Origin of the sequence: Enterobacter cloacae complex sp., assembly GCF_900322725.1 — a bacterium.
GTDB classification, from domain to species: Bacteria; Pseudomonadota; Gammaproteobacteria; order Enterobacterales; family Enterobacteriaceae; genus Enterobacter; species Enterobacter quasihormaechei.
Window position 1 is genome coordinate 3,995,714 of sequence record NZ_LT991957.1, and the last position, 112,640, is coordinate 4,108,353.

Below are 112,640 nucleotides of genomic sequence, written 5' to 3' on the forward strand. Positions count from 1 at the left end.
CAGTTCCGTTTTTAAAGCCCACCGGGCAGGAGAGCGCCGACGCCATTTCACGGTGGATCTGGCTTTCGGTGGTGCGCGCACCAATCGCGCCCCAGCTGATGAGGTCGGCAATAAACTGTCCGGTCACCATATCCAGGAATTCGGTGGCGGTCGGCACGCCCAGCTCGTTAACCTGTAGCAGCAGCTTGCGCGCCAGGGCAATACCGTGATTCACCCGGTAGCTGCCGTTCAGATCGGGATCGGAAATCAGCCCTTTCCAGCCCACCACGGTGCGCGGCTTTTCAAAGTAGGTACGCATCACGATCTCCAGCCGATCCTGATACGTTTCGCGCAGCGTCTGAAGGCGTTTCGCATAATCCATCGCCGCGTCCAGGTCGTGAATGGAGCAGGGGCCAATCACCACCAGAAGACGTTTGTCTTCACCATTGAGAATTTTTTCGATGCGACGACGGGAGGCCGTCACATGGTCCGCCACCTCGGGGGAAACGGGGTGCAGCTGTGCCAGTTCAGCCGGTGTGACCAGGCTATCAATGCGCGCAGTGCGAAGTTCGTCGGTTTTGTTCATGGAATGTCTCAGAAATTTTTTGCTTCATCGGCAGACTACCGGGAAGTGATGGGCATCACCTTAAACCAATCCCTGCTGATTTCAAGTTCGGGGCGCGTCGCCCCGAGGATGAGCGTAATCATAACTGAAACTGGATTAATGTACTAGCATATTAGTACATGCGGCGATTCAGCCCCATGATGTCGAGGATTTTGGTGGCAATTTCTTCTACCGAATAGTTGGTGCTGTTCAGCCAGGGGATCTGGTTTTTTCGGTACAGCGCTTCGACTTCGGCGACTTCCATTCGACACTGGCGCATCGAGGCGTAGCGGCTGTTCTCGCGACGTTCTTCGCGGATCGCCGCCAGACGTTCCGGGTTGATGGTCAGCCCAAACAGCTTATGCTGGAGCGGCTTGAGCGCGGCGGGTAGCACCAGGTTATCCATATCATCGGCAATAAAGGGGTAGTTGGCGGCGCGAATGCCAAACTGCATCGCCAGGTAAAGGCTGGTGGGGGTTTTACCGCAGCGCGACACGCCGAGCAAAATGACCTGCGCCTGATCCAGATTGCGCAGCGAGATCCCGTCGTCGTGCGCCAGGGTATAGTCAATGGCGGCAATACGCGCATCGTATTTGGTCAGGTTGCCGGGGTTTAGCCCGTGGGTACGGTGGGCGATGGGCGTCGGGTCGAGCTTCAGCTCGCTTTGCAGCGGTGCAACCAGCGCCTGCACGATGTCCTGACAGAACCCTTCGCTTTGCAGAATGATGTTGCGGATCTCGGGGATCACGATGGAATAGAACACCAGCGGACGAACGCCGGTCTGCTGATAAATGGCGTCGATCTGGTCCTTGACCGCTTTGGCCCGGCTCTCGTTTTCTACGAACGGCAGCGTGATGCTGTTTATCGACACGGGAAACTGCGACATCACCGCGTGGCCCAGCACCTCGGCGGTGATCGCCGTCCCATCAGAAATATAAAAAACGTGGCGATCGACAGCATTATCCATTTTATTCACCCTGAATAGCGTACGTAATTGCCTGAAAGCATAAATTAAAAAAGTTAATTTCACAGCTAAGAACTTATCTGAATTTAAAATGAAATGGTGTTTTTGATTTTCCTGAAAACCGGATTTCATTTTCCGAATAGCGGCTTTATTTTTATGGTTTCTGGCGGAATCTATAGGAATCATCGGGTTAGCAAGCGTATGGAAAGTGTCCGAAAAGTTGAAAATTAAAATTGCTTACACGATTCACCGTTTTTTTAGCGGAAATAAATATGCCAGTATAAATACGTAGTCAGGTGTTTCTTACTCCGATCAAATATCACAAAAGGATTGTTTCGATGTCCAACAATGGCTCGTCACCGCTGGTGCTTTGGTATAACCAACTCGGCATGAATGATGTAGACAGAGTTGGGGGCAAAAATGCCTCCCTGGGTGAAATGATTACAAATCTGTCCGGTATGGGTGTCTCCGTACCAAACGGGTTTGCCACAACCGCCGATGCGTTTAACCTGTTTTTAGACCAGAGCGGTGTAAACCAGCGCATTTACGACCTGCTGGATAAAACGGATATTGATGACGTGACCGAGCTTGCCAAAGCCGGCGCACAAATCCGCCAGTGGATTATCGACACACCTTTCCAGCCGGAACTGGAAAAAGCCATTCACGACGCGTACAACCAGCTCTCCGCTGACGACGCGCAGGCCTCCTTTGCCGTGCGCTCCTCCGCCACCGCAGAAGACATGCCGGACGCCTCTTTCGCCGGTCAGCAGGAAACGTTCCTGAACGTTCAGGGCTATGACGCGGTGCTGGTGGCGGTGAAGCACGTCTTCGCTTCCCTGTTCAACGACCGCGCCATTTCCTATCGTGTGCACCAGGGCTACGACCATCGCGGCGTCGCGCTTTCTGCTGGCGTGCAGCGCATGGTGCGCTCCGACGTGGGATCGTCCGGCGTGATGTTCTCGATTGATACCGAATCCGGCTTCGACCAGGTGGTGTTTATCACCTCCGCGTGGGGCCTGGGTGAGATGGTGGTGCAGGGGGCAGTGAACCCTGACGAATTTTACGTTCACAAGCCAACGCTTGCGGCAAACCGCCCGGCGGTGGTGCGCCGTACCATGGGCTCGAAAAAAATCCGCATGATCTATGCCCCGACGCAAGAGCACGGCAAGCAGGTCACGATTGAAGATGTGCCGCAGGAGCAGCGCGACCGCTTCTCCCTGACCGATGCCGAGGTAGAAGAGCTGGCGAAGCAGGCGGTACAGATTGAAAAACACTATGGCCGCCCGATGGACATCGAGTGGGCGAAAGACGGCCACACCGGCAAGCTGTTTATCGTGCAGGCGCGTCCGGAAACCGTCCGTTCTCGCGGTCAGGTCATGGAGCGCTACACCCTGCACGCACAGGGTAAAATTGTTGCGGAAGGCCGCGCGATTGGTCACCGCATCGGTGCCGGTCCGGTGAAGGTGATCCACGACATCAGCGAAATGAACCGCATTCAGCCCGGCGACGTGCTGGTGACCGACATGACCGACCCGGACTGGGAACCGATCATGAAGAAAGCGGCCGCCATCGTCACCAACCGCGGTGGACGCACCTGTCACGCGGCAATCATCGCCCGTGAGCTGGGGATCCCGGCGGTCGTCGGCTGCGGTGACGCGACCGAACGCATGAAGGACGACCAGAAGGTGACGGTCTCCTGCGCTGAAGGCGATACTGGGTACGTGTATGCCGATATCCTTGACTTCAGCGTGAAAAGCTCCAGCGTGGATACCATGCCGGACCTGCCGCTGAAGATCATGATGAACGTCGGTAACCCGGACCGCGCGTTTGACTTCGCCTGCCTGCCGAACGAAGGCGTAGGCCTGGCGCGTCTGGAATTCATCATCAACCGCATGATCGGCGTTCACCCGCGCGCGCTGCTGGAGTTCGACGACCAGGACGCGAAGCTGCAAAACGAAATCCGCGAGATGATGAAGGGTTACGACTCGCCGAGAGAGTTCTATGTTGGCCGCCTGACGGAAGGGATCGCCACGCTCGGCGCGGCCTTCTACCCGAAACGCGTGATCGTGCGCCTGTCGGACTTTAAGTCCAACGAATACGCCAACCTGGTGGGCGGCGAGCGCTACGAGCCGGAAGAAGAGAACCCGATGCTGGGCTTCCGCGGCGCAGGCCGCTACGTGTCAGAAAGCTTCCGCGACTGCTTCGCGCTGGAGTGCGAGGCGGTGAAACGCGTGCGCAACGACATGGGGCTGACCAACGTGGAGATCATGATCCCGTTCGTCCGTACCGTGGATCAGGCGAAAGCGGTGGTGGACGAGCTGGCGCGTCAGGGGCTGAAGCGCGGCGAGAACGGGCTGAAGATCATCATGATGTGTGAAATTCCGTCCAACGCCCTGCTGGCAGAGCAGTTCCTGGAGCACTTCGACGGCTTCTCCATCGGCTCGAACGACATGACACAGCTGGCGCTGGGTCTCGACCGCGACTCCGGCGTCGTCTCTGAGCTGTTCGACGAGCGTAACGAGGCGGTGAAAGCGCTGCTCTCCATGGCCATTCGCGCGGCGAAGAAACAGGGTAAATACGTTGGCATTTGCGGTCAGGGTCCGTCTGACCACGAAGACTTTGCGGCCTGGCTGATGGACGAGGGGATTGATAGCCTCTCCCTGAACCCGGACACCGTGGTGCAAACCTGGCTGAGCCTGGCAGAGCTGAACAAGTAAAACCGGCATAACCTGAAAAAGGCGAGGATATCTGTCCTCGCCTTTTTTATTTTCCTGCGAATATGCTCACCATCACAAATAAAGCAAAAAACCAAATATCATAATTTACCTGTTAATTTAGACAATTGTTAGCGGACAAGGCGTTGCTAATACTTGAGCCTTACCGCGTGCATCCTTCGGGATGATGCGCGACTGGTTGAAATACGTTTTAACCTGATAAAAAGGCAAATAACAATGACAATCTCCTCTGTATTACGCACCAAAGATAAAATAGGTTATGGCCTGGGTGATATGGCCAGAGCGCTGGTCTGGCAAACGGCAACGTTATTTCTCGCTTATTTCTATACGGACGTATTCGGTTTGCCAGCGGCCATTATGGGCACCATGTTTTTAGTGGTGCGCGTGGTCGATGCGTTTGTCGACCCGTGCATTGGCGCGCTGGTGGATCGCACTCAGACGCGCCACGGTCGTTTTCGCCCCTGGCTGCTCTGGTTTGCCATTCCGTTTGGCGTGAGCTGCCTCATTACCTTCTACGTGCCGGATGCCGGGGCGACGGCGAAAATTGTCTATGCCTGCGTGACGTATGCCATCCTGAGCCTGATCTACTCCGCTATTAACGTGCCTTACTGCGCCATGCCCGGCGCGCTGACGCTCGACCCGCGCGAGCGCCACTCGCTGCAATCCTGGCGCTTTGGCCTGTCGTTTATCGGCGGGTTGATTGTGACGGTTATTGCGCTGCCGCTGGTCTCATTATTAGGCCAGGGTAATGTGCAGAAAGGCTATTTCTATGCCATGAGCCTGATGGGGCTGCTGGGGATTGTTTTATTCTTCTGCTGCTTCTTTATGACCCGGGAGCGCTACTCTCCGCGCAATGACACCTCCGGCTCGATGCTGACGGATTTAAAACTGCTGGCCGGCAACAGCCAGTGGCGAATTGTTTTTCTGTTTAATATTTTACTGTTAACCGCTGTCGTGACGCGCGGCTCGGCGACCATGTATTACGTTAACTATGTTCTGTTACGTCCCGATCTGGTCTTTGCCTTTATTGTTTCCGGCATGGTGGCATCCCTGAGCGGCGCATTATTATCAGAACGCCTGCTGGGGAAATTCGACCGCGTGCGTGCCTATCAGTGGACCATTATTTCCTTCGTTATTTTTGGCGCACTGATTTTCTTCATTCCCCCTTCGCAGGTGTGGCTGATATTCGGTCTGAATATTGTGTTTAGTTTTATTCAGAACCTGACCACGCCGCTGCAATGGACCATGTTCTCAGACGTGGTGGACTACGAAGAGCACCGCAGCGGCCGCCGCCTGGACGGGCTGGTCTTCTCTACCGCCCTGTTTGCCATCAAGTTTGGGCTGGCGCTGGGTGGGGCAGTGGTCGGTTGGGTGCTTGGCATGGTGGATTACGCTCCCGGACAGGCAAACCAGGCCCCTCACGTACTCGCAACGATCAACGCGCTGTTCACCCTGATCCCCTGCGCGCTGTTCCTGTGCATGGTGGCACTCCTTGCCATCTACAAACTCAACAGCCGGCTGGTGGACGCCATCGCCCGGGAGCTGGCCAGCAAACGCGATATTCGAAACGATGCGGGGCAGCTTAGCCCGGCAGCGCAATCCGCACTACAGGAGTAAACCATGACTGCGATCTACAGGGACGCGGGACGTCCCGTACACGAGCGTGTCGCCGATCTACTGGCGCGTATGACCCCGGAAGAGAAATTTGCCCAGATGCACGCATACTGGCTGATCCTCGATGAAAACGGCAACCATCGCGAGCGCAGCGATCTGAGCGATGAGTTTGCCGGTGTAAGCGAACAGGCGTCCCTCAGCGAAAGGCTGAAGCTGGGCGTCGGGCAGATCACCCGTCCGCTCGGCACACACATTGTCGATGCGAAGACCGGCGTGCGTGCCGCCAACCGCCTGCAACGCCTGATGATGGAGGAGACCCGGCTCGGCATTCCGGCGCTGTTCCATGAGGAGTGTCTGGTCGGCTTGCTGTGTAAAGACGCCACGCTCTTCCCGTCGTCGCTGAACTATGGTTCCACCTGGGACCCGGCGCTGGTGCAGCGCGCGGCGGAGCAGATTGGCAAAGAGGCCCGCTCAGTCGGGTGCCAGCAGGGGCTGGCCCCGGTGCTGGACGTCTCGCGAGACGTACGCTGGGGGCGTACGGAAGAGACCTTTGGCGAAGATCCGTGGCTGGTGGGGGTGATGGCCACGGCGTACGTGAAGGGGTTGCAGGGTGACAAGCGCGATCTGCTGGCGACCCTGAAGCATTACGTGGGCCACTCATTCAGCGAAGGGGCGCGCAACCATGCCCCGGTCCATCTCGGCTTCAGCGAGCTAAACGATACGTTCCTGCTGCCGTTTGAGATGGCGGTCAAGCTGGCCAACGCCGGTTCCGTGATGCCAGCCTATCACGACATCGATAATCAGCCGGGCCACAGCGACCATTTCCTGCTCACCACCGTTTTGCGCGAGCAGTGGGGCTTCGACGGCATTATCGTGGCGGACTACGGCGGCGTCAGCCTGCTGCACCAGCACCACGGAATTTCTCACGATCCAGCGGAATCGGCTGCGCTGGCGTTTAACGCCGGGCTGGACGTGGAGTTGCCGAAGGATGACTGCGCGCGGCACCTGGCGGAAGCGGTAGAGCGTGGGCTCATCTCCATGGCGAAGGTGGATGAGATTGTGGCGCGCGTGCTGGGTGAAAAATTCCGCCTCGGGCTGTTTGAAAACCCGTACGTCGATGAAGACGGTATCGATTTGCAAAGCGAGGCGACCCGACAGGCGGCGCGCGAGGTGGCAACCACATCGATAACGCTGCTGGAAAATAACGGCATTTTGCCTCTGGGCGGCAAACCGCGTGTAGCGGTAGTCGGGCCGACGGCAGACGATCCGCTGGCGCTACTGAGCGGCTACAGCTTCCCGGTTCACCTGATCATCAGCGATATGGTTGAAGAGACCTCGCAGGTGACCACCCCGCGCGCGGCGCTGGAGCAGTACCTTGGCGCATCGCAGATACGTTACGCGAAAGGGTGTCACATTATTGAAAAACGGATGGCGGGCGCGCCGGTTTTCCCGGGCGACAGCGGCGGTAAGCCGATGCAGCAGTCCCCAGTGTCGCAACGCACGGATCTGATCCCCGATGCCGTGAGCGCTGCACAAGCGAGTGACGTAGTGGTGGCCTGCGTTGGCGACCTTGCCGGGCTATTCCAGAGCGGCACCGTGGGGGAAGGCTCGGACACCGATTCGCTGGATCTGCCGGGCGTGCAGCAACAGCTGCTGGACGCGCTGGTGGCAACCGGCAAGCCGGTGATTGTCGTCATGACGGGCGGGCGTCCTTATAACCTTCAGGGGCTGGAAGAGAAGGTGGCCGCGCTGATAATGGCCTGGGCGCCCGGACAGGAAGGCGGTTGGGCAATTGCCGATGTGTTAACCGGCCGCGCCGAACCGCAGGGCAGGCTGGTGGTGAGCGTGCCGAAAAGCGCCGGGGCGATGCCGTACTACTACAATCACAAGCTGAAAAGCGGGGGCACGCCGTTTGCCTTCCATTTCGGCGCGCGTTACCCGTTTGGTTACGGGCTCGGCTGGACGCAATTTAGCTGGGGAGCGGCACGGCTGGCTGAAAGCCGCGTCCCGATCGCTGGAGAGGTGACATTACGTATCGATATCACCAACGCCGGCGAGCGCAGCGGCAGTGAAGTGGTGCAGGTCTACGTGCGCGATAAGGTCGCCACGCAGGTTCGTCCGCTTCAGGAGCTGAAAGCGTTCCAGCGCGTTACGCTTGCACCGGGAGAAACCGCCACGCTGACCTTTACCCTGCCGGTGGCGATGTTCAATTTCACCCGCCGGGACGGGAAGCGAATTGTCGAGCCAGGGGAGTTTGAGCTACAGGTTGGCGCTTCCTCGGTTGATATTCGCGAGGTTGTGACGGTGCAGGTGACCGGGGAGACGCGGGTGCTGGCGGGTGACTGGCAGATGCTCAGCCGCTGTGACATTACGCGAACGTAAAAAGGATAAAAAAAAGCCCATCGTGGGAGATGGGCAAAGACTACACACAGCAATTCGTTGTTTCACTCAGGGGATTTCCATGCTTATAAATCAAGGTGTTGATTTATAACCGTGTCTTAATAGTAGGCATGCCAGGATTTTGAGTCGATCGGATTCGTCTCAATAGTTAAAGGTAGGTAAAGATTTCTTGAAGAGAATAACGGTTTTAGGCTGGAAAAGGCGGGTCTGACCAGTGTGCAGAGAATAAATAGTTTAGCAACGTTTAAGTATTGCTGCGAAGAGTGTAGGCCGGGTAAGCGCTGGGGCTACCCGGCATAAAACCTTACTGCGCGTTCTTGTCTTCCAGCTCTTCTAGTTCCCTTAACATGACGTCCGGATCGGTTCCCGGCGGCGGCACTTCATGCACCCAGGCGGAGAAGAGACGCCAGGTTACCGCAAGCAGCACCGGACCGATGAACAGACCAATCATGCCGAAGGCAATCAACCCCCCGATCACCCCGGACAGGATCAGGATCAGCGGCAGGTCAGCGCCCATGCGAATAAGCAGCGGGCGAATCACGTTATCCATGGTGCCCACCACGCAGCTCCAGACCAGCAGCACTGTGCCCCAGGTCGTATCACCCGTCCAGTAAAGCCAGATAATGCAGGGGACCAGTACCAGCAACGGACCAAGCTGCGCCAGACAGGTCATCAGCATGACGACGGTGAAAATAGTGGCATAAGGGACGCCGGAGATCGCCAGCCCGATACCGCCAAGCACGGCCTGCACCAGCGCCGTCACCACCACGCCAAGCGCCACCGCGCGAACGGCCTGGGCTGCCAGCAGTACGGCCGCGTCGCCGCGTTTTCCTGCCAGCCGGGTGGCGAAATGACGTACGCCCAGCGCAACCTGCTCGCCGCGCCAGTAGAGCAGGGCGCTGAAGAGCAGCATCAGCGCACAGTGCATCATAAAGCGGCCAACGTGGGCGGCCTGACCCACAAACCAGGTGGTGGTCGTGCCGATGTACGGACGCACTTTCGCCATCAGCGCGCTGCCGCCCATCTCCAGCAGGCTGTGCCAGCCGCTGTACAGTTTAGCGCCCACGACCGGAATGCTGTTCAGCCACGCGAGATCCGGCAGCGTCATGTCACCGCTGGTGACCGCGCGAATAACCGGGCCGCTGCTGTCCACAAGGCTATTCACCAGCAGTGCAATGGGAATAATAAACAGCAGGAACAGCAGCAGCGTCATCACCATTACGGCGAGGCCGCGACGACCAAACAGCAGTTTCTGCAAGCGTAAGAGTAAAGGCCAGGTGGCGACAACAACGGTAGCGGCCCAGGCAAAGCCGAGCACGAAAGGCCGAACAATCCACAGACACGCAATAATCATGAGGGCCAGGAACAGCACCGACAGTAAAATTTGCGCAACATCCCTGGGCTGGCGAAGGTTGACCATAAATAAAACTTTCCTTAAAAGAACGCCAGTCTGACTGGCGAGAACGTAAACCGCATCTCTTTAATCATTAATGATCTCAGCGATTTTTGACAGGCGAATTCTGCCTGTAATTCTGCTGAGCGTATAAGAAAAAAATGTGATAAAAAGTTGTGATACAACGCAAACGATTCCCACCACTCTCATTAGGGACGATAGTCATGATCCCACAGATTTCTCAGGCACCTGGCGTCGTTCAGCTGGTGCTTAATTTTTTGCAGGCACTGGAGCAACAGGGTTTTACAGGTGATACCGCCACCAATTATGCCGACAGGCTGACGATGGCGACCGATAACAGTATTTACCAGCTTCTTCCCGATGCCGTCGTTTTCCCGCGCTCTACCGCGGACGTGGCGCTTATCGCCCGTCTGGCATCGCAGGAGCGTTTCACCTCTCTGGTCTTTACCCCGCGCGGCGGCGGTACGGGCACCAATGGGCAGGCGCTGAATCAGGGCATCATCATTGATATGTCCCGCTATATGAACCGCATCATTGAGATCAACCCTGAAGAGGGGTGGGTGCGCGTGGAAGCGGGGGTGATCAAGGACCAGCTCAATCAGTTTTTAAAACCGTACGGCTATTTTTTTGCGCCGGAACTGTCCACCAGCAACCGCGCGACCCTTGGCGGGATGATCAACACCGATGCCTCCGGGCAGGGCTCGCTGGTCTACGGTAAAACCTCCGATCACGTGATGGGGGTGCGGGCGGTGCTGCTGGGGGGTGATATTCTCGACACCCAGCCGATGCCGGTCGAACTGGCCGAAACGCTGGCAAAGGAGAGCACCACCAGCGGACGGATTTATCGCACCGTGCTGGAGCGCTGTCGCGAAAAACGCGAACTGATCCTCGACAAATTCCCGAAGCTAAACCGCTTCCTGACGGGCTACGACCTGCGGCATGTCTTCAACGACGACATGAGCCAGTTCGATCTTACCCGCGTACTGACCGGATCAGAAGGTACGCTGGCCTTTATCACCGAAGCGCGTCTGGATATCACCCCGCTGCCGAAGGTGCGCCGTCTGGTGAACGTCAAATACAACTCCTTTGACTCCGCGCTGCGTAATGCCCCGTTTATGGTGGAAGCGCGGGCGCTGTCGGTGGAAACCGTCGACTCTAAGGTGCTGAATCTGGCCCGGGAAGATATCGTCTGGCACTCGGTGAGCGAGCTGATTACCGACGTGCCGGATAAAGAGATGCTCGGCCTGAACATCGTTGAGTTTGCCGGGGACGACGCAGAGCTCATTGAAAGCCAGGTGAGCACGCTCTGCCAGCGGCTGGACGAGCTGATTGCCCAGGGCGAGGGCGGCGTTATTGGCTGGCAGCTGTGTAACGATCTCGCCGGCATCGAGCGCATCTACGCGATGCGTAAAAAGGCGGTGGGGCTGCTCGGCAACGCGAAAGGGGCGGCGAAGCCGATTCCCTTTGCGGAAGATACCTGCGTGCCGCCGGAGCATCTGGCTGACTACATCGTTGAGTTTCGCGCGCTGCTCGACGGTCATGGCCTGAGCTATGGCATGTTCGGGCACGTTGACGCGGGCGTGCTGCACGTGCGCCCGGCGCTGGACATGTGCGATCCGCAGCAGGAGATCCTGATGAAGGAGATCTCCGACGAGGTTGTGGCCCTGACGGCCAAATACGGCGGTTTGCTGTGGGGCGAGCACGGCAAGGGGTTCCGCGCCGAGTACAGCCCGGCCTTTTTTGGCGAACAGCTCTACGCCGAGCTGCGTAAGGTGAAGGCCGCGTTCGATCCTGATAACCGCCTCAACCCGGGTAAAATCTGCCCGCCGGAAGGCGTTGATGCGCCGATGTTGCGGGTGGATGCCGTTAAGCGCGGCACCTATGATCGCCAAATTCCGATTGCGGTGCGCGCTTCCTGGCGCGGCGCGATGGAGTGTAACGGCAACGGGCTGTGCTTCAACTTCGATGTGAAAAGCCCGATGTGTCCGTCGATGAAAATTACCAGCAACCGCATCCACTCTCCGAAGGGACGCGCGACGCTGGTGCGAGAATGGCTGCGCCTGCTGGCCGATCGCGGCGTTGACCCGCTCAAGCTGGAGCAGGAGCTGCCGGAAAAACGCGCCAGCCTGCGCGGGCTTATCGAACGCACCCGCAACAGCTGGCATGCGAATAAAGGCGAATACGATTTCTCCCACGAGGTGAAGGAGGCGATGTCCGGCTGCCTGGCGTGCAAGGCGTGTTCAACCCAGTGCCCGATTAAAATCGACGTGCCGGAGTTCCGTTCACGCTTCCTCCAGCTGTACCACACGCGTTATCTGCGCCCAATGCGCGATCATCTGGTGGCGACGGTCGAGAGCTACGCGCCGCTGATGGCCCGTGCGCCAAAAACCTTTAACTTCTTTATCAACCAGCCGCTGGTGCGCAAGCTTTCCGAAAAACATATCGGGATGGTCGATCTGCCGCTGCTCTCTGTTCCCTCGTTGCAGCGTCGGCTGGTGGGGCACCGCTCGGCGAATATGACCCTGGAACAGCTGGAGGCACTCTCGCCGGAGCAGAAAGCGAAGACGGTGCTGGTGGTGCAGGATCCGTTTACCAGCTACTACGATGCGCAGGTGGTGGCGGATTTTGTCCGTCTGGCGGAGAAAATGGGCTATCAGCCGGTGGTGCTGCCGTTCTCGCCGAACGGTAAAGCGCAGCATATCAAAGGCTTCCTGACCCGCTTTGCGAAAACCGCGCAGAAAACTTCAGACTTCCTGAACCGCGTGGCGCAGCTCGGCATGCCGATGGTTGGCGTCGATCCGGCGCTGGTGCTCTGCTATCGCGACGAATACAAGCAGACGCTCGGCGATAAGCGCGGTGATTTTCAGGTCTTACTGGTCCACGAGTGGCTGCCTGCGGTGCTGAAGCAAACGGACGCTCAGGAGGCCAGCGGAGAATCCTGGTATCTGTTTGGGCACTGCACTGAAGTGACCGCGCTGCCGACGGCGCCTGCCCAGTGGGCATCTATCTTCGCCCGCTTTGGTGCGAAGCTGGAAAGCGTCAACGTGGGCTGCTGCGGTATGGCTGGCACCTACGGTCATGAAGTCAAAAACCACGCCAATTCCCTCGGCATTTATGAGCTGTCGTGGCATCAGGCAATGCAGCGCCTGCCGCGCAACCGCTGTCTGGCAACGGGGTACTCCTGTCGCAGCCAGGTGAAGCGGGTGGAAGGTAACGGTGTGCGCCATCCATTGCAGGCTTTACTGGAGATTATGGGATGATCTCGAAACGTGCGGTCACGCTGGAGGCATTAAATGCCATGGGTGCAGGAAACATGGTCGGCTTACTGGATATCCAGTTCACGCGCATTGGCGACAACGAACTGGAGGCGACGATGCCGGTAGACAGCCGTACGCATCAGCCGTTTGGCCTGTTGCACGGCGGCGCGTCCGTCGTGCTGGCTGAAACGCTCGGCTCAGTCGCAGGCTATCTGTGCACGGAAGGGGAGCAGAAGGTGGTCGGGCTGGAGGTCAATGCCAACCACATCCGCGCCGTTCGCAGCGGGCGCGTGCGCGGCGTTTGCCGTGCGCTGCACGCCGGAGGCCGTCATCAGGTGTGGCAGATCGATATTCTGGACGAGCAGGATCGCCTGTGCTGTTCGTCCAGGCTGACGACGGCCGTTGTGTAAAGTTTCCAGATGTCTTGTTTTTGGTCAAAAAATAGCCGTCCGGTTGTGATATACTGGTCACGTTTTGAACATAAGCGAGGACATCATGGATACTGAAATAACCCCAACACGACTGGCAATTGAATATTTACGTCGCGATAAAAGCAACCTGTCTCCAGCGCAGTACCTGAAGAAGCTGAAACAGCTTGAGCTGGAATTTACGGATTTGCTGGCGCTCTCTTCAAACGAGCTGAAAGAAGAGATCTACTTTGCCTGGCGGTTGGGCGTTCACGTCCATTAAGCAGTGAAGAAAAGGCCGCAAGCGCGGCCTTTTTTGTACCCGAAACTCAGTATTTAGCCGGTAGTTTATTAATTTTAATGAGCCGGCCTTCTTCCATTTCGATAAACCCGCCCGTTTTCAGGTCAGCAAGTATCCGCATTACGCCGCTTCGGGAAAGCTGGGTTTTATCCCTGATATACTTTTCCGCCGTCACGCTGCACCGGTAGTTGTCATCTTCCTGCATCAGCAGCATGAGCTGCTGACGAATCATCTCGTAGGCCGTTGGTGCGCCTTTCGGCATGACGTTGTGATAGAGGCGGTTATAGACAAACATAAGATGTTTAGAAAGCAGCCCCCACAGCGCCTTCTCTTTAATAATGTCAGCCACGCGGTCGGTCGTGAGCACACCGATCAGGCAAGGCGTCACCGTTCTGAGATAATCGTTAAAATAAATGTCCGTCAGATTAGCGAGGCCAAACAGGGCGGGACTGCGCGCCGTTGAAAGCATCATGTCGTCGCTTCTTCTGTAGATGGCGATCGTGCCCTCAAGAATTAAATAACACATGCTTTGCCCGTTAACCTGAAGATCGAGCTGTTCACCGCGATCGGTTTTATGCGTGGCGCAGTGCGGCTGTAAATGAGAAATCAGTTCCTGGGCATAGGGAGAGCCGCGATGCGATGGTTTGTCAGAAAACATAGCGTTAACCTGGAAAGAGACTGTACTTTCTATAGTGTCGCTCTTCTTTTCCACCTTCTCCAGAGATAAATACGGCCTCAGTACTTACGGGGTAAATGGTGGATCTCGATTAGCACGCCGCGCTCCATGGTGATGTATTTCCCCGTCCGCAACTCCGCCAGGATCCGCATAATACCGCTGCGTGAAAGATAGGTGCGGCTTTTGATGTAGGCCGCGGCGGTTATGTTTTGTCTTATGGCTTCCGGCTCCTGCATCAGTTCTACCAGCTGAAAGCGAATGATGTCATAAGCCGACATTTGCGATATCTGGGCACAATGCTCGTAGACGCGCGATGCGGTATAGATCAGCAGGTTCGAGAAATGCTCCCATAAATTCTGTTGGGCAATAACATGATTAAAATGTGCCAGCGAAACGCGAGCTACCTCTGCGGTTTCCAGCGCTCTGACGTACAGGTGTTCAGACGAAAACTGGCTGCTTACGCCGAGTATAAACGGCGCGGATTCAGAATTTAAAACAATGCCGTCACCGCGGCGGTGCAAGGCCACGCTGCCGTGTAATAGTAAAAAACATAGACGGGTATCACCGGAGTAATAATGGATAACGTCCCCTTTAGCCATAATGCATCTCTCCGCATGCGGCAAAACATTATCGATTATTTTTTCAATGTGCTTAAAAGGCTTAGCGCCCAGCGCTGTTGACTTATCAACTTCTGGCTCGGGGGCGAATCGGGTATTCATTTGAGACCTCACTCATGCGATCATTTTTTGATCGGCATGAAGAATTATCTTAAAAAACAGTGGGTCAGGGAATATTTTCGGCAAGTCTAATTATAGACTTATCTTTTTTCAGGAGTTAATTAATTGAATTTAAAATATTTTTAACTCAGGTCTAAAAGTAGACTGTGACCATTATTCTTAAGGCGTTTCCTGGCGAATATGTTTTGTTTTTGTTAAAGCAGGGTCTACAGCTAGACCCTGAAAATCATTGTGCGCGGAATAAGAGTTGTATAAATTTTGACTTGTCGGCAGGGCTTTTATTTCTGCAACTGAATGTCAGTAATAAATAAGGTAATACAGGATAAAGATTTATGAATAAGAAATTGATGATAGCAATGTTAGCGGCAGGTTCTGCACTCACCGTGACGAATGTATTTGCGGCGGCCGGTACCGTTAATTTTAACGGGAATATTCTGGATTCTGCCTGCGACGTTGATGTGGCATCTCAGAATCAGGTGGTGGTATTAGGCGATTATTATAAAACGGAATTTCCGACGACGGGTGCCAGAACGGCCGCGACACAGTTCAATATTATTTTGAAAAACTGTCCGGTGACGGTCACTAATGCAAAAGTCCGTTTTGACGGCACGCCGGATTTAACCAATGCCAGCCTGCTGGCGGTGGATACGTCCGTGGCAGGGGCAGCCACAGGGGTGGCGATTAACCTGATGACGGCAGATAAAGCCGATCTGCCGCTGCACGGGAGCAATGGGTATACCTACGCGCTGAGCAGCACGGCCGATAATACGCTGAACTTCTACGCTCAGTATGTTTCTACCGCGTCGTCCGTCACCGCGGGTCCGGCTAACTCAGTCGCAAACTTCTCCGTGGTTTACAACTAGGTCATTGGCAGTCATCAGCGGGGGGCCGCCCGGCCCCTTGCTTTATGAGGTATTAAAATGCGTTTTATCACCACAACTGGCCTGGCTATGGCGCTGTTAACGCTTACGTTGACATCCGCCCGCGCCGGGGTCGTTATTGGCGGCACCCGTATTATTTTCGATGGGGCTAAAAAAGAGGCGTCAATAAGTATTACTAATCCTGATAACGTTCCTTATTTAATCCAGTCGTGGATCGATGTTCAGGATGGTCAGTCCGATAAAGCGCCTTTTATTATTACCCCTCCGCTGTATCGGCTGGACGGTGGGCAAAAAAACCTTGAGCGTATTGTCATGACGGGCTCGCTGCCCCAGGGACAGGAAAGTTTATTCTGGTTAAATATTAAAGCTATTCCATCGGCCTCAAAGCAGATGAACGCGCTGCAAATCGCCGTTAAAACGCGCATCAAATTGATTTATCGGCCAGAGCCTCTTCGCGCGTCTACGCCCGAAGACCAGGCCAACAAATTAACCTGGCATCGTGCGGGGAATACCCTCCAGGTGAATAACCCTACGCCGTACGTTATCAACTTCAATGAAATTACGGTAGGGGATAAAAAACTCGACGATGTCACGTACGTAATGCCTTCAGGTTCAGCCCGGTTTCAGTTACCGAAGGGGGCCCAGGGCAATGCGCTGACGTTTAAAGTCATTAACGATTATGGCAGTCCTGGCGAATTACACCGGGCCAGTTTGTGATCCCTTAGCATTAATCAGGTGTTCGTCATGACAACGGCATTTAATACAGTGCAGCCTGCACGTCTGGCAATATTTATTGCCCTCGCGCTCGCGGGTATCTCTCCCGCGCTGTATGCCAGCGATACGTTTAATACGGAACTGATAGAGCTGGATAATCCCGGAATGGGAAAAGCGGATTTATCTGCCTTTGAATCCGGCTCGCAGGCACCCGGGACGTACCACGTTGATATTATTCTTGACGACCAGCTGCTGGAAACGCGGGATATCCGCTTCATTGCGGTGAAGGATGCCAACGGCAGCGAAACGTTGCAGCCATGCCTGAGCGTCGGGCAGTTAAAAGCGTGGGGCGTGAAAACGGCGCTTTTCCCGCAGCTCGCCGCTCAGCGTGAGTGCGCAGATCTCAAGGCGATCCCACAGGCCAGCGCAGACTTCCAGTTCGGCGCCCAGCGTCTGGCGATCAGCATTCCGCAGGCGGCTATCGATCTCCCGGCCAGAGGTTATGTTCCCCCAGATAGGTGGGATGAGGGCATTACCGCCGCCATGCTCAACTACAGCCTGAGCGGTGCGAATAGTCGGGCGAGAAGCGGGGCGGATACCCGCAGCGACAGCCAGTATGCCAACCTGCGGCCGGGTATCAATGTCGGCCCCTGGCGGTTACGCAACTACACCACCTGGTCCCGTGATGCGTCCGGCCAGGACAGGTGGGACAACGTCTACACCTGGATGCAGCGCGCCATCATTCCCCTGAAAGCCCAGCTCACGCTTGGCGACAGTTCCGCGCCTGCCGATGTGTTTGACAGCATGCCGTTTCGCGGCATCCAGCTGGCGTCCGACGACGATATGCTGCCGGATTCCCTAAAGGGCTACGCGCCGGTAGTGCGCGGTATTGCGCGAACCAATGCGCAGGTCGTGGTGCGTCAGAATGGCTATCAAATCTACCAAAGCTACGTGGCGCCGGGCGCGTTTGAGATCGCGGACATGTACCCCACGGGCGGCGCGGGGGATTTGGATGTGACGATCGTCGAAGCCGACGGCAGTGAGCAACATTTTACCCTGCCGTACGCTTCGCTGCCGGTCCTGCAACGGGAGGGCCGCCTCAAATATGCCCTTACCGCCGGGCAGTATCGTTCGTACAACCGCAGCGTGGAGAAAACGCCTTTCGGGCAACTGACCGGGATTTACGGCCTCCGCCACGGCATCACGCTCTATGGCGGCGTTCAGGGGGCAGATAAGTACCAGTCGGCGGCTGTTGGCGTGGGCAAGAACATGGGCGATCTCGGGGCTATATCCGCTGACGTCACTCAGGGCTGGTCGACGCCGGAGCATACCGCGAAAACAAGCGGTCAGTCGTGGCGAGCCCGGTACAGCAAGAATTTTATCAATACCGGGACAAACTTTTCGATTGCCGGGTATCGCTACTCCACCCGCGGCTATTACGGGATGCAGGACGTACTCGATTCGTACGGCGACGGCAGTGCGCTTCAGGACAGGCGGCGTAACCGTGCAGAGCTGACGATGAGCCAGACGCTGGGGGATAACCTTGGAGCGATCACGCTCACTGCGGCGCGAGAAGATTACTGGAATGACGGTAAGTCGATGGCGTCGTGGAGCGTCGGCTATAGCAACTACTGGCACAACATCAGCTATGGCCTGACATGGACCTACAGCAGAAATGTCCGTTCAGCGTCGGAGAGCCGCGACGGTCAAAAACAGGCTGACCACGACCAGCTGCTGGCGTTCAACGTTAGCATTCCTCTGGATAAATTTCTGCCGCAGACGTGGGCTAACTACGGCATGAACGCCAGCAGGAATAACGGGACGACGCACAGCATCGGACTGAACGGGGTTGCGCTCGAAAACCGAGCCCTGAACTGGAACGTTCAGCAGGGATATGGCACAGAGGGCGTGGGCTATACCGGCAACGTGAACGCGGACTACCGGGGCACCTATGGCGAAGTGACGGCGGGTTATGGCTATGACAAAAACAGTGAACGCCTGAATTATGGGCTGCAAGGCGGCATTCTCGCCCACGCCGATGGCATCACGCTTTCTCAGCCGCTGGGGGAGACTAACGCCTTAATCAAAGCCCCTGGCGCGCACGGCGTGGATATCCGCAATCAGCCCGGTGTACGGACAGATTTCCGCGGTTATACGGTAGTGAGCAACCTTTCGGTCTACCGGAAAAACGATCTCACCCTCGATCCGGAAAATATGCCGGACGATATTGAGCTGGAGATTAACACCCGCACGGTAACGCCGACGCGGGGAGCGGTGGTGAAAGCCGATTACCTTGCGAAATCGGGTCGTCGGGTGCTGATGACCTTAACCGACAACGATCGCGCCGTGCCGTTTGGCGCGGTGGTTACCCTCGTCGGTGATGACAGCGGCAGCTTTATTGTGGGCGATCGCGGCCAGGTTTATTTAACCGGTATGCGCGACCAGGGAACGCTAGTCGCGACGTGGGGGAGTCAGTCCAGCCAGCAATGCCGCGCTGATTTCAGCCTGCCGAAACACCCAACGTACGGCGGGCTCGCTGATATGCGCGCCACCTGCCGTCAGGAACGCTAACATGAAATGCTTTAACGCGATTTTGCTTCTTGGTTTGCTCGCGGCGGGAAATCTCGCCCGTGCCGGTACCTGCACCACCATCACGCCGCAGCTTTCAACCCTGTCCGTGGGAACCATCAACGTGCAGCGCGATGCGCCCGTCGGCACGGTGGTCTTTTCCGGCGCGGCCTCGAACACCGGTTCCTATCTTACCGGCTGTACCAATCCACTGATGCTGGGATTCAGCATGCGCTACAACAGCGCCACGCCGAGCAGCTACGGCAACCATGTTTACAACACTAACGTCAGCGGGATAGGGATACGCTTTTCTTCAAACGCCTATTTTGAAAACCCGAGCAATACGTTTTCCTACAACGCGCAGACCTCCTACGTGGACTGGTACGGCGGGAAGATCGAGCTGGTGGTGACGGGCCCGGTGTCGTCGGGGGCGTTAACGCCAGGGGTTGTCGGCGTTGTAACGCTTCAGGGGAGCGACGGTATCTACCGTGACGGTCTGACCGTGAAACTCACCTCCGGAACCATTAATGCCCTGGCGTGCACGGTCAATATGTCACAGCTGACGTTCCCGATAGGGGATATTCCCGCTTCGGCGTTCGGCTCGGTGGTTGGCACCACGCCGACGGGGGCACAGAACACGCAAAACCTGGGACTGACCTGCGCCGCCGGAACCAATATTAATGTCTCGCTCAGTGGCATACAGAATCCGGACAGCGCGAACACCAGCGTGATGGCCTTAACCGGGCAGGGAAATGCCGGCACCGCAAAAGGGGTTGGAGTACAGCTTATCTATAACGGGACACCGCTGGTGATGAACAGCCGACTTTTCCTGCGCCAGTCTGCCGGCGGACAGGAGACATTAACGTTAACAGCGCGATATTACCAAACGCTGACCCGCGTCGAGTCAGGCTCAGCGAATGCCTCCGCCACCCTTAATTTGACCTATCAGTAGCAGGTAACAAGATGAAAATAAGGTACAGAACTTTGCTGTTGCTGGTTTTACTCAGCGGGAAAGTTTTCTCCGCTGATAGCGTCAACGTCGGCGTGACGGGGAGTATCGTTGCGTCGCCGTGCGTATTCAATGGCGGGAATAACAGCCTTGATGTCAACCTGGGCAATATTCAGGCAACCAACATGGCGACGCCGGGCTCGACTTCAGATCCGGTGTCCTTCAGCCTGCTGTTTACCCAGTGCCCAACGGGAACGCAGCGTGTGACCGTCTCTTTGACCGGCAGTCCCGATCCCGTGGCGGGGGCGGACTATTTTCTCAACAGCGGGTCGGCCTCCCACGTGGCGATAGCCATGCGTGATGCCCAAACCGGTACGCTCAAAGGAACAGGTTCCAGCATGACCCAAACCATTGCCGCCGACAGAACCGCGACGATGGCTATGCAGGCTTCGGTCAAATCCGTAACGGGTGGCGCCACGCCGGGCAGCATCAGTGCAGTTGTGGTGATGACGACGCAGTACAACTGAATGACGGTGATAAGCATTTATTAACGAGGTGGAAATGAACGATGTTGAATATTCTGATTCAGGATACGGATCTGTTTTTTCAGGCTGGGCTACAGTACTTTTTTGAGGATTTTTTTAAGCATAACTTTCATCGCGCCATCACGTTTAACCCTGGCCTGACCCATGAAAACGTCAGTCAGGCCGATATCATTGTCCTTTCATTATGTCAGGGCGAAACGCTGACCTGTTTTCCTGAGTTACTGGCCCGGCAAAAAGGGATTGTGATAGGCCTCGTCGACGATGAGCTGCGCTTTGCGGCGTTGCCCTCCTGCTTTGAGGACATCATATTTCTCCCTCGCCGTGCATCGCTCGATCGTATTAGCGGCGTACTGTTTATCGCGTGGTTCAGGACGCAATCTCCGGGTTACACGTGGAATAAAAAGCGCTGTTTCGACTGCCAGCATAAGGGGTTATCCCGACAGCAGGTGCGTATTATGGTCAATTTTTACCGGGGGATGTCGGTTGGGCAGACCGCTCATGCGCTGGAGATGAGCGAAAAAACGGTTTTTACCCATAAGTATATGATGATGCAGAAATTTAATCTGCGTAGCGATTACGAGTTGATCGTCTTGCTGAGAAAATTAATTGAGAAAAAGAGCCGACCCAACCTGCTTCGGGACTACCTGGAAAACAGTTATGCACAACCAGTAACCTGAAAGGGCAGCGGATAGCGCGCCTGGCACGCTATCCGTTTATGGGGGAAGGGGGAGGCCTTAAAGATCGTCCATGGTATAACCGACAACAATCTCCAGCGTCTTGCGGATCACATCCGCCTTGACGACGTCGTCGGTGGTTTCCAGCGTCTGGATCAGCCAGAGAATGATCGCTTTGTTGGTCAGATGACCTTCGGAAGCGAGAACACAACGAACCGCAGTCGAAAAAATGGCAGACTCTTCAGCAAAGCGATCGCCCGCATGACGGAAATACTCCGACAGCGCGCTATCTAAAAAGGCAGAGTGGTATTCGGGTTGAAGCTGAATATTTTGTCTCATTTGTTCTCACCGTAGCTGTGAAGTTGTAGTCAATGTATCTTCTTGGGACTGGAAGGTTTTCCATGACCAAATAACGGCACTACATTGTCTCGATTATTCTTAAGAGATCCCTCTCTCTGTGTTCGTCCTTGTGCGGTTCTGCGACCTTTAAAAGCGACCGTGCCAGAGCTGATTTCAGCTATCACCGTCGCAAGTGTCTCCCGCCGCTGGGGATCCGTTTCACGTGCTTGCATGTTACGCAGATGCTGAACCAACCCCTCGGTCGTCACGGGAGCGCGCGCCTTCAAGAGTGAAAGCGCGGCTTCTCCAATAAGCTGGTCGATCAGGCTATCTGCATCACTGCCTTTCATAACATTAACGTTCGAAGAGCAGACCAAGAAGCAGGTGATAATGGCGTTCCTCTTCAGGGCCTTTAGCCTTTTCGAGGCGACTTAACAGTTTTGTGCAGAGCGATTTGCGATTCAGATTTCGCCCATCGCTAAGAATTTCAACAACAACCTGGCCCAGGGTTTCTTGCTGGGTTGGAAGCGCGGCTTTTTCGAAGTACTGCGCAATGGCGGTTGCTGAGTCTGCGACGTAACCTTTCTGCTGCATGTTTCGCTCCTGTAAAATTCTGTAATCAGTAACGTTACATTTAAGGTATACATAATTTTCAAATCTGTACATTTAAAATGTACAATTTTTTAAGAATTTTATAATATATTTTATAAAAATCTTATTTATCATATTGTTACGCATGTTAAATTTTATGCGGAATTTACAGAATATATTGTACAATCCGAAGCGGCGTCGCAGAGTTGTACAAGCCAGCAAATAGCATAAAGACGCCGCGTAAATCGTTGAGATGTAAATTATTTGTTGGGCAATAAATGTGCTATAACAGAGTTCTCCCCACGCGTTTTCGTGGTCACCCCTTCAATCTCCAGGATTAGCATGCTCACAACCATTATTTACCGCAGTCATATCTGCGAGGACGTTCCAGTTAAAGCGCTGGAAGACATGGTCGATGCTGCAAATTGTAGAAATCGCCAGTTAGATGTAACGGGGATTTTGCTGTTTAACGGCACACACTTTTTTCAATTACTCGAAGGGCCCGCTGAGAACGTAAATGAGATCTATCAGCTCATCTGCCGCGACTCACGGCATCACAACGTGGTTGAATTATTGAGCGATCATGGTCCTTCCCGGCGCTTTGGCAACGCCGGGATGGAGCTATTTGACCTTCGTCAGTACGACACGGACGAAGTGCTGCAACAGGTTCTCGATAAAGGCACCACCCGCTATCAGCTGACGTATAACGATCGCGCCCTGCAATTTTTCCGCACGTTCGTTGAAGCCACTGAAAAAGCGAACTATTTTGAGCTGCCTTCGGCGGATTCCTGGGAATTTGTCACCGAAAACACGCCGTTATCTTCGCAGCCGACGGTTGTGGCAAAGGGGGCTGACTGTAGTTTTGCATTTCAACCTATCGTCGATCCGTTTATGCAGCAGGTGGTCTCATGGGAAGCCCTGCTTCGCACGCCGTCCGGGGAGTCGCCGGAAGAGTATTTTGCTAACCAGCCGCGTGAGGCGCTGTACGAATCGGATTTAAAGAGCAAGCAGGTGGCTCTGTCGATGGCCAGCGCGCTGGGCCTGGGGAATCAAACATTGTCTATCAATCTGCTGCCAATGACGCTGGTCAATGTACCCGGTGCCGTCGATTTTTTACTTATGGTAATAGAGGCGAACGGTTTTGTGCCGGAACAAATTGTGGTCGAGTTTACCGAGAGTGAGGCGATCTCGCGCTTTGAAGAGTTCACCAGCGCGGTCAGACAGCTTAAAAGCGCCGGTATTAGCGTGACCATCGATCACTTTGGTGCGGGGTTCGCCGGCCTGCAACTGCTGGCCCAGTTCCAGCCGGACAGAATTAAGATTAATCGTGATTTGATTGCCAACGTGCACAAGAGCGGCCCGCGTCAGGCTATCGTTCAGGCGATCATTAAATGCTGCGCGTCCCTGGAAATTATGTTCTGCGCAGTCGGCGTAGAGCTGGCTGAAGAGTGGATGTGGCTGGAATCTGCCGGCATTTCTCAGTTCCAGGGACATCTGTTCGCCAGCCCGCAACTGGGGGGCATTCCGGCAATTGCCTGGCCAGAGAAAAAATACGATTTTTAGAAATCCTGTACGTAACTCTTAAGAGTTACCTGTACGTTTGGCTAAATTTATACAACAATACATTAACGAGTGGGTGGTTCTTTGGGCCATTCACTTGCCTCCGAAGCCGGAGTTAGTTATACAAATATATTGTACAATCTGATAAGGTTGGTTTGGTTAGGTATGGAAGTGTTGTGCGTGAGGGAGTTAATGGCCTATTACAGTATCGGCGAAGTGGCCGAACGATGCGGTATCAACCCCGTTACGCTGCGTGCCTGGCAGCGCCGTTATGGATTGTTGAAGCCGCAGCGCAGCGAAGGGGGTCATCGTCAGTTTGACGATGAAGATATCCTGCGTATCGAAGAGATCAAACGCCTGATGAAAACGGGTGTTTCGGTCGGCAAAGTAAAAGCGCTTCTTGAAAATACAGAAGTGATGACTCAGGGGAACTGGGCATCGTTTCAGGAAGAGATGTTAACCGTTCTGCGCTACGCCAATCCGGCAAAGCTGCGCGCCAAAATCGGTGAGTTCCGTCGCGATCATGCGATGGATGTTCTGATTGATAACATCATCACCCCTGTACGACAGCGAATGAACCAGGACCAGAATACGGTGCGCCATATGGCGAGCCTGCTTGATGGCGTCCTGATTGAGTTTGCCGTTACAAGCCTGGTGGAATCGCGCAAAAAAGCCGGTAAAGACGCGCTGCTGATAGGGTGGGAGTGCGACGACCGTACGCATTTGTGGCTGGAAGCGGCCCGTCTGGCCTACAAGGGCTGGCATATTGACGTGCTGGCCGAGCCGATTGATTCTCCGCGTCCGGAACTCTTCCCGGGGCAAAAAATTTTCGTCTGGACCGGTAAAGATCCAACGCCTCGCCAGCAGCAACAGCTCGACCACTGGCGTGAACAGGGCTTTGCCGTCGCGTTCCATCACTGAAGTTAAGGGGTCCGTCAGGGCCTTTTTGTTTGCTCCAGTACACTTTCTTATCGAACGATAGCTATCTCAAAAATAGGTATTACCAATACAATTTTTCTTTTTGCCCTTCACCTTACCGCCTTTTCTCTGAAATGCATTATTTATCAATGCATTGAACAACTATCACCATCCCATCCGCATCCCGTCACAGGGTCTATGCTTAAAGAAAGTAGCCAAAAAGGGCGGTTTAGCCCAAAGCCCCTGCTGTCAGGGGGTTGAAGTGATAATCGTTATCACTAACATGGTGTTATGCCCTGGTGGCTTATCAGATGAGGTGGACCTATGGAATTGCATTCAGAAACCTTCAATCCGGCCGATTTTGCCTGGCGTGGCTTAACGCTTAGGCCTGCGGCGGCGGCGCACATTCATGAGCTGGTGGCTAAAAACCCCGACATCCTCGGCGTACGTTTAGGCGTTAAGCAGACGGGCTGCGCGGGGTTTGGCTACGTGCTGGACACCGTCACCGAACCTGCAAAGGATGACCTGGTCTTTGAAACTGACGGCGCTAAGCTCTACGTCGCGCTACAGGCTATGCCGTTTATCGATGGAACTGAAGTCGACTACGTTCGTGAAGGTTTAAACCAGTTATTCAAATTTCATAACCCGAAAGCCCAGAACGAATGTGGCTGCGGCGAAAGCTTTGGGGTATAGGCGGTACTATGTCTCGTAATACTGAAGCAACGAGTGATGTAAACACCTGGAGCGGCGGAAACCTCAACTACAAAGAGGGGTTCTTCACGCAGCTGCAAACCGATGAGCTGGCGAAAGGCATCAGTGAAGATGTCGTGCGCGCTATTTCAGCCAAACGTAACGAGCCTGAATGGATGCTGGCGTTTCGCCTGAGCGCGTTTCGTGCGTGGCAGGAGATGGAAGAGCCCCACTGGCTGAAAGCGCACTACGATAAGCTGAACTATCAGGATTACAGCTACTACTCCGCGCCGTCCTGCGGCAGCTGTGATGACACCTGTGCCTCGCAGCCCGGCGCGGTACAGCAAACCGGTGCAGAGAACAGCTTCCTGAGCAAAGAGGTGGAAGAGGCGTTCAATCAGCTCGGCGTGCCCGTGCGCGAGGGTAAAGAGGTGGCGGTAGACGCCATTTTTGACTCCGTCTCGGTGGCGACCACCTACCGTGAAAAGCTGGCGGAGCAGGGGATTATTTTCTGCTCCTTTGGTGAAGCCATTCACGATCACCCTGAGCTGGTGAAAAAATACATCGGCACCGTGGTGCCCAGTAACGATAACTTCTTTGCCGCACTGAATGCGGCGGTGGCGTCAGACGGCACCTTTATCTACGTGCCGAAAGGCGTACGCTGCCCGATGGAGCTCTCGACCTATTTCCGCATCAACGCAGAAAAAACCGGGCAGTTTGAACGCACCATTCTGGTGGCGGACGAGGGCAGCTACGTCAGCTATATCGAAGGCTGTTCCGCGCCGGTGCGCGACAGCTACCAGCTGCACGCGGCGGTGGTTGAGGTGATCATCCATAAAGACGCGGAAGTGAAATACTCTACGGTGCAGAACTGGTTCCCGGGCGACGGCAATACTGGCGGTATTCTGAACTTCGTCACCAAGCGCGCGCTGTGCGAAGGCGAAAACAGCAAAATGTCCTGGACGCAGTCAGAAACCGGCTCCGCCATTACCTGGAAATACCCGAGTTGCATCCTGCGCGGGGATAACTCCATCGGGGAATTTTACTCCGTGGCGCTGACCAGCGGTCATCAGCAGGCCGATACCGGCACCAAGATGATCCACATCGGTAAAAACACCAAATCGACCATCATCTCGAAAGGGATCTCCGCCGGACACAGCCAGAACAGCTATCGCGGGCTGGTGAAAATCATGCCGACGGCCACCAACGCGCGTAACTTCACCCAGTGCGATTCCATGCTGATTGGCGCCGACTGCGGGGCACATACCTTCCCGTACGTCGAGTGCCGCAATAACAGCGCCCAGCTGGAGCACGAGGCGACCACGTCACGCATCGGTGAAGATCAGCTTTTCTACTGCCTGCAACGCGGGATCAGTGAAGAAGATGCGATTTCAATGATTGTTAACGGCTTCTGTAAGGACGTGTTCTCCGAACTGCCGCTGGAATTTGCCGTTGAAGCCCAGAAACTCCTCGCCATTAGTCTTGAACACAGCGTCGGTTAAGGAAAGTACATGTTAAGCATTAAAGATTTACAGGTCAGCGTGGAAGAGAAAGCGATCCTGCGTGGCCTCAATTTTGACGTCAAGCCGGGTGAAGTTCACGCCATCATGGGGCCAAACGGCTCCGGGAAAAGTACGCTTTCAGCGACGCTGGCAGGACGCGAGGACTATGAAGTCATAAGCGGCTCCGTTGAGTTTAACGGCAAAGATCTGCTGGAGATGTCGCCGGAAGAGCGTGCCGGTGAAGGCATCTTTATGGCCTTCCAGTATCCGGTGGAAATTCCGGGCGTCAGCAACCAGTTCTTCCTGCAAACCGCGCTGAACGCGGTGCGCAAGTATCGCGGACTTGAGGCGCTGGATCGCTTTGACTTCCAGGATCTGATGGAAGAGAAAATTAAGCTGCTGAAAATGCCGGAAGATCTGCTCACTCGCTCGGTAAACGTGGGTTTCTCCGGCGGTGAGAAAAAACGTAACGATATTCTGCAAATGGCGGTGCTTGAGCCGGAGCTGTGCATTCTCGACGAGACCGACTCCGGTCTGGATATCGACGCCCTGAAGATCGTCGCTGACGGGGTGAACTCTCTGCGTGACGGGAACCGCTCATTTATTATCGTAACGCACTACCAGCGCATTCTGGACTACATCAAACCGGACTATGTCCACGTGCTTTACCAGGGACGCATTGTGAAATCCGGTGATTTTACCCTGGTTAAACAACTGGAGGAGCAGGGTTATGGCTGGCTTACCGAACAGCAGTAATGCACTTCAGCAGTGGCACCGGCTGTTTGAAGCGCAGGGTGATTCGCGTTCAGAACAGGCTCAGCACCATCTCCAGCAGCTGCTGCGTCTCGGTTTACCGACGCGTAAGCATGAGAACTGGAAGTATACCCCGCTGGACGGTCTGCTGAACGGCGAGTTTGTCACGCGCCTGGCCCAGGTTAGCCCTGGCCAGCGCGATGCGCTGGCGCTGAGCGTGGATGCCGTGCGTCTGGTGTTTGTTGACGGGCAGTTCCGGGAGGAACTCAGCGACAGCGTGGAGGAGAGCGGGTTCGATATCGCCATTAACGACCAGCGCCAGTCGTTGAGCGCTCCGGTCCAGCCTGAAGTCTTTCTGCACCTCACGGAGAGCCTGTCGCAGTCTGTCACCCATATTCGCGTTAAGCGTAACCAGCGCCCGGCGAAACCGCTGCTGCTGATGCATATCACGCAGGGCGTTGAGGGCGACGAGATCAACACTGCCCACTATCGCCACCATCTCGAGCTGGCAGAAGGGGCGGAAGCGACGGTGATTGAGCATTACGTTAGTCTGAACGACACCCGTCATTTTACCGGCTCGCGTCTGACGATGAACGTGGCGGCCAACGCCCAGCTGCACCATATCAAGCTGGCGTTTGAGAATCCGCTCAGTCACCACTTCGCCCACAACGATATTCTGCTGGGCCAGGATGCCGCGGCGTACAGCCACAGCTTCCTGCTTGGCGGCGCGGTGTTACGCCACAACACCAGTACCCAACTGAACGGTGAGAACACCACGCTGCGCATGAACAGCCTGGCGATGCCGGTGAAGGCAGAAGTGTGCGACACGCGCACCTGGCTTGAGCACAACAAAGGCTACTGCAACAGCCGTCAGCTGCATAAAACTATCGTCAGCGACAAAGGTCGTGCGGTGTTTAACGGCCTGATCAACGTGGCGCAGCACGCCATCAAAACTGACGGGCAGATGACCAACAACAACCTTCTGCTGGGACGTCTGGCTGAGGTGGACACCAAGCCGCAGCTGGAAATCTACGCGGACGACGTGAAGTGCAGCCACGGCGCGACGGTCGGGCGTATTGACGACGAGCAGATGTTCTACCTGCGCTCGCGCGGGATAGACCAGCAGGCCGCGCAGAAGATGATTATTTACGCCTTTGCGGCCGAGCTGACGGAAGCGCTGCCCGACGGCGGACTTAAACAGCAGGTGCTGGCCCGTATCGGTCAGCGGCTGCCTGGAGGCGAAGCATGACATTTCCCGTAGAGAAAGTCCGCGCCGATTTTCCGGTACTGACCCGTGAAGTGAACGGTCTGCCGCTGGCCTATCTCGACAGCGCGGCCAGCGCGCAAAAACCGAATCAGGTGGTGGATGCGGAAGCTGAATTTTACCGCCACGGCTACGCGGCGGTACATCGCGGGATCCACACCCTGAGCGCCGAGGCGACCCAGCGCATGGAAAACGTGCGTACCCAGGTCGCGGGCTTCCTCAACGCGCGTTTGCCGGAAGAGCTGGTGTTCGTGCGTGGAACCACCGAAGGGATCAACCTGGTGGCCAACAGCTGGGGCAATGCGCAGGTGCACGCGGGGGATAACATCATCATCACCCAGATGGAGCACCATGCCAACATCGTGCCCTGGCAGATGCTCTGTGAGCGCGCAGGGGCCCAGCTGCGGGTGGTTCCCCTGAATGAAGACGGTACGCTCCAGCTTGAACAGCTGGACGCCCTGCTGGACGACAGGACGCGGCTGGTGGCCGTTACTCACGTTTCAAACGTGCTGGGGACGGAAAATCCGGTGGCGCTGATTATCGACAAAGCCCATCAGGCCGGTGCAAAAGTGCTGATTGATGGTGCCCAGGCGGTCATGCACCATGCGGTTGACGTTCAGGCCCTGGACTGCGACTTCTACGTTTTCTCCGGGCACAAGCTTTATGGCCCGACGGGCATCGGTGTGCTGTATGTGAAGGAGGATATTCTTCAGGCCATGCCGCCGTGGGAAGGGGGCGGCTCGATGATCGCCACCGTCAGCCTGACGGAAGGAACCACTTACGCCCGCGCCCCGTGGCGCTTCGAGGCGGGTACGCCAAACACCGGCGGGATTATTGGGCTGGGCGCCGCCATGAGCTACGTCTCTGAAACGGGGCTGGCGGCAATTCAGCAGTACGAACAGCTGCTGATGCAGTACGCCTTGCAGGAGCTTGCCAGCGTCCCGGAACTGACCTTATACGGCCCTGCTGACCGTCTGGGTGTGATAGCCTTTAACCTCGGCAAGCATCACGCCTATGATGTGGGCAGTTTCCTGGATAATTACGGCGTCGCCGTACGTACCGGGCATCACTGCGCGATGCCGCTGATGGCGTATTATCAGGTACCGGCCATGTGCCGCGCATCGCTGGTGATGTACAACACAACGGAAGAGGTCGACAGACTGGTGGCGGGACTAAAACGTATTCACCAGCTGCTTGGCTAACGGAGAGGCGAGAGATGGCAGATTTGCCGGACAGAGATAAACTGCTGCGCAACTTTGGACGTTGCGCAAACTGGGAAGAGAAATACCTTTATATTATCGAGCTGGGGCAGCGCCTGCCGCCGCTCAGCGAAGAGGCGCATAACCCGAACAACATCATTCAGGGCTGCCAGAGCCAGGTCTGGATCCTGATGCAGCAGACGGATGATGGCGTAATCGAATTACAGGGCGACAGCGATGCCGCCATTGTGAAGGGGCTTATTGCCGTCGTATTTATTCTCTATCACCGGATGTCGGCGCAGGATATTGTCGCCTTTGACGTCCGTCCGTGGTTTGAAAAAATGGCCTTAACCCAACACCTCACCCCGTCCCGATCCCAGGGGCTGGAAGCGATGATCCGCGCCATTCGCGCTAAAGCCGCAATCCTTAGCTAAACTAACTGAACAGCATTCATTCTGTTTCGCGGGGTGGTTTCCACCTCGCTGGTTTTTCAGCTTTCTGACGTTCAGTCAGTGAATAAGGAATCTCAGCATGAAGCGCGCGTCTCTAATAACTCTATTACTCCTTGGTTCGCTCAGTGCTGTTAATTCAGCCAGGGCGGTTGATTATCCGTTACCGCCCGCAGGCAGCCGCCTGATTGGGCAAAACCAGACATACACCATTCAGGAAGGCGACAATAAGCTCCAGGCTATCGCTCGTCGGTTTAATACCGCAGCACAGCTTATTCTTGAAACCAATAATACCATTGCACCGGTGAACCCTGCGCCAGGAACGGTCATTACCATTCCTTCCCAGATGCTGCTGCCGGACACCGATCGTGAAGGCATTGTGGTGAATCTGGCGGAGCTGCGTCTTTACTTCTATCCGCCGGGTGAAAATATCGTCCAGGTCTATCCGCTGGGTATCGGTCAGCTTGGGCTGGAAACGCCGGTCAGCACCACCCGTGTGAGCCAGAAGATCCCTAATCCCACCTGGACCCCGCCAGCGGGCATCAGAGCGCGCTCACTGGCCCAGGGCATAAAACTGCCGGCTGTGGTACCCGCCGGGCCTAATAACCCGCTGGGGCGCTATGCGCTGCGTCTGGGCATCGGCAATGGGGAATATCTTATCCACGGAACCAGCGCACCGGACAGCGTGGGGCTGCGGGTCAGCTCGGGCTGTATGCGGATGAACGCGCCGGATATCAAAGCGTTGTTTGAACAAGCGCGCGTCGGCACGCGGGTTCAGATTATCAATGAGCCGGTGAAGTTCTCTGTGGAGCCGGACGGCAAACGCTATATCGAGGTACACAGGCCGCTGGCGCAGGCTGAGGGCGAAAACCCACAGACGGTGCCATTTGCGCACTCTGCGGCGTTTACCGCTTTTGCAGCGGAATCAGGCAGCGATAAAACGCTCATCGATAAAGCGCTGGCGCGCAGGGCGGGGATCCCGGTTGCCGTTTCAGCGGGTAACGGTTCGGCAGCCAGCAGTTCTGTCCTGTCTGTTCAAAACAGTCGTGTCTCAGCGGCGGTGGCGGAAGGCGAGGGAGAGAAGGTGATTCAGTAGGAGTTTGACGCAGGCAAAAAAAATGGCGCACAATGTGCGCCATTTTATTAACAGGTACTATTACTTACGGTATTTAGTAGCCTGGTTGTCCAGACGCTGGTTAGCGCGAGCTGCGTCGTCTTTAGCAGCCTGAACGTCGGAACGCATTGCGTTCACGTCGTTGCTCAGCTGGTCAACTTTAGCGTTCAGAGTCTGAACGTCAGAAGACAGCTGATCGATTTTAGCGTTGCTGGAGCAACCTGCCAGCAGAGTAGAACCCAGGATTACCGCGCCCAGTACCAGTTTAGTACGATTCATTATTAATACCCTCTAGATTGAGTTAATCTCCATGTAGCGTTACAAGTATTACACAAAGTTTTTTGGGTTGAGAATATTTTTTTGATGGGATTACGCCTATTTTTGATCGTTCGCTCAAAGAAGCAACGAAATCGGCAATTTTGACGAAAAAGCTATGTTAAAAAAGGCATTTTTCATCGGATTCATCTTAGATAAATCGCGATTAAATAGAAAAACCCGATTTGCTTTTTGAATAGTTCTGGTTAAAGGCGGGAATAAAAAAAGCGCCCCGAAGGACGCTTTTTAACAAAAATATAATTTGTTCGGGAATTATTACAGCACGTGAACAGATGCGGTGTTGGTTGTGCCGCTTGGTACCAGCGCGCCAGAAACCATAACCACAACGTCGCCTTTCTGTGCCAGACCACAATCAACCAGTTCCAGCGCCACTTCTTTACCCAGACGATAGAAATCATCGGTAGACGCAATCTCTTTCACCAGGTGTGGGATCACGCCTTTGCTCAGCACCAGCTGACGCGCGGTGGTTTCGTTCGTGGTCAGCGCCAGGATGGTTGCATCCGGGAAGTATTTACGCACGGCACGCGCAGATTTACCGCCCTGGGTTGCCACAACAATCAGCGGGGCTTCCAGTTTTTCAGCGGTTTCTACCGCGCCACGGCACACGGCTTCGGTGATGCGCAGTTTACGGCTGTCGTTGTTGTAATCCAGACGGCTTTTCATCACGCGGTCGGTACGTTCGCAGATGGTCGCCATGATGCTGACCGCTTCCAGAGGGTATTTCCCTTTCGCAGATTCGCCAGACAGCATAACGGCATCGGTACCGTCGAGGATGGCGTTCGCCACGTCGCCCGCTTCCGCGCGGGTAGGGCGTGGGTTTTTGATCATGGAGTCCAGCATCTGCGTTGCGGTGATAACCACTTTACGCGCGCGAACGCATTTCTCGATCATCATCTTCTGCGCGAAGATCACTTCTTCAACCGGGATTTCAACGCCCAGGTCACCACGCGCAACCATGATGCCGTCAGACGCTTCGAGGATTTCGTCGAAGTTGTTCAGACCTTCCTGGTTTTCGATTTTGGAGATGATCTGAATGTTCTCGCCGCCGTGCGCTTTCAGGTGCTCACGGATTTCAACCACGTCAGAACGTTTACGGATAAAGGACGCAGCAACGAAGTCAACGCCTTGTTCGCAACCGAAGATCAGGTCTTGTTTGTCTTTTTCAGCCAGCGCTGGCAGAGCAATGGACACACCCGGCAGGTTAACGCCTTTGTTTTCGCCCAGGTCGCCGTTGTTCAGAACTTTACAGATAACTTTGTTACCTTCGATCGCGGTTACTTCCATGCCGATCAGGCCGTCATCCACCAGCACGGTGTTGCCAACGGACAGATCGCTGGTGAAACCTTCGTAGGTCACGGCAACGATTTCGTTGTTACCCACAACGGATTTGTCGGTGGTGAAGGTGAAGGTCTGGCCCGCTTTCAGAGAAACGTCGTTACCGCCTTCCAGTTTGATGGTACGGATTTCAGGACCTTTGGTGTCGAGCAGGATCGCGGCTTTTTTACCGGTTTTGCTCATCACGTTGCGCAAGTTCTGGATACGCTGACCGTGTTCAGCATAGTCACCGTGGGAGAAGTTCAGACGCATCACGTTCATGCCGGCATCCAGCATTTTGCTCAGCATCTCTTCGGATTCGGTTTTCGGGCCGATAGTACAAACAATTTTCGTCTTTTTCATGACAGTCTTAGTCTTTAAGTTGGGAAGGATATGGAAATCTCGCTCCGGGGGCGCACCGCCGCGGAGTCAAACCTGTGTTGCGAAAGAGTATATGACACGCACTAAGAATAGGTGACATCAAATGAGCGTGCAGAAGAAAGTGTGCCTGAGTGCCAGCCCAACGGAGGAGAGGAGAAGTTGTACGTTGTTTTTTGTATTCCAAGCGCTGAAACCATTCACCAGGGATTTGGCGCGCATTATACGCTGATTTGCAGCAAAAAGGAAAATGGAAACGGTGTTTCAAAAACAATCTGTGCAGATTCACATAAGTTTGTTATCAATGCGTTAAGGCCTAATGTCATCTTATGACGGCAGGCGCAACGCCCGCCGTTTTTTGCTCATTTTTCCAGCGCCTGCTGAAGGTCGGCAATTAGATCGCGCGTATCTTCAATGCCCACCGACAGGCGGATCAGCTGCGGCACAATGCCGTTGGCAAGGCGCTGCGTCAGCGGGATCGAGGCGTGGGTCATGCTGTAGGGCTGGCTCACCAGACTCTCCACGCCGCCCAGGCTTTCGGCCAGGGTAAAAAGCGTAAGGTGGCGGATAACGTCAGTCGCGCGTTGCGCATCGCCTTTTAAGACGACGGAGATCATGCCGCCCGGCAGCGCCATCTGGCGACGGGCAAGCGCATGCTGCGGATGCGACGCCAGCCCGGGATAGTACACGCTTTCAACCTGCGGCTGCGCCTCCAGCCATTGCGCAATCGCCAGCGCGTTGGCGCTGTGCTTCTCTACGCGCAGTGAGAGGGTGCGAATACCCCGCAGCGTCAGAAAGCTGCTGAACGGATCCAGAACGCCTCCGACTGCGTTTTGCAGGTAGCCCAGGCGATCCGCCAGGTCCTTGTTTGCCCCGACAACAGCCAGCCCGGCAACCACGTCTGAATGACCGTTGAGATATTTGGTGGCGGAGTGCACCACGATGTCAAACCCTGCCTCCAGCGGCCGGTGAATGACCGGAGAGGCGAAGGTATTGTCCGCCACGCTGATCGCATTATGACGCCGGGCAATTTCCGCGATGGCCGCCAGATCGGCCAGTTTCAGCAGCGGATTTGTCGGCGTCTCCACCCAGATCATGCGGGTGTCCGGGCGAATGGCGGCCTCAAGACCGGCTACATCGTCCGGCTTAACCCAGCTCACCTGTAGCCCGGTGCTGCGCTTGCGCACGTTTTCGATCAGGCGATACGTACCGCCGTACACGTCGTCAATGGCGACGATATGGCTGTCTTTATCCAGCAGTTCGAGCACGGTGGAAATGGCCGCCAGCCCTGATGCGAAGGCGTACCCGCGCATGCCGCCCTCCAGCTCGGCTATCGCGGTCTCCAGCGCGTGGCGGGTGGGGTTGCCGCTTCGGGAATATTCATAGCCGGTATGCTCACCCGGAGACGGTTGCGCAAACGTCGAGGTGGCGTAAATCGGCGGCATGACGGCGCCGTGCGGGTCGTTAAACTCGCCGCTGTGAACGCTGAGGGTTGCCAGGTTTTTCATCTTTTGCTCCTTTTATTTCTCCAGGCGGTTACGCCAGGCGGTGAGAACGTCGCTGCGGGTGATCAGACCCAGAAAACGGTCGTTGTCATAGATAATGGCTACCAGGCCACGGTCGAAGATGGCGTGCAGGGCGCTCTCCGGGGCCTGCCTGTCCAGATATTCCACCTGACGCGTCATGGCCGCCGTCACGGGGAGAGAGAAGCGATCGGCTTCCCCCCCGATGTGTCGCAGCAGGTCCCATTCGTCGATGATGCCGACGACCTTATCGTTATCGAGCACCGGCAACTGGGAGATGTCGTACAACCGCATGCGGGCCAGCACGGTGGAAAGGGTGTCGTCCGGGGCGGCAGTCACCGTAGCGCCTTCATCGTGGCGCAGGGCAATGTAGTCGGAGAGATCCCCTGCCTGCGGGCGCGCGATCAGCCCCTGCTGGCGCATCCAGTCGTCGTTGAACATCTTCGAGAGGTATTTATTGCCGCTGTCGCAGGCGAAGGTGACCACGCGTTTTGGCGTGGTCTGCGCCTGACAATATTTCAGCGCCGCCGCCAGCAGCGTGCCGCTGGAGGAGCCCGCCAGGATCCCTTCCTTTTTGAGCAGCTCGCGGGCGGTGGTGAAGGCTTCGCGATCGGTAATGCGCCAGGCGCGTTTAACCCCTTCGATGTGCGCCAGCGGAGGAATAAAGTCTTCGCCAATCCCCTCAACCAGCCACGATCCGGCATCGTGATAGCGTCCGGTCTCAACCTGATCTGCCAGTACCGACCCGGCCGGATCGGCAAGCACAAATTCCGTCTGCGGTGAGTGTTCGGCGAACCACGCCTGTAAGCCGCCCAGCGTACCGCCGGACCCAACGCCGACGACGATGGCATCGATCTGGCCGTCAAGCTGCTCAAACAGTTCCGGCGCGGTGGTCGTGCGGTGCGCCAGCGGGTTGGCCTCATTGTTGAACTGGTCGATGTAAAACGCGCCGGGCAGTTCGTTCGCCAGCCGCCGGGCGTAATCCTGGTAATAGGCCGGATGCCCCTTATTGACATCGGAACGGGTCAACACCACCTGCGCACCCAGCGCCCGCAGGTGGAAAATCTTTTCGCGGCTCATTTTGTCCGGCACCACCAGAATCAGCGAATAGCCTTTCTGCGCGGCGATCAGCGCCAGCCCCAGCCCGGTGTTCCCCGCCGTGGCTTCGATAATGGTCCCGCCGGGCCGCAGTTGCCCCGAGCGTTCGGCTTCGTTAATCATCGACAGTGCGACGCGGTCTTTGATCGAACCGCCGGGATTTTGGTTTTCCAGCTTCAGAAACAGCGAGCAGGGACCGGTATCCAGTTTGTGCAGCTGGATCAGCGGCGTGCGGCCAATCAGTTCGGTGACGGAGTGGTAAAGCATCATGGTCATGTCCTGGAAAAGGGGGATGACCGGATAATAGGATCCTGAAATTTTCTCAATAAAGAACGTTTCACTGGGTATTAGAACGGAAAGGAATATTCGTCGTGTTTTTAGATGGAAAGACAGCGAGATGTAAAGTTGTCCGGATGTGAGGATGTCTATATGCGCGCAAAATGCTGAAAAAATAACCCATTCAGGCGGATGAGAAGGCGGTGATATGCAGCTGTCGGATATGTATTGCTGATATTCATCTAAGCGATTTTCAGCCGCCAGGTCGTGACTTATTTCATTGCGTTATAAGACATTCCTTTTTGGTCATTTAAAAGCTGATAACGGCTGTTTACTATCTTTTGGACATCCATACTGCTAAACCGCTATACGCGGCACGGATAACGAATAAGAATGATTGTACTCAGCAATATTTCGAAAGTTTTTGACAACGGAAAGGTGGCGCTGACAGCCGTTGATAACGTTAATTTGACGATCGAGCAGGGACAGATTTACGGGATTATCGGCTACAGCGGAGCCGGGAAAAGTACCTTGATCCGTCTGCTGAACGGTCTGGAAAAGCCCAGCGCCGGACGCGTCACCATTAACGGACAGGATATCTCCGCCGCAAAAGGAGAAGCGCTGCGTCAGGCACGCCTGAAAATCAGCATGGTGTTCCAGCACTTCAATCTGCTCTGGTCGCGCACGGTGAAGGAAAACATCGCCTTTTCAATGCAAATTGCCGGTGTACCGAAAGCGAAAATTGAGGCACGCGTCGCCGAGCTGGTGGATCTGGTCGGCCTGAGGGGGCGCGAGAATGCCTTTCCGTCGCAGCTGAGCGGCGGGCAAAAACAGCGTGTGGGCATCGCCCGCGCGCTGGCCAATCATCCCGACGTGCTGCTGTGTGACGAAGCCACCTCCGCGCTGGATCCGCAAACGACCGATCAGATCCTCGATCTGCTCCTGGACATTAACCGTCGCTTTAACCTGACCATCGTGCTGATCACGCACGAAATGCACGTGGTGCGCAAAATCTGCGACCGCGTGGCGGTAATGGAGAACGGGAAAGTGGTGGAGGAGGGGGACGTGCTGAGCGTCTTTACGCATCCGCAGCAGCCGATCACCCAGCAGTTTGTCCGACAGGTGAGCCAGTACGCCGAAGATGAAACCTTCAATACGGAACTGGCAACCGGGCTGGAGGGCACGGTCATCAAACTCACCTTTACCGGGCACAGCACGCACAGGCCGATCGTCGGGGAACTGACCCTGCGCTACGGCCTGCCGTTTAATATCCTGCACGGCAAAATGACGCAAACCGCCCACGGTGTTTTCGGGCAGCTCTGGGTACACGTGGTGGCATCGGATGAACAACTAAACAATATCCTCGCCGATCTGAAGCAAAGCGATATTGAAGGCGAGGTTATTAAGCATGGTTGAAGAACTTTTTCCGCACCTGAAGTGGGATCAGCTGTGGGCTGCAACTCAGGAGACGCTCTACATGACCGCGCTTTCGGGCGTGGCGACGTTTGTTCTGGGGATCGGGCTCGGTCTGGCGCTGTTTTTAACCGCCCGCGGCGGGTTATTTCAAAACCGCACGGTCTACAGCGTGATGTCGATTGTGGTGAACGTGTTCCGCTCCATTCCGTTCATCATTCTCATCGTGCTGCTGATCCCGTTCACCAAGACCGTCGTCGGAACCATTCTTGGCGCTAACGCCGCGTTGCCCGCCCTGATTGTAGGCGCCGCACCGTTTTACGCCCGTCTGGTCGAGATCGCCCTGCGTGAAGTGGACAAAGGGGTTATCGAAGCCACGCGTTCGATGGGCGCACGGCTGAGCACGTTAGTGTTTCGGGTTTTACTGCCGGAATCCTCACCCGCACTGGTTTCAGGCATGACGGTGACGCTGATTGCGCTGGTGAGCTACAGCGCAATGGCGGGGGTGATAGGCGCCGGCGGTTTGGGAAATCTGGCTTATCTGGAAGGATTCCAGCGCAACCATGGTGACGTCACGCTGGTGGCAACGGTGACCATTCTGATCATCGTGTTCATTATCCAGTTCTGCGGCGATGTCATTACTTCACTGTTAGATAAACGCTAATAAATACACACAGGAACCACATCATGAAAAAGACACTGACACTGATCGCCGCAGCCACCCTGAGCGCCCTGAGCTTTGCCGCCTGGGCAGATACGCTGACCGTGGGGGCGTCCAACACGCCGCACGCGGAAATTCTGGAGCAGGCTAAGCCGATTCTGGCAAAGCAGGGTATCGATCTGGAGATTAAACCGTTCCAGGACTACATTCTGCCCAACACCGCGCTGGCAGGGCGTGACATCGACGCCAACTACTTCCAGCACATCCCTTATCTGAACAGCGTGCTGAAAGATCACGCGGGCGATAAGGATTATGATTTTGTCAGTGCGGGCGCTATCCACATTGAGCCGATCGGTATCTATTCGAAAAAATACAAATCACTGAAGGATCTGCCGGAAGGCGGCAAAATCATCATGCGTGATGCGGTTTCCGAGGAAGGACGTATACTCTCCATCTTCGAAAAGGAGGGGGTGATCAAGCTGAAGCCTGGCATCGATAAAGTGACCGCGCGCATCAGCGATATCGTGGAAAACCCGAAAAAGCTGGAATTTACCCCGAATGTGGAAGCGTCCCTGCTGCCGCAGATGTACAATAACGACGAAGGGGCCGCGGTGGTGATCAACGCTAACTACGCCATCGACGCGGGCCTGGATCCGGTGCACGATCCGATTGCGGTTGAAAGCGGTGAGAATAACCCGTACGCCAACATCATTACCGTCCATCGCGGTGACGAGAAGAAGAAAGATATCGTCGCGCTGGTGAACGTGCTGCATTCTAAAGAGATCCAGGACTGGATCCGTACCAAATACAAAGGTGCGGTCATCCCGGTAAACAACTAATCGCCTGATTTTCCAGACGAAGCCCGGCGAGCAATACGCCGGGCTTCTTTTTTGTATCCAGCCGACGAATGCTTTAAGCTGACGGTTTAAGGCATCGGAGTGATGGCAATGGGCAATGTGACCAAAGACGAAGCGCTGTACCAGGAGATGTGTCGGGTGGTAGGCAAGGTCGTTCTCGAAATGCGTGATTTAGGGCAAGAGCCGAAACATATTGTCATTGCGGGCGTACTGCGTACCGCGCTGGCGAACCAGCGCGTTAAGCGCAGCGAGTTGACCACCAAAGCGATGGAAACGGTCGTTAAAGCGCTGGCCGGCTAGCGTGCCGGCGCCTTGGGCGTTTCTCAAATCCTGCATATCAACAGTCAGTATTGTTATTTCCTCTTCATGATGAAGGCGTGTTTAACTGAGTTCAGGTTAAGCGAGAGGGGTAATGACGATGAAAAAATGGATCGGCACGTTACGGCGGTTTTTTGCCACCCAACCAGCGAATGCGGAGAACAGCGCGCAACGTGTTCTTGAGTCAATACTGCCTGTCGCCAGCCTGTACGGCGTGGACGTAGCCAACATTGATCCGGAGTGGTTCTATGTTAAAACGACACGCTGAACTGCGCCGGACGCGCGAAATGTACTGGAATGAGCTGTGCCTGCCTGCTGTAAAGCGGGGATGAGCGGAAAAGTACGCAGGTAAATCCTCGGTAATTGATAGCCGTTTTGTTACCACTATCTCCTTTCTCAGATGGAGATAATAATGAAACGGACAGTACTTACCCCCACACTCTCTGCCATCGCGCTACTGCTTGCCATGCAGGCGGCGCACGCTGCGCCACAGGCGCACGTGGTTTGCGGTTATTCCCACACCCTTGGCGATGATGCCATTATGATGTACGGCATGCCCAACGAGGCCATGCTGCACGATTTTTTTGGTAACGTGCAAACGGACGCTTACTCCAGCCGCGCATCGCTGCGTACGCAAGAAAAGACGACCTGCGATAATAAAGCAGACAGCTCGGCCTACTGGGCGCCGTCGCTGAGGTTGCCGGACGGAACGGTGGTGAAACCCGCCTACCAAAAAACCTATTATCAGGCATCGAACGTTGACGCCTGGCCGCTTCACCCGTTCCCGGCGGGGCTGTCGCTGCTGGCTGGCGATCATCACGGCACCGCGCCCAATCCCCATATCACCTTTTTATGCGCCAACGGCAAGGGCTACACCAGCAAAACGGGTGAAGTCTGCGGCTTACGTAAGGCGAAGGATGCCGTGCAGTTTAATATCGGCATCCAGTTCCCCAACTGCTGGGATGGGGTACACCTGAAGCCTGCCCACGGTCTGGTTAACGCCACCTACGACATGAAAGGGCAGTGTCCGTCCGCCTTCCCGATTAAGATCCCGACGGTGAACATGAATATCGCGTACGTGCTCCCGACGATTAGCGCTCTGGACACCAGCAAAGCGCAGCTTTCACTTGACCCCATCATGCACGGTAATGAGCGCGAGGAGCGGTGGGGAAGCCTCTATACGGCGCATGCTGACTTCATGAACGGCTGGACGGAAGATGCCGCGCGCTTTATGACCGACCTGTGTATGAACCGCGGGCTGGATTGCGGCACCACCGTCCCGTACGGATATTCAGAAGCGAAGGCCAACGTCTGGCTAAGCAGCCTGGAACCCACACTGTCGCAGCCCGATCCTCAGGCCTTACTGGTGCAGGATAACTGGCAGAACGGCGGAAGGACGAAAAACAGCGAAACCTTGTCGCTGGTGAAGTTCAGCATTCCTCCGCTGCCTGCCGGACAGGATCCTGCCCAGTTTAAGTACCGCGTGCGTATCTATGGCGGGAAAGTGGAAACCAACGGCGCGGATCAAATCTTCTTCTATCCGGCGAGCAACGACTGGGATCCGGCCAGCGTGAACTGGCACGCGCGACCGTCCTGCAACTACCGGTCGGATGCGGTGCTGTACCTGAACCACGCCCGCGAATACCGGATGGTGGATGTCGATAAAGCGGTACGCAAGGCGCTGGCAGAAGGGAAAACCGAAATATCGTGGTATATCGGCGGCGATCGTCAGGGAAACCACTATCAGTTTGAGACGGCATCATCTCCGCAAAGTCTGATCCTGATGCTCACCGGGTTTAGCAAAACGCCGGAGAACTGATAGCGGGTGAAAACCTCATGCTTAAAAAAAGCACCGGGGCTTCCGGTGCTTTCTCGTCAGATCTTGCAGGCATCGCCGCAGTCGTCATCGGCGACAATCGCCTGGGCTTTTTTATCCGCGTCGTCGAGACGTTCCGCGTTGCGCTCTTCTGCTTCATCCAGCCCGTTAAAGACTAAGTTATCGAGATCAATTTCCATGTGCTACCTGCGTTATTCAGTTTTTGATACTGGCACAGTATAAGTCAAAAAAAGCGGGCGATGCACCCCGCAGCACATATGGATAATCCCTGCCATACTCAGTGCTTTATTGCTGAGGAACGCTGATGATTACGCTGTGTAAAACCTGCGGTACCGCTTACGATGAACACCCCAAACGCTGCCCGATTTGCGACGATGAACGCCAGTATGTTCCGGTGACGGGCCAGGCGTGGACGGATTTCGATAGTCTTACGGCCACGCATACCAACAAATGGCAACAGCTGGAGCCGCAGCTGTTCAGCATCAAAACCGTCCCCTCTTTTGCCATTAACCAGCGCGCCATCCTGCTGCGCACGCCGCAGGGCAATATCCTGTGGGACTGTATCGCGAACCTTGACCCGGCCACCAGAGCGTTAATTGAAGCGCTCGGCGGGATCGGCGCGATTGCGATTTCGCACCCTCATTACTACACCACCATGCAGGAGTGGGCCGCGGCGTTTAACGCGCCGATCTACCTGCACGCCAGCGATCGGCAGTGGGTAATGCGTGACAGTCCGGCGATACGCTTCTGGGAGGAAGACACTCTGGAAATTATGCCGTCGGTAACGCTGCTGCGACTGGGCGGGCATTTCGCAGGCGGCACGGTGCTGCACTGGCAGTCAGGCGACGGCGTACTGCTGGCCGGTGATATTTTGCAGGTCACCCCGGGTAAAGACGCCGTGTCGTTTATGTGGAGTTATCCGAATATGCTCCCGCTGCCTGCCCGCACCGTCGAGTCGGTAACCGGCCGACTGGCGGGGAAAAAGTACCAGCGCCTGTACGGGGCCTTTGAAGGACAAAACATCCTGACGAACGCGGATGAGATCGTGCAGCGGTCGGGGCAGAAATATATTGCTTGTCTCCGGTAGGGCACGGTGGTTAAATTTTACGAGTGTGATCGCGATCATACCTAAACTAAAACAGATAAAGAGAAATGGCTATGCAACATATCATTGAAGGTTTTCTCAGCTTTCAAAAAGAGATTTTCCCGCAACGTAAAGAGCTTTTTCGTAGTTTAGCGTCCAGTCAGAATCCCAAAGCGCTGTTCATCTCCTGCTCCGACAGCCGTCTGGTTCCGGAACTGGTTACGCAACAGGAGCCAGGACAGCTCTTTGTCATTCGAAACGCTGGCAACATTGTGCCACCGTTCGGGCCGGAGCCTGGCGGCGTCTCAGCGACCATCGAATACGCGGTGGTGGCCCTCGGCGTGACCGATATTGTTATCTGCGGTCACTCAAACTGCGGCGCGATGAAGGCGATTGCCGACAACGCGGATCTGGAGCCCATGCCGGCCGTTTCCCACTGGCTGCGCTATTCTGATGCGGCGAAAGCGGTGGTGGAGAAGAAAACCTGGGATACGCCAATCGATAAAGTGAATGCGATGGTGCAGGAGAACGTTTTTGCGCAGCTGAGCAACATCAAGACCCATCCGTCGGTGGCAGTAGGCCTGCGCAACAACGCCATCCGCCTGCACGGCTGGGTGTATGATATTGAAAGCGGCAAAATCCTTGCCCTGGATAAGAACACTAAAAGCTTTGTATCGCTGTCGGAAAACCCGGAAGTCTTCTTCGAGTAATCCGACACCGTAGGGCAGGGAAGCCCGGTTAAAACTCCATGAAAGGTAATTTCCGCCGCACGCCCGACGCAGGATTTCCCGCCGCTTTCGCCATCGCCTTACCAATTTCAGCACACTCTGACAAACCCTGAACAAACGGATGGTCGTGCATCAGCCAGGGGATCGCCCCAAACGCGATACGTCCGCGCAGAGACGCAGGTGACAGCAACGTGTAGTCTTCCCCCACGTCCGGTATCTCATCGCCCGTTTCCTCAAGCTGTTTGCGCAGCGTCGGGAAGGGGATATCCCTATTTTTGAGCGGTTTTTGCCCGCGCGCATCAATAAAGACATCGAAGCGATAACTCTTTTCTTGCGTGGTGATGACGGTTTGATCGCTGCCGATATCCAGGTCGTAATCATCACCGAGGGCGACCACGCTGATGATCCCTGCCTCTCGTAGCGCCAGTAACCGGCGGATAGACTGTGGTGGAATGGCGGCATAGTTATCAATAAATACGCGCTCCAGCCCCGACTTAAACCGCTCTCTGTCCTGTTCGTTAAGTGAAGGAACAATCGCCTGAACCACCTCATGCAGACGAAGCACGGTATAGCGCCAGGCAACGGTGCGTTTGTCGCGCTTGTTGCGCTCCACTTCTTTCAGATTCGCTTCGGCCCAGGTGAAAGGACCATGATTTTTACGATCCTCAAACCAGACCTCACGAAGGGTGTCGGCATTCAGCGTGCTGAGCGATATCGCCTGGCACCACTGCGGATCGGCCAGCTCAAGCTCTTTCACCATCAGCGCAAAAATGCGGTCAAGCAGCCCGTCCGGGCCTTTAGCGATCTCGCTTTCTGCCACAGATGCCGTTAACACCGACAGCGGTTCATAAGGAATAGGGCAGTAAAAGTCGGCTTCCGGCAGAACGCCCGTGCGGGACATCAGCGTGATTTTTAACCCCTCGCTGCCTTTATTGACAACGAACTGCTCGCCGGTAAACCGACCGTGCTGCATCACAACCGCCATCGCGGCGTCCAGCCCGCTAAGGGAAGTCCCCATGATCCCCACCTCACAGGCTCGGATCTCTGCGTCCATCAGCCCCGACCATGGGCTCGGGTACCAGGCGCGGGTGGCTTCATCTTCATCAGGCCAGACGTGACCGGTGGCGACCACGGCAAGGTCAAATCTTCTGGAGAAAGGCGCATCGTTCACTGACAGGGCCACGCCGTCTGCATCTGCTTTGATATCCGTTACTTCTGCGTTGGGATGAACCTCGACCTGAAATCCTGCCTTTTTCGCCTCGGCAACGACGGCGAGAAAACGGTCGTGGAAATATTCACCCAGCAGAATACGGGGCAAAAACTGCCGGTCGTGCAGTTTGTCTTTGTCGACGCTATAGCGGGCAAGATGGGCTGCATTTTGCTGCTTAAGCCAGTCGAGATAGGTGATAAAAATGGGCGGGATTTCAATACTGGCGATGTTCGCCAGCATCAGTCGGGAGTTATCTTCATCGCTGTAAGGCATACCGACGCCGGGCTGATCTGCTTTCTCAAACACGGTGATCGAAAGGGGCGCTGCGTTGGTAAGAAGTGAGTAGAAGGTGTAAATCCCTGTTGGGCCTGAGCCGATAATGGCAATTTTTTTCATCGAAAGCGTTCCTGCGTTTCTGAACCATAAGAAAAGCGTAGCAGGAGAAAGATTAAGCCGTTTAATGCAGGGAGAAATTAAGATGTTAAGAAGAGGATTTTTGCACCATTTCAGGACTGAAATGGTGCGTCCGAGTGGACTCGAACCACCGACCCCCACCATGTCAAGGTGGTGCTCTAACCAACTGAGCTACGGACGCAGAATGGTGCGTTCAATTGGACTCGAACCAACGACCCCCACCATGTCAAGGTGGTGCTCTAACCAACTGAGCTATGAACGCATTGTGTTGTCGGTGACAACGGGGACGAATATTAGCGGCACAGCACCAAGGTGGCAAGAGGGAAAATGCATTTTTCTCTCTGATTTCACGCGATTGCTTCATTACCGCGCAAAGTGAAGAGAAAGTAGCCGCCAGCCGGCGGCTACAGGGTCATTAACGTGCAGCGCGCTGCAAAATAACCGTAGAGGGCTGACGTTGCAGGAAGCGCATGCGCAGCATCATCATAATGGCCGCAGACGTTAAGCCGATGATAAAGCCCATCCAGAACCCGGCTGGCCCCATGCGATCCACCACCAGATCCGTGAGCGCCAGAATGTAGCCACTCGGCAGGCCCAGCACCCAGTAGGCAATGAAGGTGATAAAGAAGATGGAACGCGTATCTTTATACCCACGCAGCACGCCGCTGCCAATCACCTGGATGGAGTCAGAGATCTGATAAATGGCCGCCAGCAGCATCAGGTGCGAGGCCAGGGTCACTACCTCCGGGTTGTCGTTATAGAGCAGGGCAATTTGCTCACGCAACAGCACGGTAAAGAGGGCGGTACAGACCGCCATGCAGACGCCGACGCCCAGCCCGGTGCGGGCAGCCGTTTGCGCATCCAGCGTAGAACCTTGTCCCAGACGGAAGCCCACGCGAATCGTCACCGCAGCCGCCAGCGACATCGGCAGAACAAACATCAAAGAGCTGAAGTTCAGGGCGATCTGGTGGCCTGCCACATCAATAATCCCTAACGGCGAAACCAGCAGGGCGACAACGGCAAACAGCGTCACTTCAAAGAACAGCGCCAGCGCAATGGGCAGACCCAGCTGGGTCAGGCGGGTCAACATCGACCAGTCAGGCGTGCTAAAGGCAGTGTCGTTGCGAATGTCGCGCATGGATCGCGCATGCTTAATGTAGGTGAGCATGCTTCCGAACATCACCCAGTACACCGCTGCCGTCGCAACGCCGCAGCCCACGCCACCGAGCTCCGGCATGCCAAAATGACCGTAAATGAAGATATAGTTCACGGGAATATTCACCAGCAAGCCGATAAAGCCCATCACCATGCCCGGCTTGGTTTTTGCCAGCCCTTCACACTGGTTACGTGCTACCTGGAAGAACAGATAGCCGGGGGCGCCCCAGAGCAGGGCGCGCAAATAACCGACCGCCTTATCTGCCAGCGCCGGATCGATATTATGCATGGCGCGGATAATATACCCGGCGTTCCACAGGACGATCATAATCAGGACGGAGACGCCCCCGGCCAGCCAGAAGCCCTGGCGAACCTGATGGGCCACGCGGTCACGTCGACCGGAGCCGTTAAGCTGTGCGATAACGGGCGTCAGCGCCAGCAGCAGGCCGTGACCAAACAGAATGGCCGGGAGCCAGATTGAGGTTCCGATCGCCACGGCGGCCATATCGGTGGCGCTGTAACCACCGGCCATTACCGTATCCACAAATCCCATTGCGGTTTGGGCTACCTGCGCGACGATCACCGGTATTGCCAGTGCCAATAACTGACGCGCTTCGATCATATACTTCTGCACGTGAACACCTTTGTATTGTAGTTATTTGAGAGACTAAAAAGGCCGCCGTATCTGGCAGCAAGAAGAAAAAACAGAGGGATGCCAGCTATTGTAGCGGGGTTTAACTAATTATCTAGTGAAAAAATCGCCAGAAATTGCGCATCACTGGCAACCTGTTTTTTCAACTGTTATTGTGGTGGGATTATACGGTGTCATCGCCGTTCGGAATGAACAGGAGCTGTAAGCATGTTTACTGGTATTGTGCAGGGCACTGCCAAAGTGGTGTCCATTGATGAAAAACCGAATTTCCGCACTCACGTGGTCGAGCTGCCTGAATATATGCTCGACGGCATTGAAACCGGGGCGTCGATAGCGCATAACGGCTGCTGCCTGACGGTGACCGAAATTAACGGTAACCAGATCGCTTTTGATTTAATGAAAGAGACGCTGCGCATCACTAACCTGGGCGAGCTGGAAGTGGGGGATACCGTCAACGTTGAGCGGGCGGCGAAATTCAGCGATGAGATTGGCGGGCACCTGATGTCGGGCCATATTATGACCACCGCCGAAGTGGCGAAAATCGTGACCTCGGAAAATAACCGTCAAATCTGGTTTAAGGTGCAGGATCCCACCTTAATGAAATACATCCTTTATAAAGGATTTATTGGCATTGATGGGATTAGCCTGACCGTAGGTGAAGTGACGCCAACCCGTTTTTGCGTGCATTTAATTCCAGAAACGTTGCAACGTACCACGCTTGGTTCAAAAAAACTGGGGCAGCGGGTGAATATCGAAATTGATCCGCAAACCCAGGCGGTCGTGGATACCGTTGAGCGCGTGCTGGCGGCGAAAGAGGCGGCGATAATAAAGGCCGTGGAAGAAGAATAAAAAATAACCCCGGGCAACCGGGGTTATTTTTTTAGCGGGCCACGCGCAGGCCGTGCTCAATCCCGCGACTAAACACCACCTGCCATAGCTGTATATCCCGCGCGCGAAAAGCCCCGGCACAGGCATTGAGATAATAGCTGAACATCCGTTTGAATCGTTCCGAATAGTTGTCGGCGATTTCAGGCCATGCGGCCTGGAAACGTTCGTGCCACGCCATCAGCGTGGTGTCGTAATCTGCGCCAAAATTATGCCAGTCTTCCACAATGAAATGCGGTTCGCTGGCGTTGGCAATCTGGCGAACAGAGGGTAAACAGCCATTCGGGAAGATATATTTGTTGATCCAGGGATCCACGTTGTTGTCGGTGCGCTTAGAGCCGATGGTGTGTAGCAGGAAAATACCCTCAGGCTTCAGGTTCCGGTCAGCGACCTCGAAATAGGTCCTGTAGTTCTTGGGCCCGACGTGCTCGAACATGCCAACGGAAACAATGCGGTCGAACTGCTCGTTCAGGTCGCGGTAATCCTGAAGCCGAATATCGACATCCAGCCCCAGGCAACGCGCCTGCGCCATTTTCTGCTGTTCAGCCGAAATCGTGACCCCGACGACGCTCACGCCGTAATGCTTCGCCATAAACCAGGCAAGGCCGCCCCAGCCACAGCCGATGTCCAGCACGCGCATGCCGGGCTGCAACTGCAATTTATCGCAGATTAGCTGTAGCTTATCCTGCTGCGCCTCTTCCAGGGTCGTCGCTTTTTTCCAGTATCCGCAGGAGTACTGCATTAACGGGTCGAGCATGCGGCTGAAAAGGTCGTTGCCCAGATCGTAATGCTCTTTGCCGACGATCCACGCGCGCTTTTTACTTTGCAGATTGAACAGGCGGGCGGAGGCGATACGTAGCGTATCTTTGAAGTGACGGGGGAGCTGATTTTCCAGACCGGCGCGTAATACGCTGGAGAAGAACATATCCAGCCGCTCGCACTCCCACCAGCCGTCCATATAGCTTTCACCCAGCCCTAACGATCCCTCCTGCAAAACGCGTTTGAAAAAATCGGGATGTTTAATCTGGGGATCGGAGGGCGATGAGCCATTAATTGTAATGCCCGCACGTCCCAACAGTTCACTGACGATCCGGGACCAGTTATCGTCCGGAACGCTGACTTCTTCTATACACGATGAACTCATAGCTTCTCCATCACCTTGCTGTGATCAGAACCTTAAAACAGCGTAGACGCTTTTTTGGTTTGTGAGAAATCTCACGGTAAATGCCCGCGAGGCTAATATCCGACGTCGAACAGAGGAAGGGAGATAACCCTTGCCGAAATGCCTTCCATGGTAAAACGGGAGCGCTCCGGCTCCCGTTAACGCTTAATATTTATCGTATTTATCGAACCAAATTCAGTATAGGCCTCAAAAATGGGTGATTCAACAGAAAATTGTTAGCAACCTAATCACTGGTTTTTAACATAATTTCCCGCGCAATCAGGCATGAGACGTTTCGGTTTGCGCGTTGTCATTCTGCTCGCGACGCGCGGAGGACTGCATGCGATACCCCAGACCCGCCAGCGCAACGGTGACCAGCATTACGCTGGTGGTGGTGAGCAGTGGGGTGACAATCAGCGCAGAGACCACGAGGCTTGCCAGGAAGCACAGGCCAAGTTGCAGGGTATTTTGCAGCGCGGCAGCGCGGCCCGTCGCCTGCGGGAACGGACGTAACGCCTGCGCCACAACGATAGGGTAAATGGCCCCGTTAGCGATCGCCATAACGCAGAACGGAATCAAAATTTCTGCAAGCCCGGCGCCGGGAATAAAGCCGACGGCCCAGGTCGCAATCACGCTTAACGCATACAACACCAGCAGCCAGGGCAGCATCTGTTGGCCTTCCCATTTTTGCAGTGCGGCGCGACAGCCATAGCCACCCACCAGGAAGGCGATGGTCTGTGGAACGTAGCTCAGGCCGATAGCCGCCGGGCTGTAGCCCATGTCATGCAGAATGAACGGCGAACCGGTCAGCCAGGCAAAGAAGCTGGCAGAGCAGGCGGCATAAATCAGCACGTTACCGCGATAGGCTTTTGCCCGCAGTAAGGAGGTAAAGGTCACTGGCTGCGCGTCCGGATGCGTCTCTTTTTTACGCGCAGGCTTGAGCCCGAACGCGGGCAGCATCAGCACCAGCGTGATGGCAAACAGCGTGGCGAAAATGGCCTGCCAGTCGAAATGCGCCAGGATCCAGCTGCCCAGCAGCGGGGCGAGCGCCGGCGACAGGCCGACCAGCGGCATAATGGTGGCGAAAATGCGGTTAGTGCGCGAAGCCGGATAATAATCGGTTACCAGCGCCTGCCAGGTGACCGCTGCGGCACAGACGCCGACGGCCTGGATGAAGCGCAGCACGAGGAGCCAGGCGGCATCGCGGACCCACAGCATGCCCAGACAGCCTACGGCAAAAATTGCCAGTCCCAGCAACAGGACGGGTTTACGGCCAAAACGATCCGAGAGCGGCCCCCAGAGCAGTTGCGCCAAGGCAAAGCCTGCGAGGAACAAACTCAGGCTGGCGCTGATGGCGGCGGCAGGGGTTTGCAAATCTTCCTGCATCGCGGCGAACGCGGGCAGATACATATCGGTCGCCAAAAAGCCCAGCACGCTTAAGCCGCCGAGCCAGACTAAAAATCCTTTCCTGGGTTGCACTGTTTATTCTCCTGAGGAGGCAGGTGTACGTTGGCGCAGAGTGTAGGAGGTGCAAAGCAGCTTGTGAAACGCTAATATTTGGCGGGTGAATTCAAAAATTTTGCAGGCAAAAGATGTGGTCAGATTATTCTCTTGAAGTGGTCGATGCCGTGGCGCGTAACGGCAGCTTTACCGGTGCCGCCCAGGAGCTGCATCGCGTTCCCTCGGCCATCAGCTATACGGTGCGTCAGCTGGAAGCGTGGCTGGCGGTCCCGCTGTTTGAGCGGCGCCATCGCGACGTGGAGCTCACGCCGGCCGGCGCGTGGTTTTTGAAAGAGGGGCGGTCTGTTATCAAAAAAATGCAGATCACCCGCGAGCAGTGCCAGCAGATCGCCAACGGCTGGCGCGGTCATCTTTCCATCGCGGTGGATAACATCGTTAAGCCGGAACGCACCCGGCAGATGATCGTCGATTTCTATCGTCATTTCTCCGACGTCGAACTGCGCGTTTCACAGGAGGTGTTTAACGGCGTCTGGGATGCGCTGGCGGACGGCAGGGCAGAGATGGCGATTGGCGCCACCCAGGCGATCCCGGTTGGGGGGCGCTACGCGTTTCGCGACATGGGCATGCTGAGCTGGACCTGCGTGGTCGCGCGCGATCATCCGCTGGCGGCGCTGGAAGGGCCGCTGAGCGATGACACCTTACGCAACTGGCCCTCGCTGGTGCTGGAAGATACGTCCCGTTCGCTGCCGAAGCGCATTACCTGGCTGCTGGATAATCAGCGCCGCGTGGTCGCGCCGGACTGGGAGTCGTCAGCCACCTGCCTGAGCGCGGGGCTGTGCGTTGGCATGGTGCCGGTGCATTTTGCGCGTCCGCGCATTGACGCGGGGGAGTGGGTGGCTCTGACGCTGGAAAATCCCTTCCCGGACGCCGCGTGCTGTCTGACGTGGCAGCAAAACGACGTATCGCCCGCCATGGCCTGGCTGCTGGATTATTTGGGAGACAGCGAAACGCTGAACCGGGAGTGGTTACGGGGACCAGCGTAGCTGGCCCCGTAAAAGGATTAACGACGGTAGTCGCGGAACGGACCGTCCGCAACGGAACGGCGTTCAATCAGGCGCGGGTGCACTTCAATGGACTGGGACTGTTCACGCTTGTTGACGATCCTGTCCATCAGCATATTGAAGGCGGTTTCACCCAGCGAATCTTTCGGCTGGTGAATGGTGGTCAGCGCCGGCGTAAAGAAGCGGGCGTTGCGCACGTTATCATAGCCGATCACCGAGATATCCTGCGGGACGCGCAGGCCGAGTTCATCTGCCGCACAGAGGGCGCCCATGGCCATGATATCGCCGCCGCAGAACACAGCGGTAGGGCGATGCGGCTGGGAGACGATCTGCTGCATGGCGCGATAGCCCGACTCCGGCTCGAAATCGCCCTGAACAATCCAGTTTTCCGGCACGGTAATCAGCGCCTCTTCCATCGCCTTCATGAAACCGGCCAGGCGGCCAGCACCGGTGTTACGCTCCAGCGGGCCCGGGATCACGCCAATTTCACGGTGACCGCGTTCCACCAGGTAACGCCCCGCCATGTAGCCGCCTTCAAAAGCGTTATCGATAACGGAGTCGGTGAAGTCGGCGCGCGCTTCGCCCCAGTCCATCACCACCATCGGAATGTGGCGATACTCTTCCAGCATGGAAAGGACCGACTCTGGGTATTCAGAACACATCACCAGCAGGCCGTCGACGCGCTTTTGCGCCATCATCGACAGATAAGCGCGCTGTTTCTCAATGTTGTTCCACGCGTTGCCCAGAATCAGGGTATAGCCCTTCTGGAAGCAGTTTTTTTCAACGGCTTCGATAATTTCAGCAAAGTAGGCCGCTTCACTGCTGGTGGCCAGCAGGCCAATCGATTTGGTGTGATTAACCTTCAGGCTACGCGCGACCGCACTAGGCGAGTAGTGAAGTTCTTTGATCGCTGCCCAGACGGCATTGCGCGTCTCTTCAGCGACAAAACGCGTTTTGTTAATAACATGTGATACGGTTGTGGTGGAAACGTTTGCGCGTTTTGCTACGTCTTTAATTGTTGCCATTAAATGTCACTCCAGACCATATCCTAAGCTCCTGAAACCATTGAAGGTAAACGTTTGCCTTCTCTCACCCTTATTACGCAATCTTGAGTTGCGACACGCCGGGAAAACGACACAGGACGTCAGGAGGGGGTCAGTGGCCGGTACGCTAATAAATTTAGCGTGGAATTTTGTCCTATCTTGATGAAAAGGGGAAGAGGTAAAGTGGATATCCGCTTAAATCCTGGAAGATTTTTGACCTGAACTGTGTAAAAATGAGCAGGCTCACTTTTCGTAGGGTGAATAAAAGGAGAAAAATTGATGAGTACCGATCTGAAGTTTTCGCTGTTTACCACCATTGTTGTTCTTGCCCTGATTGTTGCGGGTGGTTTAACCGCTGCGCTGCACTGATTTAGATGGAGGGAGAATTTTCTCCCTCGCTTGCCGCTATTGTTATCTTTCCGGCAAAAATCTTTTGCCAAAATGTTAACTTCTCATTTTTTGTGATTGATGTCATGCTTTTGACTTCTTAATTCTGTGCCGGGTAACGGCACGGTATCCGGAGTTTATTCATGAAAATCAATTTTCCCCTGCTGGCCCTGGCGATTGGCGCCTTTGGGATTGGCACCACTGAATTCTCCCCGATGGGGTTATTGCCTGTTATCGCCCGGGGCGTGGATGTCTCTATCCCTGCGGCCGGTATGTTGATTAGCGCCTACGCGATCGGCGTGATGGTGGGCGCGCCGCTGATGACGCTGCTGCTTTCGCACCGCGCGCGCCGCAATGCGCTGATTTTCCTGATGGCGATTTTCACCCTGGGCAACGTGCTTTCCGCGATTTCGCCGGATTACACCACCCTGATGCTTTCCCGTATTCTGACCAGCCTGAACCATGGCGCCTTCTTCGGGCTGGGCTCGGTTGTTGCCGCCAGCGTGGTGCCAAAACATAAGCAGGCCAGCGCGGTAGCCACCATGTTTATGGGGCTGACCATCGCCAATATCGGCGGTGTTCCCGCCGCCACCTGGCTGGGAGAAGCTATCGGCTGGCGTATGTCTTTCCTCGCAACCGCCGGACTGGGCGTGGTCGCGATGGTCGCGCTGTTCTTCTCACTGCCGAAAGGAAGTGCGGGAGAACGTCCGGAAGTACGTAAAGAGCTGGCGGTGCTGATGCGTCCCCAGGTGCTTTCCGCGCTGCTCACCACGGTACTGGGGGCGGGGGCGATGTTTACGCTCTACACCTATATCTCCCCGGTGCTGCACGACATTACCCATGCAACGCCACTCTTTGTTACCGCGATGCTGGTGCTGATTGGTGTCGGGTTCTCGATTGGCAACTATCTCGGCGGCAAATTTGCCGACCGCTCCGTGAGTGGGACGCTGAAAGGCTTCTTAACGCTGCTGATCGTCATCATGGTGGCGATCCCGTGGCTGGCGCGTAACGAAGTGGGCGCCGCGGTTGCCATGTTGGTGTGGGGCGCCGCAACCTTTGCCGTGGTGCCGCCGTTGCAGATGCGCGTGATGCGTGTTGCGCATGAGGCGCCGGGGCTCTCATCGTCCGTGAATATCGGTGCGTTTAACCTGGGCAATGCGCTGGGAGCCGCTGCGGGCGGGGCGGTGATTTCCGGTGGTTTAGGTTACAGCTTTGTGCCGGTGATGGGGGCGATCATTGCCGCACTCGGCCTGCTGCTGGTGCTGATGTCCGGGCGTAAACAGCCAGAAGCGGTGTGTACGGCGGAATAAACAAAAACGCAGAAGGGTTGCCCCTTCTGCGTGTCCCTTACGCGGCGAAGTTCTTCGCAACAAATTCCCAGTTAACCAGTGCCCAGAAGTGCTCCAGGTAGTTCGGGCGCGCATTACGATAATCAATGTAATAGGCGTGTTCCCATACGTCCACGGTCATCAGCGGCGTTGCGCTGGTGGTCAGCGGCGTACCCGCATTAGAGGTGGAAACGATAGCCAGTTTGCCATCGGCCTCTTTCACCAGCCAGGTCCAGCCGGAGCCAAAGTTTTTAACGGCGGCGTCAGTAAACTTCGCTTTGAAATCCGCGAAGCTGCCGAACGCGGTGTTAATCGCTGCGGCCAGGTCACCGGTAGGTTCCCCGCCTGCATTCGGTGCCAGGCAGTGCCAGTAGAAGGTGTGGTTCCACACCTGAGCAGCATTGTTGAAAACGCCGCCGTCTGAATTGCGCACGATCTCTTCCAGCGTTTTGCCTTCAAAATCGGTGCCTTTAATCAGGTTGTTCAGGTTGGTGACATAGGTCTGGTGATGTTTGCCGTAATGGTACTCCAGGGTTTCCGCGGAAATGTGCGGGGCCAGGGCGTCTTTTGCATACGGTAGTGCAGGTAATTCGAACGACATTGCTTCTCTCCTTATTGTTTTATACGTTGCCAATAACCCTACAGACAACAAGGACAGAATAGCAAATTGAAAGGGTATGCAAAAGAGGAACTTACCCTGCCGCAGGAGCGACAGGGCAGAGTTTAGCGGACGGTTTTTGGCGTCATCACGCGGCGCGCACCCACATAGTGGCGCACCCAGTAATCTTCGCTGAGGGAGGTGATCTGAATGTCCCGTCCGCTGCGCGGTGACTGGATAAACTTACCGTTACCCACGTACACCCCAACGTGATCGGCCGTGCCGCGTCCCTGAGTGCGGAAGAACACCAGGTCGCCATTTTGCAGCTCGCCACGGTTTACAGGCGCGGCGTCGCGCAGGTGGTACATTTCATTGGCGGTGCGAGGAATGCGGAACTTCACCAGATCTTTATAGGCATAATAGACCAGCCCGCTACAGTCAAAACCGGTGCGGGGAGAGGTGCCCCCCCAGCGATACGGTTTACCAATTTGCCCCATCAGCTTATTCATCGCCGTTTTTTGCGCTTTCTGCATACGCGCTTTATGCACGTCAGCCAGCTTCGTCACTTTAGCGCATTTTGTTTTATGCCCTTTGCGCACGGTGCATTTTTCACTCACAAGGCTGGCGGTTTTACGGGTGGTTTTGTGCGTGCCGGAACGGAGGGTTTTGGTTTTGCTGGAGGCGGTCTTTTTGGTCTGAGCGGTGGTTTTCTTTTTAACGGTTTTGCTGGTGGTTTTTTTCTTATGTTCTGTGGCTTTTGCCAGATGCGTTTTTTGTACAGCAGAATGCCGCGCCTGTTCGGAGGCGTTCGCCGCTGGCGTCAATGAGAGTGTGGTAAACAGTAAAGCACAGAGCGTCATCGAGATTTTAGTTATCCGCGCCACTGGGCAGTCCCCTGATAAGTGCAGGCCAATAAAGCATACCCGCGTGAGATTTACAAAACCTGTCGATTCTAATCCATAAAATCAGAATAAGTTAATAGCATTTTTCATTCAAAAATTGTGTTTCGTTAGCAAGTGCAAAAAAATTCACCATTCTGTTGCACGCGTGTTCGCTCCTTAAGCAAAACCGCACGGTGCGTGGCGTTAAGCGTCATTTGCAATGCAACTTTATGCGATAAGCGATAAAATAATGAGACGTGACAAAAATGTTATTTTCCGATGTCGGCCTGAACCGCTACAATGTCAGACTGATGCCGTAACAGAAGTTAAAGGAAGCAAGACATGAGCACCACTATTGAAAAAATTCAGCGCCAGATCGCTGAAAACCCGATTCTCCTGTACATGAAAGGTTCCCCGAAGCTGCCAAGCTGCGGCTTCTCCGCGCAAGCTGTTCAGGCGCTGTCTGCCTGTGGTGAGCGTTTTGCTTACGTTGATATCCTGCAAAACCCGGACATTCGCGCCGAGCTGCCAAAATACGCAAACTGGCCGACATTCCCACAGCTGTGGGTTGACGGTGAACTGGTTGGCGGATGCGACATACTGATTGAAATGTATCAGCGTGGCGAATTGCAGCAGCTGATCAAAGAGACTGCGGCGAAGTATAAAACCGAAGAGCCGGACGCAGAGTAAGTTTTCTGCGGATATAAAAAAGCGACCACATTATGCTGGTCGCTTTTTTTTTCGCGTGGCGCTGTCGCTTACCCGACTTATGACTGAATATCGGCCTCGTCGCCCATCGGCAGGGGCCAGCCGCCCAGTCGTTTCCAGCGGTTGACGATCTCGCAGAACAGCTCCGCCGTGCGCTCTGTATCGTACAGCGCGGAATGGGCCTGGGTGCCGTCAAACGCGATACCCGCTGTGATGCAGGCTTTGGACAGCACGGTTTGCCCCAGCGCCAGGCCGCTCAGCGCAGCGGTGTCGAAGGTCACAAACGGATGGAATGGATTGCGTTTCAGCGAGGCGCGCTCGGCGGCAGCCATAGTGAAGCTATGATCGAACGTCGCGTTGTGGGCCACCATGATGGCGCGGCTACAGTCATTTTCTTTCATGCCTTTACGCACCATTTTGAAAATGGCGTGCAGCGCCTCGTATTCGCTTACCGCCCCGCGCAGCGGGTTTGTCGGGTCGATTCCGTTAAAGGCCAGCGCCTCTGGCTGTAAGTTTGCCCCTTCAAAGGGTTCAACGTGGAAATGCAGCGTGGTGTCCGGTACAAGCCAGCCCTGTTCATCCATCTTCAGCGTGATGGCGGCAATCTCAAGCAGCGCATCGGTTTTAGCGTTAAATCCGGCTGTTTCTACATCAATGACAACGGGATAAAAACCACGAAAACGGTCGCACAGACCGGTAAATTGAGCGTTATCGGACATCAGGGTCTCTTACAAGGGGGAAAAAGCAGTGCGCATTATGGCAAATTTTGAGAGGGGATGCAGCAAAACAACGGGCGCATAGTGCGCCCTGTGGGATCAGTTGCCCAGACCGCGACCAGCGTCTTTGGCTTCGATCAGCTCGATTTTATAACCGTCCGGATCTTCAACAAACGCAATCACGGTGGTGCCGCCTTTAACCGGACCGGCTTCACGGGTGACGTTACCGCCGTTGCTGCGGATACGTTCGCAGGCTTCCGCCGCGTTATCCACTTCCAGCGCGATATGGCCGTAAGCCGTGCCCAGCTCATAGCTGTCCACGCCCCAGTTATAGGTCAGCTCGATGACCGCTTCATCTGACTCCGGGCCGTAACCCACAAAAGCCAGAGAGTATTTGTATTCCGGGTTTTCGCTGGTGCGCAGCAGCTTCATGCCCAGAACGTTAGTGTAGAAATCGACAGAACGTTGCAGGTCGCCAACGCGCAGCATGGTGTGAAGTAGGCGCATAATTTCCTCATTAACCAATGAAATGGATTATCTTTTTGAACAGAAACGATGTTTTAGTATAGCGGCGAAATGTCGCCGCTATCAACGTACAAAGCGGGATTAGAGTGAAGGGTAGTCGGTATAACCTTCCGCGCCGCCACCGTAGAAGCTTTCAGGGCGCTGCGGGTTCAGTTCGGCTTTCTTCTGCAAACGGGTCACCAGATCCGGGTTTGCAATGTAATCGCGGCCAAAGGCCACGGCGTCGATCAGGCCTTTCCCGATCAGGTCTTCGGCTTTTTCTGCCGTATAGGCACCCGCCCCGATAATCACGCCGTGGAAGCGCTCGCGCACTTTCTGGCGGAAGGCTTCGGTGTAAGGCTTACCGCCAGCCCAGTCCGGCTCGGACATGTGCAGATACGCGATACCGCGTTTCGCCAGCTCTTCAATCAGATACAGCGCGTCCGCTTCTTCGTTCGGACCGTTGTCGACGTTCTGGAAGGTACCGATCGGGGAGACACGAATACCAATACGGTCAGCGCTCCACTCGTTACAAACGGCGTCTACCACTTCAAGCACCAGACGCGCACGGTTTTCGACGCTGCCGCCGTACTGGTCTGTACGCTGGTTGGAGGATGGTGACAGGAACTGATGCAGCAGGTAACCGTGCGCAGAGTGCAGCTCGACCAGGTCAAAGCCTGCTTCACGGGCGTTGGCAACGGCCTGGCGGAAATCGTTCACGATACCCGGGATTTCGTCCAGCTCCAGCGCGCGCGGCGTGGTAGTGTCGACGCGGATCGCGTTACCGTTTTCGTCGCGCAGGGAAGTACGGGTATTCGCGTTCAGGGCAGAGGCAGAAACCGGCGCCTGACCGCCAGGCTGGATGCTGCTGTGCGAGATACGACCGGTGTGCCACAGCTGAACCGCGATACGGCCATCATCAGCGTGCACGCCTGCGGTGATTTTTTTCCATGCGGCGATCTGTTCCGGGCTGTGCAGACCCGGCGCACCGGCGTAGCCTTTGGCCTGGGCAGAAATCTGCGTGGCTTCGGAGATGATCAGGCCAGAGCTGGCGCGCTGACGGTAATATTCACCCATCAATGGCGTTGGGATGTCGCCCGGCTCGATGCTGCGCAGACGGGTGAGTGGGGCCATAAACACGCGGTTTGGGGCGGTAACGGCACCGACTTTCAGTGGGGTAAATAGCTTTTCAGCGGACATAACGGCTCCTGAGTAGACCAGTCGACTAGTAAAAGGGTAAATAAAAACGCCGGCTACGCGCCGGGCGCCGTAATACAACGTTTCACATGCGCCAGCGCGCTTTCGAGCGGCACGGCACTGCGAGAAATTTTTGCTTGCAGGTTGGCGCCTAGCCAGAGGGAATAGAGCACCTGTGCCTGCGTGAGCGGATCGCCGGAAAAGCCGAGCGTTTGTTCATCGCGGCCTTTATCCAGCGCCTGAGCCAGCAGAGCGATAACGCCGCTGGCCCCTTTATCCATGGCGGTGCGCATGTCTTCGGAAAGATCGCACACTTCGGCAGACAGTTTTACCGTCAGGCAACCGCTGATGATGCCCTGCTGACAGAACTGCGTCAGCGTTTCCTGATAGTAGTTCAGAATACGATCCCGGTAATTCCCTTCACCGCAGGCGAAGTGGGTTGCCAGGCGCTGATGATAGCTGGCGTAGTGCCGCTCCAGCATGGCCACGCCAAACGCCTCTTTGGATCGAAAATAGTGATAAAACGATCCCTTAGGCACTTCAGCGGTTTTTAACAACTCGCTCAGCCCCATACCGGTAAACCCGCGATGCATGCAAAGGCGCTCGCCGGTAGCCAGTAAATGTTCGCGCGTATCGTGTTCTGTGTGTCTGCTCATGCCTTCACTCTAATAGACCGTTCGGTCTAATGCAAGTCAGCCTGGCGTCGACATTGCGACATAATATCCAGCTGTGGTTGGTAAACCGTTGATTTCACGTCCATCATGCCCAGCACGGTGGCGAACAAATTATCCTGCGAAACCGCATCTTTTGCAGCATGGGCGCGCAGGCAGTCCGGGCTTACGCCAAAGTTTTTCACGTAATCCGGGGAGAGCCAGAACATGAACGGAATATGCGTTTGCTGTTCCGGGGCCAGCATATACGGCGTGCCGTGCAGATAAATACCGCTTTCGCCGAGGGACTCACCGTGATCGGAGAGGTAAATCAGCGCCGTATTCATACTGGCCTGCCGGGCTTTCAGCGCGTCGATGGTTCGGCTGAGGACGCTGTCGGTATACAGAATCGAATTGTCATAGGTATTGATCAGCGACTGATGATCGCAATCCTGGATTTCATTGGTATCGCACGTCGGCGTGAATTTCCGGAAGCTGTCCGGGTAACGGTTGTAATAGGCCGGGCCGTGGCTCCCCATCAGGTGAATAACAAGAACCGTGTCCTGCTTCAGACCATCCAGCACGTTATCCAGACGGTACAGGTTGACATCGTCCAGACAGGATTTGTCCTTACAGAACCGATCCAGTTTCCACTGCGTCATGTCCGTATGCGGCACGCGGTTACAGGCGCCTTTGCACCCGCCGTCATTGTCGCGCCACAGCAGGTTGAATCCGGCGTGGTTAAGCACGTCAAGCAGACCTTCCTGATGGTGGGCGAGGTCAGCGTCATATTTTTTCCGCGTCATGCCGGAGAACATGCAGGGGACGGAAACGGCGGTTTCCGTGCCGCAGGAGGTTGCCTGTGGGAAGTTGATGACATCCTGCTTTTTCAGCTCGGGGTTGGTTTCACGCGGGTAACCATTTAACGAGTAGTTTGCGGCGCGGGAGGCTTCGCCCACCACCAGAACCAGCACGGTTTTCTTGTGCTGGCCGGAAATCAGCGCGCCTTTATGGGCATCCTCGCCGATGCGGACCAGCGTCTGGTCGCCGGCAAACCAGCGCATTTCGCTGTACTTCACTATGGCGCTGACGTAATTCGCCGGCGTGACCATTTTCACGATGCTTTTATTATTGCGGAACAGCGAAGCGTAGTCTTTATAGAATACCGCCGCGACCAGGATAATCACCAGCAGCGCGCCGAGCATGGCGGCGAAACGCGTCAGCAGGGCATACCACCATTTTCCGCTTCGAATGCGCGTCAGGGCTAACACGATGGAAGGAACCAGACCCGTCACGACCAGCCACAGGAGCATCTGCGGCGTCACCAGGGCTGTCGCTTCCTGAGAGTTAGTCTCGAATACGTTCACCATCATGTTCTGATCGATAACCGCGCCATAGGTATACATAAAATACGTCGCGGCGGCGCATCCTATGGTCAGGACAATCATGAGCGGCTTGCGAATGTAGGGAATATTCAGCAGGCTAAAAACAATGACCCAGCCGCAGAACAGCACCAGCGGCACGCTGGCGGCAAAAAGCACGTCGTGCAGACGGGCAGGTGCGATAATCGACCAGCTACGCTGAATAAACAGCGCATTTAACACGGTGAAAAAAAGCGCACAGGCCAGGGTAAATTTTATATCGTTACAGCGTAACTTTTTAGCAAGCCACATGATGATTCAACCATTCGTTATATCAATGCGACGAGTATAAGAAGCGAAGATTAGCGAAACCTTAATGCCCGTTTGTGGGGAACACCCTTGCATGCAGGCCAATTAGGGTCTTCACTGTAGGGAATGATGGCGTTGTGGAGGTGGGTGTGGCAGAGCAACTGGAATTTTTCCCTGTCCAGAGCCCGTGCCGGGGTATTTGTCAGGTTGATGAAAAAGGGTACTGCCGCGGGTGCATGCGCACGCGCGATGAACGTTTTAACTGGCAAAACTTCAGCGACGCGCAAAAGCAGGAGGTCTTACGGCTCTGTCGACAGCGTCTGCTGCGTAAAATTCGCGCAAACAAAGCGGTAGAAACCGAAGAACCTCAGCAACCCTCACTGTTTTAGCAAGGTAATTGCGTATACTGGTGACATGACTTCCTTGAGGAAAATGTTATGGTTCAGCGTATTACCCTTGCCCCGCAGGGCCCGGAATTCTCCCGATTTGTAATGGGCTACTGGCGCCTGATGGACTGGAATATGTCTCCCGTCCAGCTGGCGAACTTTATTGAAGAGCATCTCGATCTCGGGATCACTACCGTCGATCACGCTGATATTTATGGCGGCTATCAGTGCGAGGCTGCCTTTGGCGAAGCGCTGAAGCGGGTGCCGGCGCTGCGTGAACGTATGGAGATTGTGACCAAATGCGGTATTGCCACCACGGCAAAACCGGAGCATGCCCTCGGACATTACATCACCGACAGCGCGCATATCGTTAAAAGCGCCGAGCAGTCGCTGGTCAACCTCGCCACCGATCGTATCGACCTGCTGCTGATCCACCGTCCCGATCCGTTGATGGATGCGGATGAGGTTGCGGAAGCGTTCCTGACGCTGCACCAGAGCGGTAAAGTGCGTCATTTCGGCGTGTCTAACTTCACACCGGCACAGTTTACGCTGTTGCAGTCTCGTCTGCCGTTTACGCTGGCGACGAACCAGGTGGAGATCTCGCCTGTTCACCAGCCGCTGCTGCTGGACGGAACGCTCGATCAGCTGCAACAGTTACGCATTCGTCCGATGGCCTGGTCTTGTCTCGGCGGCGGTCGCCTGTTTAACGATGAGGCCTTCCAGCCGCTGCGTAACGAGCTTGAAACCGTGGCCCGCGAACTGAATGCGGAAAGCATCGAGCAGGTGGTTTACGCCTGGATCCTGCGCCTGCCGTCTAAACCGCTGCCCATTATCGGCTCCGGCAAAATTGAGCGCGTACGCGCGGCGCTGGTGGCTGAAGAGCTGGATATGTCGCGTCAGCAGTGGTTCCGCATCCGCAAGGCGGCTCTGGGCTACGACGTACCCTGAGCACGCGGAGTCTGACTTTCCGGTGAAATCTGCGCCTCTGGTATAGACTTAAGGTGCAAAAAATAACCCGTGGAGGTCATATGAAGCGTTTTGCTCTGGCAGTGGTCACGCTGGTTGTTTGCGCAGGAGCGCAGGCAGCCAGCGAAGAAGTTGAAATGAATCTCGTCACTTCTCAGGGAGTAGGCCAGTCCATCGGGACGGTGAAAATCACCGAAACCGATAAAGGGCTGGAATTTGCACCCGATCTCAAGGCTCTTCCACCCGGTGAGCACGGTTATCACGTCCATGCCAAAGGCAGCTGTCAACCCGCAATGAAAGAGGGCAAACCAACTGCGGCGGAAGCCGCAGGGGGACATCTGGATCCGCATAACTCCGGCAAGCATGAAGGTCCTGAAGGCATGGGGCACCTCGGCGATCTGCCGGTGCTGGTGGTTAATAACGACGGTAAAGCTACCGATCCCGTTGTTGCGCCACGGCTGAAAAAGATTGATGAGGTCAAAGGCAAAGCGCTGATGATCCACGTGGGCGGCGATAACATGTCCGATCAGCCTAAACCGCTGGGCGGCGGCGGGGCGCGCTATGCCTGCGGCGTGATCTGATCGCCAATCGTTCCGGGTGGCGGCGCCTGTTCAAGCTGTGACAGGGAGCAGTGCAGCCGCCAGATAATGGACGCCAGGTCGCGGGCCGCTGGCAGGTGATGGCGCGCCAGCACGTCGCAAATACGCTGAAGTTCGACCAGCGTGACGCTAAGGGGGCGTTGCTGAACCCCGCGCTCGCTCATCACATCGCGGAGCATGGAAATACAATTATCACGAACCTGCGCCAGCGGGTCGGAACGCGTCTCCCAGGCGCGTAACTGCCATACCACGTGCGAACAATTCAGCAGCACCACGCCCCAGCGCAGTAGCCAGCGTCGGGAGAGGGAATCCTTGCTGTTGTTCAGCTGGCTGACGTGATGGTAAACCAGCGATTCATACTCGCTTTCGCGCAGGTGCGGCCTGCGGCTCAGCTGATCCACGAAACCTCTGCGTAACTCCCGGATATGCCTGCGGCTTTTACGCGCGTCAGAGCCCGGGCGCAACACGGCGAAGGCCAGCCACGCCAGCCCCACGCCGAGGATCTTCGCCAGGTTGTCATTGAGAAACTCGGCGTAATCGTACACCGGCGGATTTGTCACCGAAATAAAGGAGCCCATAAAGACAATCAGCTGTCCCCACAGGCCGGCCAGTTTAGGCATTTGCAGCTTAAGCAGCTGCATGGTGGTTAACAGCGGAAACAGGAACAGCAGGAACTGCCACAGGTCGCTTATCTGCACCATCAAACCGAACTTAACTACAAAGCTGAACAGCGAGAGCAGCACCAGGGTGCGCATCAGGAGCGTCAGGGAGTTGAACGGGGAGGCCGCCACGGAATAGAGCACGCAGCTGATGGCGGCGAGGGTGAGCGCCGCGCTGCCCGCTTCCCACTGGGTGGTAATGGCCCATGCGCCAACCAGCATCAGCGCGCAAAAGGTGCGAAATCCGCTCCACAGCGCTTCCATCGCGTCCGTATGGCGTGCCAGAGCAGGGCTACCGGGAACGGAAAATTCGGTGACGGGGGTAGCATTTTCGACGGCTTTTAACCAGCGGCTGCTGCGCAAATACAGGCGGCAAAAATAGTTCAGACGCTGCCAGAAGGCGCGGTGCCGATAGTCATATTCATCCGTTGGGGCGAGCGGGGCGATAATGCGGGCCACGGTATAGATATCGGCATCCGGACGCGCAAGGGTGGCCAGCAGCGACTCGATAACCTCCCGGGTATGCGCGGGCGGTGCAGGCCAGTTCAGCAACATCCGGCGCAGGCTTGAGATCGCACTCGTCATCCGCAATTGCTGATGCAGCAAATAGTTAAGCAGCGTGTTCTGACGGCGAAAACGGTAGTGGCTCCAGAAAGCCTGGATGCGCAGCAGGTTCATGGTCAGGATCTGGCCGATAACTTTTTCATGCGCGATACGGATATCATCGTTAGTATCAGGCTGCCAGAGCAGGCTGGCATGTTCCAGCAAACGCGCGTGCATCGTTTTAAGGGCGGTGATGAGCGCGGTGCCATCTGAGGTGCTGGGCAGGATCATCATCATGACGCCCCCGCACAGAATGCCGACCATCACTTCACACACGCGTGCCTGGGCGATATCCCACAGCTCGGTGGTATCCAGCACGTTAACGACCGGAAAGGCGATAATGGCCGCGGTGTAACCTGCCAGCTGAAAGGCGTAGGCAACGTTATTGGTAAAATGGGCGCAGGCCCAGGTGCACAGCCCCAGCCATGCCGACATGCTTAACAGAAAGAGCCAGGGATCGTTCAGGGTATGGCCGGCAAGGAGCAACGCGGCGGTCGCTCCCAGCAGGCTACCCGCCACGCGCCCGAGGCTTTTACTGATAACGCCACCGACGGTCGGGAAGCTGACGACCGCCGCAGAGGTCATCGCCCAGTAGGGCTCATCCAGATTCAGGTAATAGGCAACCGTAAGCGCAAGGCACATGGCGATGCCGTTGCGCAGCGCGTAACGCCACTGCGGGCGCGTCGCTTTTATCCAGGGCGTATTGCGCCAGGAGAAAGCCCCCAGGTTCATCACCGCGACCCGATGGAGACGGTGCAGGTTGTACCTGAGACCAGGGTAATGTCTTTCGGCAGTTGATCAAACTCGACGCGAACAGGGACTCGCTGAGCCAGACGCACCCACGGCACGTTGGGTTTGATATCGGGCACCAGGCCAGAGTCGGTTTCGACGCTCTGATCGTAAATCGCCCGGCCTATGCTGCCAACGTGACCCTGTAACGTCTCTGCACCGCTGTAGAGCGTGATTCGGGCAGGTGCGCCCTCGCGGATATGACGCAGCTTGGTCTCTTCAAAATAACCCACAACATAGAAAGATTGGCTATCGACGAGGGCAAAGACCGGCTGCCCTGTGGTGGCATAATCACCTACGCGGGTTGACAGGCTCGTTACCCATCCATCCACCGGGGCTTTAACCACCGTCTGGGTCAGCTGCCACTCGGCCTGTTTCAGCGTTGCCTCTGCAACCTTCAGGCTGGCCTGCATGGTTTTAACATTGATATTGGCGGTGTCGAGATCTTCCGCAGAAATGTAGTTTCTCGACAGGTGTCGGCGACGGTCGGCTTCGTTATTGGCTTTTGCCAGATCGGACTGAGCCTTAGCGAGCTGCGCCTGGGCATTAAGAACCGCAATGTGGAAAGGGGTCTCATCGATGCGGAATAACACATCGCCTGCGTGAACGAACTGATTATCCTTCACCAGTAGCGCGCTGATACTGCCGGATACCTGGGGCGTGATGCTGACCTGTTCTGCACGAACCTTACCATCGCGCGTCCAGGGCGACTGCATGTAATAATTCCAGAGCCACCAGCCGGCCAGCAGCGCCAGGGCTAAAACGAAAAGAGTGGAAAAGTATTTTAACGTTTTCAATGACATTCTCACCACACGGTTAACACGGCAAGGCCAAGACAGACGGAGAGGGTAAACAGGGAGAGATCCATTAACATCGGGTGCCAGATTTCACCGGAATACATCCAGTCGCGCAGCAGGCGATGCGCAATGAGCCAGATCACAAAACCAACCATCACGGCTTTAAACAGTGGCGGAAAGTAGACCGATGCGCCAACAATCAGATCCTGAAGGGGCAACCCTGCGGAGGGGGAAAAGAACGTCACAAGCAGCGATCCTTTGCAGTGGGGTACGGGCCACAAGGGCATGTTTCAATGCGATGGTGCATTACAGTTCAGTGTAAATCATCGTTTCAGGAATGATGAATACCGTGATTGCATTTGTTTTGGCAATACAAATACTGCAAACTATTCTAAAATCACTATAATCACTTAGCAAGCTAATTATAAGGAGATGAAATTGGAATCGCCATTAGGTTCTGATCTGGCAAGGTTGGTACGCATCTGGCGTGCTCTGATTGACCATCGCCTGAAACCTCTGGAACTCACGCAGACGCACTGGGTAACGCTGCATAATATTCATCAGCTCCCGCCCGACCAGTCACAGATCCAACTGGCAAAAGCGATTGGCATTGAGCAGCCGTCGCTGGTGCGTACCCTTGACCAGCTGGAAGAGAAGGGACTCATCTCCCGACAAACCTGCGCCAGCGACCGTCGCGCCAAGCGGATCAAATTGACGGAAAAAGCGGCCCCGATTATTACTGAGATGGAAACCGTCATCAGTAAGACGCGAGGGGAGATCCTGTCCGGTATTTCCCCCGCAGAGCTGGAGATGCTGATCGGACTCATCGCCCGTCTTGAGCAGAATATCCACGATCTGCAATCCCGCGACTGACCGAAAGAAAAGGCCTTGTGAATCCAGGGCCTTTCTTATTATCTGAACACCACCACCCGGTTGCGCCCCGTCTCTTTTGCCTCGTACATGGCTTTATCCGCGCTCTCCACGCAGGTTTCCGCACTGGTTTCTGGCGACGTTGCGGTGAATACGCCCATGCTGATGGTAATGGGCTCCGGCAGATGACCACCGCTGCTGGCTTTATCAAACCCGCTCAGCTTGAGGCGGATGCGCTCGGCCACCTGCCGCGCGGCGTCTGAAGGGGTATTGGTCAGCATCAGCACAAACTCTTCACCGCCGATTCGGGCCGCGATATCCTGGGGGCGCACGGAATCCGTCAGCAGATTAGAGACAAACTGTAAAACCTTATCCCCCTGCAAATGCCCGTAACAGTCGTTGATGCGCTTGAAACGGTCAAGGTCGCTTACCACCACCGATACCGGATGTGCCTCCGTTGCCGAGCTGAGGGCGTAATTTAACGAATCATAAAAATAGCTGCGATTATAAAGACGGGTAAGCGGGTCGCGGATTGAATTTTGATAAGACTGCTGATATTTGACGTGCGAATCACGATACAAATTAAAGACGTCGGAAAGTAAAATGAAAATAATCATTAACGTCGCGACGGTTTCGAATAACCGTGCGCGATACCATGAAACATCTTCCGCGTGTCCGCCTAACAACAGCATTAACAGCGTGACGACATAACAGACGCATAAAAAATTGCCGCCGATCCAGAACAAATTTCTTATCCGGGTTACGGCCATCAGGGTGATTAAGGTGATAACCCAAAGAATGACCAAAATGATATTGATGGTCTGGCTCCAGAGAACCATAAACTTCCGGGTTTCATTATCCACAAGATCCAGGGTTAGCATCGTGGAATAGCTGGAATAGAACCACGCCAGCCCGAGCATGCAGCCCGTAAAGAGCGTCGACCCGGCGACAATGCCGATGTGGGCGCTTCGTGAAAGGGGGGAAGCGCGAAGCGTATACAGCAATACTGAGGCCATCATCAGTACCGCCATTAAGAGGTGGCGGAACATATAAAAGATCATCGCGTCATTATAGTTCGCCTCGTTGAACTGATAGAGATCCAGCCAGGCCGGAAAGCTGGACAGTGTACCCACCATCAGCAGTGCAGAACCGGCAAAGGCCAACGCAATCGGAACGAGATATAACCGTTTTTTATCGCACCAGTATTTCATTGCCATAAAACAGGCGATAAACAGATGGAATACCAGGAGAAATATCGTGAGCGTAGGGAAAAATAGCGGAGAGAATGAAGGAACCCATTCAACAAGCTTTATAAAAAAACCTTGTAATAGGGCAATGATAACAATGCACCCAAGTGCGAAGGCCACAAAGCGGTTCTTTACAAATCGACAGATCGCAAGCATAGAGTTTTAAAAAAAGTAAAAAGAGGAAAAAAGAGAATCAGACGAGTCTAAAGGAAAGAAATAAAAGATACTTTGCGCAGGAACAATTTCAGATGAAATTAATTATTCACCATGTGAATGTGTTTTTATAAATATATTTTTTAAAATGATATTTTTTGTAAAGGGATGCGGCCCGAAGAGACCGCATCCAGCGGGATATTAACGCGGGGAGACGGTGACCTGGCTGCCGTTGCTTGCCAGAACAACGCGCTGGCCAGCAGAGAAGCGGGTGTTACCCTGTTTCTGCACAACCATAATGGTGCTGCCATCGTCTTTACGGATTTCCAGCTCAACGCCCTGGGTTTTGTTCATCGCACCCTGAACGCCCTGACCCGCTACGCCGCCGGCCACTGCGCCCGCCGCGGTAGCCAGAGAACGACCGGTGCCGCCGCCAATGGTGTTACCCAGGAAACCACCCAGTACAGCACCACCAATAGCGCCCACAACGTTCGTGTCATCGCCACCCTGAATCTGAACAGGACGGGCATTAACGATAGTACCGTATGTCACGTTCTGTACCTGTTTAGCTTCAGAAGCACTATATACGTCGCCGGAGAGTGAATTGTCGTTCACACAACCCGCCAGTGTTAAACCAATCAGCGAAACGCCCATTACACGTAAAATCATTTGACTCTCCTGTTCACCAAAAAACGCCCGGACGGGGCATCCGTTATGGCTAAATTATATGGCATTCCTGACCACACTTCCTATCTTTGCATGCCGAATAAATAAATTTTACTGGAACGTGGCTTAACGGAACATAAACAAAAGCCGCCTGCGTTACAGGCCTGAGATTGTTAAAAATTATTATCGCCGCATAGCAAAGCAGCGTTATTTATGGTGGAGTGGTTGCACTTAGCCCACGTAACGTAAGGAAAGCGCATGAAATCGGGTCGCTATATCGGTGTGATGTCTGGTACCAGTCTCGACGGTGTGGATGTCGTTCTGGCTGCCATTGATGAAAACATGGTGGCGCAGCAGGCAAGCCTGAGCTGGCCTATTCCGGTCTCGTTAAAAGAAGAGATTCTGAATATCTGCCAGGGGCAACAGCTGACGCTTTCCCAGCTGGGCCAGCTGGATGTGCGTCTGGGGGCACTGTTTGCTGATGCGGTCCTGGCCCTGATGCAGCAAGAAAGACTTCACCCGCAGGATATCGTGGCGATAGGCTGCCATGGGCAGACCGTCTGGCATGAACCAGTCGGCGAGGCGCGGCACACGATGCAAATTGGCGATAACAACCAGATTGTGGCAAAAACCGGCGTGACGGTCGTGGGCGATTTCCGTCGTCGGGACATGGCCCTTGGCGGGCAGGGCGCGCCGCTGGTGCCGGCCTTTCACCAGGCGCTGCTGGCGCACCCGGTGGAGCACAGAATGGTCCTGAACATTGGCGGGATCGCCAACCTGTCGATGCTCATTCCCGGACAGCCCGTACGTGGATACGATACCGGACCCGGCAATATGCTGATGGATGCCTGGATCTGGCGTCAGAGCGGTAAACCCTACGACAAAGACGCGCAGTGGGCCAGCCAGGGTAAAGTGATCCTTCCCTTGCTGCAAACCCTGTTAAGCGATCCTTTCTTTGCCCTGCCAGCGCCGAAAAGCACGGGGCGAGAGTATTTCAACTACGGCTGGCTTGAACGTCAGCTGGCGCGCTTCCCCGGCCTGGCGCCTCAGGATGTGCAGGCCACGCTGACCGAGCTTACCGCCGTGTCGATTTCTGAACAGGTGTTGCTCAGCGGCGGGTGCGAGCGTCTGCTGGTATGCGGGGGCGGCAGCCGTAACCCGCTCCTGATGGCGCGCCTCGCCGCCCTGCTGCCGGGCACTGAAGTCACCACCACTGATGAAGCCGGGATCAGCGGAGACGATATGGAAGCCCTGGCCTTCGCCTGGCTTGCCTGGCGCACGGTTGCCGGTCTGCCGGGGAATTTACCGTCCGTCACCGGTGCGCGGGAGGCGAGCGTCCTCGGGGCCATTTTCCCCGCAAACCCGCGCCATAATCAGAGTTAACTGAAATTCAGCGCCAGACGTAACCCGTAAAATAGGGAAAAACAGGAGGGCGGCTACGCCCTCCAGGACCAGGATAGTCTTCGGAATTTGCCCATGAAAAAACTTCTTCTCATTGCTGTGCCTTTTCTTATGACCGGATGCAGCGTCTATAACCAGTTCGTCGAGCGTATGCAGACCGATACGCTGGAATACCGTTGTGATGAAAAACCGCTGACGGTGAAGCTCAACAACACGCGCCAGGAAGCCAGCTTTATTTATGACAATAAACTGTTGACGCTGAAGCAGGGAATGTCGGCCTCCGGTGCGCGCTACTCTGACGGGATCTATGTCTTTTGGTCGAAGGGTGACAGCGCCACCGTCTACAAGCGAGACCGCATTGTGCTGAACAATTGTCAGCTTGAAAATCCGAAGCGTTGAGATTTTTAAAGGGGGCGCGCACAATAGCGCCACCTAATCTCACTTTCAGCTAACGCCATGTCAGATAACGACGAACTACAGCAAATTGCGCATCTGCGCCGTGAATACACCAAAGGCGGGCTGCGCCGCCAGGATCTTCCCGCTGAACCGCTGGTGCTTTTTGAACGCTGGCTGAAGCAGGCCTGCGAAGCGAAACTGGCCGACCCGACGGCGATGGTGGTTGCGACGGTTGATGAAAATGGTCAGCCGTATCAACGCATCGTACTGCTCAAGCATTATGACGAGAAAGGGCTGGTGTTCTACACCAACCTTGGCAGTCGTAAAGCTCACCATCTGGAAAATAATCCGCGTATTAGCCTGCTTTTCCCGTGGCATATGCTGGAGCGCCAGGTAATGGTCACCGGCAAGGCGGAGCGCCTCTCTACGCTCGACGTGGTGAAATATTTCCACAGCCGCCCGCGTGACAGTCAGATCGGCGCCTGGGTCTCTAAACAGTCCAGCCGAATCTCGGCCCGCGGCGTACTGGAGAGTAAATTCCTCGAACTCAAACAGAAGTTTCAGCAGGGTGAAGTGCCGCTGCCGAGTTTCTGGGGCGGGTTCCGCATTCCTGTTGAGCAAATGGAGTTCTGGCAGGGCGGTGAACACCGTCTCCACGACCGCTTTTTATACCAGCGCGACAACGGTGGCTGGAAAATAGACCGACTGGCGCCGTAAACCCTGAAATTTGTTGTGTTAAGCGCTAGCGCACACCGCGCTGGCGCTTTATTCTATGTACCTTTCGCACCAGGCGAAAAGTCGTGTACCGGCAAAGGTGCAGTCGTTTATACATGGAGAATTTGATGGCAAGCAGTAACTTGATTAAACAATTGCAAGAGCGGGGCCTCGTGGCTCAGGTGACGGACGAAGAAGCGTTAGCAGAGCGACTGGCGCAAGGCCCGATCGCGCTCTATTGCGGCTTCGATCCTACCGCTGACAGCTTGCATTTGGGGCATCTTGTTCCGTTGTTATGCCTGAAACGCTTCCAGATGGCCGGCCACAAGCCTGTCGCGCTGGTTGGCGGCGCGACCGGTCTGATTGGCGACCCCAGTTTCAAAGCCGCTGAGCGTAAGCTGAATACCGAAGACACCGTTCAGGAGTGGGTGGACAAGATCCGTAAACAGGTTGCACCGTTCCTCGATTTCGACTGTGGTGACAACGCTGCGATTGCGGCGAACAACTACGACTGGTTTGGTGGCATGAACGTGCTGACGTTCCTGCGCGACATCGGTAAACACTTCTCTGTTAACCAGATGATTAACAAAGAAGCGGTCAAACAGCGTCTTAACCGTGACGATCAGGGCATCTCTTTCACCGAGTTCTCCTACAACCTGTTGCAGGGCTATGACTTCGCCTGCCTGAACAAGCTGCACGGCGTCTCTCTGCAAATTGGCGGTTCCGACCAGTGGGGTAACATCACCTCCGGTATCGATCTGACCCGTCGCCTTCATCAGAATCAGGTGTTTGGTCTGACCGTGCCGCTAATCACTAAAGCAGACGGTACCAAGTTCGGTAAGACCGAAGGCGGTGCGGTATGGCTCGATCCGAAGAAAACCAGCCCGTACAAATTCTACCAGTTCTGGATCAACACGGCGGATGCCGATGTCTATCGCTTCCTGAAGTTCTTCACCTTTATGGATATCGAAGAGATCAATGCGCTGGAAGAAGAAGACAAGAACAGCGGTAAAGCACCGCGCGCCCAGTACGTGCTGGCGGACGAAGTGACCAAACTGGTTCACGGCGAAGAAGGTCTGGCGGCGGCGAAACGCATCACGGTGAGCCTGTTCAACGGCACCCTGAGCGATTTAAGCGAAGCGGACTTCGAACAGCTGGCGCAGGATGGCGTACCGATGGTGGAGATGGAAAAAGGCGCCGATCTGATGCAGGCGCTGGTCGACTCCGAGCTCCAGCCATCTCGCGGTCAGGCGCGTAAAACCATCGCCTCTAACGCGATCACCATCAACGGTGAGAAACAGGCCGATCCGGAATACACGTTTACCGACAACGACCGTCTGTATGGTCGCTACACGCTGCTGCGTCGCGGTAAGAAAAACTACTGCCTGGTCTGCTGGAAGTAATTAAAAGTATGCAGGGGCGTGGGAAACCACGCCCCTTTTGTTTTGACAGGGTTTGGTAAGTACAAGATGAAGAACATCCTCGCCATTCAGTCCCACGTTGTTTTTGGACATGCTGGCAACAGCGCTGCGGAATTCCCGATGCGCCGCCTCGGGGCCAACGTCTGGCCCCTCAATACCGTCCAGTTCTCGAATCACACCCAGTACGGTAAATGGACCGGCTGCGTGATGCCGCCGTCGCATCTGACGGAAATCGTTCATGGCATTGCGGATATCGACCAGCTTAAACGCTGCGATGCTGTACTGAGCGGCTATCTGGGCTCGGCGGAGCAGGGGGAGCATATCCTCGGCATCGTGCGCCAGGTGAAAGCGGCTAACCCTGCGGCGAAATATTTCTGCGATCCGGTGATGGGCCATCCTGAAAAGGGCTGCATCGTAGCGCCGGGCGTTGCGGAGTTTCATGTCCGTCATGCGTTGCCCGCCAGCGATATTATTGCGCCCAACCTGATTGAACTGGAGATCCTGAGCGGGCATCCGGTTAACAGCGTAGAAGAGGCTGTAAGCGCTTCTCGCGAGCTGATCGCGCAGGGGCCAGAAATTGTGCTGGTTAAACACCTGGCACGCGCAGGATTGAGCAAGGACCGTTTTGAGATGCTGCTGGTGACGAAGGACGAAGCCTCGCATATCAGTCGACCGCTGGTGGATTTCGGTACCCGTCAGCCCGTCGGGGTCGGTGATGTGACCAGCGGTTTACTGCTGGTGAAGCTCTTGCAGGGCGCGAGCCTGCGCGATGCGCTGGAGCACGTGACGGCAGCCGTTTATGAAATCATGATTGCGACGAAGACGATGCAGGAATATGAGCTACAGGTGGTTGCGGCGCAGGATCGTATCGCGAAGCCGGAGCACTATTTCAGCGCCACACGGTTATAACCGTCCAGAGTTCGTAGGCCGGGTAAGCGTCAGCGCCACCCGGCAACACAGGCCACTCGGTTAATTCAGTCCTTCCGCTTTCAGCGCCGCAGCAACCGCAGGGCGTTCCGCCACGCGCGCCATATATGACGCAATATGATCTAACCCGTCCATGTTCAGCTTAACCGCGCGCGCCCAGCGCAGAACGGTAAACAGATAGGCATCGGCGATGGTGAAACGCGAGCCCCCGATCCACTGGTCGTCTTTCAGCGCGTCGTTAATGTACTGTAATTTTTTCTCCAGCAGCATGCGTACGGTGGGTTTGTACTCTTCCGGCGTGTCCGGGCGGAACAGAGGCGTAAAGCCTTTGTGCAGTTCGGTGGCAATATAGTTAAGCCATTCCAGCGTCTTATAGCGCGCAATGCTGCCGGTGGGGGCAAGGAGCTGACGATCCGGTACGTTGTCCGCCAGGAATTGCATAATTGCCACGCCTTCGGTCAGCAGGGTGCCATCATCCAGCAGCAGGGCCGGAACCTGCCCTTTTGGGTTAATCGCAAAAAAGTCATCCCCGTTTTCCAGGCGCTTTTTCATCAGGTCAACGCCGTCCAGCGTGAAATCCTTACCGCTCTCGCGAAGGGTGATATGCGAAGCAAGAGAGCAGGCGCCCGGTTTATAGAACAGTTTCATCGGTAACTCCTTTTTGCTGAGGTTCCCGCTATGTTAGTGCGCGTTCGGATAAAAAAAAAGCCGCTAATCAATTAGCGGCTTCTGTTCACTCGTTTCCCGATGACATTACGCGTTCGCGGTGTTGGTCGCTTTAGCGGATTTGTCGTCGTCCTGCGTCATACGATTGAGTTTAGGTGCGGTCAGCAGCATCAGCACGGCAATCACGGCGGTCGCGATACCAATTTGCATGAACACGGTGCCGTAGACGTTCAGGGAGACCAGCGGGTCGGTAACGTTGTCCGGTACCGCCATCAGATTCGCAATCTTACCTGCAATGATCGCTGCACCCGCGGTAGTCAGGAACCAGCTACCCATGATGAAGCCCATCAGACGCTGAGGAACCAGCTGTGCAACCATTGCCAGGCCCAGACCGGAGATCATCAGCTCACCGATAGACTGCAACGCATAGCTCAGGATCAGCCAGTTAACAGAAACGATACCCGCATCGGTCGCGAATTTCGTCCCCAGCGGCAGCACCAGGAACGCGCCTGAGCACAGCACCATACCGATAGCGAACTTGTGCGGCATCGGCAGACGGTCGCCCATCTTGTTATAGATAGCAGCCAGAATCGGGCTACCAATCATGATCCAGAACGGGTTCAGTGCCTGATACTGCTCCGGCTCGAACGCGATACCCAGAATGGAGTGTTCAACGTTGCGGATAGCGAAGAAGTTCAGAGACGTTGGCATCTGGCTGTACAGAACGAAGAAAATAATCGCTTCCAGCATCAGGATGAACGCCACAATCATCTTACGACGTGCCGCACCCTGCATCGCGAAGGCTTCTTTAGCGAAGATGATTACGATACCCAGCGCAACCACGGCCAGTACGGCACGCGCGATACCCTGGTTGTGCAGCAGCCAGGTGGCAACAGCAGCCAGAATCACAATGCCGACGATGGTTGCCAGCAGTTTGCCCATATGCACGGGTTCGAAGTCTGGTTTAGAACCATAATCTTTAACCCAGCTACGGCAGAACAGGAAGTTCACAACGGTGATCAGCATACCCACAAAGCTCAGCGCAAACGCTACGCTCCAGCCGAATTTCGCGGCCAGCCATGGGGTTGCCAGCATAGAGAAGAATGAACCGATGTTGATGGACATGTAGTACATGGTGAATGCACCGTCCAGACGCGGATCATCTTTGTTGTAGCAGGTAGAAAGCAGGGAGGACGGGTTAGCCTTAAAGAGGCCGTTACCTACCGCGATGGTGGCCATACCCATGTATACCACGCCCGCATCGTGCCCGGACCATGCAACCAGACCATAGCCAATCGCCAGAACCACGGCGCCCAGCATAATCACGCGTTTCGTACCGAGGACTTTATCGCCTAACCAGCCGCCGATAGCGACCAGGCCATAGACCAGAGCACTGAAGGACGAGAACAGCGTGATGGAATCGGCTTCGGACATACCCAGTTGCTTCACCAGGTAAACGGCCATAATCCCTTGCAGGCCGTAGTAGCCAAAACGCTCCCATAATTCGATAGAGAAAATGAGATAGAACGCTTTAGGCTGTTTGAAAGCGTTCAGACTTACGCTTTCCTCTGTTGGTTTATTGTTTGCAGTCGACACATATACCTCTTTTTTTACATCCCATATTAACGGGGGTGTTCATAGCGTGATGACCGTAGTCCATCCGCTTTATAGTTATATTGGGAGGGGAAACGGCGGGTAATGTTCACTATCCAGCCCCATCTGGCAATACGTTTGTAATAATCTGTTACATATAACTGCGGCGGTATATTCATCGGTTCACGCAAATGTTATGCAGCGTTAAATTTCATCCGTTGAGAATTGTTGGTTTTTTTCACTGTAAATGACCCTGTTGAATGGCTGTATGGCGATATGTTCTGCTATTTTGGGTAAATGGCAGTGATATAGCCCATATTCTGAAAAATGACTGGTCTTATGTGCGGTGTGGAGCCGATGAGATCTTGTCTGGCTAAGGGGTCGGAAGGGTTTTAACAACAAAAATCCAACATCAGGTTATCAGAGTGATCGCGATCACAGATGTATAGAAATTTTTGGTGATGAAAAAACTATTAACCTTTTTGAGTGTTAAATGACCGAAGAATCGACAAGGCTTAATGTAAAAAGAGAGGGCAATTTATGGTCACCTGAGACGATACCAGAGCCCTTATTACAATTAAGGGCTTAGGCATGTAAAATGGCTGACCGCTCAGGGATAGACTTTTTCTTTGTACTCACACAGATCTTCGATGATGCAGGAGCCGCAGCGTGGTTTACGTGCAATGCAGGTATAACGCCCGTGAAGGATGAGCCAGTGGTGGCAGTCCACCTTAAACTCCGCAGGGACCACCTTTAACAGCTTCTCTTCAACCTCTTCAACGTTCTTGCCCGGCGCGAACCGGGTGCGGTTAGAGACGCGGAAGATATGGGTGTCCACGGCGATCGTCGGCCAGCCAAACGCCGTATTCAGCACCACATTTGCCGTTTTCCGCCCGACGCCCGGCAACGCTTCCAGCGCAGCGCGATCTTCCGGAACTTCACCGCCGTGTTGCTCCAGCAGGATCCGGCAGGTCTTAATGACGTTTTCGGCCTTGCTGTTAAACAGGCCGATGGTCTTGATATAGGATTTCACCCCTTCAACGCCCAGCTCCAGCATGGCCTGGGGCGTATTGGCGACAGGGTAGAGCAGGGCCGTTGCCTTGTTGACGCTCACGTCAGTGGCCTGCGCGGAGAGCAGCACCGCGATCAGCAATTCAAACGGCGAGTTAAAATTCAGCTCCGTCGTTGGATGAGGGTTCTCATCGCGCAGGCGCGTGAGGATCGCTATGCGTTTCTCTTTATTCATGCTGCTTTCTCGGGGATCCCTTCCTGTACGCTGCGTTCAGCGGCGCGGCGCTTACGTTTTTCATCAATCAGGTATTTTAACGCCAGCATCATCCCAAGGCCAATGAAGGCTCCCGGGGGCAGCATCGCCAGCAGGAACGGGGTGTCCGTATGGAACACCTCAATGCGCAGCGACTTCGCCCAGCCGCCAAGCAGCGCGTCAGCACCGTCAAAGAGCGTGCCGTTGCCCAAAATTTCACGCAAGGAGCCGAGAACAAACATGGCGGCAGTGGCGCCCATGCCGATCGAAAACCCATCCAGCGCGGAGATGGCCGGGTTGTTTTTCACCGCGAAGGCCTCAGCGCGGCCAACGACAATACAGTTGGTCACGATAAGGGGAATGAAGATCCCGAGAGACTGGTACAGGCCAAATGCGTAGGCGTTAATCAGCATTTGCACGACGCTGACTACCGACGCAATGATCATGACATAAATCGGAATACGGATTTCCGACGGCGTCCAGCGGCGCAAAACAGAAATTGAGAAGTTGGTCAGGGTCAGCACCAGCGTGGTCGCCAGCCCCAGTCCGAGCGCGTTGGTGGCGGTAGACGTCACCGCCAGCAGCGGGCACAACCCCAGCAGCTGTACCAGTGCCGAGTTGTTTTTCCAGAGTCCCTGGACGATAACCTCTTTAACCTGGCTCATGGTCACTCCTCACAGGCGGAAAGGTGATTGATCTGCGCGGGCAGCGTTTCGGCATACAGCCCGGCGCGTTTGACGGCGTTAACTACCGCGCGAGGCGTAATCGTGGCGCCGGTGAACTGGTCAAACTCGCCGCCATCTTTTTTCACCGCGAAAGTGGGATCGTCCTCGCCGTGAATCATCTTCCCGGCGAAGTGTAAAATCCAGTCGCTTAAGCGGGTTTCAATTTTGTCGCCAAGGCCCGGCGTTTCGTGATGTTCCGTCACGCGCGTGCCCAGCACGGTGCCGGAAAAATCACTGCCCACAAGCAGCTGAATCGCGCCGGAGTAACCGTCCGGCGCGGTGGCTTCCATGACGGCACCCACCGGGCTATCGCCCTTACGGGCAATATAAACGCGGTGCGTTCCTTTACCGAGCTGCGGGGCCTGCACAACAAAGCAGCTTTTTTGCAGATCGTTATCATAGAGATCTGATGGGATCACCTGATCGAACAGCGCTTTTTGCTGCTTGATTGCCTGCTCTTCAATGGTGTTTTTCGTCAGTTCGTTCACCAGCGCGGTCATTCCGGTGAGGGCGGCGGCGAAGATCGCCAGCGTGACGCCGTGTTTTTGCATTGTCTTTAGCATGGCGTGACCCTTAGCGATGGCCGTACACGCGCGGACGCGTGTAGTAGTCGATGAGCGGAACGGTGATATTCGCCAGCAGCACGGCAAAAGCCACGCCGTCCGGATAGCCGCCAAAGCTGCGAATGAGCCAGACCATCAGGCCCGCCAGCGCGCCGAAAATCAGACGGCCACGGTTTGTGGTGGAGGCCGTGACCGGATCGGTCAGAATGAAGAATGCCCCGAGCATGGTCGCGCCGGAGAGCAGATGGAGCTGCGGGCTGGCCAGTGAATCCGGTGAAATAACCCAGCCGAGCGTCGAGCAGACGGCCAGCGTTACCAGGAAGCTCACCGGAATATGCCAGCGGATCGCTTTTTGTTGCAGCAGGAAGGCGCCGCCCAGGAGGTAGGCCAGATTGACCCACTGCCAGCCAGCGCCCGCCAGCACGCCGCTGAAAATGGAGGATTTCATCACCTGCTCAACGCTGTGACCGGCGCGCAGGGAGGTTTTGAAGGTATCAAGCGGGGTGGCCTGGCTGATACCGTCCACGCCCATGCGAAGCGCGTTCATATCCGCGCCCAGCGCGGTGTGGCCGGTAAAGATAACGTGCAGGGCATCCATAAAGCCGGGCACGGTGGCGGCGATCTCATGCGGCGGCAGCCAGCTGGTCATCTGTACCGGGAAGGAGATCAGCAGCACCACGTAGCCAATCATCGCCGGGTTAAACGGATTATGGCCCAACCCGCCGTACAGCTGTTTAGCGATAATCACCGCAAATACCGTCCCCAGCACCACCATCCACCACGGGGCGAACGGCGGAATGCTGATGGCCAGCAGCAGACCGGTCAACAGGGCAGAGTTATCGCTCAGGATGCGCGTGACGTCCATTTTGCGCAGCTTCAGGATCGCGGCTTCTGCTGCAACGGCGCTGGCACAACCCAGAATCAACTGGAAAAGCGTACCCCAGCCGAAAAACCAACACTGAACGGCAATACCTGGCAGCGCGGCCAGGCACACCAGCATCATAATACGCGATGTCTGGCGCTGGTTATGGGTATACGGGGAACTTGCAATTCTGAAAACCATTTAATCCTCGTTAACGGCTTGCTGCGCGGCTTTCTTTGCCTGAACGCGCGCAATCGCGGCGGCGACTGCGGCTTTGCGTGGATCGTCGTTAGCGGCCGCAGGCAGGTCGTCCTGCTGCGCCGCTTTTCGTGCTTTTGCGCGGGCGATGGCCGCTTCAACGGCGGCTTTACGCGGATCGACGGGCGCTTCACTCTCTTCGGCAGGCTGACTCTGCGCTGCTTTACGTGCTTTGGCGCGGGCAATAGCCGCTTCCACGGCCGCCTTGCGCGGATCCGTCGCTTCCTGTTCAACCACTACCGACTGCTGTCCGGCTTTGCGGGCTTTTGCACGGGCGATAGCCGCCTCCACCGCCGCTTTACGCGGGTCGATGTCGGCTTCCGGATTGGCGTTTTGCGCTTTCTCCGCCTGACGTGCGCGCGCTTCGGCTTTACGCGCCTCGCGGGCTGCAATCGCTTCGCTGTTGTCCGGCTTCTGTCCCGCCACGATCGCTACCGCCTGGGCGGCAGTGGCTTTTTTCTCGCGCACGCGGGCCAGGGCTGCGTTAATGGCGTCCTGATCTTTGGCCGCAGGCTGCACGGCGGCCTGCTTATGCCGTTCCTGACGGGCTTGTTTCTCGCGCTCCAGTCGCGCCTGGCGCGCTTCAAATCGGGCCTTCGCTTCAGCGGCACGTTTTTCTTCCATGGAGATCGCGTAGATTTCGGCTTTCTCCTGACGGAAGTACTGCACCAGCGGAATATTGCTTGGGCAGACCCAGGCGCAGGCACCGCATTCAATACAGTCTGCCAGATTATGCGCCTGAGCTTTATCGTGCAGCTGGCCTTTGCTGTACCAGTACAGCTGCTGCGGCAGCAAATCTGCCGGACACGCGTCCGCGCAGGCGCTACAGCGGATGCAGCCTTTCTCTTCCTGCGTTTCGCCCATCTCCGATGGGGATGGGGCCAGCAGGCAGTTGGTAATCTTCACTACCGGCACGTCGAGCCACGGCAGGGTAAAGCCCATCAGCGGGCCGCCCATAATGACCATCTGATCGCTTCCCGGGCAGAAGTCCGCCTGTTCAAGCAGATGACGTACCGGCGTACCCAGACGCGCCCAGACGTTACCGGGACGGGAGACGGACTCGCCGGTCAGCGTGACGACGCGTTCGGTCAACGGCTCACCGTCGATGACCGCACGCTTCACCGCGTAAGCGGTACCCACGTTTTGCATCAGCACGCCGATGTCGGACGAACGGCCCCCGTGGGGTACCTGTTTACCGGTCAGGATCTGCGTCAGCTGCTTTGCCCCGCCGGACGGGTATTTCGTTGGGATCACGCGAAGACCAATATCATGGCTGTCGGCCAGCACCGCGCGCAGCATCGAAATGGCCTGCGGTTTATTGTCCTCAATACCAATCAGCACTTCACGGGGTTGCAGAATATGCGCAAGGATGCGAATACCTTCCACCACCTGCGCCGCGCAGTCCTGCATCAGACGGTCATCGGCGGTGATGTACGGTTCGCACTCGGCGGCGTTGATAATCAGCGTTTCGATTTTATCGCCGCCGCCGTGCAGCTTGACGCCGGTCGGGAAGCCAGCGCCCCCGAGACCCGCCACGCCGAACTGATGAATGCGTGCAATCAGCTCTTCACGGCTGCGGGCGCGGTAGTCGCTCCAGCCGTCACGATCGATCCAGCGGTCTTCGCCATCGGCTTCAATGATGACGCTCAGCTCAGACAACGCCGACGGATGGGCAACGGTATGGGGGGCAATGGACACCACCTTACCGGAAGTCGGGGCATGTATCGGCAACATCCGGCCGCGACCAAAGGTCAGCGGCTGACCGCGAAGAACGCTATCGCCTTCCTTCACGCACAGCTCACCCTCAGCGCCGATGTGCTGTTTGAGTGGCATAACGTAACGGGTCGCCAGCGGGATCTGGCGCAGCGGCGTGCCGTTAGACTGCGATTTCATTTCCGGCGGATGAATACCGCCATCGAAATCCCAGATCTTCTCTTTTCTGAAAGCAGAAAATAACTTAAGCATGTTGTTCCACAGGAATATTGCGAACCGGAATGGTCTGAAGATCCCACTTCCAGTTTTCGGTAGTCGTTTCAACCGGGCGTAGTTCTATACACTGCGTCGGGCAGGGCGCCACGCAGAGATTACAGCCGGTGCACAGATCCGCCACAACGGTGTGCATCGCGCGCGTAGCGCCCACAATGGCGTCTACGGGACACGCCTGAATACATTTGGTGCAGCCGATGCAGTTGGCTTCGTCGATCACAGCAAGGGCACGGATGGGCTCCTGCGCCTGTTCATCACCGTCGACAGGCTGCGGATCGACGTTAAGCAGCGCGGCAATTTTAAGCATGACGGCTTCGCCACCCGGCGCGCAGCGGTTGATCTTTTCTCCCTGCACGCCCACCGCCTCAGCGTAAGGGCGACAGCCAGGGTAGCCGCACTGCCCGCACTGGCTTTGCGGTAAAAGCTCATCAATTTTTTCAACAACCGGATCGTCCTCTACCGCAAAACGGCGGGAGGCATAACCCAGAATGACGCCAAAGACGAGTCCCAGTACGCTGATGGACGCGATGGCAATCCAGATAGCACTCATTACAACTTCACCAGACCACTAAAGCCCATAAAGGCCAGAGACATTAAACCGGCGGTCACCAGGGCGATGGCGTTACCGCGAAACGGCGCGGGAATATCCGCCGCTGCCAGACGTTCGCGAATCGACGCGAACAGGACCATAACAAAGGAGAAACCGACCGCCGCGGAAAAACCGTACAGCGCCGACTGCATGAAATTATGCCCAAGGTTGATGTTGAGCAGCGCCACGCCCAGCACCGCACAGTTAGTGGTGATGAGGGGCAAAAAGATGCCCAGCAGACGATACAGGGCAGGGCTGGTTTTTCGCACAACCATTTCGGTAAACTGCACCACGACCGCGATGACCAGGATAAAGGACAAGGTGCGCAGGTAAAGCATGTCCAGCGGGATCAGGATCCAGGTGTCAATCAGCCATGCGCAAATGGAGGCCATCGTCATCACGAAGGTGGTAGCCAGCCCCATGCCCATTGCCGTCTCCAGCTTTTTGGAGACGCCCATAAACGGGCACAGGCCAAGGAACTTCACCAGTACGAAGTTATTAACCAGCACAGTTCCGACAAAGAGCAGTAAGTAATCGGTCATTATTTAGCCTGAAATAAAATAGCCGCCTATTATCGGATAAACGACAACAGGCCACAACAGGTTAACTGTAAGGTTATTACGGGTTAACGAAGGTCTTCTTAACGCGCGTCGAACGCTTGAAATAGGGCACCAGAAGCGCCGTTGCCAGCAGCGGAAACAGGAGCTGGCGAACCGCCAGCGCGTCAGATACTGGCGAAAAAGCGAACGCTTTAACGGCCAGCAGCACGGAGACAAGCAGCCAGATAATATAATGTTTCGGCACGTTTTTGCGGCGCTTAAAGAAGGCGATGGTCAGCCACAGCGTGTAGTACCACATTGCGATCGCGAAAACGAACGACACAAACCACGTTGCAATATTAAGCGCACTCTGGGACATCAGCGTCTGAATAGCATGAGGCGTAACCAGTGCGGTGGTGTAAAGCAACAGCGCCAGCGATGCGCTTAATAGTGCCACCAGCAGCCATGCCAGCGGGGCGATTAACCAGCCCCCAATTCTTTCTCCAGGCAATGCGGTCATACGCTCTCCCATAGTCTGCGCGAAATGTTATACAGAAATTTGCAGGGCGGAGAGTATATAACATTTCGCGCCGAAGGCTACTTTCTTATACAACGTAACGCCAGACGGACTTAGGCACTTCCCCCACGTTGAACAGACGACCGCCGGAGACGAGTTCGGCGCGACGATGGTCAGCAGCGCGGTACATATTGATGATGTCCTGATTATCCGACAGCGTGTAGTTCAGATGGTCAAACAGTTTTTCCAGGCTTTCAAGGGAATTGATCTTGCGAAATTTTAATAAATAGTCCTGAACTGTCATATTAATAAGTTTCCATATAAAAGGGTAATACCCATAAAGGTAATGCGTTCGAATAATAAACGGATTAATAAAGACGTAAACTGTCCACTCGGGTAACGCGACGAAATTAGGAGTTTTCTTTGCGAAGAATCAGGCATCAGCAGATGCCTGGAAGAGAAGGGTAACCCCGTTCATTACGGCTGGCAATACGTACCATAACGTAATGTGTCACGCTTTATGACGGTATGGCTTACTTTTGTTGTGCGACAGTGACGGGCTCCGGCGGCTGGTAGTTATCGATATGGCTGGCAATGCCAAGCAACACGACCGAAACCCCAAGGACAATCCATCCCGCTAATTCAATGATTCGATTAATTATTGACGTCATAATTTGTGTTTGTAATTTATCCATAAATACAGATTACAAATGTTACAGCGCCCTTTTCTCCAGAGCAAGCGCTTTGGGAACGATTCCTCGTGACAATATGTCTCCTTTAATGCGGCGTTACAAAAAAACGTTTCCGCGGGATGCTATTTTAACGCTCAGGGCACATTATTAATCTGTGCGATAAGCACAGGGCCAGTGATAAATAAGCGCACAGCGAGGGGCACACGATGAGTGAAAACATCCGCGTCGGTCTTATTGGCTACGGGTACGCAAGTAAAACCTTTCATGCACCTCTGATTGCCGGCACGCCGGGCATGGCGCTGGCGGCTATTTCAAGCAGCGATGAAGCCAAAGTCCACGCCGACTGGCCCACCGTGCCGGTGGTGACGGAGCCTAAGCATCTGTTTAACGATCCTAATATTGACCTTATTGTTATCCCTACCCCTAACGACACCCACTTCCCGCTGGCGAAAGCGGCGCTGGAGGCGGGTAAACACGTTGTCGTCGATAAGCCCTTTACCGTGACGTTGTCACAGGCGCGAGAGCTGGACGCGCTGGCGCGAAGCCTGGGGCGGTTATTGTCGGTCTTTCACAACCGGCGCTGGGACAGCGATTTCCTGACGGTGAAAGCGCTGCTGAGCGAAGGCACGCTCGGGGAAATTGCCTATTTTGAATCGCACTTCGATCGTTATCGTCCGCAGGTGCGTGACCGCTGGCGCGAGCAGGCGGGGCCGGGCAGCGGCATCTGGTATGACTTAGCGCCGCATCTGCTCGATCAGGCCGTCCATCTGTTTGGTCTGCCCGTGAGCATGACGGTCGATTTAGCGCAGCTCAGGCCGGGCGCGGAGACAACCGACTATTTTCACGCGATTTTAAGCTATCCTCAGCGCCGCATCGTGCTGCACGGGACAATGCTTGCGGCTGCGGAATCGGCCCGCTATATCCTTCACGGGGCGCGCGGCAGCTACGTGAAGTTCGGCCTGGATCCCCAGGAAGAGCGCCTCAAAAATGGCGAACGCTTACCGCAGGAGGACTGGGGCTACGACATGCGGGACGGGGTGGTGACGCGTGCGGAGGGCGAGACGCTGGTTGAGGAAACGGTGTTGACCCTGCCGGGGAATTACCCGGCCTACTACGCTGCAATCCGTGACGCGCTGAACGGTTCAGGTGAAAATCCGGTTCCGGCGAGCCAGGCCATCCAGATTATGGAGCTCATCGAGCTGGGGATCGAATCTGCCAGACATCGCGCCACGCTCTGTCTGGCATAGGTGTTAAATACGTTTGTAGGCCGGGTAAGGCGTAGCCGCCCCCCGGCAAAGGGTTTATGCGGTCGCCACCTTATCCCGAAGCGCCTGTTTCTCTTCAGGCGTCAGGAAGGCAATTTCCAGCCCGTTGATTTGTGCCTGACGGATCTGCTCGCGGCTCAGTCCGGCCTGCGGTGCGGCGACAGTGTATTCGTGAATAATATCCACGCCCTGAACGGCCGGATCGTCCGTGTTCAGTGAAGCGAGAACCCCGTGTTCCAGGAAGGTTTTCAGCGGGTGTTGCGCCAGCGATGCCACCGTACTGGTCTGAATATTGGAGGTCAGGCAGGATTCAATTCCGATACGTTGCTCTGCGAGGAAATCCATCAGCGCACGGTCTTCAATCGCCTTCACGCCGTGACCGATACGTTCTGCACCCAGCTCACGAATGGCCTGCCAGATGCTTTCCGGCCCCGCGGCTTCACCCGCATGAACGGTAATGTGCCAGCCGGCATCACGTGCGCGGTTGAAATGAGACAGGAACAGGCTGCCCGGGAAGCCCAGCTCGTCACCGGCGAGGTCGATGGCGGTGATCTGGTCGCGATGCGCCAGTAACGCCTCCAGCTCCTGAAGACAGGCCGCTTCACCGAAGGTACGGCTCATAATGCCGATTAAACGCGCCTGAACGTCAAAGGTTTTGCAGCCTTCACGCACGCCTTCAATGACCGCTTCAACCACGCCCGCCACGGGCAGGTTGTGGGTCATCGCCATATAGCCCGGGGAGAAACGCAGCTCGACATAGTGCAGGCCGTTGCGTGCGGCATCTTCGATGTTTTCAAAGGCGACACGGCGACAGGCATCGAGCGAGGCCAGCATCTTCACGCCCCAGTCGAGCTTGCTCAGGAAACTCACCAGATCCGGCTCGTTCGACGTGACCTGGACATGGGGGATCAGGGTTTCAAGCGTTTCAGCAGGAAGCGTCAAGTTGAACTGGCGGCCAAGATCGAGAATGGTTTGGGCACGAATGTTGCCGTCAAGGTGGCGGTGAATATCGGTTAAAGGCAGGCGTGTATCAATCATGGTCGCACTCTTTGCTGGTTAAAGTGCGCCATATTATAAAAACAAAACGGGGTAAAAAGCTATTTGCGCAAGGGAATATTCCGTTGCGCAAATAATTTACAGCAGCGTGTTGATGCCCGCGATGAGGCGCTGAACGCCCTGTTCAAGCTTACTACGGGGGCAACCCGCGTTCAGACGAACGTAGCCTTTTCCTTCTGCTCCATAGGTATATCCCGGCATGATGGCCACTTTTTGCTGCTCAATCAGCACCTTTTGCAGCGTATTGTCGTCAATGCCGAGCGGGCTAAGGTCAATCCAGGCCAGATAGGTGGCCTCAGGCGGTTGCCAGCTGAGTGCCGGAAAGGCGGTATTCAGTTCGTCAGCAATATAGCGCAGATTTTCTGCAAGATATGCCCGCAGCGCATCCAGCCAGGGTTCGCCCTGCCGATAAGCCGCAATGTGTGCGGTCAGTGCCAGCACGGAAGGGGAAGAGAGCCCGTCCCGTCCTTTTAATGCATTCAGATAGGCGTTACGGCTGTCGTTATCGGCGATGAGCCCGTAGGCGCCCGTCAGCGCCGGAATGTTGAAGCTTTTGGATCCCGAGGTCAGCAGCGCCCATTTGCCACTCGCCACCTCATTCCAGGGCGTATGGCGATGCGTTCCCCATACCATATCCATATGAATTTCGTCGCTGATTACCGCCACATCGTATCGTCTGCAAAGCGCCGCCATTGTGGCCAGCTCGTCCCGCGTCCACACTTTGCCGGTCGGGTTTTGCGGGCTACACAGCAGCAAAATCGTGTTTTCCGGTTTTGCCAGCGCCGCTTCCAGCGCGGCCATATTGCCGTCCCAGCCATGCGCCGTTTTCTGCATCGGCACGGAAACAACGTTACGCTGGTTGCCTTCGACCGCTTTGTAAAACGCATCATAAGCCGGAGTATGAACCACCACGCCGTCGCCAGGCGAGGACCAGATGCGGATCAGCTCAGAGACCATATAAATAACCGACGGTCCATACACCACGGTTTCGCTATCAATCTGACTGTTAAAGCGTTGCCGGAACCAGTGCGCTACGGCGGCCAGGAAGTCGTCATTTTTCCAGCGACTGTAGCCAAACACCCCGTGGTTAATTCGCTGGTGCAGCGCTTCGATAATGCAGGGGGCGGTGGCAAAATCCATATCAGAGATGGTGAAGGGCAGCAGGTCGGCAGCGCCAAAACGGTCGGCGACATAATCCCACTGGGTACACCAGGTGCCGTGTCGATCCACGACGGTAGAAAAATCAAACATGACGGTGCTCCGTAAAGTAAAACCCCCTCATGACGAGGGGGACGAGGCATCAGGCTTCGACGGTTCGCATCAGGGTTGCCAGCTCATCCTTTACTGACTGAACCTGCGGGCCAATGACGACCTGCAAATTGTGTTGATTTAACTGTACCACGCCGATAGCCCGGTTAGCTTTAAGGGCGTTGGTGTCCACTTTCGACATGTCTGCCACTGACAGGCGCAGGCGGGTGATGCAGTTATCCAGAGAGGTGATGTTATCCGCACCGCCGAGCGCCGCCAGAATAGCCGGCGTGTTATAGCCGGATTTACCCACGGTTCCGGCTACCGCCTGTTCAACGCTGGTGGCCGTATCGGCATCGCGGCCTGGCGTTTTCAGGTTAAAGCGGGTGATGGCGAAGCGGAAGATCCCGTAGTACACCGCAAACCAGATGGCCGCCACTACCGGCACCAGATACCACTTGGTGGACAGGCCGTGCAGGATACCGAACACCACGAAGTCGATCACGTTGCCGTCGGTATTGCCGATGGTGACGCCCAGCACCGCCATCACGGTGAAGCCCAGGCCGGTCAGCACGGCGTGAATGAGGTACAGCACCGGGGCAACGAACAGGAACAGGAATTCGATAGGCTCGGTAGTGCCGCCTACGACGCAGGCGATCACGCCGGAAATCAGCAGGCCTTTAATTTTATGCCGGTTTTCCGGACGGGCGCAGTGGTACATCGCCAGCGCCGCGCCGGGCAGACCGCCGAGGAAGGCAGGCATTTTGCCCTGTGACAGGAAACGGGTCGCGCTTTCAGAGAAGCCGTGCGTGGTCGGGCAGCTCAGCTGCGCCTGGAAGATGGTCAGCGCGCCGCTCACGGAGTGGCCGCAGACGTCCATGGTACCGCCCGCTTCGGTAAAGCGGATCAGGGCAACCAGAATGTGCTGTAGGCCGAACGGCAGCAGCAGACGTTCGCCCGTGCCGAAAATCATCGGTCCGAAATCACCCGCGCCGTTGATAATGCGGCCAATACCGGCAATCCCCATCGCAAAAACGGGCCAAATCAAGGGGATGATCAGGCCAAACAGCCCCATCACAACCAGCGTAATAATTGGCACAAAGCGGGTGCCGCCGAAGAAGGCCAGCGCATCGGGCAGGCGGATGTTATGGAAGCGCTCGTGCAGCATCCAGATGATCACCCCGGCGATCACGGCTCCCAGGATCCCGGTGTCGATGGACTGAATGCCGATCACGCTCTGAATGTTATTGGCTTTCAGTACGGCCGCGTCGGTCGTCGGCAGTATGCCTTTCGCGGTCAGCCAGAAGTTAACCGCAAGGTTCATGACCGCATAGCCCACGAAGCCCGCAAAGGCCGCCACGCCTTTATTTTCGCGCGCCAGGCCCAGAGGGATGGCGATACAGAACATCACCGGCAGGAAACTGAAGGCAAACGATCCGACCTTGCTCATCCAGATGAAGATCGCCTGAAGTACCGGATTTCCCAGGAAAGGGATCAGGGTTATGACATCGTGGCTGCTTAACGAACTGCCAATCCCCAGCATGATCCCGCAAAAGGAGAGAAGTGCCACGGGCAGCATAAAGGTCTTACCCAGTTGCTGGAAAAACTCCCACAGCGATATTTTTTGTGCTGCTTTCGTCGTCATAAAACGACTCCTTAAATGGTAGAAAGAGATTTAACGGCCTCGATGCAGCGAGAAGATAAAACGTTTTATCAAACTTTAGTGCGCGCTAAATCACATTCTCAGGCTTTTACTGGTAGTATAAAGATAACGTATTGATAAAACGTTTTAGCGTTCTCATTATCAGGGAGTCACGCCACCACATGGCTGTAGCGAAAAAGATCACCATCAACGATGTCGCGCTGGCGGCGGGGGTTTCCGTCAGCACCGTTTCGCTGGTACTGAGCGGAAAGGGGCGCATCTCTCCTGCAACGGGTCAGCGCGTCAACGAGGCCGTTGAGCAGCTGGGCTTTGTGCGAAATCGCCAGGCGTCGGCGCTGCGCGGCGGGCAAAGCGGGGTGATAGGGCTGATCGTGCGCGACCTCACCTCGCCGTTTTATGCAGAACTGACCGCGGGGCTTACCGAGGCGCTTGAAGCGCAGGGGCGAATGGTGTTTCTGCTCCACGGTGGGCGCGAACCGGAGCAACTGCTCTCCAGGCTGGATATGCTGCTGACGCAAGGTGTGGATGGGGTGATAGTGGCCGGCGCGTCCGGCGTGGGCAGCGAACTCTGTGAGCGCGCCGCGCAAAAAGGGGTACCGCTGGTGTTTGCGTCGCGCGCCAGCTATCTCGACGAAGCCGATACCCTTCGCCCGGATAACATGCACGCCGCGCAAATGCTGACCGAACATCTTATTCATCGCGGCCATCAGCGCATCGCCTGGCTCGGCGGTAAAAGCTCGTCCCTCACGCGTGCCGAGCGGGTGGGCGGTTACTGCTCCACGCTCATCAAATACGGCCTACCGTTTCACAGCGAATGGGTGGTGGAGTGCGAATCCAGCCAGAAGAAAGCCGCAGAAGCCATCGGCACGTTGCTCCGCACCAGCCCGACAATCAGCGCGGTGATTTGCTATAACGATGTGATTGCGATGGGGGCATGGTTCGGCTTGATCCGCGCCGGACGCCAGAGCGGTGAGGGCGGGGTAGAGACCTTCTTCGGTCACCAGGTGGCGCTGGGGGCGTTTGCCGATGTGGGTGAAAATGCGCTGGACGATCTCCCCATCGTCTGGGCGACGACGCCGGCTCGGGAAATGGGGTACACCCTGGCGGACAGGATCATGCAGCGGATCGAGAAGGCGGACGTACAGGCCGGGCATCAGATTGTGGCGGCGCGGTTAGTGACGGTGAAGTGACGCAGGCTCAGAATCGTAGGCCGGGTAAGGCGCAGCCGCCACCCGGCAAATATAGCTGGTTGCCCGTACTTTTTGCCACGTCTGAATCGAAAAAATAACCCTGCTTGCAGAAAAGTTAACAGCTAAAAGAGCGTACCGAACCGCTGGTTTAGGTGGCTTTTACCTTTCTCTTTCATCTATGCATTTCATATCTGGAAGCATCCTCGCAAACCCGTAAGAAACGCCATGTAAACCATAAATCATTATTTATTCCTGACTGCATCGAGTTTAAAGTGCCCCCACTGCGGCAAAATCCGCAGTCAGGCGTGGAAACCTGAACCATCACACGACGACACAGTTTTAGTGTCGGGGCAGCGCATATCCTTGTAAAATCAACGGTGGCGCTGATAGGGCAGTCGAAAGACTGGCTGAAGACCGTGTGATTCAGTTTCCACCCCTGTCAGCGCCGCCACCCTCTGAGCGTGGAAACTTAGACTGTGGCTTTAAAACATCACACGGAGGCTGCCATATGGCTACGATCCCAACTCTTGCTCACCCTCATTCCACTGACAGTTTTAGCTGTCAACTTCTTGACCTGCCGATATCCTCAACGCTGGATCTCTTCGAATTGACGGATTGCTGCTGTGCTTTTGTCAATGTGCTGCTGGAAACCCACGACAAAGCAGAGAGATTAGCTTTGTGTGGCCGTCTGGCTTTTACTCTCAATGAGCTAAAAAATCGATGTGAGGAAGATTTACCGTCTCATCTGCTAGAGCGATTGAGTGCTGCGCTACCTGCACAATCCTGCGTTCCGGATTGCTGGCAAGATACTGCGATGCTGGTGGGATATGCTCAGGCGCTTAATCAGGCGTTGTTGAGCCAGACTCTGGCAAGTACTGTGTCACAAGAACTTGCTGGGTTATTGCATGACCTGATTTATCTTCTGGCTGACTACGTAAGAGAACCTTACCTGTCACACTGAGGTCACGCCCGGCGGCGCGTTGCTTGCACGGGCCTACAACGGCCAGACACGTAGGCCGGGTAAGGCGTAGCCGCCACCCGGCAATAAAAAACCCCTCTCACGAGGGGTTTTGTCGATTACTGCTGCGGTACTGCCGGCGGCGCTGCCGGTTCAGCCGGTGCCGGAATGCCCAGCGTCGGCATACCAAACATGCCGACAAAATCTTCCAGCGGCATTTTGTCGCCGTTGAGCGTTACCTGACCATTAGCATATTGCAGGCTGGTGGAAATGGTGTTGTCTTCCACCTTCGTGATGCGGAACATCTGGCCCATCGCCGCCAGGCCTTTCACCTGCTGGTTCGCCAGTTTGCCTGCATCCTCTTCACCATAACCTTCAAGCTTCGCAATCTGCGTCATGAACTCGGTCGCCATATCCATCGGGATAGTCAGCTTGCTGTCGAGCGACTTCACGCTGCGGTCAACTTCCTGCGCCAGGGTCTGCGGCTCGCCGGTAGCGGCTGCCGGATCCTTCAGGAACAGCGACAGGTTGAAGTTGGTTTCGCCCTTGTCGTTTTTCCAGCTCAGTGGCGCAACGGTAATTACCGGCTCGCCTTTCAGCAGGATCGGCAGGTTATTAAACAGCACGCTCATCGCCTGCTGCTGGTACGCCTGCGGGTTCTGTTGCAGGGCGGCATCGGTCAGCAGAGCCTGGCTCTCTTTGCTGTATTTCTGGCTAAATTCGTGCCATGCCTGGCCGTCAATGTTGCCGATTTTCAGTGACAGCTTGCCGGTACCCAGGTCCTGATTCTGAACCTTCAGGCTTTTCAGGCTGTAATCCAACTGGGTGTTGATGCTTTTGCCGTCTTTGGACACGTCCGACTTGCCGTCCAGATCCATGCCTTCCAGCACCGCCATCTCCTTGCCTTCAATCGCAATGGCGATCTTATCGAGGCTCAGCTTCTGGTCGCCAATACGCTCGTCAAAATCGGTCATGCGGCTGTTGCCGCTGGCCTTCAGGTTGTTAAAGGTGAGCTGAACTTTCTGGTTATATTCATTAACTGAATTCACCAGGCCGCTTTCAGCATCGCCGGTCAGGGAAACATTCTTGCCGTCACGATCGGCGTCAAGCTTGAAATTACCGCCGCTGAAGGCGACTTTATCGGTGCCTTGTTCATAATTCAGCGCTTTCAGGTCGATGTCGGAATGCGTATCGCCGGCATAGCTGATGCGGGTATTGATCTCAAACGGCGACGTATTTTTCGACATATCGAACAGCGGCTTCGTCACCTCATTATTGACCAGTACGGTTCTGGCTGATGCCATGGAGGGGATCAGGTTAAATTTCTTCAACTGCGCCAGCGGGAACGGACCGTGGCTGACCACCTCATCCAGCACCACGCTCTGGCCCGGTTTCAGCCAGGCGTTCTGATTACCCGCAACCGGCTTCACCACCACCTGCATATGGCTGGTAAACACGCCGCGCTGGTAATTCTGGTAGCTCAGCTCCAGGCCTGCTTCAGGCGCGCTGCGCTTAATCTCGCTGTTTGCCTGCGCCATCATCTCTGCCAGACGGCTTTCCAGCTGTTTCCCGGTATACCAGGAAGCACCCGTCCAGATCACGCCTAAAGCAACAATCACTCCTACCGCTACGACCGATTTTTTCATTGCGATTATCCCTAAAATGAAACCAGGCGGTCAAAACCGCCTGGTGTTACAACGCCTGTTACTAGCTTAGCAAGAGTTGTTAAAAAATTCAGTAAGTCCCTATAGCTTATTAAAAACGCGCGCCAGACGGCCAGTGCCGCTCACGAAGACAGGCGACTCGTTTGCCGGAACAAAAGCGGATTCCCCCGGCTTGAGCACCAGACGCTCGCTACCGTTATGCAAGGTCGCTTCACCTTCCACGCAGAACAGGATCGCCGCGCTCTCCTGTGCAATGGCGGTTTCGTCTGCGCTAAGGTCGTGCAGGGAGAAGGCAAAATCATCAACCGGGATCGGGAAGTCCAGCTCTGCGCCGTTTTTCACCGGCTGGGTAAGCAGCTCCGCAGCAGGTTTCGCCTCGAACTTCACGTTGGCTACCAGCTCAGGGATGTCGATGTATTTAGGCGTCAGGCCCGCGCGTAGCACGTTATCGGAGTTAGCCATCACCTCCAGCGCCACGCCGTTCAGGTAGGCGTGCGGGGTTTCAGCGAACAGGAACATCGCTTCGCCCGGATTGAGCTTCACCACGTTCAGCAGCAGCGGAGAGAAGAGGCCGCTGTCGTCCGGGTAAAACGCGGAAATCACGCGAATGGTCTCCCATGGCTCACCTTGCTGGCCGTTCAGCGCGGCTTTCAGCACCGCCAGCGCGTGGGATTTTTCCTCGCCCTGCATATTCAGCAGGCTGGCAAACAGCGCGCTCAGGGCTTCCGCGGTAGGGTTCTCCAGGAAGTGGGCGATAGACTTGTGCGCCCCGGCGACCGGTTGCAGCAGAGAAATAATCTCGGAAAACTCGCGGAAGGCATTCATCGCCAGGAAAGGGGTAAGGGCGAACACCAGTTCCGGCTTGTGGTTAGGATCTTTGTAGTTACGTTCTGCCGCGTCTAACGGAATACCTGCGGCATTTTCTTTGGCAAACCCGATTTCAGATGCTTTTTTGTTTGGATGAACCTGAATGGAGAGCGGCTGATCGGCGCACAGTACCTTGAACAGAAACGGCAATTCACCAAAACGATTTGCCACTTTTTCGCCGAGCAGCGCAGCCTTGTCGGCGTCGATGACGTCACGCAGGCCGCGAACCTGGCCGCTGGCATCTTCTATTTTTGAGCTGCTCTTCGGGTGCGCGCCCATCCACAGCTCTGCCATCGGCAGATTGTCCGGGTTGGCGATACCGTAGAGATCCGTTAACGCAGTTTTACTTCCCCAGGCGTAGTTTTGCACTGAGTTGATGAGTTTTTGCATTATCAAGCCCTGATTCAAATGTGGAGTTAACTCCGGGTATTAAAGCAATAAACCGGATGGAAGTAACCTGCGGATGTAAAAAGTCGTACTAGTCTCAGTTTTTGTTAAAAAATTGTGTAGGATAAGCTGACTCGCTTTTAAGCCGGGCAGCGGAACATCTGCCCTGAATAAACAGACCGACGCAGTAAGTGAGAGAACAATGTCGAATAAACCCTTCCATTATCAGGATCCTTTCCCCCTCAGTCAGGATCGGACCGAGTATTACCTGTTAACCCGCGATTACGTTTCTGTCTCTGAATTTGAAGGGCAGGAGATCCTCAAAGTTGACCCACAGGCGCTTACGCTGCTGGCGCAGCAGGCCTTCCACGATGCTTCCTTTATGCTTCGTCCGGCGCATCAGCAGCAGGTTGCCGATATCCTGAGCGACCCGGAAGCCAGCGAGAACGACAAATACGTCGCGCTGCAATTCCTGCGTAACTCGGATATCGCGGCGAAAGGCATTCTGCCGACCTGCCAGGACACCGGCACGGCCATTATCACCGGTAAAAAAGGCCAGCGCGTCTGGACCGGCGGCGGTGACGAAGCGGCGCTGGCGCACGGCGTCTACAACACCTACACCGAAGATAACCTGCGCTACTCGCAAAACGCGGCGCTGGATATGTACAAAGAGGTGAACACCGGCACTAACCTGCCGGCGCAGATTGACCTCTACAGCGTCGACGGTGACGAATATAAATTCCTCTGCATCGCCAAAGGCGGTGGTTCAGCCAACAAAACCTATCTTTACCAGGAAACCAAAGCGCTGCTGACTCCGGGCAAGCTGAAGAACTATCTGGTCGAGAAGATGCGCACCCTCGGCACCGCGGCCTGTCCGCCGTACCATATCGCGTTTGTGATTGGCGGTACGTCCGCTGAAAGCACCCTGAAAACCGTCAAGCTGGCCTCCACCAAATACTACGATGGTCTGCCAACCGAAGGTAACGAGCATGGCCAGGCGTTCCGCGACGTGCAGCTTGAGCAGGAACTGCTGACCGAAGCGCAGAATCTGGGGCTGGGCGCGCAGTTTGGCGGGAAATACTTCGCGCATGACATTCGCGTGATCCGACTCCCGCGTCACGGCGCATCCTGCCCGGTGGGCATGGGTGTGTCGTGCTCTGCGGATCGTAACATCAAGGCCAAGATCAACCGCGACGGCATCTGGATCGAAAAGCTGGAGAATAACCCGGGTAAATATATCCCGGAAGCGCTGCGTAAAGCGGGTGAGGGCGAAGCGGTGCGCGTTGACCTGAACCGTCCAATGAAGGAGATCCTGGCCCAGCTTTCACAGTATCCGGTTTCAACGCGCCTCTCCCTGAACGGGACAATTATCGTGGGCCGCGACATCGCCCATGCGAAGCTGAAAGAGCGCCTGGACAACGGCGAAGGGCTGCCGCAGTACATTAAAGATCACCCGATCTATTACGCAGGCCCGGCAAAAACGCCTGAGGGATATGCTTCCGGTTCGTTAGGCCCCACCACGGCGGGCCGTATGGACTCTTACGTTGACCAGTTGCAGGCCAACGGGGGCAGCATGATCATGCTGGCGAAAGGCAACCGCAGCCAGCAGGTGACGGACGCGTGCCACAAGCACGGCGGCTTCTACCTCGGCAGCATCGGCGGCCCGGCCGCGGTGCTGGCGCAGGGCAGTATCAAGAGCCTGGAGTGCGTGGAGTACCCGGAGCTGGGTATGGAAGCGATCTGGAAAATTGAGGTGGAAGATTTCCCGGCGTTCATCCTTGTGGATGACAAAGGTAACGACTTCTTCAAACAGATCCAGTCGTCTCAGTGTTCGGCGTGTGTGAAGTAATTCTGTAAATTGCCGGGTGGCGCTTACCCGGCCTACATTCTCGTAGGTCGGGTAAGCGTCAGCGCCACCCGACGTCAAAAAGAGCGCACAAAGCGCCATAACGTTTCTCAGAAGTCATCAATACTTATCTCTTAAGCATGTGAGCAATCCCATCTTTGTTATCAAGGAGTAAGTAATGACAATGCATCGCCGCGAGAAAGACTCTATGGGCGCCATCGACGTCCCGGCCGACAAGCTATGGGGCGCGCAAACCCAGCGTTCGCTGGAGCATTTCCGCATTTCGACAGAAAAAATGCCCGTCTCGCTCATCCAGGCGCTGGCGTTGACCAAACGCGCAGCCGCCAAAGTTAACCAGGATTTGGGCCTGCTGGATGCCGATAAGGCCAGCGCGATCATTAACGCCGCCGACGAAGTGCTGTCGGGCAAGCATCCCGACGAATTCCCCCTCGCCATCTGGCAGACCGGTTCAGGCACCCAGAGCAACATGAACATGAACGAGGTGCTGGCGAACCGCGCGAGCGAGCTGCTTGGCGGCGCGCGCGGCATGGAGCGTAAGGTTCACCCGAACGATGACGTGAACAAAAGCCAGAGTTCCAACGACGTGTTCCCCACGGCCATGCACGTGGCGGCTGTCATCGCTGTCCGCGAGCAGCTTATTCCACAGCTCAACGTGCTCAAATCGACGCTTAATGAGAAAGCGCAGGCTTTCCGCGACATCGTCAAAATTGGTCGTACGCATCTTCAGGACGCCACGCCGCTGACGCTCGGCCAGGAAATCTCCGGCTGGGTGGCGATGCTGGAGCACAACCTTAAGCATATCGAACACAGCCTGCCGCACCTGGCGGAGCTGGCGCTTGGCGGAACGGCGGTTGGCACCGGGTTAAATACCCATCCCGAGTATGCGGTGCGCGTGGCCGACGAGCTGGCGAAGATCACCGGGCAGGCGTTTGTTACCGCCCCGAATAAATTCGAAGCGCTGGCGACCTGCGATGCGCTGGTTCACACCCATGGCGCGCTGAAAGGGCTGGCAGCCTCGCTGATGAAAATCGCCAACGACGTCCGCTGGCTGGCCTCCGGCCCGCGCTGCGGCATCGGCGAGATCAGCATTCCGGAAAACGAGCCGGGCAGCTCCATTATGCCGGGTAAAGTGAACCCAACGCAGTGCGAAGCCATGACCATGCTGTGCTGCCAGGTGATGGGTAATGACGTGGCGGTGAACATGGGCGGCGCGTCGGGTAACTTCGAGCTTAACGTCTATCGCCCGATGGTGATCCACAACGTACTGCAATCGATTCGTCTGCTGGCCGACGGCATGGAGAGCTTTAACGAGCACTGCGCGGTGGGCATTGAGCCAAATCGTGAGCGAATCAGCCAGCTGCTGAATGAGTCCTTAATGCTGGTAACGGCGTTGAACACCCATATCGGCTATGACAAAGCGGCCGAAATCGCGAAAAAAGCGCACAAAGAGGGGCTTACCCTGAAAGCCTCTGCGCTGGCGCTGGGCTACCTGACGGACGCCGAGTTTGACGCCTGGGTCCGCCCGGAAGCGATGGTAGGCAGCCTTAAGTAATCACTGCGCCACATACAGGTGCAGCCGCGGAATAATCAGCTGTAGCGGCTGCGCCTGGGGTTTATAGCGATGCTGAACGTTTTCGGCATCGTAGTTCAGCAGTTCCCCGATATCCGGCACTACCGCACCCCGATCGGCATCGTAGAGCGCAATCAGCGGCGTTGGGCAGGCATACTGCACCTGCTTTTGCTGCCCGGCATACCAGACGCGGGCGATAGGCTGCACCTTCACCGGACGCTTTATCTTAAGACGCGTATCAGCCGGCAGGGAGGCAATGCTGTGGTACTCCTGCTCCAGCCGTTCAATCCACTGTTCCCGCGACCACGGGGCGACCGTCCGCGGCGATTTCAGGCTTTTCTCCAGCTGCGCCAGGATCTCATCGCGCGTGAAGTTTTTAATGATGTGCTTGTTGGCCCAGCCGAAGCGCAGCGTGGCGGGGTGGCGCAGTACCGTCAGCGAGCGGTAAGCGTTCAGGGTGATCAGCCCCGGAAGCTGGCGATGCACCCATTCAAAGCGGGCTGCGGGCGCCAGCCCGGACTCAACGGTCACGATCTTCTCGAAGGCGGCTTTCAGCGCATTAATATGCGTAATCTGCGCCTCAATCTCTTCACGCGTTGCGGTATCCGTTTGCAGACAGATGACGCCGGGCAGGCGAACGGCGGCCTTACTGCTGCGATTTTCGGACTGCTGCTGGATGAAGAGGCGGCGATAGTGCTGCAACGTCAGCTCCAGGGCAGCCTTGCCAATGTGCTGCGTCACTTCAATGGTGTTCAGCGGATCGTGTTCCGCGCCTTTCGCCACGTCGGGCAGGGAAAAGACGCGGGCGGCCAGCAGGCGGCAGCCCTCTAGTTGCCCCGTCAGGGTCAATAGCGCCTGCTCTATTTCCCGAAACGTGGTGTTCAGCCTTTCGATGAGATCGTAAGTCGCCATGGTCGTCCTTAATTAGTTACAACATACTAAAGGTATAGCACAACACGCCGGGTCAGGCCAGCGTGCGGTTTAGGTCAGGCAGGTACGGGAAGGGGAATGTTGTGATAGATCGGCCAGCTAAAGACGAAGCGGGCCCCTCCCAGCTCGCTCGCTTCGCAGCGAACCGTGCCGCCCATCGCCTGGGCAATGGATCGGACAATCGCCAGCCCCAGACCACAGCCGCCGGTAGCACGGTCGCGGCTGGGATCGAGGCGCACAAACGGCTCGAACACCTTTTCACGCTCGGCTGGCTCAATGCCGGGACCATCGTCTTCCACATGCAGAATCGCCTGGCTCCCCTGTAAATCTAAACCTATGCGCAGCGTCGTTTCGCTGTAGCGCATGGCGTTGTTCATCAGATTATCCAGCACGCGCTCCATCAGACGCATGTCCAGCGCGCCGTACGCCCCGGGAGTAATAGTCGTCAGCAGTTTTCGCTGAGGATTAACGCTCTGCACATCGTTAATGTGCGTCTGTAACCAGGCGGGGAGATCCGGCGTACTCAGATGCAACTCTGTCTGAGGCCGATCGAGGCGGGCATAGGTCAGCAGCTCTTCAATCAGCGCTTCTAACTGGCCAATATCCCGATTGAGCGCCTGGGATTCCGCATCGGTCAGGTTTTCGCTCATCTCCAGACGATACCGCAGGCGTACCAGCGGCGTGCGCAGTTCATGTGCAATGCCGTCGATCAGCTGTTTCTTACTGGCAATCAGGGCGTTGATGTTATCGGCCATCTGGTTAAAGGCAATACCGAGGCGGTCAAAGCTGGAGCCGCTGTCGAAGTGTATGCGTTCAGTGAAATGACCTTCCCCAAAACGCTGCGCGGCGGATTCCAGTTTCAGCATGTCCTGCCAGTGCGGGCGCATCCAGATGAAAACAGGGAAAGCGAGCGAGATGGCAATGAAGCCCAGCAGGGCGAGATCCAGCAGGCGCATCTGGTGCAGGTAATAGAGGTAGGGTACCGGCCCAACGGCTAGGACATAATGGCTGCGGGGAATACGCTGAATGAAAGTGTATTTTTCGTCCAGCGCCACGATGTCTCCGTCGCGCAGGCGCTGCATCGCGGGCGGCGCTAAATCAAAATCCTTTATCGGCTCGATGCGCAGATCAAACGACAGATTCAGATCCAGCTCTTTTAAGGTGCGTGCCCAGTCATGCGGGGGAATTTCACGCAGCTCGCTGCGCATCAGGTAGAGCGAGCTTTTCATCAGGTCGTCCAGGGATTGTCTGCCTGCGCGCTCTGCGGTGAATTTATAGACCAACCCGACCAGCATCGTCATTACCAGGAAGCAGACAAACAGCAGAAGATAAAACTGTACAAACAGCTTTTTCATTAAATATCACCGACACGCAACGCTAGCGTTTCTGTTCACCATCATTAACGCTATCAAAGCAGGGTTTACACCTGCTGACAACATTCATCACGGCGGAGCAGCGCATAATACCAGGCGCGGGCTTTCTGGAACGTAAGGGGTGTGCACAAGAAAGGGCTCCAACTCATTAAAGTTTCTTATCGAATCAGAGCATTGCAGGCATAGGTTATTCGTTAGCGATATTAATGATTACGCCGTAATCCTATTATTAACGGATTAGTGGTAAAGCCGTGCGGGCATTTTCGCGCGTTACAATGCACTGAATAGGAACAGGTTATTGTTTCGCTTTCTTTATTAAACGGGCACGCCATTTTATTTTTTATCTCTTCCCATAGCGCTTCCCGGTAGGGTGACACGTTATAAAGTGATATCTGGCTAAATTCTCCATTAATGAACACGCCGTTTTTCGTAGGGTGAATTCTGTCTCCCGGCACTAAATATATATCGCTTTCGTACCAGATAATTAATCTGATCAGTTTAAGGCCAACGATGCAGGAGTAAACAATGCCTGTATTAGGACAGATCACAGAACTTAAAACGCGCCATGCCATTATGCTTCCCTCAGGTTAGGATGATAAGTCTGTAATTTTGTTTAGCACGAGATTTCAAGTTAATCAATATCGTAACTTATTGATATTGATCGTTATTTTATTTGGATATAGATTATTCCCTTTCATTTCAATGATATAATCCTCACGGAGGTGAGGGTTTTTTTTATGATTTTTTCTCACGGAAGGAGAGTGTCGGTTAAATTTTGATCGAGAAAAGGTTTTAACATTTCGGTGTAATCTTGAGGAATTGTCCGAACGTTTCATTGCCATTACGATGGAAAAACACATCGTAATGGCAATGCGCAAAATAATTAAATGGCGTCTCCCGGACGTTTCACTTTGGCTATCAGCTTTTCGGTAATCGACAGGCCTTCCGCGATACCCTCATCAATGACGGAAATACCGTGTTCGTCGATCAGTTCAAGGAGCGCTTCATAGGTCTGGATCAGTTCCAGAAGATTAAAGAGGGCTTTTTGGTCGTGCCGGGTAGGCAGCATTTGGCTGGCTGTGGTTTGATGAACAATCCATTCAAGGTTGGTTTTAATGTTCTCTACATCATCGTAGCTATACATATTTCATAGGCTTAAATCCTCATATCAAGATTTTTTTGGAGAAGTACGGCTTGCAACGTCACTGTCAGAAGCGTGTCACTGCTTAGAAGCTCTGAAGGTTAAGAAGAACTGGGGCAAGCGGCAGAAGCGGTTCCTGGTTTATGTCGCTGCTGCTGGCATGTGCCCTGAAGAAGAAGGAGAAGTGCATACGTACAATTATGCAACATCTTGCTGTAATAGCAAGAAAAGTCTTATGCGCCGGGCACCATCAGGTTTCCCAGGCGTGCGGTGCAAACAGGTAGCCTTTGTTGCGCACGGTTTTAATGCGGTAGGGCTCAGTAGCGCTATCCAGCAGTTTCTTACGCAGACGTGAAATCGCCACGTCAACGCTGCGATCCATCCCGTCGTAACTGACGCCGCGCAAATTTTTCAGCAACGCGTCCCGGTCCATAATTTGCCCGGCATGAGTTGCCAGCTCCCACAGCAGGTCAAAATCTGCGGTTGAGAGCGCAATCAGCTCACCGGAAAGCGTAACCTGGCGGTTAACCGGGTCGATAGAAAGCGTGCCGAACCGCATCGCTTTATGCGGTGTTAAAGAAGGCGCAGGCGCATCACGTTCGGCACTGGCGCGCTGGCGCAGATGCAGGCGTAAGCGGGCAAGCAGGACCGCCGGGGGCGTGGTTTTGAGGATGTAGTCATTAGCGCCCATCTCAAGCGACAGAATATGATTCATATCGCTGTCCAGCGAGGTCAGCAGCACGATCGGGCCGTCCCACTTCGCGCGCAGATCCCGGCAGAGCGTCATGCCATCTTTTCCGGGCAGCATGATATCCAGCAGCACCAGATCCGGATTTTCGCGGGTGACGACGTCCTCAGCGCGATCGCCACGAGGCTCGACAACCACGTCCATATCATGTTTACCCAGATAAGCGGCGATCAATTGCCCCACTTCGGGTTCATCTTCAACATAAACAATCTTATTCATACAACGTCTGTTATCGCGAAAAACGTCAACATACACCGCGCAACCTTAACCTTCCATTAATCTTTCTCAATTAGCCGGAGTTCCGTTATGCTGCGTAACATTGTTATTTGATTGTTAAGGGAAAAGCATGGGGCTGGTGATAAAAGCCGCGCTGGGTGCGCTGGTGGTGTTACTGATTGGGGTGCTGGCTAAAACGAAGAACTATTACATTGCCGGGCTGATCCCGCTGTTCCCGACCTTTGCGTTAATCGCACACTATATCGTGGCCTCCGAGCGGGGTATTGAGGCGCTGCGCGCCACGATCGTCTTCGGGATGTGGTCAATCATCCCGTATTTTATCTATCTGCTGTCGCTGTGGTACTTCACCGGGTTTCTGCGTCTGCCCCTGGCGCTGGGCGGGGCGGTGGTCTGCTGGAGCCTCAGCGCCTGGGTACTCATATTCTTCTGGAGCCGCTTTCACTAGCGCAGCGGACGGCCACCGTCCACGGCAAACGTTCGGCCCGTGACGTAGCAGCTGGTCAGCAGGTAATCGATCAGGTCGATCACTTCTTTCTCGCCGGGCGCGATTTTCATCAGCGACTTGTTGAGCGCCTGCTGGCGATACTCGGCATCATCGCCCTCGTTGAACAAAATCATCGCCGGAGCAATCGCGTTGACCTTCACCTCGGGCGCCAGCTTGCGCGCAAACGAGCGGGTCATATTATCCAGGGCGGCTTTGCTGGCCGCGTAGGCGATGTGTTTGTCGCTTCCTCGCTCCACCACGTAATCGGTGAAATGGATAATGTCGCCTGCGGCATGGCCGTGTCCGCGCAGCAGATCCTGTAGGGCATGGTTGAGCAGATAAGGGGCATTAACGTGGATCTGCATCATGCAGGCAAGCGTTTCGCTGAGCGAATGTCCGGCTTTTTCAGGAAGCCAGGTGCTGGCGTTATGAATAATCGCCCGTAGCCCGTGGGTGGTGGATTTTACGTTTTCCGCAAAGGCGAGAATGCCTTCATCCGTGGAGAAATCCGCCTGAATGCATACTGCACCGGCATTTCGAAGCCCTTCAATGGAGGGATACTCCGTTCGGTAACTGACGATAACCGGATGGCGAAGATTGAGAAAGTGATGGGCGAGGGCGAGGCCGATGCGACGGCCTGCGCCAGTGATCAATATTGGGCGTTGCTGCGTGTGTCCCATCGTAATCTCCTTTTCAGTTGAACAATGGGACAGGCGGCGCTATCCCATTAACATCCACGTTGCCGGCACGGCAGCGACTAACAGCAGACCTATCAACGCCATTTCGCGGCGTTTAAGGGCGTTATCAAGCTGATGCGTACGGCGAGCATAGATAAACACCAGCAGGCCCGGCGCGTAAAGCACCACGGACAGCAGCAGATGCATCGGGCCGGAAGCATACAACAACCATAGACCGTAAATACAGGCGCCGACGCCGACCGCATAGTGTGCCGGGCGGGTCGCAATTTTTAACAGATATGCACCCACTAAGAAATAGGGTACCAGAATCATCTCGGAGGCGATGGTCAGCAGCGTGTTGTAGTCCGAACCTGTGAGCCAGATCAGCACCAGACAAACCTGCACGCTGATGTTGGTGAGCCACAGCGAGGCCGATGGCGCGCTGTTTTTGTTCTGACGAGCAAAGAGGCGCGGGAACGCTTTATGCGTGGCGGCCAGGAACGGCACTTCCGCGGCCATAATGGTCCAGCTCAGGTATGCGCCGCAGACGGAGACGATTAAACCCGCCGCGATTATCACGTCACCCCAGGGGCCCATCATCTTCACCATCAGCCCGGCCATGGACGGATTACGCATTTCCGCCAGTTCAGGGCGGGCCACCACGCCGAGCGACAGCAGCGTCACCAGCAGATAAACGCCCAGCGCCGCCAGGACGGCCAGCAGCGTGGCACGTCCCACGTCGCGCTTGTTGCGCGCGCGGGCAGAGACCACGACGGCCCCCTCAACACCGATGAACACCCACAGGGTGATCAGCATGGTATTTTTTACCTGTTCCCAGACGGGGACGCCCAGCGCAATACCGCTGAAATCGAGCGTAAACACATCGAGACGGAAGGCAAGGAAGGCAAGGACGACGAACAGGCCAAGCGGCACCAGCTTGGCCAGCGTCGCCACCAGGTTGATGCTGGCTGCGGTCTGGACACCGCGCAAAATCAGCCAGTGTACGATCCACAGCAGCACCGAGGCGCCGACGATGGATTGCCAGGTATTGCCGTCACCAAACAGGCGCAGCTCGGGCGTATCGGTAAAGAAACTGAGCGCCGAGAAGACGATAACCAGATAGGAGACGTTGGCGATCACCGCACACAGCCAGTAACCCCAGGCGGAGCAGAAGCCAATCAGCTCGCCGAAACCTTCACGGGCGTAAGTGAATATCCCGCCGTCCAGATCCGGGCGAATACGGGTCAGCAGCAGCATGGCGAACGCCAGCAGCAAAATCCCGACACCGGTAATGCCCCAGCCAATCAGTAATGCGGCAGGGCTGGCAACGGCCGCCATGTTCTGCGGCAAACTGAATACGCCCGCGCCCAGCATTGAGCTCAATACAAGTGCAGTTAAAGCACTCAGGCCAAGTTTCTTTTCCATTGGCTTCCTGTTATGAAAGGTCCAAACCCAGAATAATTATTTCGCTAAGGCGCATAAAAATGGTGGATCACACTAAGGCGCGGGATTTTACGGAGTGTGACGGATGCATGCAATGACGTGGGGCAGAAATCAGAAAAAAAGTAACAAAAAAGGCGGCAGTGTGCCGCCTTTGTGAAACCGTTTTGTTACTTGTACAGATCGGCGCTGATGGTCAGGTTGTTACCACGTTCCTGCCACTGGCGGGTGATGTGGTAGTACTTCGCGCCTTTCTTCGCGGCACGCTTCGCCACCTGATAGGAGATTTCCGTCATGTTGCCGTAGTTGCCCGTAAACTTGACGCTGTCGAACGGCACCATCTGCGCGGCGGTGGCTTTGTTCAGCTCTTCAATTTTCGTGCCGTCTGGCAACGTAACGGTATAACGACCGCCTTTCGTGGATTGGGTTTCAAAGAAACGGCCCACTTCAGCGCTTGGTGCAGCAGAGGTTGCTACGCCCGGGATTTCCACTTTCTTCGCTTCTTCACCGCCTTTCGCTAACGCGGCGCGACCGGCGTCTGAATCCGCTGGAATCGCATCCGGGCTTTGCACCACGCGTTTTTTCGCATCTTGCTTATAGATGAAGGCGGTGATGCGCTGGTTTCCACCCTGGTTGGCATCTACCTGACGCACGATGTAGAACGCGTAAGCGCCTTTTTCTCGCGCGGCTTTGGTGATGGCATCGTTAACTTCAGGCTGGCTGCGGTAGAAGCCCTGAACGGTAACGGTATCATACGGTTCCAGCTGAACGGCCTGATCTTTCGGCAGTTCAACAATGCCGTTAATCACGCGGTTTTTCTGTTCATCCGCTTTCGGGGCATTCTCTTTGTACAGCGCAACGGTCACGCGCTGGTTGCCGCTGTTGCCTTGATCGGACTGGTCAACAACGTAAAACGAGGCAGCGCCGTTTTTATCGGCGGCTTTTGATGCAGCGGCGACGGCATCGCCAATGGAGTTATAGCGACCCACAATGACCGTATGGTCAAAAGGTTTTAACGCTGCCGCTTGCTCCGGCGTTAACTCTGTCGCGGCATTCGCAGACAGGGCGGTCGCGGAAAGAAGTGCGGACGCCAGGAGTGTGTTCTTAAGCTTCATAAAAATAATCCTTCGCCTTGCGCAAACCATGTACTGGTGTTGTTGTTAATTTGAGACGGTCCCGATTATGGCATTTAACACCCGTCGCTGTCTGCGGCATTTTTCACAGCCTGTGCTCACCAAAGGGTCTGATTCGATAACATTTAGTGATATGTGGAAAAAACAGACGTTTGACAAGCAAAACTGATAAAGCATATGACTTTTACAAGTTAATTTAATGTTAATGAGTTGTTCTTTTATGGCGCTATATCATGTTTTTACCGCTTCGCTTGCGCGATTTATCGGTCCTGAAGGCGAATTTAAGGTAAATATCTCTGTCAGTGACCCCGATCGCTTATTTTTCACAGATAAAGTAATAAATAGTGTTTTCTGGCGGTAGATCGCGGGCGCTATTTTCAGTAGGTTATAGAAAGTTTGTTACTGTTTTATTTTCCGGGGTTAATCATTCTCCGCCGCTATCACGCTGGCGAAAATTGATACAAACCGCGGGCAATTATCGACAAACCATCATCAAAAACCGATGGAAGGGAAAACTATGCGTATTGGGGTACCAAAAGAACGGTTAGCCAATGAAACCCGCGTAGCGGCAACACCGAAAACGGTGGAGCAACTGCTTAAGCTGGGTTTTACCGTCGCGATTGAAAGCGGCGCGGGCAAACTGGCGAGTTTCGATGACGAGGCCTTTATTCAGGCTGGCGCGGACGTCGTGGACGGTGCTGAAGTCTGGCAATCACCCATTATTCTGAAGGTCAATGCACCGGAAGAGAGTGAAATTGAACTGCTGAACGCGGGCACTACGCTGGTGAGCTTTATCTGGCCAGCCCAAAACCCGGAGCTGATGGAGAAGCTGGCGGCACGCGGCGTCACCGTGATGGCAATGGACTCCGTGCCGCGTATTTCGCGCGCGCAGTCTCTGGATGCGCTGAGCTCTATGGCGAACATTGCCGGCTATCGCGCCATTGTCGAAGCTGCTCATGAGTTTGGTCGCTTCTTTACCGGTCAAATTACGGCGGCAGGTAAAGTACCACCCGCAAAAGTGATGGTGATTGGTGCCGGTGTGGCAGGTCTTGCCGCTATCGGGGCGGCAAACAGCCTGGGCGCTATCGTCCGCGCGTTTGACACCCGGCCGGAAGTGAAGGAGCAGGTGCAGAGTATGGGCGCCGAGTTCCTTGAGCTGGACTTCAAGGAAGAGGCGGGCAGCGGTGATGGTTACGCGAAGGTCATGTCTGAGGCCTTTATCAAAGCGGAAATGGCGCTTTTTGCAGCGCAGGCGAAGGAGGTGGACATTATTGTCACCACCGCGCTTATTCCGGGTAAACCGGCACCGAAGCTGATCACCCGTGAAATGGTAGACTCCATGCAGCCGGGTAGCGTGATTGTCGATCTGGCGGCGCAAAACGGCGGTAACTGTGAATATACCGTGCCAAATCAGGTGACGACGACCGCGAACGGCGTGAAGGTGATCGGCTATACCGATCTGCCGGGGCGTCTGCCAACCCAGTCCTCTCAACTGTACGGCACGAACCTCGTTAACCTGCTGAAACTGCTCTGTAAAGAGAAAGACGGCAACATCACCGTTGATTTTGATGATGTCGTGGTGCGCGGCGTGACCGTGGTGCGTGAAGGTGAAATCACCTGGCCTGCACCGCCGATTCAGGTTTCTGCTCAGCCTCAGGCTGCCCCGAAAGCGGCGCCGGAGCCCGTTGAGCCAGCAAAACCTGCATCACCGTGGCGCAAATACGCCATCATGGCGCTGGTCATTATCCTGTTTGGCTGGCTGGCGGACGTCGCGCCAAAAGAGTTCCTTGGCCACTTCACCGTCTTCGCGCTCTCCTGCGTGGTCGGTTACTACGTTGTATGGAACGTCTCCCATGCGCTGCATACGCCGCTGATGTCGGTCACCAATGCCATCTCCGGGATTATCGTGGTTGGGGCATTGCTGCAAATTGGTCACGGCGGCTGGATCAGCTTCCTGAGCTTTATTGCGGTGCTGATCGCCAGCATCAATATTTTCGGTGGTTTCACCGTGACTCAGCGCATGCTGAAAATGTTTCGTAAAGGCTAAGGGGTAGCATATGTCTGGAGGATTAGTCACAGCCGCATACATTGTTGCTGCAATCCTGTTTATTTTCAGTCTGGCGGGACTTTCCAAACACGAAACGTCTCAGCAGGGAAATAACTTTGGTATCGCCGGGATGGCGATTGCGCTGATTGCCACCATCTTCGGGCCGGACACCGGCAACGTGGCGTGGATCCTGGTGGCGATGATCATCGGCGGCGCGATTGGTATTCGTCTGGCGAAACGCGTAGAAATGACCGAGATGCCGGAGCTGGTTGCTATTCTGCACAGCTTCGTGGGTCTGGCTGCGGTGCTGGTGGGCTTCAACAGCTACCTGTACCACGAACCGGGCCTGGAGCCGATTCTGGTTAACATTCACCTGACCGAAGTGTTCCTCGGCATCTTCATCGGTGCAGTGACCTTCACCGGGTCGATTGTGGCGTTCGGCAAGCTGCGCGGGAAGATCTCGTCTAAGCCGCTGATGCTGCCTAACCGCCACAAGCTGAACCTGGCGGCGCTGGTCGTTTCCTTTGTGCTGCTGGTGATCTTCGTGCGCACCGAAAGCGTAGGCTTGCAGGTGCTGGCGTTACTGGTGATGACCATTATCGCGCTGGCGTTCGGCTGGCATCTGGTGGCGTCTATCGGTGGGGCAGATATGCCGGTGGTCGTTTCCATGCTGAACTCCTACTCCGGTTGGGCAGCGGCGGCGGCAGGCTTTATGCTGAGCAACGACCTGCTGATTGTCACCGGTGCGCTGGTCGGTTCTTCCGGTGCGATCCTGTCTTACATCATGTGTAAGGCGATGAACCGTTCGTTTATCAGCGTCATCGCGGGGGGCTTCGGCTCTGACGGTTCTTCTACCGGTTCTGACGAAGAAGTGGGCGAACACAGAGAGATCAGCGCGGAAGATACCGCAGAGATGCTGAAAAACTCGCATTCCGTCATCATTACACCGGGCTACGGCATGGCGGTGGCGCAGGCGCAGTATCCGGTGGCGGAAATCACTGAAAAACTGCGCGCGCGCGGTATCAAAGTGCGCTTTGGTATTCACCCGGTGGCGGGGCGTCTGCCAGGCCACATGAACGTGCTGCTGGCGGAAGCGAAGGTGCCTTACGACATCGTGCTGGAAATGGATGAGATCAACGATGATTTCGCCGATACCGACACCGTGCTGGTGATTGGCGCCAACGACACCGTTAACCCGGCGGCGCAGGACGATCCGCGCAGCCCGATTGCGGGCATGCCTGTTCTGGAAGTGTGGAAGGCGCAGAACGTCATTGTCTTCAAACGCTCTATGAATACCGGCTACGCTGGTGTGCAGAACCCGCTGTTCTTTAAAGAGAACACCCACATGCTGTTTGGCGACGCCAAGGCCAGCGTGGATGCGATTCTGAAATCGCTTTAATTTCGCTTCATCCTGCCAAACCGCCCCCTGGGGCGGTTTTCTTATTTCTGCGGTCAGCCATTCTCCTCTGTCTATACTTTACCCTTTGTGTAATACGAGGAGGTGTAATGCAATTTCTGTCCCGCTTCGACATCATCGCGCTGATGATGACGCCATCATTCTGGATTGGCGTCGCCACGGTGGTCATTGTGACGCTGCTGGTATACTGGCTGCTGACGCGCCTGATCGCCTTCGTGAAGAAAGGAATCACCACCTGGGGCGACAAGCATCCCACCACCAACCGGATGCGCTTTATCCTGACGGATATGCTTAACCGCACCAGCCGCGTCCTGCTGTTTGTCGTGGCGCTGTTGTTCAGCCTGCGCTTCGTTGACTTACCGGACCATCTCTTTGGCACCGTGAGCCACGCCTGGTTCCTGGTCTTCGCCATTCAGGTGGCGCTGTGGATGGATCAGGGGGTTGTGTCGTGGCTTCGTCACGTCATGCTGGCACCGGGAAGCCATAAAAACCCGGTTACGCTGGTGATCACGGGGCTCATCCTCCGTGCCATTGTCTGGTCAGTGATGCTGCTGTCTATTCTTGCTAACGCGGGCGTCAACATCACTGCTCTGGTTGCCAGCCTTGGGGTAGGGGGTATTGCAATCGCCCTCGCGGTGCAAACGATCCTGAGCGACGTGTTCGCCTCGCTCTCCATCGGTTTTGATAAGCCGTTCGAAATTGGCGATTTTGTGGTGTTTAACGATGTCGCCGGCACGGTCGAGCACATCGGTCTGAAAACCACCCGTATCCGCAGCCTGAGCGGGGAGCAGATTGTCTGCGGGAACGCCATCCTGCTGCAACAGACGCTGCATAACTATAAGCGGATGCAAACGCGCCGAATCGTCTTTACCTTCGGCGTCGCCAGCGACACGGCGCCGGATAAACTGCGTTCTGTGGGTGAGATGGTTAAAAAGATCATTACCGACGTCGGGGAAACGAAGTTTGACCGCGCCCATTTCCTGGGCTTCGATCGCGATCGTCTGACCTTCGAGGTGGTTCATATCGTTAATACGGCGGATTACAACAAGTACATGGATATTCAGCAGGAGATCAATATCCGTATTCTGGAAGGGCTGAATCAGCAGGAGATCAAGCTGGCGCTGCCGAGCATGGTTCTTCACGCGCCCTGGATGGACGCCGGCGACGAGGCACCTGCCCAGCGGTTGAGCGAAGCGTAATAAAAAAAGCCCGCCGTTACCGGCGGGCTTTCATTTTGGGTCAATCGTCTTCTTCATCGTCCAGTTCAACCGGCGTCTGATACTGATCCGGCTTGATAACCAGCAGGTCGCAGCGCAGATGATCGATCACCTGCTCGGCGGTGTTCCCAAGAAACGCGGCAGAAATCCCGGTGCGGCCAATGGTGCCCAGCACCACAATCCCGGCCTGCAAATGCTCTGCCAGGTCCGGAATAACCTCCTCCGGTAATCCTTTTTCTACGTGCGTCATGTTCTCATCGATGCTGAATTTCTGGCGCAACGCTTTCATTGCCAGCAGATGCTGGCCGCGAATCGCGTCGTTATACACGCTCGGGTCAAATTCAGGCAGCTCGATGGCGATATTGATTGGCGTAACCGGATACGCTCCCACCAGATGGACTTCGGTGTGGTTAACCTGGTCGGCAAGCTGAAGGGTCTCCTTCACCAGCTTCTCGTTCAGCGAATTGTGATAATCCTCTTCGCTGGCCAGATTGACCGCCACGACCGCTTTCCCGCCCTCAGGCCACGGCTGATCTTTCACCATCCATACCGGGCAAGGGCATTTGCGCAGCAGGTGCCAGTCGGTCGGCGTGAAAATCACGGATTCCAGTTTGTCGTGCTGGTGCGCCATTTTCAGCAGCAGGTCATGCCCACCGGCCACCACTTCCTGAATAATGGCTTCGAAAGGGCGGTTGTGCCAGACCACTTTAATATCGATAGGTACGCCCGCTTCCAGGTAATATTTCGCCTGCTCGCGGATCCACGCGGTACGTTGGCTGATCACTCCCTGACGCATAGCGGTACGCTCGTCAGGCGACAGAAGGGTGGTCATCTCGTATGAGAAGTCATAAATCGGCAAAAAGGCTTTAATTTTGCCACCAATCCGTTGATGTAAATACACAGCACGTCGTAATGCTGGCTGATCGTCCTGATTAGGATCGATAGCCACCAGCATGTTTTGATACTTTGCCATACAGGTCTCCTTACAACTGTCACCACAGTCTGTAAGTAAAAGAGTAACCTATATATCTTGAATGAAACAGGGGGGAAGTTTTTGCCAGATCAATAAATCATGAAAATTTATCGACCTGGCAACAGATATCCGGGCGGGTTATGCCACGTTGCGGGAGTGACCGGCCAGAATCGCCAGCGCTTCACCGTTTTCGATGGTGATGTACTTACCTTTAACCGCCAGCATTCCGCTCTTCTGGAAACGACCCAGCAGACGACTGATGGTTTCCACGGTCAGGCCCAGATAGTTACCAATATCGCCACGCGTCATGGTCAGACGGAACTCGCGCGGAGAGAATCCGCGTTCCGCGAAACGACGGGAGAGGTTGTAGATAAACGCGGCCAGACGCTCTTCCGCATTCTTTTTGGAAAGCAGCAGGATCATATCCTGGTCGCCTTTGATCTCACCGCTCATCAGACGCATCATCTGCTGGCGCAGGTTCGGCATCTTACCGGACAGATCGTCCAGCGTTTCAAACGGGATTTCGCAGACCATAGAGGTTTCCAGCGCCTGAGCAAAGCTCGGGTGATGGCCACTCCCGATGGCGTCAAAGCCGACTAAATCGCCTGCCAGATGGAAGCCGGTGATCTGCTCGTCGCCCTGTTCGGTAATAGTGTAGCTTTTGATGGTGCCAGAACGGATAGCATAGAGCGATTTCAGTTCGTCTCCCGCCTTAAACAGCGTCTGCCCTTTCTGAATAGGCTTTTTGCGCTCGATAATGTTGTCAAGCTGATCGAGTTCATGCTCATTCAGGGTAAACGGGATACAGAGCTGGCTGATGCTGCAATCCTGGCAATGGATAGCACAACCGCCAGACTGAATGCGTCGTATAATTCGCTTTTCCGGGATCATAGGTTTGCTCAAGCCTTAATTGATATTGGTCAATTTTAACATCTTT

Annotated in this window: 110 protein-coding genes, 2 tRNA genes and 1 other RNA gene (1 of these 113 cut by a window edge); 52 read left to right on the top strand and 61 right to left on the bottom strand. The window is 55.4% G+C overall.

Annotated features, from left to right (window positions below; genetic code table 11):
• Together aroH and ppsR are read right to left on the bottom strand one after the other, a co-directional pair.
• Nucleotides 1-565, bottom strand: the 5' portion of a protein-coding gene (aroH, locus tag DBR02_RS19695) for a 3-deoxy-7-phosphoheptulonate synthase AroH (RefSeq protein ID WP_107535182.1). It extends 482 nt beyond the left edge of the window; 565 of the gene's 1,047 nt are visible here — the first part of the coding sequence; the start codon lies at nt 563-565; its stop codon lies off the left edge, out of view.
• A gap of 151 nt (nt 566-716) precedes the next feature.
• A complete protein-coding gene (gene ppsR, locus DBR02_RS19700) occupies nt 717-1,550 on the bottom strand; it encodes a posphoenolpyruvate synthetase regulatory kinase/phosphorylase PpsR (protein WP_063448964.1) in 834 nt (277 codons plus the stop codon).
• A 335-nt stretch (nt 1,551-1,885) separates the two neighbouring features.
• Here ppsR and ppsA point away from each other — a divergent pair, with 335 nt between their 5' ends.
• The 3 genes from ppsA (at nt 1,886) to DBR02_RS19715 (ending at nt 8,278) form a co-directional block, all read left to right on the top strand.
• Nucleotides 1,886-4,264, top strand: a complete 2,379-nt coding sequence (gene ppsA, locus DBR02_RS19705) for a phosphoenolpyruvate synthase (RefSeq protein ID WP_017384643.1) — start codon at nt 1,886-1,888, stop codon at nt 4,262-4,264.
• Between the two features lie 234 nt (nt 4,265-4,498).
• Complete coding sequence (locus DBR02_RS19710) at nt 4,499-5,899, top strand: MFS transporter (RefSeq protein WP_107535183.1); 1,401 nt, start codon at nt 4,499-4,501, stop codon at nt 5,897-5,899.
• 3 nt (nt 5,900-5,902) lie between these two features.
• Nucleotides 5,903-8,278 (top strand): glycoside hydrolase family 3 N-terminal domain-containing protein, encoded by a 2,376-nt coding sequence (locus DBR02_RS19715; RefSeq protein ID WP_107535184.1) that lies wholly within the window; start codon nt 5,903-5,905, stop codon nt 8,276-8,278.
• A 5-nt stretch (nt 8,279-8,283) separates the two neighbouring features.
• On the opposite strand, the gene rprA is transcribed toward DBR02_RS19715, so the two are convergent.
• Both rprA and ydiK read right to left on the bottom strand, forming a co-directional pair.
• Nucleotides 8,284-8,391: antisense sRNA RprA (rprA, locus tag DBR02_RS19720), an RNA gene on the bottom strand.
• A gap of 209 nt (nt 8,392-8,600) precedes the next feature.
• Nucleotides 8,601-9,716 carry an AI-2E family transporter YdiK gene (gene ydiK, locus DBR02_RS19725; protein WP_063866486.1) on the bottom strand — a complete coding sequence of 372 codons (1,116 nt, stop codon included), beginning with the start codon at nt 9,714-9,716 and terminating at the stop codon, nt 8,601-8,603.
• A 197-nt stretch (nt 9,717-9,913) separates the two neighbouring features.
• On the opposite strand from ydiK, the gene ydiJ reads away from it, so the two are divergent.
• The 3 genes from ydiJ to DBR02_RS19740 all read left to right on the top strand — a co-directional run bounded on the left by ydiJ (nt 9,914) and on the right by DBR02_RS19740 (nt 13,657).
• On the top strand, nt 9,914-12,970 hold the full coding sequence (gene ydiJ / locus DBR02_RS19730; protein WP_107535185.1) for a D-2-hydroxyglutarate dehydrogenase YdiJ: 3,057 nt from the start codon (nt 9,914-9,916) through the stop codon (nt 12,968-12,970).
• On the top strand, nt 12,967-13,377 hold the full coding sequence (gene menI, locus DBR02_RS19735; protein ID WP_107535186.1) for a 1,4-dihydroxy-2-naphthoyl-CoA hydrolase: 411 nt from the start codon (nt 12,967-12,969) through the stop codon (nt 13,375-13,377). The genes ydiJ and menI overlap by 4 nt, the downstream gene beginning before the upstream one ends.
• Nucleotides 13,378-13,462: 85 nt before the next feature.
• On the top strand, nt 13,463-13,657 hold the full coding sequence (locus DBR02_RS19740) for a YdiH family protein (RefSeq protein WP_063448958.1): 195 nt from the start codon (nt 13,463-13,465) through the stop codon (nt 13,655-13,657).
• A 46-nt stretch (nt 13,658-13,703) separates the two neighbouring features.
• Here DBR02_RS19740 and DBR02_RS19745 read toward each other — a convergent pair whose 3' ends face one another.
• Nucleotides 13,704-14,333 carry a helix-turn-helix domain-containing protein gene (locus DBR02_RS19745; protein WP_107535187.1) on the bottom strand — a complete coding sequence of 210 codons (630 nt, stop codon included), beginning with the start codon at nt 14,331-14,333 and terminating at the stop codon, nt 13,704-13,706.
• A 77-nt stretch (nt 14,334-14,410) separates the two neighbouring features.
• Nucleotides 14,411-15,070 carry a winged helix-turn-helix transcriptional regulator gene (locus DBR02_RS19750; protein ID WP_063866494.1) on the bottom strand — a complete coding sequence of 220 codons (660 nt, stop codon included), beginning with the start codon at nt 15,068-15,070 and terminating at the stop codon, nt 14,411-14,413.
• A 350-nt stretch (nt 15,071-15,420) separates the two neighbouring features.
• On the opposite strand from DBR02_RS19750, the gene DBR02_RS19755 reads away from it, so the two are divergent.
• From DBR02_RS19755 to DBR02_RS19780, 6 genes are read left to right on the top strand one after another with little or no spacing between them, the layout of a single operon-like run.
• Entirely contained in the window at nt 15,421-15,951 is a 531-nt protein-coding gene (locus DBR02_RS19755) for a fimbrial protein (protein ID WP_107535188.1), read from the top strand.
• Nucleotides 15,952-16,008: 57 nt separating this feature from the next.
• The gene (locus tag DBR02_RS19760; protein ID WP_107535189.1) at nt 16,009-16,686 is read left to right on the top strand and encodes a fimbrial biogenesis chaperone; all 678 of its coding nucleotides are present in this window, start codon (nt 16,009-16,011) and stop codon (nt 16,684-16,686) included.
• 27 nt (nt 16,687-16,713) lie between these two features.
• Nucleotides 16,714-19,254, top strand: coding sequence for a fimbria/pilus outer membrane usher protein (locus DBR02_RS19765; RefSeq protein WP_107535190.1), 2,541 nt, complete (start codon nt 16,714-16,716; stop codon nt 19,252-19,254).
• 1 nt (nt 19,255) lies between these two features.
• Nucleotides 19,256-20,203 (top strand): fimbrial protein, encoded by a 948-nt coding sequence (locus DBR02_RS19770; RefSeq protein ID WP_107535191.1) that lies wholly within the window; start codon nt 19,256-19,258, stop codon nt 20,201-20,203.
• 11 nt (nt 20,204-20,214) lie between these two features.
• Complete coding sequence (locus DBR02_RS19775; RefSeq protein WP_107535192.1) at nt 20,215-20,727, top strand: fimbrial protein; 513 nt, start codon at nt 20,215-20,217, stop codon at nt 20,725-20,727.
• Nucleotides 20,728-20,768: 41 nt separating this feature from the next.
• Nucleotides 20,769-21,422 carry a helix-turn-helix transcriptional regulator gene (locus tag DBR02_RS19780; protein WP_107535193.1) on the top strand — a complete coding sequence of 218 codons (654 nt, stop codon included), beginning with the start codon at nt 20,769-20,771 and terminating at the stop codon, nt 21,420-21,422.
• A gap of 57 nt (nt 21,423-21,479) precedes the next feature.
• Here the strand turns inward: DBR02_RS19780 and DBR02_RS19785 are convergent, their stop codons facing one another.
• Genes DBR02_RS19785 through ycgZ form a run of 3 tightly spaced genes read right to left on the bottom strand, consistent with a single transcriptional unit; the run spans nt 21,480 to nt 22,352 of the window.
• Entirely contained in the window at nt 21,480-21,758 is a 279-nt protein-coding gene (locus tag DBR02_RS19785) for a biofilm/acid-resistance regulator YmgB/AriR (protein ID WP_022647868.1), read from the bottom strand.
• 29 nt (nt 21,759-21,787) lie between these two features.
• Nucleotides 21,788-22,108 carry a hypothetical protein gene (locus DBR02_RS19790; protein WP_107535194.1) on the bottom strand — a complete coding sequence of 107 codons (321 nt, stop codon included), beginning with the start codon at nt 22,106-22,108 and terminating at the stop codon, nt 21,788-21,790.
• Between the two features lie 4 nt (nt 22,109-22,112).
• Nucleotides 22,113-22,352 carry a regulatory protein YcgZ gene (ycgZ, locus tag DBR02_RS19795; protein ID WP_063448954.1) on the bottom strand — a complete coding sequence of 80 codons (240 nt, stop codon included), beginning with the start codon at nt 22,350-22,352 and terminating at the stop codon, nt 22,113-22,115.
• 339 nt (nt 22,353-22,691) lie between these two features.
• On the opposite strand from ycgZ, the gene DBR02_RS19800 reads away from it, so the two are divergent.
• The 9 genes from DBR02_RS19800 to ldtE all read left to right on the top strand — a co-directional run bounded on the left by DBR02_RS19800 (nt 22,692) and on the right by ldtE (nt 31,780).
• Entirely contained in the window at nt 22,692-23,912 is a 1,221-nt protein-coding gene (locus DBR02_RS19800) for a diguanylate phosphodiesterase (protein WP_107535195.1), read from the top strand.
• A gap of 189 nt (nt 23,913-24,101) precedes the next feature.
• On the top strand, nt 24,102-24,830 hold the full coding sequence (locus DBR02_RS19805; protein WP_107535196.1) for a MerR family transcriptional regulator: 729 nt from the start codon (nt 24,102-24,104) through the stop codon (nt 24,828-24,830).
• 321 nt (nt 24,831-25,151) lie between these two features.
• Nucleotides 25,152-25,520, top strand: a complete 369-nt coding sequence (gene sufA / locus DBR02_RS19815) for a Fe-S cluster assembly scaffold SufA (protein WP_107535197.1) — start codon at nt 25,152-25,154, stop codon at nt 25,518-25,520.
• An 8-nt stretch (nt 25,521-25,528) separates the two neighbouring features.
• Complete coding sequence (sufB, locus tag DBR02_RS19820) at nt 25,529-27,019, top strand: Fe-S cluster assembly protein SufB (protein ID WP_063448951.1); 1,491 nt, start codon at nt 25,529-25,531, stop codon at nt 27,017-27,019.
• 9 nt (nt 27,020-27,028) lie between these two features.
• Nucleotides 27,029-27,775, top strand: a complete 747-nt coding sequence (sufC, locus tag DBR02_RS19825) for a Fe-S cluster assembly ATPase SufC (protein ID WP_063448950.1) — start codon at nt 27,029-27,031, stop codon at nt 27,773-27,775.
• Nucleotides 27,750-29,021 (top strand): Fe-S cluster assembly protein SufD, encoded by a 1,272-nt coding sequence (gene sufD / locus DBR02_RS19830; RefSeq protein ID WP_107535198.1) that lies wholly within the window; start codon nt 27,750-27,752, stop codon nt 29,019-29,021. The genes sufC and sufD overlap by 26 nt, the downstream gene beginning before the upstream one ends.
• Complete coding sequence (sufS, locus tag DBR02_RS19835; RefSeq protein WP_107535199.1) at nt 29,018-30,238, top strand: cysteine desulfurase SufS; 1,221 nt, start codon at nt 29,018-29,020, stop codon at nt 30,236-30,238. The genes sufD and sufS overlap by 4 nt, the downstream gene beginning before the upstream one ends.
• 14 nt (nt 30,239-30,252) lie before the next feature.
• On the top strand, nt 30,253-30,669 hold the full coding sequence (gene sufE, locus DBR02_RS19840; protein WP_063448947.1) for a cysteine desulfuration protein SufE: 417 nt from the start codon (nt 30,253-30,255) through the stop codon (nt 30,667-30,669).
• Between the two features lie 97 nt (nt 30,670-30,766).
• Nucleotides 30,767-31,780, top strand: a complete 1,014-nt coding sequence (gene ldtE, locus DBR02_RS19845) for a L,D-transpeptidase LdtE (RefSeq protein ID WP_063867038.1) — start codon at nt 30,767-30,769, stop codon at nt 31,778-31,780.
• A 60-nt stretch (nt 31,781-31,840) separates the two neighbouring features.
• Here ldtE and lpp read toward each other — a convergent pair whose 3' ends face one another.
• The 5 genes from lpp to DBR02_RS19865 all read right to left on the bottom strand — a co-directional run bounded on the left by lpp (nt 31,841) and on the right by DBR02_RS19865 (nt 36,717).
• Nucleotides 31,841-32,077 (bottom strand): murein lipoprotein Lpp, encoded by a 237-nt coding sequence (gene lpp, locus DBR02_RS19850; RefSeq protein WP_001082307.1) that lies wholly within the window; start codon nt 32,075-32,077, stop codon nt 31,841-31,843.
• A 312-nt stretch (nt 32,078-32,389) separates the two neighbouring features.
• Nucleotides 32,390-33,811: a pyruvate kinase PykF gene (pykF, locus tag DBR02_RS19855; protein ID WP_003857687.1), complete on the bottom strand. Its 1,422-nt coding sequence runs from the start codon at nt 33,809-33,811 to the stop codon at nt 32,390-32,392.
• A 7-nt stretch (nt 33,812-33,818) separates the two neighbouring features.
• Nucleotides 33,819-34,115, bottom strand: a complete 297-nt coding sequence (gene ynhH, locus DBR02_RS27250; RefSeq protein WP_425605772.1) for a protein YnhH — start codon at nt 34,113-34,115, stop codon at nt 33,819-33,821.
• Nucleotides 34,116-34,188: 73 nt separating this feature from the next.
• Nucleotides 34,189-35,334 (bottom strand): trans-sulfuration enzyme family protein, encoded by a 1,146-nt coding sequence (locus DBR02_RS19860; RefSeq protein ID WP_107535200.1) that lies wholly within the window; start codon nt 35,332-35,334, stop codon nt 34,189-34,191.
• 12 nt (nt 35,335-35,346) lie between these two features.
• Nucleotides 35,347-36,717: a pyridoxal-phosphate dependent enzyme gene (locus tag DBR02_RS19865; RefSeq protein ID WP_107535201.1), complete on the bottom strand. Its 1,371-nt coding sequence runs from the start codon at nt 36,715-36,717 to the stop codon at nt 35,347-35,349.
• 399 nt (nt 36,718-37,116) lie between these two features.
• Here DBR02_RS19865 and DBR02_RS19870 point away from each other — a divergent pair, with 399 nt between their 5' ends.
• The 6 genes from DBR02_RS19870 (at nt 37,117) to DBR02_RS19890 (ending at nt 41,791) form a co-directional block, all read left to right on the top strand.
• Nucleotides 37,117-38,139, top strand: a complete 1,023-nt coding sequence (locus DBR02_RS19870) for a methionine ABC transporter ATP-binding protein (RefSeq protein WP_107535202.1) — start codon at nt 37,117-37,119, stop codon at nt 38,137-38,139.
• Nucleotides 38,132-38,800: a methionine ABC transporter permease gene (locus tag DBR02_RS19875; RefSeq protein WP_107535203.1), complete on the top strand. Its 669-nt coding sequence runs from the start codon at nt 38,132-38,134 to the stop codon at nt 38,798-38,800. Before DBR02_RS19870 ends, DBR02_RS19875 begins: the two co-directional genes overlap by 8 nt.
• Before the next feature lie 23 nt (nt 38,801-38,823).
• Entirely contained in the window at nt 38,824-39,636 is an 813-nt protein-coding gene (locus DBR02_RS19880; RefSeq protein ID WP_063448942.1) for a MetQ/NlpA family ABC transporter substrate-binding protein, read from the top strand.
• 108 nt (nt 39,637-39,744) lie between these two features.
• Nucleotides 39,745-39,954 carry a fumarate hydratase FumD gene (gene fumD / locus DBR02_RS19885; RefSeq protein WP_003857676.1) on the top strand — a complete coding sequence of 70 codons (210 nt, stop codon included), beginning with the start codon at nt 39,745-39,747 and terminating at the stop codon, nt 39,952-39,954.
• Between the two features lie 118 nt (nt 39,955-40,072).
• Nucleotides 40,073-40,240, top strand: coding sequence for a hypothetical protein (locus DBR02_RS26795; RefSeq protein WP_063867029.1), 168 nt, complete (start codon nt 40,073-40,075; stop codon nt 40,238-40,240).
• A 144-nt stretch (nt 40,241-40,384) separates the two neighbouring features.
• Nucleotides 40,385-41,791 carry a DUF1996 domain-containing protein gene (locus DBR02_RS19890; RefSeq protein WP_107535204.1) on the top strand — a complete coding sequence of 469 codons (1,407 nt, stop codon included), beginning with the start codon at nt 40,385-40,387 and terminating at the stop codon, nt 41,789-41,791.
• Nucleotides 41,792-41,847: 56 nt separating this feature from the next.
• Here DBR02_RS19890 and DBR02_RS19895 read toward each other — a convergent pair whose 3' ends face one another.
• On the bottom strand, nt 41,848-41,988 hold the full coding sequence (locus tag DBR02_RS19895) for a hypothetical protein (RefSeq protein WP_003857665.1): 141 nt from the start codon (nt 41,986-41,988) through the stop codon (nt 41,848-41,850).
• A 125-nt stretch (nt 41,989-42,113) separates the two neighbouring features.
• On the opposite strand from DBR02_RS19895, the gene DBR02_RS19900 reads away from it, so the two are divergent.
• Complete coding sequence (locus tag DBR02_RS19900; protein WP_107535205.1) at nt 42,114-42,896, top strand: MBL fold metallo-hydrolase; 783 nt, start codon at nt 42,114-42,116, stop codon at nt 42,894-42,896.
• Between the two features lie 71 nt (nt 42,897-42,967).
• Nucleotides 42,968-43,603 carry a carbonic anhydrase gene (locus tag DBR02_RS19905; RefSeq protein ID WP_063448938.1) on the top strand — a complete coding sequence of 212 codons (636 nt, stop codon included), beginning with the start codon at nt 42,968-42,970 and terminating at the stop codon, nt 43,601-43,603.
• Between the two features lie 28 nt (nt 43,604-43,631).
• On the opposite strand, the gene DBR02_RS19910 is transcribed toward DBR02_RS19905, so the two are convergent.
• From DBR02_RS19910 to mdtK, 4 genes are all read right to left on the bottom strand, one after another.
• The gene (locus DBR02_RS19910; RefSeq protein ID WP_107535206.1) at nt 43,632-45,227 is read right to left on the bottom strand and encodes an FAD-NAD(P)-binding protein; all 1,596 of its coding nucleotides are present in this window, start codon (nt 45,225-45,227) and stop codon (nt 43,632-43,634) included.
• A gap of 122 nt (nt 45,228-45,349) precedes the next feature.
• Nucleotides 45,350-45,426, bottom strand: a tRNA-Val gene (locus DBR02_RS19915).
• A 4-nt stretch (nt 45,427-45,430) separates the two neighbouring features.
• Nucleotides 45,431-45,507 (bottom strand) — tRNA-Val (locus DBR02_RS19920).
• A 153-nt stretch (nt 45,508-45,660) separates the two neighbouring features.
• Nucleotides 45,661-47,034, bottom strand: a complete 1,374-nt coding sequence (gene mdtK, locus DBR02_RS19925; RefSeq protein WP_107535207.1) for an MdtK family multidrug efflux MATE transporter — start codon at nt 47,032-47,034, stop codon at nt 45,661-45,663.
• Nucleotides 47,035-47,259: 225 nt separating this feature from the next.
• Between mdtK and DBR02_RS19930 the strand changes: the two genes are divergently transcribed.
• A complete protein-coding gene (locus DBR02_RS19930; RefSeq protein ID WP_063448935.1) occupies nt 47,260-47,901 on the top strand; it encodes a riboflavin synthase in 642 nt (213 codons plus the stop codon).
• A gap of 31 nt (nt 47,902-47,932) precedes the next feature.
• Here the strand turns inward: DBR02_RS19930 and cfa are convergent, their stop codons facing one another.
• Nucleotides 47,933-49,081 (bottom strand): cyclopropane fatty acyl phospholipid synthase, encoded by a 1,149-nt coding sequence (gene cfa, locus DBR02_RS19935; protein WP_107535208.1) that lies wholly within the window; start codon nt 49,079-49,081, stop codon nt 47,933-47,935.
• Nucleotides 49,082-49,378: 297 nt separating this feature from the next.
• Nucleotides 49,379-50,578 carry a purine nucleoside transporter PunC gene (gene punC, locus DBR02_RS19940; RefSeq protein WP_107535209.1) on the bottom strand — a complete coding sequence of 400 codons (1,200 nt, stop codon included), beginning with the start codon at nt 50,576-50,578 and terminating at the stop codon, nt 49,379-49,381.
• 113 nt (nt 50,579-50,691) lie between these two features.
• Between punC and punR the strand changes: the two genes are divergently transcribed.
• Complete coding sequence (gene punR, locus DBR02_RS19945; RefSeq protein WP_047353996.1) at nt 50,692-51,603, top strand: DNA-binding transcriptional activator PunR; 912 nt, start codon at nt 50,692-50,694, stop codon at nt 51,601-51,603.
• A 17-nt stretch (nt 51,604-51,620) separates the two neighbouring features.
• Here punR and purR read toward each other — a convergent pair whose 3' ends face one another.
• On the bottom strand, nt 51,621-52,646 hold the full coding sequence (purR, locus tag DBR02_RS19950) for an HTH-type transcriptional repressor PurR (RefSeq protein ID WP_006809011.1): 1,026 nt from the start codon (nt 52,644-52,646) through the stop codon (nt 51,621-51,623).
• Nucleotides 52,647-52,943: 297 nt separating this feature from the next.
• On the opposite strand from purR, the gene cydH reads away from it, so the two are divergent.
• Both cydH and DBR02_RS19965 read left to right on the top strand, forming a co-directional pair.
• A complete protein-coding gene (gene cydH, locus DBR02_RS19960; RefSeq protein ID WP_003857632.1) occupies nt 52,944-53,033 on the top strand; it encodes a cytochrome bd-I oxidase subunit CydH in 90 nt (29 codons plus the stop codon).
• A 161-nt stretch (nt 53,034-53,194) separates the two neighbouring features.
• Nucleotides 53,195-54,361 (top strand): MFS transporter, encoded by a 1,167-nt coding sequence (locus DBR02_RS19965; RefSeq protein ID WP_107535210.1) that lies wholly within the window; start codon nt 53,195-53,197, stop codon nt 54,359-54,361.
• Nucleotides 54,362-54,398: 37 nt separating this feature from the next.
• Here DBR02_RS19965 and sodB read toward each other — a convergent pair whose 3' ends face one another.
• Both sodB and DBR02_RS19975 read right to left on the bottom strand, forming a co-directional pair.
• Complete coding sequence (gene sodB / locus DBR02_RS19970) at nt 54,399-54,980, bottom strand: superoxide dismutase [Fe] (RefSeq protein WP_107535211.1); 582 nt, start codon at nt 54,978-54,980, stop codon at nt 54,399-54,401.
• Between the two features lie 122 nt (nt 54,981-55,102).
• Complete coding sequence (locus tag DBR02_RS19975; RefSeq protein ID WP_107535212.1) at nt 55,103-55,861, bottom strand: C40 family peptidase; 759 nt, start codon at nt 55,859-55,861, stop codon at nt 55,103-55,105.
• A 339-nt stretch (nt 55,862-56,200) separates the two neighbouring features.
• Between DBR02_RS19975 and grxD the strand changes: the two genes are divergently transcribed.
• The gene (grxD, locus tag DBR02_RS19980) at nt 56,201-56,548 is read left to right on the top strand and encodes a monothiol glutaredoxin 4 (RefSeq protein WP_003832760.1); all 348 of its coding nucleotides are present in this window, start codon (nt 56,201-56,203) and stop codon (nt 56,546-56,548) included.
• A gap of 77 nt (nt 56,549-56,625) precedes the next feature.
• On the opposite strand, the gene rnt is transcribed toward grxD, so the two are convergent.
• The 5 genes from rnt to eptA form a co-directional block, all read right to left on the bottom strand.
• Entirely contained in the window at nt 56,626-57,285 is a 660-nt protein-coding gene (rnt, locus tag DBR02_RS19985; protein ID WP_063448929.1) for a ribonuclease T, read from the bottom strand.
• A gap of 96 nt (nt 57,286-57,381) precedes the next feature.
• On the bottom strand, nt 57,382-57,789 hold the full coding sequence (gloA, locus tag DBR02_RS19990; protein WP_063448928.1) for a lactoylglutathione lyase: 408 nt from the start codon (nt 57,787-57,789) through the stop codon (nt 57,382-57,384).
• Between the two features lie 99 nt (nt 57,790-57,888).
• On the bottom strand, nt 57,889-58,986 hold the full coding sequence (locus tag DBR02_RS19995) for an alkene reductase (RefSeq protein ID WP_107535213.1): 1,098 nt from the start codon (nt 58,984-58,986) through the stop codon (nt 57,889-57,891).
• 53 nt (nt 58,987-59,039) lie between these two features.
• The gene (locus DBR02_RS20000; RefSeq protein WP_063866998.1) at nt 59,040-59,639 is read right to left on the bottom strand and encodes a TetR/AcrR family transcriptional regulator; all 600 of its coding nucleotides are present in this window, start codon (nt 59,637-59,639) and stop codon (nt 59,040-59,042) included.
• 26 nt (nt 59,640-59,665) lie between these two features.
• Nucleotides 59,666-61,306, bottom strand: a complete 1,641-nt coding sequence (gene eptA / locus DBR02_RS20005; protein ID WP_107535214.1) for a phosphoethanolamine transferase EptA — start codon at nt 61,304-61,306, stop codon at nt 59,666-59,668.
• A gap of 146 nt (nt 61,307-61,452) precedes the next feature.
• On the opposite strand from eptA, the gene DBR02_RS20010 reads away from it, so the two are divergent.
• The 3 genes from DBR02_RS20010 (at nt 61,453) to sodC (ending at nt 63,236) form a co-directional block, all read left to right on the top strand.
• Nucleotides 61,453-61,692: a DUF1289 domain-containing protein gene (locus DBR02_RS20010; protein WP_063866994.1), complete on the top strand. Its 240-nt coding sequence runs from the start codon at nt 61,453-61,455 to the stop codon at nt 61,690-61,692.
• 48 nt (nt 61,693-61,740) lie between these two features.
• On the top strand, nt 61,741-62,637 hold the full coding sequence (locus DBR02_RS20015; RefSeq protein ID WP_107535215.1) for an aldo/keto reductase: 897 nt from the start codon (nt 61,741-61,743) through the stop codon (nt 62,635-62,637).
• An 80-nt stretch (nt 62,638-62,717) separates the two neighbouring features.
• Nucleotides 62,718-63,236, top strand: coding sequence for a superoxide dismutase [Cu-Zn] SodC (gene sodC / locus DBR02_RS20020; RefSeq protein WP_107535216.1), 519 nt, complete (start codon nt 62,718-62,720; stop codon nt 63,234-63,236).
• Here sodC and DBR02_RS20025 read toward each other — a convergent pair.
• The 3 genes from DBR02_RS20025 to DBR02_RS20035 are packed head-to-tail and all read right to left on the bottom strand — an operon-like array spanning nt 63,215 to nt 66,347.
• Nucleotides 63,215-65,248, bottom strand: coding sequence for an FUSC family protein (locus DBR02_RS20025; protein WP_107535217.1), 2,034 nt, complete (start codon nt 65,246-65,248; stop codon nt 63,215-63,217). The genes sodC and DBR02_RS20025 overlap by 22 nt on opposite strands.
• Nucleotides 65,248-66,108: an efflux RND transporter periplasmic adaptor subunit gene (locus DBR02_RS20030; RefSeq protein WP_107535218.1), complete on the bottom strand. Its 861-nt coding sequence runs from the start codon at nt 66,106-66,108 to the stop codon at nt 65,248-65,250. The genes DBR02_RS20025 and DBR02_RS20030 overlap by 1 nt, the downstream gene beginning before the upstream one ends.
• Nucleotides 66,109-66,110: 2 nt before the next feature.
• A complete protein-coding gene (locus DBR02_RS20035) occupies nt 66,111-66,347 on the bottom strand; it encodes a DUF1656 domain-containing protein (protein WP_063866984.1) in 237 nt (78 codons plus the stop codon).
• Between the two features lie 187 nt (nt 66,348-66,534).
• On the opposite strand from DBR02_RS20035, the gene slyA reads away from it, so the two are divergent.
• Nucleotides 66,535-66,975, top strand: coding sequence for a transcriptional regulator SlyA (gene slyA, locus DBR02_RS20040; protein ID WP_063448919.1), 441 nt, complete (start codon nt 66,535-66,537; stop codon nt 66,973-66,975).
• Between the two features lie 38 nt (nt 66,976-67,013).
• On the opposite strand, the gene DBR02_RS20045 is transcribed toward slyA, so the two are convergent.
• Entirely contained in the window at nt 67,014-68,375 is a 1,362-nt protein-coding gene (locus DBR02_RS20045; protein ID WP_107535219.1) for a GGDEF domain-containing protein, read from the bottom strand.
• A gap of 198 nt (nt 68,376-68,573) precedes the next feature.
• On the bottom strand, nt 68,574-69,041 hold the full coding sequence (gene slyB / locus DBR02_RS20050) for an outer membrane lipoprotein SlyB (protein WP_063448917.1): 468 nt from the start codon (nt 69,039-69,041) through the stop codon (nt 68,574-68,576).
• A gap of 255 nt (nt 69,042-69,296) precedes the next feature.
• Here slyB and anmK point away from each other — a divergent pair, with 255 nt between their 5' ends.
• From anmK to pdxY, 5 genes are all read left to right on the top strand, one after another.
• Nucleotides 69,297-70,421 (top strand): anhydro-N-acetylmuramic acid kinase, encoded by a 1,125-nt coding sequence (anmK, locus tag DBR02_RS20055; protein ID WP_107535220.1) that lies wholly within the window; start codon nt 69,297-69,299, stop codon nt 70,419-70,421.
• Between the two features lie 87 nt (nt 70,422-70,508).
• Complete coding sequence (mliC, locus tag DBR02_RS20060; RefSeq protein WP_107535221.1) at nt 70,509-70,838, top strand: C-type lysozyme inhibitor; 330 nt, start codon at nt 70,509-70,511, stop codon at nt 70,836-70,838.
• 57 nt (nt 70,839-70,895) lie between these two features.
• The gene (gene pdxH / locus DBR02_RS20065) at nt 70,896-71,552 is read left to right on the top strand and encodes a pyridoxamine 5'-phosphate oxidase (protein ID WP_107535222.1); all 657 of its coding nucleotides are present in this window, start codon (nt 70,896-70,898) and stop codon (nt 71,550-71,552) included.
• A gap of 125 nt (nt 71,553-71,677) precedes the next feature.
• Entirely contained in the window at nt 71,678-72,952 is a 1,275-nt protein-coding gene (gene tyrS, locus DBR02_RS20070) for a tyrosine--tRNA ligase (protein WP_107535223.1), read from the top strand.
• A 66-nt stretch (nt 72,953-73,018) separates the two neighbouring features.
• Nucleotides 73,019-73,879, top strand: coding sequence for a pyridoxal kinase PdxY (gene pdxY, locus DBR02_RS20075; RefSeq protein ID WP_107535224.1), 861 nt, complete (start codon nt 73,019-73,021; stop codon nt 73,877-73,879).
• Nucleotides 73,880-73,939: 60 nt separating this feature from the next.
• Here the strand turns inward: pdxY and gstA are convergent, their stop codons facing one another.
• From gstA to blr, 12 genes are all read right to left on the bottom strand, one after another.
• Nucleotides 73,940-74,545 carry a glutathione transferase GstA gene (gstA, locus tag DBR02_RS20080; RefSeq protein ID WP_063448912.1) on the bottom strand — a complete coding sequence of 202 codons (606 nt, stop codon included), beginning with the start codon at nt 74,543-74,545 and terminating at the stop codon, nt 73,940-73,942.
• Between the two features lie 105 nt (nt 74,546-74,650).
• Nucleotides 74,651-76,159, bottom strand: a complete 1,509-nt coding sequence (gene dtpA, locus DBR02_RS20085) for a dipeptide/tripeptide permease DtpA (RefSeq protein ID WP_107535673.1) — start codon at nt 76,157-76,159, stop codon at nt 74,651-74,653.
• 607 nt (nt 76,160-76,766) lie between these two features.
• Nucleotides 76,767-77,402, bottom strand: a complete 636-nt coding sequence (nth, locus tag DBR02_RS20090) for an endonuclease III (protein ID WP_015570668.1) — start codon at nt 77,400-77,402, stop codon at nt 76,767-76,769.
• Nucleotides 77,399-78,085 carry an electron transport complex subunit E gene (locus tag DBR02_RS20095; RefSeq protein ID WP_006808988.1) on the bottom strand — a complete coding sequence of 229 codons (687 nt, stop codon included), beginning with the start codon at nt 78,083-78,085 and terminating at the stop codon, nt 77,399-77,401. The genes nth and DBR02_RS20095 overlap by 4 nt, the downstream gene beginning before the upstream one ends.
• Before the next feature lie 2 nt (nt 78,086-78,087).
• A complete protein-coding gene (gene rsxG, locus DBR02_RS20100; RefSeq protein ID WP_107535225.1) occupies nt 78,088-78,708 on the bottom strand; it encodes an electron transport complex subunit RsxG in 621 nt (206 codons plus the stop codon).
• A 10-nt stretch (nt 78,709-78,718) separates the two neighbouring features.
• The gene (rsxD, locus tag DBR02_RS20105; RefSeq protein WP_107535226.1) at nt 78,719-79,771 is read right to left on the bottom strand and encodes an electron transport complex subunit RsxD; all 1,053 of its coding nucleotides are present in this window, start codon (nt 79,769-79,771) and stop codon (nt 78,719-78,721) included.
• Nucleotides 79,772-81,793: an electron transport complex subunit RsxC gene (gene rsxC / locus DBR02_RS20110; protein WP_107535227.1), complete on the bottom strand. Its 2,022-nt coding sequence runs from the start codon at nt 81,791-81,793 to the stop codon at nt 79,772-79,774.
• Nucleotides 81,786-82,364, bottom strand: coding sequence for an electron transport complex subunit RsxB (gene rsxB / locus DBR02_RS20115; protein ID WP_063866964.1), 579 nt, complete (start codon nt 82,362-82,364; stop codon nt 81,786-81,788). Before rsxB ends, rsxC begins: the two co-directional genes overlap by 8 nt.
• Nucleotides 82,364-82,945 carry an electron transport complex subunit RsxA gene (gene rsxA, locus DBR02_RS20120; RefSeq protein ID WP_022647920.1) on the bottom strand — a complete coding sequence of 194 codons (582 nt, stop codon included), beginning with the start codon at nt 82,943-82,945 and terminating at the stop codon, nt 82,364-82,366. Before rsxA ends, rsxB begins: the two co-directional genes overlap by 1 nt.
• Nucleotides 82,946-83,021: 76 nt before the next feature.
• Nucleotides 83,022-83,462 carry a DUF2569 domain-containing protein gene (locus tag DBR02_RS20125; protein WP_017693547.1) on the bottom strand — a complete coding sequence of 147 codons (441 nt, stop codon included), beginning with the start codon at nt 83,460-83,462 and terminating at the stop codon, nt 83,022-83,024.
• A gap of 85 nt (nt 83,463-83,547) precedes the next feature.
• Nucleotides 83,548-83,763 carry a transcription modulator YdgT gene (gene ydgT / locus DBR02_RS20130; protein WP_000217941.1) on the bottom strand — a complete coding sequence of 72 codons (216 nt, stop codon included), beginning with the start codon at nt 83,761-83,763 and terminating at the stop codon, nt 83,548-83,550.
• Between the two features lie 229 nt (nt 83,764-83,992).
• Nucleotides 83,993-84,118: a division septum protein Blr gene (gene blr / locus DBR02_RS20135; protein ID WP_151884424.1), complete on the bottom strand. Its 126-nt coding sequence runs from the start codon at nt 84,116-84,118 to the stop codon at nt 83,993-83,995.
• A 239-nt stretch (nt 84,119-84,357) separates the two neighbouring features.
• Here blr and DBR02_RS20140 point away from each other — a divergent pair, with 239 nt between their 5' ends.
• On the top strand, nt 84,358-85,398 hold the full coding sequence (locus DBR02_RS20140; RefSeq protein ID WP_107535228.1) for an oxidoreductase: 1,041 nt from the start codon (nt 84,358-84,360) through the stop codon (nt 85,396-85,398).
• 54 nt (nt 85,399-85,452) lie between these two features.
• On the opposite strand, the gene add is transcribed toward DBR02_RS20140, so the two are convergent.
• The 3 genes from add to malX form a co-directional block, all read right to left on the bottom strand.
• Nucleotides 85,453-86,454 carry an adenosine deaminase gene (add, locus tag DBR02_RS20145; RefSeq protein ID WP_063448903.1) on the bottom strand — a complete coding sequence of 334 codons (1,002 nt, stop codon included), beginning with the start codon at nt 86,452-86,454 and terminating at the stop codon, nt 85,453-85,455.
• 96 nt (nt 86,455-86,550) lie between these two features.
• The gene (locus DBR02_RS20150) at nt 86,551-87,723 is read right to left on the bottom strand and encodes a MalY/PatB family protein (protein ID WP_107535229.1); all 1,173 of its coding nucleotides are present in this window, start codon (nt 87,721-87,723) and stop codon (nt 86,551-86,553) included.
• Between the two features lie 49 nt (nt 87,724-87,772).
• The gene (gene malX / locus DBR02_RS20155) at nt 87,773-89,365 is read right to left on the bottom strand and encodes a maltose/glucose-specific PTS transporter subunit IIBC (RefSeq protein WP_063866957.1); all 1,593 of its coding nucleotides are present in this window, start codon (nt 89,363-89,365) and stop codon (nt 87,773-87,775) included.
• A 179-nt stretch (nt 89,366-89,544) separates the two neighbouring features.
• On the opposite strand from malX, the gene DBR02_RS20160 reads away from it, so the two are divergent.
• Nucleotides 89,545-90,573 (top strand): Mal regulon transcriptional regulator MalI, encoded by a 1,029-nt coding sequence (locus DBR02_RS20160; protein ID WP_107535230.1) that lies wholly within the window; start codon nt 89,545-89,547, stop codon nt 90,571-90,573.
• A 508-nt stretch (nt 90,574-91,081) separates the two neighbouring features.
• The gene (locus DBR02_RS20165; RefSeq protein WP_107535231.1) at nt 91,082-91,534 is read left to right on the top strand and encodes a hypothetical protein; all 453 of its coding nucleotides are present in this window, start codon (nt 91,082-91,084) and stop codon (nt 91,532-91,534) included.
• Between the two features lie 116 nt (nt 91,535-91,650).
• Here the strand turns inward: DBR02_RS20165 and DBR02_RS20170 are convergent, their stop codons facing one another.
• Entirely contained in the window at nt 91,651-93,177 is a 1,527-nt protein-coding gene (locus DBR02_RS20170; RefSeq protein ID WP_107535232.1) for a YdgA family protein, read from the bottom strand.
• A gap of 99 nt (nt 93,178-93,276) precedes the next feature.
• Nucleotides 93,277-94,452: a mannose-6-phosphate isomerase gene (gene manA, locus DBR02_RS20175; protein ID WP_107535233.1), complete on the bottom strand. Its 1,176-nt coding sequence runs from the start codon at nt 94,450-94,452 to the stop codon at nt 93,277-93,279.
• A 199-nt stretch (nt 94,453-94,651) separates the two neighbouring features.
• Between manA and fumA the strand changes: the two genes are divergently transcribed.
• Both fumA and fumC read left to right on the top strand, forming a co-directional pair.
• Nucleotides 94,652-96,298, top strand: coding sequence for a class I fumarate hydratase FumA (fumA, locus tag DBR02_RS20180; protein ID WP_063448897.1), 1,647 nt, complete (start codon nt 94,652-94,654; stop codon nt 96,296-96,298).
• A 175-nt stretch (nt 96,299-96,473) separates the two neighbouring features.
• Nucleotides 96,474-97,868 (top strand): class II fumarate hydratase, encoded by a 1,395-nt coding sequence (gene fumC, locus DBR02_RS20185; RefSeq protein ID WP_063866949.1) that lies wholly within the window; start codon nt 96,474-96,476, stop codon nt 97,866-97,868.
• On the opposite strand, the gene tus is transcribed toward fumC, so the two are convergent.
• The 5 genes from tus to rstA form a co-directional block, all read right to left on the bottom strand.
• Nucleotides 97,869-98,798 carry a DNA replication terminus site-binding protein gene (tus, locus tag DBR02_RS20190; protein ID WP_107535234.1) on the bottom strand — a complete coding sequence of 310 codons (930 nt, stop codon included), beginning with the start codon at nt 98,796-98,798 and terminating at the stop codon, nt 97,869-97,871.
• Nucleotides 98,799-98,872: 74 nt separating this feature from the next.
• On the bottom strand, nt 98,873-100,171 hold the full coding sequence (gene rstB / locus DBR02_RS20195) for a two-component system sensor histidine kinase RstB (RefSeq protein WP_107535235.1): 1,299 nt from the start codon (nt 100,169-100,171) through the stop codon (nt 98,873-98,875).
• A gap of 221 nt (nt 100,172-100,392) precedes the next feature.
• The gene (gene iraM / locus DBR02_RS20200; RefSeq protein WP_107535236.1) at nt 100,393-100,761 is read right to left on the bottom strand and encodes an anti-adapter protein IraM; all 369 of its coding nucleotides are present in this window, start codon (nt 100,759-100,761) and stop codon (nt 100,393-100,395) included.
• Between the two features lie 311 nt (nt 100,762-101,072).
• Nucleotides 101,073-101,333: a hypothetical protein gene (locus DBR02_RS20205; protein ID WP_107535237.1), complete on the bottom strand. Its 261-nt coding sequence runs from the start codon at nt 101,331-101,333 to the stop codon at nt 101,073-101,075.
• A gap of 247 nt (nt 101,334-101,580) precedes the next feature.
• Nucleotides 101,581-102,297: a two-component system response regulator RstA gene (gene rstA, locus DBR02_RS20210; protein ID WP_107535238.1), complete on the bottom strand. Its 717-nt coding sequence runs from the start codon at nt 102,295-102,297 to the stop codon at nt 101,581-101,583.
• 127 nt (nt 102,298-102,424) lie between these two features.
• On the opposite strand from rstA, the gene DBR02_RS20215 reads away from it, so the two are divergent.
• The gene (locus DBR02_RS20215) at nt 102,425-102,760 is read left to right on the top strand and encodes a GlpM family protein (protein WP_032670034.1); all 336 of its coding nucleotides are present in this window, start codon (nt 102,425-102,427) and stop codon (nt 102,758-102,760) included.
• Here DBR02_RS20215 and folM read toward each other — a convergent pair.
• From folM to ydgH, 3 genes are all read right to left on the bottom strand, one after another.
• A complete protein-coding gene (gene folM, locus DBR02_RS20220) occupies nt 102,757-103,479 on the bottom strand; it encodes a dihydromonapterin reductase (protein ID WP_107535239.1) in 723 nt (240 codons plus the stop codon). The genes DBR02_RS20215 and folM overlap by 4 nt on opposite strands.
• Nucleotides 103,480-103,518: 39 nt before the next feature.
• Complete coding sequence (locus DBR02_RS20225) at nt 103,519-104,901, bottom strand: amino acid permease (protein ID WP_064910640.1); 1,383 nt, start codon at nt 104,899-104,901, stop codon at nt 103,519-103,521.
• Nucleotides 104,902-105,086: 185 nt separating this feature from the next.
• Nucleotides 105,087-106,031, bottom strand: a complete 945-nt coding sequence (ydgH, locus tag DBR02_RS20230; protein ID WP_107535240.1) for a DUF1471 family protein YdgH — start codon at nt 106,029-106,031, stop codon at nt 105,087-105,089.
• A gap of 535 nt (nt 106,032-106,566) precedes the next feature.
• Here ydgH and pntA point away from each other — a divergent pair.
• From pntA to DBR02_RS20250, 3 genes are all read left to right on the top strand, one after another.
• Nucleotides 106,567-108,096, top strand: coding sequence for a Re/Si-specific NAD(P)(+) transhydrogenase subunit alpha (gene pntA, locus DBR02_RS20240; protein ID WP_107535241.1), 1,530 nt, complete (start codon nt 106,567-106,569; stop codon nt 108,094-108,096).
• A gap of 10 nt (nt 108,097-108,106) precedes the next feature.
• A complete protein-coding gene (gene pntB, locus DBR02_RS20245; protein ID WP_063451506.1) occupies nt 108,107-109,495 on the top strand; it encodes a Re/Si-specific NAD(P)(+) transhydrogenase subunit beta in 1,389 nt (462 codons plus the stop codon).
• 107 nt (nt 109,496-109,602) lie between these two features.
• Nucleotides 109,603-110,712 carry a mechanosensitive ion channel family protein gene (locus tag DBR02_RS20250; protein WP_107535242.1) on the top strand — a complete coding sequence of 370 codons (1,110 nt, stop codon included), beginning with the start codon at nt 109,603-109,605 and terminating at the stop codon, nt 110,710-110,712.
• A 40-nt stretch (nt 110,713-110,752) separates the two neighbouring features.
• Here the strand turns inward: DBR02_RS20250 and uspE are convergent, their stop codons facing one another.
• Both uspE and fnr read right to left on the bottom strand, forming a co-directional pair.
• The gene (gene uspE, locus DBR02_RS20255; RefSeq protein WP_003857535.1) at nt 110,753-111,703 is read right to left on the bottom strand and encodes a universal stress protein UspE; all 951 of its coding nucleotides are present in this window, start codon (nt 111,701-111,703) and stop codon (nt 110,753-110,755) included.
• A gap of 138 nt (nt 111,704-111,841) precedes the next feature.
• Complete coding sequence (fnr, locus tag DBR02_RS20260; RefSeq protein ID WP_000611906.1) at nt 111,842-112,594, bottom strand: fumarate/nitrate reduction transcriptional regulator Fnr; 753 nt, start codon at nt 112,592-112,594, stop codon at nt 111,842-111,844.
• Nucleotides 112,595-112,640: the final 46 nt, after the last annotated feature.

What these genes read in the sequence shown, in the direction of transcription:
- ppsR (WP_063448964.1), bottom strand. Translation starts at nt 1,550, where the DNA reads ATGGATAATGCTGTCGATCGCCACGTTTTTTATATTTCTGATGGGACG.
- ppsA (WP_017384643.1), top strand. Translation starts at nt 1,886, where the DNA reads ATGTCCAACAATGGCTCGTCACCGCTGGTGCTTTGGTATAACCAACTC.
- DBR02_RS19710 (WP_107535183.1), top strand. Translation starts at nt 4,499, where the DNA reads ATGACAATCTCCTCTGTATTACGCACCAAAGATAAAATAGGTTATGGC.
- DBR02_RS19715 (WP_107535184.1), top strand. Translation starts at nt 5,903, where the DNA reads ATGACTGCGATCTACAGGGACGCGGGACGTCCCGTACACGAGCGTGTC.
- ydiK (WP_063866486.1), bottom strand. Translation starts at nt 9,716, where the DNA reads ATGGTCAACCTTCGCCAGCCCAGGGATGTTGCGCAAATTTTACTGTCG.
- ydiJ (WP_107535185.1), top strand. Translation starts at nt 9,914, where the DNA reads ATGATCCCACAGATTTCTCAGGCACCTGGCGTCGTTCAGCTGGTGCTT.
- menI (WP_107535186.1), top strand. Translation starts at nt 12,967, where the DNA reads ATGATCTCGAAACGTGCGGTCACGCTGGAGGCATTAAATGCCATGGGT.
- DBR02_RS19740 (WP_063448958.1), top strand. Translation starts at nt 13,463, where the DNA reads ATGGATACTGAAATAACCCCAACACGACTGGCAATTGAATATTTACGT.
- DBR02_RS19745 (WP_107535187.1), bottom strand. Translation starts at nt 14,333, where the DNA reads ATGTTTTCTGACAAACCATCGCATCGCGGCTCTCCCTATGCCCAGGAA.
- DBR02_RS19750 (WP_063866494.1), bottom strand. Translation starts at nt 15,070, where the DNA reads ATGAATACCCGATTCGCCCCCGAGCCAGAAGTTGATAAGTCAACAGCG.
- DBR02_RS19755 (WP_107535188.1), top strand. Translation starts at nt 15,421, where the DNA reads ATGAATAAGAAATTGATGATAGCAATGTTAGCGGCAGGTTCTGCACTC.
- DBR02_RS19760 (WP_107535189.1), top strand. Translation starts at nt 16,009, where the DNA reads ATGCGTTTTATCACCACAACTGGCCTGGCTATGGCGCTGTTAACGCTT.
- DBR02_RS19765 (WP_107535190.1), top strand. Translation starts at nt 16,714, where the DNA reads ATGACAACGGCATTTAATACAGTGCAGCCTGCACGTCTGGCAATATTT.
- DBR02_RS19770 (WP_107535191.1), top strand. Translation starts at nt 19,256, where the DNA reads ATGAAATGCTTTAACGCGATTTTGCTTCTTGGTTTGCTCGCGGCGGGA.
- DBR02_RS19775 (WP_107535192.1), top strand. Translation starts at nt 20,215, where the DNA reads ATGAAAATAAGGTACAGAACTTTGCTGTTGCTGGTTTTACTCAGCGGG.
- DBR02_RS19780 (WP_107535193.1), top strand. Translation starts at nt 20,769, where the DNA reads ATGTTGAATATTCTGATTCAGGATACGGATCTGTTTTTTCAGGCTGGG.
- DBR02_RS19785 (WP_022647868.1), bottom strand. Translation starts at nt 21,758, where the DNA reads ATGAGACAAAATATTCAGCTTCAACCCGAATACCACTCTGCCTTTTTA.
- DBR02_RS19790 (WP_107535194.1), bottom strand. Translation starts at nt 22,108, where the DNA reads ATGAAAGGCAGTGATGCAGATAGCCTGATCGACCAGCTTATTGGAGAA.
- ycgZ (WP_063448954.1), bottom strand. Translation starts at nt 22,352, where the DNA reads ATGCAGCAGAAAGGTTACGTCGCAGACTCAGCAACCGCCATTGCGCAG.
- DBR02_RS19800 (WP_107535195.1), top strand. Translation starts at nt 22,692, where the DNA reads ATGCTCACAACCATTATTTACCGCAGTCATATCTGCGAGGACGTTCCA.
- DBR02_RS19805 (WP_107535196.1), top strand. Translation starts at nt 24,102, where the DNA reads ATGGCCTATTACAGTATCGGCGAAGTGGCCGAACGATGCGGTATCAAC.
- sufA (WP_107535197.1), top strand. Translation starts at nt 25,152, where the DNA reads ATGGAATTGCATTCAGAAACCTTCAATCCGGCCGATTTTGCCTGGCGT.
- sufB (WP_063448951.1), top strand. Translation starts at nt 25,529, where the DNA reads ATGTCTCGTAATACTGAAGCAACGAGTGATGTAAACACCTGGAGCGGC.
- sufC (WP_063448950.1), top strand. Translation starts at nt 27,029, where the DNA reads ATGTTAAGCATTAAAGATTTACAGGTCAGCGTGGAAGAGAAAGCGATC.
- sufD (WP_107535198.1), top strand. Translation starts at nt 27,750, where the DNA reads ATGGCTGGCTTACCGAACAGCAGTAATGCACTTCAGCAGTGGCACCGG.
- sufS (WP_107535199.1), top strand. Translation starts at nt 29,018, where the DNA reads ATGACATTTCCCGTAGAGAAAGTCCGCGCCGATTTTCCGGTACTGACC.
- sufE (WP_063448947.1), top strand. Translation starts at nt 30,253, where the DNA reads ATGGCAGATTTGCCGGACAGAGATAAACTGCTGCGCAACTTTGGACGT.
- ldtE (WP_063867038.1), top strand. Translation starts at nt 30,767, where the DNA reads ATGAAGCGCGCGTCTCTAATAACTCTATTACTCCTTGGTTCGCTCAGT.
- lpp (WP_001082307.1), bottom strand. Translation starts at nt 32,077, where the DNA reads ATGAATCGTACTAAACTGGTACTGGGCGCGGTAATCCTGGGTTCTACT.
- pykF (WP_003857687.1), bottom strand. Translation starts at nt 33,811, where the DNA reads ATGAAAAAGACGAAAATTGTTTGTACTATCGGCCCGAAAACCGAATCC.
- DBR02_RS19860 (WP_107535200.1), bottom strand. Translation starts at nt 35,334, where the DNA reads ATGAAAAACCTGGCAACCCTCAGCGTTCACAGCGGCGAGTTTAACGAC.
- DBR02_RS19865 (WP_107535201.1), bottom strand. Translation starts at nt 36,717, where the DNA reads ATGATGCTTTACCACTCCGTCACCGAACTGATTGGCCGCACGCCGCTG.
- DBR02_RS19870 (WP_107535202.1), top strand. Translation starts at nt 37,117, where the DNA reads ATGATTGTACTCAGCAATATTTCGAAAGTTTTTGACAACGGAAAGGTG.
- DBR02_RS19875 (WP_107535203.1), top strand. Translation starts at nt 38,132, where the DNA reads ATGGTTGAAGAACTTTTTCCGCACCTGAAGTGGGATCAGCTGTGGGCT.
- DBR02_RS19880 (WP_063448942.1), top strand. Translation starts at nt 38,824, where the DNA reads ATGAAAAAGACACTGACACTGATCGCCGCAGCCACCCTGAGCGCCCTG.
- fumD (WP_003857676.1), top strand. Translation starts at nt 39,745, where the DNA reads ATGGGCAATGTGACCAAAGACGAAGCGCTGTACCAGGAGATGTGTCGG.
- DBR02_RS26795 (WP_063867029.1), top strand. Translation starts at nt 40,073, where the DNA reads ATGAAAAAATGGATCGGCACGTTACGGCGGTTTTTTGCCACCCAACCA.
- DBR02_RS19890 (WP_107535204.1), top strand. Translation starts at nt 40,385, where the DNA reads ATGAAACGGACAGTACTTACCCCCACACTCTCTGCCATCGCGCTACTG.
- DBR02_RS19895 (WP_003857665.1), bottom strand. Translation starts at nt 41,988, where the DNA reads ATGGAAATTGATCTCGATAACTTAGTCTTTAACGGGCTGGATGAAGCA.
- DBR02_RS19900 (WP_107535205.1), top strand. Translation starts at nt 42,114, where the DNA reads ATGATTACGCTGTGTAAAACCTGCGGTACCGCTTACGATGAACACCCC.
- DBR02_RS19905 (WP_063448938.1), top strand. Translation starts at nt 42,968, where the DNA reads ATGCAACATATCATTGAAGGTTTTCTCAGCTTTCAAAAAGAGATTTTC.
- DBR02_RS19910 (WP_107535206.1), bottom strand. Translation starts at nt 45,227, where the DNA reads ATGAAAAAAATTGCCATTATCGGCTCAGGCCCAACAGGGATTTACACC.
- DBR02_RS19930 (WP_063448935.1), top strand. Translation starts at nt 47,260, where the DNA reads ATGTTTACTGGTATTGTGCAGGGCACTGCCAAAGTGGTGTCCATTGAT.
- cfa (WP_107535208.1), bottom strand. Translation starts at nt 49,081, where the DNA reads ATGAGTTCATCGTGTATAGAAGAAGTCAGCGTTCCGGACGATAACTGG.
- punR (WP_047353996.1), top strand. Translation starts at nt 50,692, where the DNA reads ATGTGGTCAGATTATTCTCTTGAAGTGGTCGATGCCGTGGCGCGTAAC.
- purR (WP_006809011.1), bottom strand. Translation starts at nt 52,646, where the DNA reads ATGGCAACAATTAAAGACGTAGCAAAACGCGCAAACGTTTCCACCACA.
- cydH (WP_003857632.1), top strand. Translation starts at nt 52,944, where the DNA reads ATGAGTACCGATCTGAAGTTTTCGCTGTTTACCACCATTGTTGTTCTT.
- DBR02_RS19965 (WP_107535210.1), top strand. Translation starts at nt 53,195, where the DNA reads ATGAAAATCAATTTTCCCCTGCTGGCCCTGGCGATTGGCGCCTTTGGG.
- sodB (WP_107535211.1), bottom strand. Translation starts at nt 54,980, where the DNA reads ATGTCGTTCGAATTACCTGCACTACCGTATGCAAAAGACGCCCTGGCC.
- grxD (WP_003832760.1), top strand. Translation starts at nt 56,201, where the DNA reads ATGAGCACCACTATTGAAAAAATTCAGCGCCAGATCGCTGAAAACCCG.
- rnt (WP_063448929.1), bottom strand. Translation starts at nt 57,285, where the DNA reads ATGTCCGATAACGCTCAATTTACCGGTCTGTGCGACCGTTTTCGTGGT.
- gloA (WP_063448928.1), bottom strand. Translation starts at nt 57,789, where the DNA reads ATGCGCCTACTTCACACCATGCTGCGCGTTGGCGACCTGCAACGTTCT.
- DBR02_RS19995 (WP_107535213.1), bottom strand. Translation starts at nt 58,986, where the DNA reads ATGTCCGCTGAAAAGCTATTTACCCCACTGAAAGTCGGTGCCGTTACC.
- DBR02_RS20000 (WP_063866998.1), bottom strand. Translation starts at nt 59,639, where the DNA reads ATGAGCAGACACACAGAACACGATACGCGCGAACATTTACTGGCTACC.
- eptA (WP_107535214.1), bottom strand. Translation starts at nt 61,306, where the DNA reads ATGTGGCTTGCTAAAAAGTTACGCTGTAACGATATAAAATTTACCCTG.
- DBR02_RS20015 (WP_107535215.1), top strand. Translation starts at nt 61,741, where the DNA reads ATGGTTCAGCGTATTACCCTTGCCCCGCAGGGCCCGGAATTCTCCCGA.
- sodC (WP_107535216.1), top strand. Translation starts at nt 62,718, where the DNA reads ATGAAGCGTTTTGCTCTGGCAGTGGTCACGCTGGTTGTTTGCGCAGGA.
- DBR02_RS20025 (WP_107535217.1), bottom strand. Translation starts at nt 65,248, where the DNA reads ATGAACCTGGGGGCTTTCTCCTGGCGCAATACGCCCTGGATAAAAGCG.
- DBR02_RS20030 (WP_107535218.1), bottom strand. Translation starts at nt 66,108, where the DNA reads ATGTCATTGAAAACGTTAAAATACTTTTCCACTCTTTTCGTTTTAGCC.
- slyA (WP_063448919.1), top strand. Translation starts at nt 66,535, where the DNA reads ATGAAATTGGAATCGCCATTAGGTTCTGATCTGGCAAGGTTGGTACGC.
- DBR02_RS20045 (WP_107535219.1), bottom strand. Translation starts at nt 68,375, where the DNA reads ATGCTTGCGATCTGTCGATTTGTAAAGAACCGCTTTGTGGCCTTCGCA.
- slyB (WP_063448917.1), bottom strand. Translation starts at nt 69,041, where the DNA reads ATGATTTTACGTGTAATGGGCGTTTCGCTGATTGGTTTAACACTGGCG.
- anmK (WP_107535220.1), top strand. Translation starts at nt 69,297, where the DNA reads ATGAAATCGGGTCGCTATATCGGTGTGATGTCTGGTACCAGTCTCGAC.
- pdxH (WP_107535222.1), top strand. Translation starts at nt 70,896, where the DNA reads ATGTCAGATAACGACGAACTACAGCAAATTGCGCATCTGCGCCGTGAA.
- tyrS (WP_107535223.1), top strand. Translation starts at nt 71,678, where the DNA reads ATGGCAAGCAGTAACTTGATTAAACAATTGCAAGAGCGGGGCCTCGTG.
- pdxY (WP_107535224.1), top strand. Translation starts at nt 73,019, where the DNA reads ATGAAGAACATCCTCGCCATTCAGTCCCACGTTGTTTTTGGACATGCT.
- gstA (WP_063448912.1), bottom strand. Translation starts at nt 74,545, where the DNA reads ATGAAACTGTTCTATAAACCGGGCGCCTGCTCTCTTGCTTCGCATATC.
- nth (WP_015570668.1), bottom strand. Translation starts at nt 77,402, where the DNA reads ATGAATAAAGAGAAACGCATAGCGATCCTCACGCGCCTGCGCGATGAG.
- DBR02_RS20095 (WP_006808988.1), bottom strand. Translation starts at nt 78,085, where the DNA reads ATGAGCCAGGTTAAAGAGGTTATCGTCCAGGGACTCTGGAAAAACAAC.
- rsxG (WP_107535225.1), bottom strand. Translation starts at nt 78,708, where the DNA reads ATGCTAAAGACAATGCAAAAACACGGCGTCACGCTGGCGATCTTCGCC.
- rsxD (WP_107535226.1), bottom strand. Translation starts at nt 79,771, where the DNA reads ATGGTTTTCAGAATTGCAAGTTCCCCGTATACCCATAACCAGCGCCAG.
- rsxC (WP_107535227.1), bottom strand. Translation starts at nt 81,793, where the DNA reads ATGCTTAAGTTATTTTCTGCTTTCAGAAAAGAGAAGATCTGGGATTTC.
- rsxB (WP_063866964.1), bottom strand. Translation starts at nt 82,364, where the DNA reads ATGAGTGCTATCTGGATTGCCATCGCGTCCATCAGCGTACTGGGACTC.
- rsxA (WP_022647920.1), bottom strand. Translation starts at nt 82,945, where the DNA reads ATGACCGATTACTTACTGCTCTTTGTCGGAACTGTGCTGGTTAATAAC.
- DBR02_RS20125 (WP_017693547.1), bottom strand. Translation starts at nt 83,462, where the DNA reads ATGACCGCATTGCCTGGAGAAAGAATTGGGGGCTGGTTAATCGCCCCG.
- ydgT (WP_000217941.1), bottom strand. Translation starts at nt 83,763, where the DNA reads ATGACAGTTCAGGACTATTTATTAAAATTTCGCAAGATCAATTCCCTT.
- DBR02_RS20140 (WP_107535228.1), top strand. Translation starts at nt 84,358, where the DNA reads ATGAGTGAAAACATCCGCGTCGGTCTTATTGGCTACGGGTACGCAAGT.
- add (WP_063448903.1), bottom strand. Translation starts at nt 86,454, where the DNA reads ATGATTGATACACGCCTGCCTTTAACCGATATTCACCGCCACCTTGAC.
- DBR02_RS20150 (WP_107535229.1), bottom strand. Translation starts at nt 87,723, where the DNA reads ATGTTTGATTTTTCTACCGTCGTGGATCGACACGGCACCTGGTGTACC.
- malX (WP_063866957.1), bottom strand. Translation starts at nt 89,365, where the DNA reads ATGACGACGAAAGCAGCACAAAAAATATCGCTGTGGGAGTTTTTCCAG.
- DBR02_RS20160 (WP_107535230.1), top strand. Translation starts at nt 89,545, where the DNA reads ATGGCTGTAGCGAAAAAGATCACCATCAACGATGTCGCGCTGGCGGCG.
- DBR02_RS20165 (WP_107535231.1), top strand. Translation starts at nt 91,082, where the DNA reads ATGGCTACGATCCCAACTCTTGCTCACCCTCATTCCACTGACAGTTTT.
- DBR02_RS20170 (WP_107535232.1), bottom strand. Translation starts at nt 93,177, where the DNA reads ATGAAAAAATCGGTCGTAGCGGTAGGAGTGATTGTTGCTTTAGGCGTG.
- manA (WP_107535233.1), bottom strand. Translation starts at nt 94,452, where the DNA reads ATGCAAAAACTCATCAACTCAGTGCAAAACTACGCCTGGGGAAGTAAA.
- fumA (WP_063448897.1), top strand. Translation starts at nt 94,652, where the DNA reads ATGTCGAATAAACCCTTCCATTATCAGGATCCTTTCCCCCTCAGTCAG.
- fumC (WP_063866949.1), top strand. Translation starts at nt 96,474, where the DNA reads ATGACAATGCATCGCCGCGAGAAAGACTCTATGGGCGCCATCGACGTC.
- tus (WP_107535234.1), bottom strand. Translation starts at nt 98,798, where the DNA reads ATGGCGACTTACGATCTCATCGAAAGGCTGAACACCACGTTTCGGGAA.
- rstB (WP_107535235.1), bottom strand. Translation starts at nt 100,171, where the DNA reads ATGAAAAAGCTGTTTGTACAGTTTTATCTTCTGCTGTTTGTCTGCTTC.
- iraM (WP_107535236.1), bottom strand. Translation starts at nt 100,761, where the DNA reads ATGGCATGGCGCGTTTTAAGTTCTGTGATCTGTCCTAATACAGGCATT.
- DBR02_RS20205 (WP_107535237.1), bottom strand. Translation starts at nt 101,333, where the DNA reads ATGTATAGCTACGATGATGTAGAGAACATTAAAACCAACCTTGAATGG.
- rstA (WP_107535238.1), bottom strand. Translation starts at nt 102,297, where the DNA reads ATGAATAAGATTGTTTATGTTGAAGATGAACCCGAAGTGGGGCAATTG.
- DBR02_RS20215 (WP_032670034.1), top strand. Translation starts at nt 102,425, where the DNA reads ATGGGGCTGGTGATAAAAGCCGCGCTGGGTGCGCTGGTGGTGTTACTG.
- folM (WP_107535239.1), bottom strand. Translation starts at nt 103,479, where the DNA reads ATGGGACACACGCAGCAACGCCCAATATTGATCACTGGCGCAGGCCGT.
- DBR02_RS20225 (WP_064910640.1), bottom strand. Translation starts at nt 104,901, where the DNA reads ATGGAAAAGAAACTTGGCCTGAGTGCTTTAACTGCACTTGTATTGAGC.
- ydgH (WP_107535240.1), bottom strand. Translation starts at nt 106,031, where the DNA reads ATGAAGCTTAAGAACACACTCCTGGCGTCCGCACTTCTTTCCGCGACC.
- pntA (WP_107535241.1), top strand. Translation starts at nt 106,567, where the DNA reads ATGCGTATTGGGGTACCAAAAGAACGGTTAGCCAATGAAACCCGCGTA.
- pntB (WP_063451506.1), top strand. Translation starts at nt 108,107, where the DNA reads ATGTCTGGAGGATTAGTCACAGCCGCATACATTGTTGCTGCAATCCTG.
- DBR02_RS20250 (WP_107535242.1), top strand. Translation starts at nt 109,603, where the DNA reads ATGCAATTTCTGTCCCGCTTCGACATCATCGCGCTGATGATGACGCCA.
- uspE (WP_003857535.1), bottom strand. Translation starts at nt 111,703, where the DNA reads ATGGCAAAGTATCAAAACATGCTGGTGGCTATCGATCCTAATCAGGAC.
- fnr (WP_000611906.1), bottom strand. Translation starts at nt 112,594, where the DNA reads ATGATCCCGGAAAAGCGAATTATACGACGCATTCAGTCTGGCGGTTGT.